We start from the raw sequence: 115343 nt of genomic DNA, 5'->3' as shown, positions 1-115343 counted from the left end.
AGCAATTGGCTTACCCATTTCTTGTGCAATTAAAATCGCAAAATCCTTTTTCTTTTCCAGCAAGAGTCCAGCGAGCTTTAGCATTGCCTGTTTTCGTTGGGAAAAATTTGTTTTCCGCCAAACCCTAAAAGTTAAATGAGCTGCATCGATATGCGCTGCAACTTCATTATCGTTCATCATGACGTACTCGTTTAAAACAGCTTCCGTTGACGGATTTACAGTACGGATAATCATTTCGTTGCCAAGAAAGGTGATCATTTTTTTAGTTTATCTTATAGTCGGCGGGAAGCAAGTGCTACTTGGTTTTAGTCATAAAGTGTTTAAATTTAACAACTAGACAGCATTTGACTCACCGATCATCTATTTCGATAGCCTATATCCTTGCGCAGGGGTTTTGATTGTTGTTACTATTTTCAGTTAATTTATATTCGTTATCTCAGTAAAACTTTAGGATAGATATGACAAGAAAAAAGCTAGGCTACCATCCTGCCCACTACCTGGTCGCCTGGGCTGTGCATGCATTCACCGCAAGTGCCGCTTGTTTCGGAATACTTACCCTGATCAGCATTTATCAGCATAACTACGTGCAAGCACTTTGGTTTATGGCAGTAGCCGTGGTTATTGATGCAGTTGATGGTACTCTTGCTAGACTTGTACGGGTTAAGTCTGTTCTGCCTAATATTGATGGTGCGCTACTCGATAATATCGTTGATTATCTGAATTATGTAATAACCCCCTGTTTCTTTCTTTTCGTAAAATCAGATATGTTGCCTCCCAGCCTTTTACTGCTTATTATTATCGCTATTACGATCACATCCTCTTATCAGTTCTGTCAGTCAGATGCGAAAACAGCTGATCATTTTTTCAAGGGATTTCCTTGCTATTGGAATATCGCCGTATTTTATATGTTCATCTTTGATACTACGATGACGACTAATGCGCTGATTCTTACTGTGCTATGTATCCTTATCTTCGTTCCTGTCAAATATGTCTATCCATCAAGACTAGATTATCTGACGGAATCTAAATCCCTAAAGGTGATCATGCATAGTTTTTCATTAATATATGGAGTGAGTTCTGCGCTTATCCTTTGGAATTATCCTCATATGGATTCACTTTGGCTTGTGTTATCAATAGGTTATGTAATCATGTATCTGAGCCTTAGTGTTTATAGAACTTATTCACCGATGATTAAATCACGAATAGCAGCGAATAAAGAGTAAAGTTTATTCACTTTTTCCGCTGTTATCATTAGAATACGCCCTTTTGATTAATATATGAGGCTTACATGTCACTTTGTAAAACATTCATATCAATTTTTATGATGTTTGTTTCTTTTGGCAGCATTGCAGCAGGCAAAGCCAGTATCTTTCCACGTGGATGTGAAGTATCTGGTTTCGGATATAATGAAAACTATCTAATTGTCAATGAGACTGGCAATCAGGCCTATTATTTGATCCAAAACCGCAGTAATTCACCTATTGAATTGCAACGTTATGATACGCATGAAGTATTCATGAGTCCTCCACTGACTGCCAAAATAAGCCCTGCAAATTGGGCTGCTTTTGCTTCTGACATTGGAGATTTACATTTTCAATGTTTTATCAATGAAAATGATACTGCAAAGAAAGTAGATTGCCGTGATGTATTGGAAGTTTGCCAATATCCTCGTGTTAAATTTGCATTGAGCAACATGGGTAACTATTGGGTTTCAATCAACAAAACCCAATTCGATGTTATTAATGACTCTACAAGAAAAGGGATCTATTTACGTTGGTAAATCTAAATACTAAAGATGGTTTATTTCTGCTAAGCGGGATTATCGGCTCCTGTATATTATTTCTGGGGCTGAGCAAAGCCCCTGCGCAGCTTTACTATGTCATCGGCTCAACACTATTGCTATTCGCTGCCCTTCATTTCAGGCTTATTTATTTTATTGCCCTTGAATTGATTTTGATTGCTGGGCATGGAGCGAGCTTATTGCATATTGGTAAAACCTTGCAAATTGCTATGCCTATTATGCTAACCGTTCAATTGCTAGCCTTTTATTTTTTAAGCGGGCAACTCAACAATATTTTCTTGCTAATCGGAATCGCAGGTATTGCTTTGCACTCGGTAGGCTTTGTCTATGAAAATCAGTGGATCTTTTTCTTTGGTAGCCTATTCATAGCAATCTACGCCTTCTATGCAGTTTTTAGAGGTAAAACTGTAGCCTTGTTATGGGCAGTTCTTAATACTTTATTTACCCTAACTGCTATTTATGCATTAATGCTTTCCTGAACTAGCTAAATCGGAGTAATTTATGGCGAAAACAGCGTCAAGTATGTTGCCGTTAGGCACTCATGCCCCAGCATTTTCTTTATTGGACGTAGTTAGCGGCAACAAAGTTGAATTGCGTAGCGCCGAAGATATTAAAGCCACAGTGATCATGTTTATTTGCAATCACTGTCCTTACGTTAAACATGTTAATAAAGAACTTTCTCAGCTAGCTCAAGACTATATAAGCAAAGGAGTTAACTTTATCGCAATTAATTCAAATGATATCGATAATTATCCTGATGATTCACCCGATAACATGAGAATTATTGCTCAGCAAGAATCCTATCCCTTCCCTTATCTATTTGATGAAACACAAGAGGTAGCCAAAGCCTATCAAGCAGCATGCACACCTGATTTTTACGTTTTCAATTCGCAATTAGCATTAGCTTATCGCGGCCAATTAGATGACTCTCGGCCAGGTAACAAAGCTCCTGTAACTGGTAATGCAGTCCGCCTAGCCTTGGATTGCTTATTAAATAATCAAGCAATCACTATTGAGCAAAAACCTAGTCTTGGTTGCAATATAAAGTGGAAGAATTAGACGTAATTGTCTACACCCAGTAATAGGTCAGCTCACGCCCCAGTACCGAATTCCCAAGCGTCTCAAGTGGTTAGAAGCTCTGCACTTTGAGCCTAAAGATCCCGCGGTCAAGCCGCGGGAATTCGGGATGAGGGTGACCTATTACCACGCCTATTCACATAAAGTATCCGTTCAGGGGCATGTTTGAATCTTGGTGAAAGTTTAGATTTGAGTGCAAAGGGGAAATCGGAAGAAATCTGACTTTTCCGCAAGATTAGAGAAAGGTTAGAATATATCTACTTATTTCATAATACATGTTTTTGATCAGACCCACACATCTTACATGTAATTAACTTTTTGCTCAAATTTTATAAAGCTCCATGCTTTTTATAGAATTAAGTAGCGTCTGCATTTTTAACTTTCTTTCTAAGAAGCTTTTTCCACGAACCCCAAGAATAATGCCAAAAGTATCTTCTTGCGAAATGGTAATTAAAATATAAATAGTTAAGTCTTTATTGCTCACCCCAATTGACATATAGTTGTACTTGCCTAATTTCAAATAACCCACCTCTTTTATAATTATTTCGGGATGTCGTACAGGATCAAAGCCCGAAACTCCTGCATAACCGGCCATATCCAGTACTCCTAAAGAAGCAGTTTCAAACATTGCAAGATTCTCCATTAACCATGAGTGATATTCAGATATTTTTTTTAGGAGCGATAGGAGCTGCTAAAATTTGGATTCGTAGATTAGAAGGCTTATCACATAAAATGGCATCTTTCCTTTTTTAGGCGTTTCTTGTATTACTAAGTTCATCATTTTTGGAAGAGATATGGAAAATATTGGGGTTGTTTCCATTTGAGCTTTGCAATTATATGAAACAAAAAATAGTAAAATGAAAAAAGGGTAAGTTGAAAATATTCGTTTCATTCGAAAAATATACCTCACAATCATAAATTAATAGTTGAATGCATCATCCTTTATCTCTAAGAAGTGACAGCGATAATAACTTCTTAAGGTTTTGCAAATATCATTAATACTCATTTACAGGGTGATTTCCTAAATATTGAAAAAATCGCCTTTAACAAATTGGCACAATGATATTTTTGGTACAACCCACATGATTATGAGCGTTGCACTACCCTCTGACCCCATTGATTGCTCTATAGCGATACCTATTTTTTGTGTTAATAGAAAAAGTGAAGATAAAAGAGATTGGGGCAGATCATAGAGGGTTTTGTAATGTTTCGTGTACTTCCCAGAGGCACGCTTTATTTAAGAATATCTCAAGGCCTATGGACAAAATCCATCAACCTTAGTGCGCGCTCCGTTGGCTGGCCTGAATATGGAACCGGGATTAAAAATCCCCGTCCGAGGACGTAACAGCTGGTTGTTTTATAAAACTGAATACGGCGCCATGGAGGTGGCGTGTTGACCAGTATCATTTATACCTGTGAATTAACCGGCATCAACCCCTTTGAATACTTGGTTGCGTTGCAAGTGTACAAAGACCATATTATTAAACCTGATACTGCCACAAGGGCGATGAAGTTCAACATTACAGGGACTACCACTATTGGATAGAACGCCTAAATCAGGCATCGGATGCTTTTGCTTTACCTCGACAAACTGCAAGTTTCTATTCTCTTGAGGCTCTAGTTTTTTCCTGATTTTGGTGGGGCTGATACCCAAATGAATACCAATTTCTGAAGGCGTATAATCAACCAATAGTTCTTTGACGTGCTCCCATAACTCATTGGGGATTCGTCCCTTCCTTGTTCGTGTAGCTCACCAATACATAAACGCCTGCTAGACAGAGTCTAGTTTATCTATGCCACTTATCATTAAGCCACCTTTTAAAATCATCGAGGCTATAGGCTAAATGAGGAAGCGCGCAACGCTGTCTCGAAGCCATAGCCTGGGTGCTTGCAAAGCGAAACCCTGGAAATTGCACCACTGCTCTCGGATTTCGCTTCGCTGCATCCAGGCCACATTTCTGTATCTAATGAGCCACAACATCATTGCGGGCAGAAAGTCAAAACAAGTTTATCCCTTCGCCCTTTTAGAGAGAAGGTGCCCGCAGGGCAGACGAGGTTTTTTCCAAACCCGCACAAACACAAGCTATTCTATTAATAAAAAAACACCGCGATAAATCGCGGTGTTTAGATGCTGAGCACAAGTCGCCTTAGGAGGCTCTGCCCCAGTATTTACTTAGCTGAAACAATTTGAACTTGCAGCTTAGCAATAACATCGCTGTGTACGTGAACTTCAACAACAAAGTCACCAATTGAATGGATTGGACCTTCTGGCATAACAATTTCACGCTTAGAAATTTCCATTGATTTGGCAACTAAGGCATCTTTAATCTCGTTAGGACCAACAGAACCATAGAGCTTGCCTTCATCACTGGCCATTGCGGAAATAACAACTGTAGTATCACTCAGTTTTGCAGCACGCTGTTCAGCAGCAGATAAAGATTGTTGTGCTTTTTTCTCAAGATCAGCACGACGTTCTTCAAAATGCTTGATGTTTTGCTCAGTGGCAAATACAGCCTTATTTTGTGGAATTAGAAAATTACGGCCATAGCCAGGCTTTACATCAACCTTATCACCTAAATTTCCTAAGTTTCTAACTTTTTCTAATAAAATAACTTCCATCTTATTACCCCTTATTCTCTTTTTTCATCTGACTTAGCAGAGAAATATAACCTGAAATTAAACAAACTATCTAAAGCACCCAAAATGACATATATAGGCAGCATAATAAATGGCAGTATCACTAATGGAACTACTAACAAAATCAAGTAACTGAGTCCTTTATCTTTTGCTAATACATTAAAACTGATACTGAGCCCTGCGAATACATAGTAAGTCACTAGTACTGGTAAGCAGCTTATTGCCAAAGGATAATGCTGATAAGCACCGATTACAGCCCAAACAAGAAGTAACACTCCAAATCCACTAGCACGAAATGCCAACATTTCTTGCTTAAACCCTCCAGGATAAAATAACCTGGATTGCATGGAGCGCGCTACCAATAGTGAGGTCAACGTGGATAAGACTATGCTTACAGATTGAATTCCCACCAAATAGTTAGCAATTATTACCTCATTAAGCTTGTTTTGGTTGTTTAGCAAGCTAACAGCAGCACTATCTGTACTTTCTCGCTCGATTTCCTTGAGTATTGCCTGAATATATTGATACTGTCCTGTGATAAAGTCTGGAGCAAACCAATGCACCAGAGCTATAACTAGCAACGCCATCAGGACAAGCAGCCCCCCCGCTATTTTCCAGCTCGCTGTAGAATGCAAAACAGCCGCGGTTAAATAACATGGCAAAAACGCCATAACGGTAGCAAGAAGCGCCGCAGTAAAGGACATCGACATTAGAGACAGCACTAAGAGCGCAATAGAACCAGCTATCATGCCTTTTAAGCCATCGTACCAGCCTTTACGTAAGGTTATCAGCGCAACAATCGCTGCTGACAACCAACCCACGAACGGGATCACAGCCAAAACTGCGATATATACCAGGGCTTGATTGTCGTTTTCTAAAAGAAAACGACTTTGTTTACTCAAAAAATCGCCTAAGCGAGCCATTATTATCTATGGCTATCGCAGTAAGGAAGCAAACCCAAGAACCGAGCGTGCTTAATAGCTTTTGCTAATTGACGCTGGAAGCGAGTTTGAGTACCTGTAATACGGCTGGGCACAATCTTACCTGTTTCGGTAATGTAGTTTTTTAACAAATTGATATCTTTGTAATCGATTTCATTTGTACCATCACCAGTGAAGCGGCACATTTTTTTTCTACGGAAATATGATCCTGACATAATTAATATCCTCTCTTAAGCTGCTCTTTCGTCTTTTTCTTTTTTCATTAACACGGATTGACCTGTAATCGCATGTTTTTGATTGATGATTAGATTTCTCAGAATTGCATCGTTAAATTTAAATGCATTCTTCAATTCATCAAGAGCGGCTTGATTACATTCGATATTCATTAGAATGTAATGTGCTTTGTGAACGTCTTTGATTGGATAAGCTAATTGTCTACGACCCCAATCTTCCTTACGGTGAATCACTCCTTCATGTTTTGTAATGATCCCTTCATAGCGCTCAACCATTCCTGGTACTTGTTCGCTTTGATCAGGGTGCACTAGAAACACAACTTCATAATGTCTCATGGTTACTCCTTTTGGATTGTAGCCTTCCCCAATAGAGGTAAGGCAAGGTTTAAAAAACGCACAATAATAACTGATTTCCACTTTGCTAGCAAATGTTACAGCCACTTTATATTTCCTAATCCTCTTGATTATCAAGTTTTTAGGATTTAAGCCAGGGCTATAAAAATTCAGCTTAATTACTATTTTAAAATTCTTTTATTATCAAATAGTAAGACTTAGTCTTCTTGCACATAGTGTTCTTTGCAAAATAATTGCTTTTAATGCAGCCTTACGATATAACCGTACAAAAAAACAAAAGAGGTTTTAGATGAACATCGTGACCATTCCCTTTGAAGAGCCATTAACCGTTTCAGTACAAGGCGAAACAGTTCAGATAGTCGCATTCAAAACACTGGAACATGGAAACATAAAATTTGGCGTTCAAGCTCCACGTTCAATTGAAGTACATCGTGAAGAAATCTATAACGCGATCAAACAAAAACAACAAAACAGTGAGATTGAAGAATCATAAACAGAATAATGAAATTTATTACTAAATATTTTAATTTGCTGTTATCACTTGTTGTTATTTTTTTGTCATCAATTGCCCTCCTATATAACTATTACTTTACAGGATATCCGGGTAATAACTATCTCTTTCCTCAGGTCCATGGAATGGCCGCCATCTTGCTCTTAGCACTAATGGGATGTTATCTGCTCTTCGGTAAAGAGAGTCCTTATCTAAAAACAGTACTCGAGTTAATCTATTTTTATTTAGTGATTACTATAATTGCCTTATTTGCCACAAACGCTGTGCAATTCACACCTTTTCAGCCAATTGATAAGCACTTAATTGCAATAGATAGTTTCTTTGGCATTCATTTAGATAAGGTGGTGAGTTGGACCGTTGATAGAGCTTGGCTAAGAATAACCTTGGTTAAGATTTATGATAGCTTGCCTTATCAAATGAGTTATTTACCTTTAATCCTCATTTTTGCAAGGAAGTTTTTTTATATTCGGGAATATACTGCTTATCTATTAATTACAACCATCTTGGGTTTTTCTTTTTATTATTTTTGGCCAACGGTTGGTCCCGCAACAGCTATTGGCAGTCCAATTTTCTCAGAATACCAATATGCTACTGGGCTTAAATTTAAGCAAATTCATAGTTACATTCAACCAACAACCTTTGAAGGAGGAATGATTGCCATGCCTTCTTTTCATGTAATCTGGGCAGTCCTCAGCCTCAATGCGGTGCGTTGCTGGCCTATTGTTTTTGCTTTATGGTTACCTATCAATTTAATCTTAATTGCTTCCTGCGTCTTGCTTGGCTGGCATTATTTTGTTGACCTTATAGGTAGTTTAATTGTGTTAGCTATCTCATTTTATATTGTGCAAAAATTCCGCCCGGCGATTGCAACATAAGCGTTCACTAAGGTTCATACATGCCTCATGAGCGATGCCCCTAGCCGCTAATTTTTTTTGCTAGGCCTGTGGGATAGCTTAATTCTTGATTTAGCAATTTATTATTAATTCGGGCTACTCTCATCATTGCTAATTGCTCTTGCGCTATCTTTGTTAAATCAGTATTTTTCTGCTCAATAAGTGCCGGATGAACTTGCATATACAAGGCTCCACCTGACCGCCCTATTTTGACTGGGGCATTCACAACCCGCACCGGAGTCCCAACCGCAACCAAATCATATAAATACTCAATATCCTCGGGCATCATTCTTATACAGCCAGCACTGATTCGAGTACCCACACCATCACGACGGTTAGTACCATGAATCAGATAGGTAGACCAACCTAAACGTAAAATGTGCCGGCCTAAGGGATTTCCTTCTCCAGGCGGGAAGGCATTGGGAATTGGCATACCCTTTTTCTCAGCTGCAGCCATTACATTATCAGTTGGGCGCCAGACCGGGTCACGTTGTTTAGCGATCACCTTTGTCAAACCAATCGGTGTGGTCCAACCCTCCCTACCAATACCTACTGGCATAGTAATTACAACATTATCGTCAGGAGGATAATAATAAAGGCGATATTCTGCCAGATTAATTACCAAACCTTTGCGAGGTGCTGCGGGCAAAATAAATCGTGAAGGAATTAGCAGGCGAACTTCGGTTGACAAAGGTCTTTCAGGATCAACTCGAGGATTTGCTCTAACCATTTCATCATAGCCAATGTCATAGCGAATACCTACATCACTCAAAGTTTCCCCAATTTCTGGATTAGCGTATTGTAGCTCACCAACCAGGTCACCCTTGGTAGGTAAAACGAAGGTTATCGACCAAGCGTTTACATGAACAAACAACTGAGAGCACAGCATCAGCATGCGGATGAATTTTGCAGAAAACATGGGGTAATACCTTCACTCAAAAATGCTTTTTGTCCGCTCTCCTCTGCGCGCGGTGGAGAGCGGAACCTTTGGCGCATGAGCTGGACCTCATCGATCATTTTTTGTATAGCTTTCCAAGTGCCATTGGGCTTTTTAGCTCAGCCTACTGGTAATCTCTAATGACCGCGGGATCCTATGGCCTTATAAACTAACGTCAGCCTTAAACCGTTCGCCATAAAGCGATTCCAATTGACTAAAAAGCTCGTTTAATTTGTCATGACCAAATTGCTTAGCATAGTTCATCGGGCCACCGCGGAATGGAGCAAAGCCTGTTGCGAAAATCATACCACCATCAAGTAAGTCACTATCAGCCACAACGCCTTCTCGTAAACAGGCTGCAGCCTCATTAACCATGCGTAAAATTAAGCGATTCGCAATATCCTTATCAGATTTAGTACTATTTACCTTTTGCTTAATAGGCTTGCCATTTTTATAGCGGTAAAAACCTTCGCCAGTTTTTCGCCCAAGCTTTCCTTCCTTAACCATCTGTCTTAATTTTTCAGGAACTGAACCACCAAAATGAGAGGTTAGATTTTCCGCAACAGCCAGACAAACATCCATGCCGACTGTATCCGCTAACTCAACAGGCCCCATAACCATACCAAAGGATTTCGCCGCCTTATCAATCTCCTCGCCGCTATACCCTTCATTAAGCAGTTGCATACATTCCATAAGATAGGGCATCAGTACGCGGTTAACTAAGAAGCCAGGGCTTGATTTGACTGGCAAAGGTAAACGGCCAATTTGGTTCACAAAAGAACAGGACTGCTGGCTTACTGCCTTCGCTGTTTTAGAGCTACTGACAACTTCAACTAACTCCATTTGAGCAACTGGATTGAAGAAATGAATACCAACCAAACGGGTAGGATCATCCATCACCTTAGAAATCTCATCCAAAGGAATACTTGAGGTGTTCGTCGCAATAATTGCGTCCTTGTTTGCCTTAGCCTCGACCTGTTTCATAATCGACTGCTTGACTTCAAGATTCTCGAATACGGCTTCGATGATCACATCAGCGCGCGCAATACCATGCCCATCTGGATCAGGAACCAATCTATCCATAGCAGCTTGGATTAGCCTGGGCTGTTTTAATTTCTTTTTATATAAGCTATAGGCACGACCAATAGCTGGGGCGATCTGCGCATAGGTTTTATCCTGCAAGGTCACCTGAATACCACGCAAGGCACACCAAGCAGCAATATCCCCACCCATAACCCCAGCACCGATGACATGAACATGTTGTGCTTTAAAATCACTGTCTTTAGCAAAGCCTTTCATACGCTCACGTAAAAGAAAAGCACGGATAAGATTGGCTGAGGTATCACCATGCGACACTAATTGTTCGATTGAGTCTGCTTCTTTCAAATAAGCGCGCTCGCCAACGCCCCCCTCTTTCTCCCAAAGATCAATTACCGCAAAAGGAGCAGGATAGTGTTTTTTAGATACCCGTTTGGCAACACCCTTACGCAATAAGGGGGCTAGCATTGAGCGCACCCAAGAATAATTGGTCAAGGCTTGTGTAAACGTTGGTTTACGTTTTGCTGGTTTGTTCTTCACAAAATAAACGGCCGCACGCTTTAATTGCCGTAGAGGGACAACATCATCAACGAACCCTAATTGTTTTGCCTTCTTTGCAGCAAGAGGGATACCTGTGAGAATAACTTTGGACAGCGCATCAAAACCTCCAATTAACCTTGGCAAACGCACTGTACCACCCCATCCAGGATGTATGCCCAGCATAATTTCAGGTAGCCCCAAGCGGGTATCTTTATCATCAGTGGCTACACGATAATCACAGGCCAAGGCTAGCTCTAATCCACCGCCCATACAGAATCCATTAATCATCGCTACCGTTGGAATTGACAAGGCTTCTAAACGAGAAAATACAGTTTGTCCCTTGCGCAAAAAATTGACAGCCTCAGCCGGATCCTTGAATTTAGAAAAGGCATGGACATCAGCTCCTGCGATAAAACCTTTACTTTTAGCAGAATAAATAATTAATCCACAGGCATCAGAAATTTGGGCAATCTCTTGTAGAACACTATTTAACTCATCCAAAACTTCATCATTCATAGCATTGACAGCAACGTCCTGACGATCTAGGCCTAACCAGATGATCTGCTCATCGTCCTTGTGCATTTCCCAATGTTTGTAATTACTCATTGTTCTTTCACCTCTGTCACACGTTCCAGATACATTGCTCCGCCTTGTCCGCCCCCAATACAAATTGCTGCCATCCCTCGGCTACCATTCTGTTGTTTAAGTGACTGCAAAACATGCAATACAATTCGGGCACCACTAGCACCAATGGGATGACCAGCTGCAATTGCCCCACCATCCTTATTGAGTTGATCAAGTGATGGAGCTCCCATAGCCTGTTTTAAACCTAATTGACTGCGACAATAATCGGCATCATCCCAAGCCGCCAAACATCCAAGCACCTGAGCAGCGAAAGCTTCATTAATTTCCCAACAATCAAAATCTTTAGGTTTTAAATTATGACGTTGCATAATGGGGGTCGCTGCATGAACAGGCCCTAATCCCATTTGGGTTGGGTCAAGTGCTGCCCATTGAGAATCAACAATACGCCCAAGAACCGGCAAATGATATTTTTTGACTGCATCTCCGCTAGCTAATAAAAGCAAACATGCGCCATCAGTGATCTGAGAACTGTTACCTGGGGTGACCATGCCATATTTTTTATCGAAAAATGGCTTTAATTTGGCAAGTTTTTCAACAGTAGAATCAGAACGAATCCCGTCATCTTGAGGATAGATTCGCCCTTTTGAATCGATAATGGGAATTACCTCTTCCATCCGCCCTTCTTTGTAAGCCCGTTCCAAGTGCAGATGACTATTTACTGCAAATTGATCCATTTGCTCGCGAGTGACATTAAAGCGATAAGCAACCTTTTCAGCTGTTTGCCCCATGTTCATTCCCACGATGGGATCAGTCAAACCACGTAACAGAGCAATTACCGGAGCAAGAAAAGAAAGCCTGAACTGTGTAATGGCACCCACGCGTTGTGCAGGAGATTTTGCAGCAGCCCAACGAGCAAGCCAAGACGCCATTTTTTCATTAAAGAGCAAAGGAGCATGGCTCATAGCATCTGTGCCACCAGCTAATACAAGATCGCTACGACCATTTGCAATTTGTAAAGCAGCATTATCAAGCGCCTGCATGCCCGAAGCACAATTTCGCATGACAGTAAACGCAGGAACCTTATCACCACAACCAAGGCGTAAGGCAACCACTCTAGCAATATTCGCCTCATCTGGACCTGGCATTGCAGAGCCAATAATAACTTCATCAAGTTGAGTGGGGGAAATAGGCAAACGATTTAATAAGGGGATTCCAGCAGCTACTGCCAAATCAGATCCGGTAAAAGGACCAACTCCCTTTGCTTTGAGAAATGGAGTACGACTACCATCAACGACATAGACCTCTCGACCGTCTAAATTCGACTTATGCTTCATTACTCCTCCTGATAGTTGTCAATGTAGCTGACAAAGGTCAAATTTTTAATATCAAAGATATCAGTAAACCTAAGCTTTTGGAATTTATCTTAAAAAAATCATTTTAATTAACAATAAGAAACCTTGTAGATTAAGGGTTTCATAGTGCACCCAATCAAAATACTCTAACAATCTAAATATTAGAGTTGACGTCATACAAATACCTGATATACTTCGCCTCCATTGAACGGAGAGATGGCCGAGAGGTCGAAGGCGCTCCCCTGCTAAGGGAGTATGGGAGAAATCCCATCGAGGGTTCGAATCCCTCTCTCTCCGCCAGAACACGCGCCCGTAGCTCAGTTGGATAGAGTATCTGGCTACGAACCAGGGGGTCGGAGGTTCGAATCCTTCCGGGCGCGCCATTTTCACCAGTAGTATCAAGGAGTTACGTGAAAAAATCCGAGGTAAAAAATGGTTAAAATTTGGCATATAGCAAAGTTGTAACACTTTTTTATTTTTTTCACGTATGTCACCTACAGCCTGTAGCCAAAAAAGAAAAATTTACTCGATTGGCTGCTGATCGAAGATGGTCGGCTCTTCCCCATTTCCGGGGGCACAAATCAAGAACACAAGACCTTAACCCTTAATCTATAATTTTCAAAGTTTCTAAAACCGTAAGCACGCCGTTGAATTAACTTCATCTTGCGATGGAACCCTTCCGTAATGCCGTTGTTTTTAGTAAACCGCCACATTCTAACCACTTCCTCCCGCCATTGATATAATGTTTTGCTTAGAGTCTTTAAGGACTCAAAGGAACTTTGTTTAAGAAGAGAAAGCATTTTAAGAAACAAAGGTACTAAACGCTTACATTGCCTGGCAGTGCGATGCTTTTTCGTAATACCATCTCAAAACTTGGGCTCGAAATGTTCAAGACAAAGTATTATTCTAAATAAGAATAACGAGTATTCCTTTAATTCATTCTAAATTTAAAAAAAATAGATATTATTTAAGTCTTAACATTTCTCGTAATCGAATCTAAAGAAATCAAATTCCATCATTAGCGTTCCAGTCCTAACGATTTTATAGAGGAATTGAATTAGAAGCATTAATAACCAGAACTATAATGGTTTCTTGCGAAAAAAGGATGTCTAACAATAAAAACAAGGAGTAGTTATGAGTTTGCCTAAAACTAGTTTAGCAGTTTTCGTACTTGCATCACTGGGTTTTAATTCTGCTTCAGCAGATATCGCTACTCAGTGTAAAGCTGTAAAAAAAGGAACCAAGTGCGTTTTTTCTGGAACAGGATCCAATTTGACTTCTTTGCTTAATCAAGCTTTAAAAAATTATCCTAACAATTTAACCATGGTAATCAATAACAGTAATACTTTATCTCCTATCACCATTTCTAATGCTAACAATATTACCATTAACCTGGCGGCAAATGTTACTTTAACAGCACCACAGAGAACAGATTCATCCTGGAAAAATCAGGATGCTCTTATCACGGTAGAAAATTCCAATAATTTTGTTTTAAAAGGTAAAAACGCGACAACTAGCATTATTGATGGTCAGGGTTCAACCTGGTGGAACAAGGTAAGTACACGGCCAGTTCTACTTGAAATAGATGGTACAAGCGGAATTACCATAAAATCAATACAACTTCTCAATTCACCTAAATACAATGTGCATTTAGTTAGCAGTAATACGATCAATATCAATAATATTGCAGTAAATGCCCCTGCTGACTCTCCTAATACAGATGGCATTAACTCACATAACATAACCAATATGACGATAGACGCTATTGTCGTAAATAACGGAGATGATGGTATTGCCGTCAATTCGGATAACGGCCCAAGTAGTGATATTCAAATTAGTAACGTTACTTTGATTAATGGCCACGGTTTATCCATCGGCAGTCAAGTATACAATCCTGTTTTTAATATGACAGTTAATAATGTGACAATGCAAAACGCTCAGTACGGCTTGCGCATTAAAACACGCTGTCCTGGAGAAGACCCAACAAAATGCCCTCAAACCAAATCGGGTAGTGTGTCTAATCTATCCTATGAAAATGTTACTATGACAGGGGTACATTATCCTATATATTTTGATCTTAACTATGGCAGTGATAAGTACAGCTACGTTAATTTAAGTAATATTACTTATAATAATGTGGTAGCCACTAAATCAGTACATCCGGCTTCTTTGATTTGTTCCGCAAACAATGGGTGTACGAATTTGGTTTTCGGCTCTGTGAATATAGATACTAATGGCAGCTGCCAAGGTATTAATGGCGGCAGTTATAATAAGGTCGTTCCTTGCTCCTTTAATCATTGATTTCTTAATACTGAATTGGGGCAGTTGCCTACATTTGGTTACTTTGCTCAGTATTTCAAACTTAAAAGTAGCCCACAGAAAATGTGGGCTACTACACCAAGTTAATTTCTGACTACATTCTTACTGGCCAAAGTAGGTCGATCTCATCATCTAACTCAAAAACCGGATTAAAATGTTTAAACTCTTTCATTTTTATCAGATCTATCGCGTCAGTCATACAATCCGGATGTGCATTAAAAAACTCCATTGCATGGTAGCGAAGAGTTCGGTGAGCAAACCAGTTACCGACCTTTTTATTAAAAGTATTTTCATCGAGTTTTTTAAGCTCTTTTAACAAATAAACCAGCGGTTGCGTTATTTCTCTCTGGAACACCCAATGGTGAAACATAAGAGTTGATATAGAAAAAAGTATCGCTTTTTTTTCTGGTGTTATACTCTCGGGTGCTGGGGACTTAAGTAACCTCTCATTGAGTTTTGATATCCTTTTTTCATCAAAATGGGTGATTAGATCCTTATTTAAATTTTTAGCAATTTCCCAGATTATTTCTTCTGTTTCTGATTGTTCAGGTGAGTCCAGCAGCTGATCTATTATTTTGATTAGCACCCCTTTTGACAGCTTATGGAATTCGCCATAGGTCAACATAGAGTTTAGCGTTGCAAAGTTTATATGATCAGAATTTTTGTTAAAAAAATTCATGGCATAATGGCTTAACTTATTTGACGGTTTAAATAATTCAGAGACCAAATCACCATTCTCATTTAAAGACATTATTTCTTCATCCAATAAAGTGCGGGGGGGCTTAATTGTTGAGATTGTCTAAAAAAGTGAAGGGCGTGACTCTTTAAGGACGGTATTTTCAACGCTTGGACAGTCTCATAATCCATTGAAGTAATTTCAAACTCATTGTTCAGATTGAAGGCGCCCGGGAGAAATTTAACCATTTTAATTCTTAAATCAGGATACAGTTCTTGCAAATGCTGGTTATAAGTTTGTGCTGAACGGGAATCAAAGCCACATGAGTAACTAACTATGGTCCTTTTACCCTTATCCAACGTATAACTTTCTTTTGTCTTCCAGCGATTAACTCCTGGTGGATTGAATTTATTTAATTGTTCGGCAATAAATTTTTTATAATGAACAAATATTTGTTCAGGTTTTTCAACAACTACTTGGTAGCGAATAAGTTCTCTAGGCTGTCTTGTAACTACAAGCCTTGCCCCCTGCACGCCTTTGTCAGTAAAAAAATTTAATAGACATGTTGCTTCAGCCTGGGTTACCAGGGAAGACACGATTTGCTCACCAGTTCTTGGTTCTAAAGTTAATTGCTTGCCAGTATTTTTAAAATAAAGTTGCTGATAATAGGCTAATGATTTGCCTTGTTCGATATCAATTAATAATCGATACTCAGCTGCTTCAACTTTTACTTCACATTCATTTGGAAGGAATTTTTTAAGAGAAGCACACATATTCTCTGCTTTATCTTCGTTAAGCGCTGGTGAATAAAGTTGAAAAGAACCAGTACCATAGGAAAATGTGCTTACTTCTGAGCATTGAGCACGATATAAATCCTGCATAAATTTTAATTGCGTTAGATCAGCGATGTTTTTTTTATACTGCTTAAATAATGGATCCGCGTTGGTTAAAACGACGCGATGTTGAATTAGATCGGAATCTGTTCTTGTAGAGGCATAACCTAGATTTTGAACATCGGTGCCTTCAAAAAACTTTATCAAAGACTCTATTTCAGGCATCGTTACGAGAGAAGAAACAATTTGATTACCAGTTCTTGGCTCAAGTATTAACTCTTGTCCCGTCTTTTTAAAATAAAGGTCTTTATAATAACCGAGGGTTTTGTCTTTTGCGGGTATGAAGCATAAACGATAACCCACAGCTTCAATTTTTGTTGAACACACAGATGGAATAAATTGTTCAAGCAAAGTTTGCATTTTCTTTGCTTCCTCTATGCTAAGCTGTTCTGAACAGATGGTAGAGAGATCTTTGCCATATAAAAAGACGTGCCTTTTAGATGAATGTGCAAAGTATATATCTTGCATATGTTTTAAATTATATTTCATTGTTACTCCTTTGGTTGGATGCTTAATCTTTGGCAAGTTTAAAAAATGCACATTAAGGAGGCGTTACATTAGTATGAAAAATAAAACTGAGGCTCTATTCCTTTATGGAATAGAAGAAGCTTTAGTTGATTTAATAAAGTGCGCGGATGGAATTACAGTGAACTCACCCACGAGCGTGCTTGAGTAGATTTGGGAATATAGTTAGGATTACCTGCATTATAATGGGAGCTAAGCAATTTAATAGCTGAACTATTAAATTTACTCCAACTAGAATCAATGAGTGTTTTAATACAAGCGTTAAACATAATACCTTTTCCCGAACAAAATGTTTCATTAAATTTATAATAATAATCCTGCCCTGTGGGTGTTTTATTACCCCGATTAAAACTGGTGTGGCTCCTTATGAGGCATATAAATCTATAAAAACGGAGATGATAGCGACGGGTGGGATGGTGCTGTGCAATTCTTTGAAAAGGATGGAATTGGTACCTGTGCATTCACTGAGCACAATAGAAAACTTGCTAAGAGTGGTGTTGAGTTAATAAAAGAACTTGTTACCTATGATGTTCATAATATGCCTAGTGTAATTATTGTTAAGGGCAGCAAGGAAACTGGCTTTGATTACAAAGTACAATGGTACGACAATACTTTCACCAGAGAGCTTGAATGCGCTAATCCAGAGTTCAGCCAACAATTGCGCGCTAATGTGATTGCCCTAGCTAATCGCATAGAGTCTTATCAGCAACCATCCTCTTAGTACGGAATATGGGCTTAGAAAATGTTCTAAGCTCATATTCATGTAACAAAAAAGGCGTAACTGTTTAATATTTGTTGCATATGTATCCAGCCAAATTATATCGCCCTGACCCAATTAAAATGATGAAATCAGTACTCGCCAGGAGGCTATCCTTTCATCCATTAGCAAAGCACCTACTCCGGCTGAGAAAGAGCAGGACTTTGAGCGGGAAAGGGAAAGAATTATCAAGCTTTCACCCCAGGAACAGAAACAGATTGCCGACGACCATGCCTATGCATTGCTTCTAGCGCGTGAAGAAGGTGTCGAGATTAAAAAGTTATCTGTTGATTCCAGCCCAAGGGCAAAACCTTAACCTGAATATGAAGAAAAGCCGTTTAGTCTTATTGCGTGGTTACTACTACTTCAAATCTTTACCTTATTACCTATTATGTCTGATTATAACCTGCAATCGCGCCGTCAATTTAACTTTTGATAACGCAAGAAAGATCGGTTAACAAATTTTAGACTCAAAGGAGTTGAGATGCGGCAAGTTGCTAAATATCTTTGGCCCTCTTAAATTGAATCCGTTGCACCGATGCAGAGTTGGTATATCGTCCGTCAATGAGAGCCAAATTTAATACACCATTGACGTATCGTTTCATAGCTCACTTCTATACCTCGGTACAGCAGATAACTGTCATTAAACCGATGATAACTCCATACTGCTATGCTAATCAGCTCTAAGGGATAGCGATATCTTCTCGGCTTCGTCTTTAGCATCTTTCTCTCCAAGTAAACTAAAGACAGTTTAGCTCATCGTTAAATTGACGCTGCCGTTGTTAGCCTATAACCTCCCAAGCTGGAGAGAGAAAATGAGCTAGCTTCCTTTGTACATAAAAGGTATCTAAAGCATAGCACGCCCAATATGAAACATTACTAAACAGTTTGTTGTGTATGGCAACTATTTTCGGTATAATGTTCGTTTTAAAAATAGACTAAAAGGAATATAAATGTTCAGTTTCTTCCCAGGCGACGGCGTCGATGAGGCTAGCCAATTTGATAATTTACTCTTAGCAATTAAAGATAATCAAAAAAATCAAATATTAGATATACTGATGAATAATCCTAGACTGGCTACCTTTAGTGACAGAAAAAATAAAACTGTTCTTATGTATGCCGCTGAATCTGGCTGTGATCAAGCTACATTTTCTTTCATCCTAGATAAAGGCAAGGAAATGCTGGAAGAGAAATCGGCGGCCGGTGAAACAGTCCAGTCAATTCTGAAAAATAAAAATAACCAAAAATTATTAACAACCTACCATGAATTCCTCAATTCACATCAGGAACACCAGGCAAGTATTAGCTAATAGTGGCGAAGCAATCTAAGTTCTGCCTCTGGATTGCTTCGCTTTGCTCACAATGACAAGAGGGACTAAGAGGCTTATCAGAGTCTTTTGATAGCCTAATTCGATTCGGATCACCCTAGTGCTTTTTTTTATCTCCTATACTAGTAAATATAATATTTGGGAGAAAAGAGATGCCTACAAAACGAGAGTTAATCACACATCTTCTACAATATGATACCCATAAGAAAAGTCTTGACATAACCCAATACTCTAAACTTGCTGAAACAAGGTTTAATGGACTGGGAGATGATGATGAAATCCCTTATGCTGAGTTCCTTAATTTTTTTATTGAGCAAGTATCAGCTGTCATTGATGTTGATGAAAATGCAGAAGATTATCCGCATGTTGTTACCCTCATTAATGCGTTATTCTCATCAAAAAATAATGATGACAGTTTGCTAAAGGCATTAAAACAATTAGTAGCAGAAAAAGAATTTAATCAGGCTAATTTGCTTCTGGTTGGGGCAAGCGACGAGCCAGGCAAATTAGCCGCTGCTTTTATCAGCTTGAAAGATCGTGGTTTAACAACTGACGAGAAAACGAATCTATGCAAAAAAAAGGCAGGATTTGACAACGTGGTCAAAGCCTTAAATGATGCAAGGGGTATTAAGGATAATATCGTTACAAATCAGACTATTATTGATGCTAAATCTTCAGAAGAGTTTGTTGAGGTTTTAAAAAATGGTAAGTACTCTGCAGTGGAAATCGAGTGTCTGAAGTCATCAAACACACCTAAAGTTTTAAGCGAGTCCTTGAAAATTCTACAAAATTTGAGATTAGAGCAATCTCAAATTGAATCAATAATACGCAAGAACAATGATGCCGATATTATCAATACAATAAAGGCACTAGACCATACCAAAACTAATCAGAGCCCTTTGTGGACAAAGGAATCTATTGATAAGATCATTGCTCACCCAAGGCCTAGGTTTGTTATACGTGCCTTGGAATATCTGACTCAGGTAAAGGGTAAAAATGAGTTGAAGATCAGTGATTTAACTGAGATTCGAGAAGATAGATTTCAACATTGGCGAACCGATCAACCAGTGATGCCTCAATCAAAAAAACCTGAAATCCAATCAGATAGTCTGAACTCCAAACCCCCATATTTTCAAAAGGCCGTGAAAGAAAAGCTAAGGGCGGATTATCGGTCAAGTTTACAGCTGATGGAGTATTCACTAGCAGATCTTTCTTTAGAATATGTAGGAAAAAGAGAGCCAGAGAGCAAGGCAAAAGACAACTTGCTGTTAGATTTTTCGAAGGAATACAGCCAGCGATACCTGGAGCTAATGGAAGCCTATGTCAGCATTGATATAGACAAGGGAATTCCGATGTTGCCTGTAACAGCAGGTCAAATGAAACTGCATGGTTATACCTCACAACAAATTATTGATTTAAGACCCATTTGTAAGGATTATTGCGCTGAGGTTGTTCCTCTTTTAAGCGCAGTTTTCAAACCTCCTCTATCATTGGCACGCAGCCATGATCTGGATACGCTTGCAATGATGCTGAATGACAAAAGAACCGATCTCATGAAACGAGCGGATATTATCAAATCCACTAGAGAAGAATTTGAGACAAAAACCGGCATTTCATTATCACCAGAGTCTCATCAGAAATTGGTTGAAGCTTGCCAGAAAATGGAAGAGGTAGTAAACCGACCGGACAATAAAAACCTGGCATGGGAGCTTGGTCAAGCACATTTTCTGATGCATGATTTTGCGCACATGTCCTTTGCACAAATGGCTGATCAATTAGAGGCTGTTGGTGATTTACCCAAGAATCCCAAGGACTTACCTCACCCAGGAAAAGAAGAGCGACTACTTATGGAAATCAGGCATAGGATAGCTGGCGATAGTTCCAGGGCACAAAATTCACCAGGTACCTTGGGAGGTAATCCCCTAGCTTATCTAAATATGTTACATAAAGGTGTACCAGGTAATCCAGCGGCTGAATACAGGAATAGAATGTTCTTCGTATATATGTGCAACCATTTTGCAAATGCGGTGATTAAAACGCCAGAAATGGTCAAGCAACTTAATGATAAAATGAAAGAACAAATCGCAGAAAAAAATAAATGCCGCTTGTTAAAATCGGACAGCAAACCAACCCCAGATATACTCAACAAAGGGGGAAATGCTTATGTTCTTACTAAGGACGGCTTATATTATTTTCATCAGTCTACTTCAACACTTAAAAAAATAGAGAAGGCGCCTCTAGAGGCCTTAAACAAGGCCTTTCCTGAAGGTGTCGATAATTTATCAAATGAACAACTACAAGAGATAACTCAGCTTTCAGGCCATAAATATGAAACAAGGGAATCTTGGGCTTTAGATCCTCTATTTATTGCAACAATGCAAGCAAGAGGGATAGATTACATTCCTGCTGTATTCCGCTATGGCTACAATGCTGCAAGGAATAGGGATGCAGATTACCGCTCCATGAAAACAGAAGAAGAAATGGCAGAATTTTATAGCGAGCACCCTAATATTACCGTGGCAGAAGCTATGAAGGAATCGGGTAAAGTCTTGAATGCCATTCATAGAAGTAAATTATCTCCACAAGAGTATTTAAATCAAACCGGCGAGAGGCTAGAAGATTTTAATCCAGAAAGTGTTATCCCTGACAAAGCGATGACCCAGCAATTAAGTTTTGGCACAGGACCAGCTCTGTTTAATTTAAAAACTAAAGTAGAACCAGGTATGCAACCTGCCCTAGAGCAATATATAGAAGATGTTAATGAATTAGGCCTGCCAATCTCTGCTGGGATTTCTGGTACGCTCGATCAATCTACAGCAATGGCTGGGTTGGTTGGTATTGGGGTTGCTAAAGATGAGGATACAAAAGAGAAAGAGCTCGAAATGGTTAGATTGGCATATTTAGCTTTCATGCTTCCTGGTGGCGATCATACTGCCCATGAAATTATGCAATCTGGAACCACCTATGGTCTTAAGTATGTATCAGGTATTGGTTCTCACCAATATATCCTGCAAGGAGACAGTGCCTATATCCAGGAAAGATTGAGAGAATTACAGAAATTGCGGGATAGCCAACTTCCTGATGATGTATTTAGCGAAGAAAACATTGAAAAGGTAGTTGAAGAGTTTGAAGCCAAAATAAAAAGCTCTGAAGAGGATATGAAGGGGTTTAAGGAGCGGCTTGCTAAAGCGAAAGAAAATTTTCCTGGGCTTATCGCGAAAAACTTATCGCAGAATGATTATGAGCTGATCCTGGATAAGATCCTAACTGATCCTGAATTGCTGGGACAATTAGCCTTGCTTGAGAAAGGCCAATCCTGCCACTTGGCAAAAGAAAAGATCAATCTCCCAAGAACCCTGAATATTATCCGCACAGAAAATGGCGAATATCAATTATATGTAGACGCAAAAAGAAAATTAGCTTCTGGCGACAAAGATTTGGCAACGGATGTAACTAACGGTAAACCAAGCTTTAGACTCGATGTACCAGGGGAATATGTTGAAGTAACAATGAAAGTTGATGCCGATAGCCGAAGCCAAAAAGCTTATGTTGAACAAGTAAAACAGGAGTCAGAGCTATCACGAAAACTTGCCAAGGGTTCAGAGGCAATTTGTGCAACAGAAATTTCTGAAGTATTTGAAAACAACGACAAATTTAAACAAGCAGGTTGTCATATTAGACGGATGGACAGAGATCCAACTGCACAGGCTTTGGATGAATCTCTTTATGGAACAAAGCGTTATATGCTTGTTGCTTACAAAGACAAGTTATATTTCGCAGACAAGGTTAATAAGCAGGTAGTAGAACTTGTAGAAAATAAAGGTAATAAGGAAAATATAGGTCAGATAAAAAAAATTTTTACTGGGGCTCCAGACAATTTAAGCCGCGATGCTCAAGCTGATGAACTTGACCTTATTGCCTCAGTAACAGACCATAATCAGAAAAGGGTTTCTGTATATTCCCCCAAAGCCTTGGGCTCTCTGTCTGCAGTCCTTAAAGACCTTCCCAACGATCCTAATATAAAAAATAAGCTAATTCGCGATTTATTAAATGGTGTTAAAGCGATTCATGCGGCTGGTTATGTGCATCAAGGGTTAAACCCAGACAATCTTTTGGTTTATCAAGATAGAGAAGGAAACTACTCGTTGAAGATAACCGGTTTTGCTGATGCTAAAAATCAGGAAGAGTCAAAAGCTGGTTATGCATCCAGCCCAGCCAAATTTCAGTCACCAGAAATGGCTTATTACTATACAAATCCTAAAGATAGGTCTGTTGCTGATCATGGTAACGCCTATTATGCCCAAGATAGCGGTGTTCTTGGACGATTAGAAATAGATAAAGACAAGCAACATTATCCTGTTGATGAACAAGATAGGAGGCAATATAAGGCGCCAAACACTAAGAATGATATGTGGGCTCTGGGCATGAATATTTATTTTATTGAACATGGGGTTATTCCTGAAACACCTGAGGATCTTGAAAAGGCAAGACAAGATCCCTTATTAAAGGCCTTATTCGATAATGACAGAACTCAGCGTTGTGATATTGAGCAAGCTATAGCACTCAACCAGAGCAATGAAAGTAAACGCCAATTTGATCTAAGGGGAAAAGGGCAAAACTACTATATCGGTATTGATTTACATACGAAGCAGGAAGGGGCAGACGACGCCCATGCCTTGGGTAATAAAATTGCTGACTGCCTTAGTACTGGAGACAAGAGCCAGATTAAAGCAATTGGCCGGGAGACTTGGCATATTACAGTGGGTTGGCTGGAAAATGTAGGCTCAGAAGGCACGCCAATTAAGGATGAGGATTATCAAAAAATTATAAAAGCAATTGGCCCTATTATTGAGAAATATAACTCTCTAGCCTTTGAAGTAGCTGGTTTTCACTGCTCTAGTAAACAGAATGTCTTAGCTGAGTTAAACGAAAAGACTGGTGCTTTAGAGGCTCTTCGTGCTGAAATTGAACAAGTGATAAAAGAAGTTACCCCTAATGTTGCATTTAAATTTGCTGCCCCCCATATCCTTGTTGGACGTAGTGAAACACCGCTCAGTCCTCAACAACTACCATCAGTTAAGCAAAACGGGCAAGAGGAATTTCATATTTCTAAGATGAGTATGATGTATTACGATGAAAAGAAATATCAGAACGCTACCTCAGCCACTTTTTCGACACAGGCTAAATCAGCCAAATTAGAAGTTACTCCAGAACAACCCCAAGCCACTAGTGAGGAAAAAGCATCTAAGTTAATAACAGATTTGTCAAATGCAATCGAGGGTTTTGTAGGTTCAGTGCAAACTTTAGAGACATCTGTACAGCACAGTAAAGTAGTCGATCCAAATAAATCAACGGGGCTATTATAATGAACGCACAACTTGATAATACAAATACAGTAAGACTCATAACATTAATTGAATCTGTGGCTCCCATATTTCAACAGCTGGGGAAAGTAATTAATGAATCGAGAAAACTAGAGTCGGGATACAATGAGCGTCTGCATTTTTTGACTTTGCATTTTAAAATGGATCAGGGTAAAGATAGCACGTTAATCGCTGATAATGACATTGAACTCAAAGTAAGGAATATTTGCTATTACTTTGAGAAAGTTGGAGAGATTTTAGATGAAATTTCAAAAAATGATGAAGAGTGCAGACTTATCGTTCAATCTGGAATCATGAATAAATACAAGGAAATATCACAAAAATTAATTGATTGCTTAGTGTCTAAGCCACATTAATCGAATAGTCTATTTTCCTAATCCATCTTAAGAGGTATCCGCCTATACATAAGATAAGTATTACTGTTTTAACTACCACAAAGACCGTCCATGATGGCGACGTCAATACTTAAGCAAGCTGCAAAACGATGCTCCAGTTGCTTTATCTCCTTTGGATATTGCAGAAATTATGGGACATAAAGACGTTGTAGAGCTTATTAAAAATCGTCCTTAATGATGGTGCTTTCAAAATCAAAATGTCTCTTAGAAATGGTTTCTCTTCCTCTAAGTAAAGCTCTATTGCCATCATGTAGAGTACTAGCAGCCTGTTTAATTACTGAAGAGCGATTAGTTGAATTAGGCATAATTACAGCCTTCCCATAATACTCTGAAATTAAGTTCAGTATATTCTTAGTTAGTTATCGTAATTTTACATAGATGTGAAAGTTTGGAATGGATTATTCCTTCATGCATAACCAGCGCCAATTCCATTATGGAATAGTCCATGAATAACATTCATACCTCTTTAAGCATCCCTTAAGCCTCGCCTTTTATATTGCCCTGCAAAAGAACAATCAGAGACTTGCCGTGAAATTATATTATTTACGCGGGGCATTAGGTGCTGCAGATTTATTAGCGGAGCATAAAAAAGCCATTCAGCAATTGCTCACAGGCGATTATCAGAGTTCTAACTTAGAAAAGCTTCGTGGCCATGAGATTTATAGTTTTCGCCTAAACGATAGCGCCCGCCTGTTGTTCACCATGCAAGAATTTAACAATCAACGCTGTTTACTGCTATTAGAGCATCTGCCTACCCACGATTATGAGAAAAGCCGCTTTTTAAAATCGGGCGTTTTAAAGCGTTATATTGAAAAACATTTTAGCGAGCCAGCAGCCGCCCTACCCCCACAATTAGCCTTTGAGCCCGTTCCCGTAAATCTTAATCTAGATACTATTGCTGGCTCCGAGCAACTGGAAGTTGCTGATTATTATCAACAGCATTGGCTTTCCTTGGATTTACAGCAACAACAAGCACTAAAGGTTGCCTTACCCGCGGTATGTAGTGGTGTTGCCGGCAGTGGTAAAAGCTGCGTTGCCTTATCCTTATTAAATACTCAAGCCTCGCTAGCACAAGAGAAACCAGCAAAACCCATTCTCTATGTGACCCAGTCCCCTAAGCTTAGCGATAATATGCGGAAATCCTTTCAAGAACTACCTCTGCCTGAAGACGCAACAGCAGTCTTATTTAAGACTATCAAGGAGTTAATAACCGAATTCTGCGAGGTTTCGCTAAATGACCTTGTGGACAAAGAGGATTTTAGCAACTGGTATGACAGCTATCTCAAGCAAGAAAAAACACGAGCGCGCACCAAAAAAGAAAAGCCGATTCCCGCGATTAATGTCGAAACGGCCTACCTAGAATGCCGCATTGCCTCAGGCTATACCGCAGAACAATATGGAGCCCTAAGCAATGAACAATCCTCTTTAGCCAAAGACCAACGCGCCTGGCTTCATGCAGCCTATACAGCTTATCTGCAAAGCCTCAAGGGGCGCGGCAAGGTCAACCCTTGTTTCTACCTGTGGCAAAAGTTGGCCTTATTTTCTCTAGTGGTAGTCGATGAAGCCCAAGACCTCTCCCCCATGCAGCTCAAAATGCTGTCCTTACTCGCTGAGGAGGGGCAGATTATCTACTTTATGGATAGCCATCAACGCTTATACGACCATAAGTCCATTCGCCCCTTTTTATTACAGCGTGAGGGCTTAGGTATTAAAAATCACTTGGAGCTAAGCCTCTCCTATCGCTCCCCCTTGAATGTTGTTGCGGTTGCCAACCAAGTCATTGCCCTAAAACTTCGCCTTACTGGCGGGCTTAGTGACCACTATGAACCCTCGCGCGTCGAACAGGTTAAAGAAAGCAAAGGCCTTGGCACGGTTGCTGTGCTTGAAGAAAGCGAATTGGCAGCACATGCCTGGCTGCAGGAACAAAGCAAACAACCACATTGTGTGATAGTCACCGCCGAAGCTCATCTACAAGAAGCCAGGTCACACTTTCCTGAGAGTGTGCTGGTGATGACGCCTGAGCAAGTTAAAGGCTTAGAGTTTGATGTGGTCATTGCCTATAAGCTTAAAGATAAGCCTTTTTTTCGAACCCTAAGAAATGAGCTAGAACGTCTAGGCGACAAGCCACAACCAAGCCATCGTCCCAAAGATAAAGAAGGCAGCAATGCCAGCCTGGCTCCGGCCTTTCATGAACTCTATACCTGCTATACCCGTACCAAACAAGTACTGGTGCTTTGTGAGCCAGAAGATAACTCAGAGGACAATCCCTTCTTACAGCACATTCGCCCCTTAGTGAGCACAACAGCTTTAACCGATGCCTGCCTCGCCCAACAAACCACAGGAAATTGGCAAGAGAGGATATTAGAACTAGTACTAGCAGGCCATCAGCAAGCAGCTTCTCTCATTTATAAGAATAAGTTACAGGATAAGTCTGAGGTTAACTGGGAGACCTATTTAGCAACAATAAAAAATACCTTGTCGTCTAATAACAATAATACCTCTTCATCGCCACCAATCCCTGCGCCTTCTATAAAGCCCTCTGCTAACCAAAGGCCAAAGACCATGTCTACTAACAAAAAGAAAAAAAAGAGCGCGAGAAATCAAGCAGCCACTAATGTTAATGAAACTAATAAGGGATTAAACTCAACCCAGAACTTAATTGATAGCTTAATGAACGATTTTACGGCACCGAACTTAGATGTAGCGTTTTCCGTATTAAATAAAATATCCCCCAAGGCTGTGCCTTTACTCATAGAGCAATGTCTGCAACATAAATTTTCGAAACAATTCTTTGCTTTCTTGGTGAATGATGCTCAGTTACTGCAAAAGATAACCAGTGATTTAAGAGGGCTAAAGGACTCACGAAATAAGGAGAAACTAAGGAACCTCAAAAAGCTCACAAGCGCAATGCTTCAGGATTTAGACAACGACCAAAATATCACGCCCGCATATCTTGTTGCTACTAAAGGGCTACTCCCCACATTAAAGATACTGCAGGAATTAGGCGCGGATTTAGCTAAAGCAAACAAGAATGGCGCTACACCAGCCCATATTGCTGCTCAACGTGGGCATACGGATGTCTTGGCGTTTCTGCTTAAAAGCAACCCTGAATTAGTCAACGTACAAGCTAAGAATGGCATTACGCCTGTTTATTGCGCGGCTGCGGGAAGCAAACTCCAGGCACTAAAACTGCTGCATACCTTGGGCGCAGATTTAACTAAAGCCGATAAGAATGGCTATACACCTGCCCATATAGCTGCTCAATCTGGGCATACTGAGGTCCTAGCGTTTCTGCTTAAAATCAAGCCTGAATTAGCCAATGTGCAATCTAATGATGGCTTTACACCTGCTTTTTGTGCGGCTCAGGAAGGCAAACTCCGTGCACTAGAACTGCTACACAGCTTTCGCGTAGATTTAGGTAAAGCAGGTAATGATGGCGCTACAACGGCCCATATGGCTGCTCAAAATGGCCATAGGGATGCTTTGGAGTTTCTGCTTAAAAACAACCCTGAATTAGCTAACGTACAATCTAATGATGGCTTTACACCTGCTTATTGTGCGGCTCAGGATGGCAAGCTTCCCATACTAGAGCTGCTGCACACCTTGGGCGCAGATTTAACTAAAGCAAACAATAATGGCGAGACACCGGCCCATATTGCTGCTCAATCTGGGCATACTGATGTCCTAGCGTTTCTGCTTAAAAGCAAGCCTGAGTTAGGTAACGTACAAGCCAATGATGGCACTACACCTGCTTATTGTGCGGCTGCGGCAGACAAACTTCCCATACTAGAGCTGCTACACAGCTTGGGCATGGATTTAACCAAAACAAATAATGAGGGCTTTACACCGGCCCATATTGCTGCTCAACTTGGACATACAGATGTCTTAGCGTTTTTGCTTAAAAACAAACCTGAATCAGCCAACGTACGATCTAATAATGGCTTTACGCTTGCTTATTATGCGGCAATGACACACAAGCTCCACGTACTAGAGCTACTGCACACCTTTGGCGCGGATTTAACTAAGGCAAATAAAGATGGCCGCACACCCGCCCATATTGCTGCTCAACTTGGGTATACCGATGTCTTAGTGTTTTTGCTTAAAAACAACCCTGAATTAGCCAACGTACAAACCAATGATGGTAATACGCCTGCTTATTATGCGGTAATAACAGACAAGCTCCACGCACTAGAGCTGCTGCACACCTTGGGCGCGGATTTAACTAAGGCAAATAAAGATGGCGCCACACCTGCCCATGCTGCTGCTCAATTTGGGTATACCGATGTCCTCGCGTTTCTACTTAAAAACAACCCTGAATTAGGCAACGTACAAGACTGTAAAGGTATTACGCCTGCTTATTATGTGGCATGGACAGGCATACTCCCCTCACTAAAACTGCTGCATACCTTAGGCGCTGATTTAACAAAGGCTGATAAGAGTGGTTTTACGCCTGCTCATATTGCAGCTCTAGGCAGGCATAGGGATGCCCTAGAGTTTCTCCTTAAAAACAAGCCTGAATTAGCTAATGCACAAGCCAACGATGGTACTACACCAGCCTATGTTGCTGCTGTACAAGGGGATACTGAGTCATTAAGAGTATTAATTTCATACAGGGTCAATCTTGATTTAACGTTTCAAACAACTAAAGAGGAGCTAATTAAATTTGGCGAAAAATACGATTTAATGATTCAAGAAAGCATAAGTCAATACTTAAGCAAGCAGCAAAACGATGCCCCTGTTGCTTTATCTCCTTTGGATATTGCAGAAATTTTGGGACATAAAGAAATTGTAGAGCTTATTAAAAATCGTCCTTGTAGCAATCCATCGAATTCAATGTACTCCCTGTTTAGTTCTGTTCAAAAAAGGGAATCGGTTGAAAACATAACTCAAATCTCAGAAGTACCTAGAATGCGTGTTGAGTTGAATGGGGGATAAGCTGATGTGATCTAATGATTGCCAGATGTATTTATAGAGTCAAAATGGAAAAACAAATGGTTTTTACTGTAACACTTTGAATAGACTGAGTATAACCCTATGTACCATGGCTTGTCCCTGAGGGCCTGCCATTAAGTTAGCGTCAGCTTAACGAGTTCAAGTACTCTCTCTTTAATCACATCAAAGTTGATGGAGTATTACTACTTTTAGATTGTATATGTTGAACTGCTGCATGGTGTAAATCACTAATTAACGACCCTTCTGTTTCCCCCATCCAACCCAGAACCTGATAAGTATTTCTAGGTGGATTAATAGCCCGGTATTTAGGACTTTGTCTAAAGTTGGTTATTGTATTGCAATATTCCTCAACGGTAGTTGCATTGCTGAGCGTTTTTAAAAACCCACCTATTATCCTCGCTTTTTCTTTAGCTAAATCCCCTGAATTCTCCTTTGATGATTCAATCGATTTTATAATGTCATTAAGCTGTTTGCTCACAGCTTTTTCTAAGGCAATTAACTCAGGGCACTTATCGCTGCTGCCCTTTAATTCCGTTAATTCATGAGAGTCAATTAGAGGTATCTGTGGAGGAGTATTTTCTTGTCCCATCGTAGCAACAGAATCTGGCCTTAGGGTGACTTTGAGTTTTTTTGCTTGGCTTGAACTTACTTCGCTTTGTGCTAATGCAGATATTATGCTTTTTTGCTGAGTTAAGGCTTTTACTCTATCGACTCCTGATTGCCCAGTTCCGTAAAGACTTTTCTTATAACTATCTAAATGAAAAGTATGTCCTTTTACGGCTCGTAAATAGTTTGTTTCAGTGTCAACTTCCATAAAACCAGGGTAAGCTTGAATACTAATTTCCTGACTAATATTTTTTTCCTTAAGTGACTTAGCAAGTGATTTCATCTTGGATTCTTTTAAGTCTTGTTCTTGAATTTCGAATTTTGCTAACAATGGAAATCTTTTTTTATCTTTTTTAAATTTAGGATGATTTGGATCAAAACGATGTTGTTCTGCGGTCGCGGAACGTAACTCAATTAATTCAGCTAAGGAGAGTGATATTAGCTTCCCACCATTATTTTTAACCTTATCATTGTACATAACCTCAAATCGTTGAATAAACTTCTCTTTATTCGCTGGAATATCAACTGTTTTACTAAGCAATTCTTCGTTTACTAATTTCATGACGTGCAATTGGTATTTTGGGATTGTCTCTTTGTTTTCTACTAAAAGATAAACTCCATCAATATTATTTTTTTCACAGAGAGCGCGATAATAATCTCTGAAGGTTTTCTCAGATTGACCAGGCAGTTTTCTTGCAAATATGTATTTTTTTATTTCTGATTCCTTTTTTCTTAATTCAGAAATCATTTTCTGTTCTTCATCTGGAATATTCTGTGTTCCAGCAGCTGAACAGGTCAATAAATTGATCTGTCTTATTTCACCATGTCTTTTGCATAATTCTGCAATATCGTTATGACGAAGATGACCGATATTTTCTTTTCCTCCAGTATTAGAATGTGCAGCTAATGCAAGATGGAGATCTTTTTGGTTATTCGCTGCTTTCATGGCTATAACTAATTCATCTAGTTCAGTTAGGATCTCTTGAGATTCTGCTTCTGAAACAATAGTAGTGGTGACCGAATAGCTAAATCCAACGAAGGCTGTTCTCCCTTTTCGCTTTTCTTTATTACCATAAACCAAGGCTACATCTCGAAGCTCTGCATCATTGAATGATGTATTGACTACGATATTCTCGATTTTAGAAAAATATGAATTTATAGCCTGTGTATTACTATCATTTTTCGGAAAAAATTTATAAGCAAGAATATTAGAACTCAGTAAATTTTCTGCACCTATTTTATCAATGAGTTTTTGCTTCATATCCTCGGGAACGAATTTTAGCTGGGCTGGATTATTTCTTACAGCTGCTTCCAGGATTATCTCATTCCTCTCGAATTCTTGGGGCAAAGATTCTAATGCATTCGTATCATATTGTGCAGTATAAAGAGCTATTGATTGGTTAAGAGATAAATCATACTCCTCCATTGTTCTTTGCAAGGTTTTGCTTGGATTTGCTAACTGACGCATTGTCAAACGAGGCATAGTACCTAGCAATTCTAAAATTCGGTTCTGAGCTTGCTCCGATCGCGATGAAAAATGCTCATCTAATAGATGAAATGGATGTATTAATACAAAGTCATTTTCATCGATTTCTTGTTGTAAAATACCCTCATGTTTTAGTTTTAATTCCAATTCTACCAATTCGATAATAAAACTATCATTTTCTCTATAATCCTGAGGTATTTCCTGATACTCAAGGTCTTTATTCTTTAATTGCTCAAGCAAGTTAGCCCTTTCCGCTTTTAATACTCTTTCTAGATCTGCTTTAAGTTTATTACCTGCAGATAAAAGAACATCTTGAATATTATTTGTTCCTAAATTCCAATTTTCAGTGGCTATGCCAATCTCTTTCAATGCTTGGATACAGGCTAAAACACCCTCTTTATAGCCACTTTCTTCATTTATATTGTATTGAGTTAAATCAAGGTCATTGATCGCCTGACCCATCCTTTGCTTTAATTCATTGATATCAACATCATGGTTGTCCTGATTTATGACGCTATATAATGTTCTGAGGTTTTTTTCGGAATGTTTATCCTGGTTTGCAAGTCCCAATTGAAATAAGGCATCAATCTTCTCTAACATTCTTTTTTTAATAAGGTCGATAGGAATGTTTTTGTTGGCTTGCTGGGCAGGTATGCTCATAGATTATTGTCTATATAATGATCATTAACCTAATTATAGAAGGCTCTTATTACAATGTGATGGGACTGCCGATAGAGGATATTTTTGTACAATTAAATCAAAGTATAACCTTTGGATTATTAATAAGAAGTGCATGGATATCTTGAACTAGCTTTTAGTTTCAATTCTTAGAATCTTGCTTCTAGCCTCAGAAATCATTTCTTCCAGAGCGTTTGCAGCATCCGTACAAATAGACATTGATGATTCTTGAGTTGACTCCTGGGTATGTTGCAATAAATGCAATTGTAGTCGCTGTGGAGTTACAATAATTAAATATTCATAGGAGTCTTTTATCATACTAATGGTACTTTCTAATTCTGTTTGAGTATTTCACTCCTCTAAACTATCTTTAAAATCATCTAATATAGCCCTTTTTAGATTATCGCCCACTAAGCCATAATATTGTCTTTTTGGCCCCTGGTATTTTACCGGTATTACCGGTATTAGATGTGATCGTGATTTACCGTCTTTTCCATATTTATAGTTCAACCTTATTTCTAGCTTGTTTTTAGATGAGTCAACCGGTTTTGATAGAAGTCCCTCAGAAACCGCTATTTGATTAGAACTAGACTCTAGGGCTAGACGATAGGGATTTTCAATAACCTGCTCCAGCTCACAGAGAAATAATTTATGAGATAACTTATTTCCTAACTCTGAATTATAAGTATCCTGATATCCCTTTGAGATAAATTTTAACTTATTAATTATTAAATATAATTTATCAGGGTGTTTTTCATATATTTCATTATAGAATTTGGCCATTATTGTCAGATCAAGATTTTCATCAGAAATATTTAGGAAGGTCTGTCGAGAAGAAGGCATATTTTCAGCTAATTTCAATTGCACAAAACCGGAATCTTGCTCAGCTCTCCCCCATAACAAGCCACAATATTTTTTTATAAGATAATCAAAATGCTCATAGGTACAAGCTGCCGAACCGACTTGCACTGTTATCCCCTGTAAACAATCTGTCGCTTCCAAGGTTAGATATTGTTCAGGTTTGAGCTCAAAAACAGATTTTATTAGTAAAGAAGTATCGGTAGTTGGGTTAGCAGCATCAAAATTTGTAATTTCGTCGGAATATTTATTCATAAAGTCCTCAAAACCAAGCGATTCCTGTGAACTTTCCGTAGCTGACTCAGTTGAACTTGACAAACTATTCTGTGAATTATACTGGCTACTAAGTTTTGCACTAACCTCTTCCGCTTTTAATTTATCGTTCTCTAGTTGGTGCTGATTTCTTGCTCCAAAACAATAAAGCATTCTAACAGCACCCTTATTTTCCGGTATTTCCAGGTAGTCCCCAACATTAGCCTTAAATTCTTTGGGTGAAAAACAAAGTGGCCCACCTTGGGCAGCATACCAGCTATCCACAACAATAGAATTTTCTTCGCTAACCTTATTTGAATTTAAATAATCCTCATCTGTAGGCAATTTATCCAAAACCACACAAACATGAGATTCATTCAATCCTGTTCGAAAATGCTCTCCAGACATTATTCTAACTGCATAGTTGGCTGGAAATTCACCCTTTTCCTGTAAAGACAAAATTCTGTTTGCTGTTGCCAAAGCAAAGTGAGTACATGCTCCATTTTGATTTACACTTAACGCATACCCAATTTTACTTGTATCTTCACGAGTACAGGCTTGTTGTGAGTTTGCAGCACCACGTAACACACCAGCAAGCATGTTCTCTCCTGGGGTTGTTGGTTCTGACTCTCCTTTCTCCTTTACACTATTCAACCATTCCTGACCATGCGTTTTCTTTGCCCAGTGCTCAGCAATACCATACTGGCTTACATTTGCCACACCATAATCTACAATATCGGCTAGGCTTTCATTTAGACTTAAATAAAGACCTTTTCTTTCTTCTTCAAGATACATAACTATCTCCAAGATAGGGATAATAAAGCTTATACAAAACCGGCTAAATGAAAAAATAGCAACCTGGCTGTATAATTATGTGTCACATAATTTATCCTTGCTTAGCCTTCTAGCATGCTTTCTGAGCCCATAGATCCCGCAGTCAAGCCGCGGGATTTCAGGATGGGGGTGACCTATTACAAAAACAACCAGAGGATGGTGTAAGTAAAACTTCGGGGGCTTTAAAATAAGAGGCATTAAGGGGCATCCACTGCCCCCTAGCCTTAGTATGGGTTTTGAATTACTAGGCTTTAGAATGCAAATCGCTTTGTGCCTCTCTGATGCTATGCACAATATTTTGCATCACTGTTTCAAAATTTGAATTCTCTAAGCCACTTGCATTGATGGTTATGGTGATATCATCTTCTGGAAAGAAAGCAAAGGAAGAATGGTATCCTTCGGTATGTCCTTCATGCCCCCAATAAGGTCCAGCATCGATTCTTTTCAATCCTATCCCCAACCCATAACCTTGAGGATTAACAGTAGTATTGGGTATCTCTTTCCCTGTTTCTGTTGAAACAAGTTGTTGCATTTGGCTAAGATCCTCTTTATTCAGTACGTTGCCATGAAATAGTTCATAAGCCCAATAGGCCAGATCCTCGTTACTTTGTAGGATAGCTCCAGCCGTACTGGCCCAGGATGCATTTCTGCCTGTTACATCTTCCCCTTCATCGCTGTAGCCATGAACCAGACGGTTAAGAGTATTGCGGCTATAGCTAGAGTTTATATATCTTGTATTGGACAGATTATTCTTTTCACTTGACGTAATATATTTTTTAAGAAGTTTCTCGAAAGGAAGCTTCCCGGCCTTTTCTGCAACCATACCCGCCAACACCCAGTTAGTGTTTGAATAGTACCAACCTTGTCCTGCTTTAAATACAGCTTTGCTTTCTGGATGAGTGTCATCATAGGCATAACTTACCAATTCTCGGTTGGAATATTGATAGTTTGGTTCTCTTTCAAATTTGCGCAGAAATTTCTGATTTTTAGAATAGCTAGGAATCCCACTATTATTATGCAAGAGATGTCTAACAGTAACCTCACCCCATTTATCCGCATATTGAGGGAGCCATTTTGATAAGGGATCATCCAGGGAAAGTCTTTTCTCCGATTGTAACTTCAGCAAAATGGCCGCTACAAAAGATTTTGTATTGCTACCAATCTGAAAGAAATCAGAAGTAATAATTGGACGACCGCGCACTTTCCTTGTTTTCCCACTCATAAAATTCAATGGCCTGGGAGATAATTGAGGTGCGATAACAGTCAAAGCCATGCCAGAGATATGATACTGCTCTCTGAGTTGATCCAATTGATCTTGTAACAAGGGATTGATAGCAGGCTCTTTTGCAAGGGCTGGTAATGAGAATCCTAATAGCACTGCACTTATACCCAACGCTACTAATCTGTTTTTCTTCTTTGTAATGCACATAAAAATTTCCAATATATTTAAAACGAAAGTCATTGTAACCAAATAAATAGCTTAGTTTATTAAGTAAAGATTAACTCTCCTACGACCATTAGCTCAAGCTCTTTGTACGGGACAAAAAATGTGTAATCTCAGAGAAAACTCGAATTCCCGCGGCTTGACCCGTAGGTATCTACACAAGTGTCTGTAATTGAACGCCCTGTCACCCCAACGCCACGTCATCCTGAGCGCAGCGGTAGTGTTGAGACCAGGAGGGACATGACCTATTACAGACACTTGTGTAGATACCTATGGGCTAGACCGCGAGGATTCGGAGCTAGTTAGTGGATTTCTATTTTTTGTCCCGTACAAAGGCTCAAGCCAGGGACAGGTCTCGACTTTCAGTAGGATCTTCATTCCCAATTACATCTACCATCACTGTTTTTAATGTATTCGTGTCTTGTTCAAATTCTTGCGCAAAATTAGTTTGAACCTCATCCTTAGACTTGAAAAAGGTTCCTCTGAACTGTTGCTGTTTTCCTCCCAAACTCTCCTGCTCTTCTTTGCGCAGTTGCTTTATACCCTGTAAATCTGCCTCGCTGAGACTATCACCTAGGTTAGGACAATACTTACAAAGAAGATCAGTTAATTGTAAATCCTTGTTATCTAACGCCTGCCTGAGATGCTGAGAATTGAACCTTTTACTATAGCCAGGAATAGCTTGAAAATTAGATTCCATGCGCTGATAGTAATTGTCGAATAAAGCAATTATCTGTTTTGAAGCAATGGAATTTGATTCCGCCCATTGTCGCGCTGTTGTTTCTTCTTTGCCTTGTAGATTGTAACTTTCAGGTAATAGAGTTTTCACATGGATATTGGCCCCCAAATCCATCAGATATTCCACTATATCTGCATTTCCTTGTGCACAGGCCCAAAGAAAGGGAGTTTGTTGGCAAGCATCTTTATATTCAAGCAAATCGGGTTTGAATTTCAGATAGATTTTAATCTTATCCAATGCAAATTCACTTAGGTTCGCCTTATATAAATTTTCTACTAAATCGGCGCCTTTGAGTGCGTGCAGATATCCTGTATCTTTCTTTATAAATTGTTCAATCAGCTCAGCGTTTAATGGTTTGCTATTCAGTAAACTCTTAAACGCTATCGGATAATAGCCTGCACAACGCTCGATTAAAAAGCTAGCAAACTTATGCTTTTTATTATTGATAGCTACGTTCAGAAGTTCTGATTTATTCTTCTCCGACAAGCGGTCAATATTGTGCTTGATTGCCCATTCCGCTAGGCCTGTTTCACCCTCAGGATCCAAGTTCTGATGTAGCATTTCCGAGAGCAACACCATGGTATTCATTCTATGAAAATAACTCTGGCAATTGTCATAAAATAAAGCAAAATGGTCGACAGAGATCTTGCTCTGTTCTTGCACTGTGTTGATAGTGCCCTTTTCGTAGATTGGTTCTATGCTCCAGTAAAGACGACCGCCCATGACTGTATACTGCTTGCTATTAACCAGCTCAGGAACACAGGCGACTCGCAATTCATCGAAATGAGGTGCACTAAGGTGGGCAATCGCAATTTCATAGGTTGCGCTTATGATTTTTTGATAATCCTTTGGCCATGAAATTCGAAAGTGAGATTCCAATATTGTCGTAACCGCCGCTTCATTGGTACAGAGCAAGGACACAAGACTTTTTAATTCGTTTTTGTCCTGATAGATCTGCAGCAATTTGCCAGCACTATCCTTAGAGTTTAACCGTAGCCATACAGCACATAAATACAAAAAGGTTTGTAAGACAAATAATTGATAACTTTCAGTTTGGCTTTGATACTGCTTGTATTCCGGGTGTTCCCTTTTATATTTGGCAAAGACAGTTTGAAAGGTATCTTTAAAAGTCAGTGGCTTAGGCTCTGACTTTTCCTTAACCCTGCCTGTTTGAACACAGTAATAATGCTTTCTTCTAACTCGCTAGCTGTCCATTTGCCATAGTCCTCACTACCATTGTCATCATTTTGAATTTGAAAATTAGATGCTATGGTAGCGAATACGGCATCCGATTGATCCTGTAAAGAATCATCTCTTTTTTGCATAGCTTGATAAATGGCTGCGAACATCCCTCTTAGATTTCTATTATCCTTGGCTAGATAGGTCATAAGCGGTGCAATCAGTGAACCAATTGCTTCTGAGATCTCCAGGTTTAATCCATCTTCATGAGGAAGCACAGGAATTTTAGCTAGGGCAGCAAGGCAATCTTCACCCGAAGATTCAGATATCATGTGCTGTTCTATATTATTGAGATCCTTATTTTCCAAAACCAACAGATTTGGTAAATCCAAGTTTCTAGCGTTATCAGGCGCAGCTCTGACAATAAACTCACCTTTTGCGACAAAGATGTTATTTCCTTTCCTAAGATCCTCAACAAAATTCTGGTAGCCCAGCCTGTTATTTTTAAACCAATCAGTCTCTTTTTTAAGTTCATAGAGTCTGTCTATTATCGCTTGCAAGAAGTCTTTAGCAGTGACCGCTTGTTGCTGAGACTTAAGCTCTCTCAGCTCTCGAATAAGCTTTTTGAATAACACTGGGAATGAGTCGCTGTTATCCATCTGGCCATCAGAGCTTAGCTTTCCTAGAAAAAAAGTCTCTATTTCTAAATCTGATTGGCAGGTATTATCACCAAACAGATAAAGAGCAATACCTTTGGAAAAGTGCTCTGCAATGCGCTGAGCACCGGTTAAAGGTACAAGAATAGATAATTCGCCAAGCTGGTCAAAATGAATAAAGGGATATTTTTTAAATAACTCTGTTAACTCGTCTTGTAATTCCATAAGAAATGCTCAAGTTGCTGTCATTTTTTTACGAGTAGTTTAATTATTTAACAAATATGCGAATACGGTATTTAAATCTGTTTTTGATTATCTATGGTATGTTGTGCTCGCAAATCGCTCTCTTTCGTTTGTTAATGCCGTTACATCCTTTCTCTTTTTTTCATCTTCTCTTATTAGAGTTGCTTCTTTATTTTTATTATTTGTAAAAATAGAGAAGAGAATATTTGTAGCTCCTCTACCTAAATTAGGACGTTGTTCATCTTTTAAAAATAAGGAGACATAAGCTTTTTTATCAGTAGTAGTATGAGCATCGCTTAAAATCTTGTCTCTCAATTGTTCGCTATCTGTTGAGCTTGGCGTATAAGACCTAAGAGGTTTAATAACATTTTTTTCGAATCCAGAATCATCTAAGTTGTAAAGGAATTCATCATAGCTATCTAATTCACTTTTATTAATTGCCTCATGGATTGCATGTCTGGCGGCTAATATAGGTATTAAAAGAATTGAAACAGTGAAAATAGTAGCGGCTAAGGCAAAATTCGTGATTAGATTAATGGCAGGTAATAAAATATGCGTTATTACTAAAGGGACTAATGGGAGTAGGAATATACCTCCCATCACTCCAAGCACAATGAGTGCTCCTGGTGTAGTAAGAGGAGAACTAAAACAAAGAGCAAAGATCATCCATGGAAGAGTTGAAACAAGTGGGGAAACTATTGCCATCGCACCATACATGGAAAGAAGTTTTTTACTATGCCAGACTAGTAAGTGAAAGGACCACCAACTCCATTCGCCAGTTAGAAAAGCTTTAGTACGATCTAGGCTTGCTAAAAATTTTTCTTTGAAGATATTTCCAATACTCATATAGTTCTCTAGGTATAAAAGACCGCACATTACAACCATTTAGCTCAATATGATCAATTTTTGTATAATTTGCTTGCTTTAACAGGAATATCTAGAGGTCAGACTCGATTGATTCAATGAAAGAGGTTTGCCCCAAAAGGGGCTGATTTGTTCAAGCCACATGACTTTGATGTAGCCTTTTAGTTACTAACCAAAGCTAGGTGACTCATCAAGCTCAATAACATCTTGCTGATAGTTTGCAGCTGAAAATGGTTGCCCAAGTCCAAACTGATGCGAGAAATTGTTTCGCAGCTTTCTATCCTCGCCGAAAAAATAGGTAAATATATTTGTTTGCAGGGATAATTCAGGCCTTATTAGATTAACAAGATAATCTCTTATGGGTTGTTCAACACCTTGCAAATAAGTAGTTAGAGCAACTATTTTATCTGCATATTTTGCAATTCTTAAGATAACACTAAGGTTATTAAACTGTTCAACTAAAGATTGTAAGTCATCTAACATTGCCGCAGAAAATGCAGGTCTGGTCGAAAAATCTTCCAGTAATAACTTAGGTTCGGAAAGAACCTCTTCTTGTTTTAGCCTTGAAATTGACTCTCGCAAAGCCGCAGGAGAACCCAGATAAAGCGCTATTTCGTTTAACAGATTCCTACGGTTTGCAGGAGAATTAATAAATGCGCGTAAAAGTTCATCTAGATGAAAAGGTATACGCACCATATTAATGGTAGAGCAATCGCCTGCTGTACGTTCCTGTAAATCCTTCATCACAAAGGCAAAAGGTATTTCCACACCTTTAAAATAAGTAGTTCCATCGCCACCATTTCCTTCAAAGAGTAGCTGATACAAATTATTGGCAAGAGCAGTCTTTTTAGTATCGGCAAGATCCGCGAGCACCTGATCTACAGTCTTTGAGTCATGTCCCAATCCTAGAGCTCTTAATTCATTAACCAGGTCTAAAAGCTCTTTACGTTTTTTCAAGGAATTATCTAAGGCCTGAGTTAGTATCTCTGAGGTACATTGATGAACTGGAAAATAAGTCGCTGAACCTTTCTTGCTGTTTGTAATCAATTGATCAGGATCTATCGAGAGTTCTTTTACCTCATCTCCGCTTTTACTGATTGGTAAAAGGGGTAACTCGCCCCAGATACCATCTGTCATTGAGATAATATAATCCCCTTCATCTACATCAAGTTGGGTACTGGTAAAATTAGATTGATACCTCGGCTTTGTCAGCATCTGTACAGAGGGAGGAGCCCACTGTCCAAAGCCTCTATAGACTTGACGGGCAGGAAGAGCCTTTTTTAGGTTGAAATCCTTATCTAAGACCAACACCATGGTGTCTCCCATATTGGCTAACTCACCTTGGTATTTACCCTCTCCAGAATAGATAAAGCTTGCTGCAGCCATCGCACAGTGTGACTCGTATTTTTGTGTAGCTACAAAATTAAGAGCCTGTGCTTCTGATTCTTGGGCAATTTCCAGATAGGTATCATGTGCTGGCTTAGTGCTTCTTACAAATTTTTCACAGGCGAACTCAGCAATCTTCGCAATACTTGCATTTTCGTTTGGATCATCAGGAGACCCCCCTAACCCATCCGCTGTTGCCTGTTTAACCCCGATAACAACACCATTGGCATCTTTGATATAAGTAGTAGCGGCTGCGTCCAACACATGCTCGCTTGCATAGCTTTGTTGCTGATGAGCAAGACTAGAGCCAATTAAAACCGCGCTATTATGAGAAGTGCTCAATGCATAAAAGCGACGAGCCTTAAACTCATCGCTTGTATCCTCTGAAGATTGCTGCATAGAGGGCGAAGTCACCTCAATTTTAGCTGCAATTATTTCTGTATCCATAAAGATTTATACCTGAAAATAAAAGTTAGAGTCCCATGCTTGGATCATTTGGTGAGGGTTGTGGTAGATTTTCTAAATTTGTGAATTCACCAAGTATTTTCGATGCTTTCAAATCTTCCAACTTTTCTGCAGATAGCACTACCACATTAGGCTGACCTGCCAGATAACTTTGGCATGCTTCAATAAAGGGTGCCGTTTTTTCATTTTCTTTACCATAAAAAACAACAACTAAGGGTCGAGCAAAATCGCATTGAAAATAGGTAGTTTCGAAGTTCGTCGCAGTTTCCAGGTGGGCATCATGCTGCGGTACTACTAAAAGCTGCCAGGGTGCAGTATGTACCGGAGCGGCTATACCATTATCTATAGCATTAAACCTGCTGTTGTGTGTTGATGATTGGAAAGAAAAATCGCCTTGACTAGATACTTGTAAGTCGTTCACAAATTTCTCTTTCTCTTTGCTAGCATTTCCATAAACTACGATTCGTTTCATTATTTTCCCCATGTTGAGCTACGCAATTGTCTAATAATAGCCCAGATAGATGGTAGTGTAAATACAGTGTTTTAATTCTTATCATCAGCGCCATTATATTCATAATACGTTTCTAATTCTGCATAGAAAAATAATTTTACCCTAGAAAACACCCTTAAAAGAACTTAATTTACACAAATTTTGTTTTTAAAACCCTTAGTGCTCTTAATATTCGCATAATGATTAATGTATTACTATTATTAAAACAATAGACTGAATACAGGTGACTACACATGCCTCTACTTGACAAAGCATTAGAAAACTTCCCCAGAAGTGAAGTATGGCGTTTGCAGACTGATGGTTGCCAAGCCACCCAAGGCCCCAACAACTTTCGACCACAATTTTATAATGGTATGCAGGCTGGATTCGATTTTATTAATCGAAATAGTGATGCAGAGCTCACCCCTGAGCTAATAGAGGGGATCTATCAGAGCGCTTATCAATATGAGAGTGATTTTAGTACAGATGAAGTCTTTAGGAAGGGGTTTTCCGAAGGCTATGGCGCCTTTGAAATCTTTTTTCCTCTTGAAGGATTAGAGGGACAAGCGGGTATTACTGAGGCCGGACTTGATGAATTACTTGAAGCACTTACTGTAGCCTACCAAAAGAAAGGCTCTAGAATTTATCCTCAGTATGGGATAGTAATTGACATCGATGGAGTCCCCTTTCCTATTAACTTTGATCCAACCGGATTTGACAGTGCAGATGAAGCCAAAGATGCCCTGCGTACCCATTTATTAAATGCAAGCCACAGTAAAGATGCCTATAAAGGTGATAAAAACGGTGTTGTTTTAACAAAGGTTGAATTGACATCTTATAAAGCTTCACGCAAAGAAATACTTGCTTGGGTACAGGCAGACATTGATAAGTATGGGGCAGAGTTAGCTAAAGCTAAGGAAATTACCTCACCACAACAACGTAAACAAGCTGAAATTATTGCAATTAACAACTTTGTACGAAAACTTCACCAATGCCATTATTTCCCAGACGGAAATGGCCGTACCTTTGTGTTTTTACTAGCGAATATGCTGTTATTGCAAAATGGTCATGGCATGAAAATTACAGAAAATCCCGCGCATTATGCGGCCTATTCAAGCCAGGAACTATTGCAAGAAACACTTCATGATTTAGACCATTTTAACGAATATAAAATTACTAACGCTAAAAACTATTTAGTTGGACTCACAGCAAATGATACCGTACTTAATCAGCGGGATCAGGTTAAAGCAACATTAATTACCCACCTTAGCCAAGACCCACTAATTGCAATGGCGCAAATTGATGAGTTATATCACCAAATACGCGACAATGATCTGGTGGTTCCTCAGGGCTACTTCCCTGATCCTACTGGTTTTTCAGCCTATATTTTTTATAAGGCAGCTCCAGAGATAAAAGACGGCCGCCTTCGCGTTCTGAACATACTAAAAGAAGCTTATGTGGATAAATTAGAACAGCTAGTACAAAACGTACCAGAGGTAGAAGAAGAGCAACGTATTGGCTATGGCTCCAAAGCAGAAACACCGGGAAACGTTTTACAAGCAATGATAGACCGACAAACTATTTCTGTGGATGTACCTCATAATGCAGTATCTGCTTTAGTTCAAGGATACGAGGAAGCTGTTACAGCAAGAGAAGAGCATGTAGAGAGAGTAAATGATATTACTTAATTATCTCTCAAAGGATGCAACTAGGTTAAAGAGTCATCATCGATTGAGCAACAAAAAGATAGGTTCTTGGCTACGCCAGCTAGCAAGTCGATCGTTGTCGCTAACGATGAACAACTAAAATCGGGTGTTGACTTCACAAAATAATCCTCAATACAGTTACCGAGTGATTTAAATTAGCACAGACTAGATTTAAATTATTCGGTACTTCTTCTATTAGCTTCTTATACATCCAGCAAAACCACTTTTAATACAATAATGCCATTATTTTTTCTTTCTATAGACTGATTGACCATTAGTAAAATATCCCCATATAATGGCGGCTTTTAGAACTTTGCGTTAAATTTTAAACCGCCAAGGACAGGCTCGAAGTCTCAGGGATGAAAAGTTGTTTATCTCTGGAGTATACATGTCAAAACCTAATGACTTAGCAGATATTTTTTTCCTTTTGAATCAAGAAGTTGTTCAGGAGAAAAACCACTTTCTTTTCTTCTTAGGGACTGATACGGTTTTTACGCAACGCCCTACCATTACTCTTGAAGATCCCGTACAGAAAAAATCCTATGAACAAGGTGAAACACTTTCCCTTGCCGCTCAGACTGTTGTCGCCTACCTAGGTGAACAAGGACAAGCTGAGATTGGTAAATTAGGCGAGCCCCTATCTTATAATTCTCCCTCTGTTGACGTACTTAATGGCCCAACAACGCTTGGAACTGAAGTGGGCAAACGCGTTGCCCAGGGCGTCTTTTTAGCCTTAAGAGCAGCTGCTAGCGGTAAAGAAAACTTAGAAATCGCTTCACACAGCCGTGGTTCCGTTGAAGCAATTATGGTGATGAATGAATTAGCGCGCATCAAAAAGGCCTTAGCTGAGCATCCAAAGAAATCCTTAAGGGATATCCTTTGCGAAGCACCAGGGGATGACGATAACACTTACATTGCTGCAGCAATGAGAGAACTTTTCCAGATACCAGATAACGAAAAACCTGAATTACGTGTGGAATTATTACATAGGCTGAATAAGTTAAAAATAAATCCCTTCTTAATGGATCCTGTTCCCGGCGGCAGTAAATTCGGCATTAAAAAGATTCGTTGGCACAGCCCAAGATTTTATGAAAAACCGACTTGTGACAACTATGAATTAATATTGTTTCGTGATGAAAGAACCTGTTGTTTCACTCCTATAGTCCCTGAAGGAATGCAACCCTTAGTTTTACCAGGCCATCATGGTTCAGCAAGCGGAAATCGCTATAATCAGCAAGGCGTAGAAGTACCTCAAGACATCGAAAATCGCGACACCACAACCATACAAAACCTGGTTTTATGTAAGTTGTTTTATTTCTTCAATCAAAACACAGGTGGGCGATTCGATCAGGCTTTTTATCAAAAATTAGATTCTGGGCATGAAAAACTTGATTCTGTTTTAAATAACTTTCTTAGCGCTGATGATATTACTCGTCGAGAAATCATTTTAAATCACTACATGGAAGTACAAAAGAACGATGAGGCATACCGCTCCTTTGCCAATGGTTCCTATGCCTGGCTTGGTGCCCAATATACCGCAAGCAAGCAACGTTTTGTTCATCTTCGTGGCCACAACCACAGTTCTATGGAAAACGTGGCACCGACCTTTAATGAAACCTTTTTAAATGAAGAGCATGCCCTCCTCTATCTGCGCAAATACATCGACTTTGACGAGTTGACCGAATCCACTCTGGATCAAATAGTAAGCAAAACAACTATAACCTTAGGAAAAACGATTCAGGCCTTACTCTCACCCTTAGAAGTCAATGAAGATAAAGATGTTCAAAAGCTCTTAGACCTTCTGCAAAGTGAAAATGGGGCCAAGATTTTCTTCAATAGCCTATCTTTATTGGTTGATATCATTAGTCAAAAATATTTAAGAAATAATTTAACCCAAGAAGAAGATATCAACCTTCGTAATGTTATAGAAGAGCCCTTTCGAATATTAAAAGCAGCCAAGGAAAGGATAAAAAGCGATGGAAATATTCATGTCTCACATAAGGAATATATCAAGCAATTTGATGACCTCATTGAAACAGGCCTGAAAAATACAGTTGAAACGCATTTTCACTCTATTATTGAGCAAACTGATTATCTATATGTGCAAATTAGTTATTTACTAACTCCCCCAGAGAGCTATTACAAAATACTTCAGGACTTTATTAGCAGCCATTTATCCAAGGATGAGCGACTTGCAGCAGTTGCAGCCAGCCTTGGAGAGGTTTCAGCAGATAGGGTCAGGTCTATCAGTGATATTCAAGAAATTATTACCGGTACAGTAGGAAGTTTTGGTGAAAATCTTAGCGTGGAACTTAAGGAAATAATTTCATCTAAAGCCAATGAATTTTTACAACCTTGCATTGAAGCCCATCAAACCTCAGTAGAAGATTATTTAAAAAATATTGAGCGTTTATATAATCTATCCGCTACCTTATCTAAAGATCTCCCTGCGCTACGTAATTTACTTTCTGAAAAGAAGATTGAGATCGAGAGGATGGATCTCGATTATCGTATGTCTTATTTAGTAAAAATTGGTGGCTGCTTATTAAAAGAAAAAGCCTTTGATTTGCGTACTAAACCCGAGTATTTGAGTGGATCATTTTTTGAGTTATTAAAACGTGAAGCTATCAAGCATGGCGCCCATTCGCCTGAAATTGAAGATTTACAAACAAGTAATCAGTCCTTGTCTACTTGTCTAAGACAACAAGAGCAAAAATTTGGAGAGCAAAGTATAGTACTAGCCAAAGTAGATGAAGAATTAAGAAATAGAGAAAGACACCTAGAAGAGCAAAATTCTATAGTTACAAGTCTTATTGCGGAGCAGCAGAAGAAAGATAGAATTATTGAGGAGCAAAGCACTAAATTAAATTCGCTTAGCGCTGATCTCAAGAGCGGTGAGGCGACCATCGAGGAGCAAGGCTCTAGATTAGATTCGCTTTCTATTGAGCTGGAAAGCAGAGATAAAACCATTAAGGAACAAGGCGCTACAGTAAAATCGCTGACAGAAGACCTTGAGAGTAGAGATGCAACTATTAAGGAACAAAGCTCTAAATTAAATACGCTTAGCACTAATCTCAAGAGCAGAGAGGCAACTATTGAGGAACAAGGTTCTAGATTAGATTTACTTACCTCTGACCTCCAAAGCAGAGATAAAACTATTAGTGAACAAGGCTCTAGATTAGATTCGCTTTCTATTGAGCTGGAAAGCAGAGATAGAGCCATTAAGGAACAGGGCGCTAAAGTAAAATCGCTGACAGAAGACCTTGAGAATAGAGATAGAACTATTAAGGAACAAAGCTCTAAATTAGAGGCGCTTAGCACTAATCTCGAGAACAGAGAAGCAACTATTGAGGAACAAGGTTCTCAATTAGGATTACTTTCTAAAGAGCTTGAGAGAAGAAATGCAACTATTGCGGATCAAAAGAATCGTTTAGCTAGCACTACTGAGGAATTAGAAGCTAAAAACAGAATCATTGATGAGCAAGCCAGGAAACTGCAAGGTCTTGGTAAAACCTCCGAAGAAGAAAAATCTAATCATGATCTAAGACTTTTGCAAAAACAAAGACTAATAGACCAATTAAACTCTGCAAAAGAAAGAGAGCAAGCTGTTTTAATCACTGCTAAGCTTCTGCCATTCACTATTGAATATCAAAACGAATTATTAGATTCCGCCAAGCAATATAGTCCTGATTTAGAGCAAATCGAATATGGCACCCTCCCCAATATGAAAGAGGATCCAGAAAATCCGGCTAAGAAAGTGGAGTACGATAAAATTGCCGCCAAATTCGCTATTGTAAGCAATTTGAGACATCTGTTAGAGGACAGCAAATCAGAGCCCTTACCCAGCGCACGAGTCAGTAATTTCCAAGCAACACTTCATGATGCCGATGTGGAGCTGAATCTAAAAGCTCATCGCGATGAGGGTTGGGGACGTTTTGCAAAGGCTTGTTTTACCGCCTTAGCAATTACTATAACAGGTGTATTTCCTGGAGTTTTAGGTCTGATAGCTGTTTCTTACTACGCTGATAAAAGTTTTCCCACATTTTTTAAATTGCATAGCAGAGGTGAGAATTATCTAAGGAAATGTGATGCTGCCTTACCTCCTTTTGATACAGCAGAAGAATTGGTTCAAACTGAATCTAGCGAAGGGTTAAGTGTTTCCTCAGCTTAACGGTAGAGTAGCTTGGATGCACCAAGCTACTCTTAAATTCATTGCTCGAATTCCCGCGGCTTGACCGCGGGGCCTATGTAGCTTTAGCCACGGCCAGATCCCACGGTCAAGCCGCGGGAATTCGAGTTTTCTCTGAGATTTCACATTTTTTGTCCCGTACAAAGGTTTTTTATCGATTTATTCAGATGTTGCTTGCAAAAATCAGATTTGTCACAGAGAATGCCTTCTATTGTTGTCAGAAAATTAGCTTATTTTTCTAAGACCAAAATTAATTAAAACAAGTACAAGGGAAGTTATCTAAATCTATGATAAGGACGCTCATTCTAATACTCTGTTTTCTGCTTAGTGCTTGTTTTATGGTCGGACCAGATTATAAAGAGCCGAAAAAAAACGTTGCTGAGCATTGGTTAAAGAACGATCCTACGATTAAACAAGCCCCTGTACGAAATGCCAATTGGTGGAAAGTCTTCCACGATCCTACCCTCACCTCCTTAATCCAGCAGGGCTATCAAAACAATTTAACCATTCAGATCGCAGCAGCAAATGTCTTGCAAGCTAGAGCACAACTCGCCCAATCCGTTGGTGAGCTCTATCCGCAAAAACAGGTTTTGCTTGGCGATCTAACCTACAATCGCATCGGCGGTGGTTCTTTGCAGGGACTTTTACCCTCAAATTTTTACACGGACACACTCGGTGGTTCTGCTAGCTGGGAGCTCGATTTTTGGGGGAAATACCGCAGAGCAATTCGTGCTAATGATGCGACCTTTCTTGCCTCCTTTGCAGGCTATGATAATGCATTGGTTAGTCTTACTTCGGATATTGCTACCAGTTATATCGATATTCGTACCACTGAAAAATTAATACAAATCACTAAAAGAAATATCCAGGTACAGGCCATGGGTCTTCAGATAGCGAAAGCGCGTTATGGTGCTGGTCAAACTAGTTTACTGGATGTCCAACAAGCGCAAACTGAATATTCGCAGACTCAAGCGAGGATTCCACAATTGCTAAGCACCTTGCAGCAACAAAAAGATGCTCTCGGAGTCTTACTTGGAACAACACCTGACAAAGTCGATGCCTTATTGAAAATTAATCACGGGATTCCCCATGCACCAACCTCCGTTGCGGTCGGAATTCCTATAGAAACGCTGGTTAAACGACCTGATATCTACCAGGCGCGTATGGAAGCCGTAGCTCAATCCGAAGCAATTGGAGCAACCAAAGCCGAGTTATACCCTGCCTTTACCTTAGCTGGTACCTTTGCCTTCACCTCCAATACCATTGGCGGCTCTTCACTCGATAATATTTTCCGCTGGTCAAATCGCACCATAACTGCGGGTCCATCATTTAATTGGCCTATCTTAAACTATGGTCAAATAACCAACGCCGTACGCGCCCAGGATGCAGCGTTCCAACAGTCGCTTTTGAATTATCAAAATCTGGTATTAAAGGCGCAGCAAGAAGTACAAGATCATATAACTCAGTTCGTAGAGTCCAAAAGAGCTGAACGCTATCTAACAACTGCCAATAGTTCTGCGATTAAATCAACGCAATTAGCGCTGATTCGCTATAAAGAAGGCGAGGCAGATTTTACCCCGGTTCTTGATGCTGAGCGTCAACAGTTGCAAGTACAAACCGCGCTAACCAACACCCAGGGCGATATTCCCAAAGCCTTGGTTGCTCTTTACCGTTCACTTGGTGGCGGATGGCAGATTCGTAATTGCAATGATATTGTTCCTCTGGAGATGAAGGCGCAAATGGCTGCTAGAACCAATTGGGGATCCTTGCTCAAGCAAGAAAATCATCAGCCGCCCGCTACAAAGGGACAGCAGACAAAACAACTGTATTTACCAAATTGGTGATGAGTATGAATTCTGATAAACAAACAAAAAATCTAAAGCTAATAATCCCTGCCTTGGTTGTTATCCTTTTGGCTTATTGGCTCATTAAGCATTTCTCTACAGAAAGCGCTCCGGCCTTGCCTCTTCCCTCGGTCGTAACCCAAAAACCTGTGACAAAGAATATTGCAGAATATGTTACTCAGACCGGCAACATGGTTGCCTTTAACTCTGTTAATTTGGTTGCCAGGATTAAGGGCTATCTTGAAGCAGTTGAGTTTACCGACGGCTCTTTTGTCAAAAAAGGTAAGGAATTATTCATTATTGAACCCCAGCCCTATCTTGAACAATTGAAAGAAGCTCAAGCTACAGTAGTTGCGCAGAAAGCATCTTATGACTACACCAAAACCGAATATGAGCGTCAGCAACGAATGTATAAGCAAAATGCTACCTCGCTCAACAATGTCCAAAAATGGTCATCAAAAACTATTGAGACACAGGCGCAAATTGCCGAAGCGGTAGCCAATGAACAAGTTGCTGCTATTAACTACAGTTATACCCATGTTTTGGCCCCCTTCGATGGTCGAATTGGTCGCCATCTTGTTGATGCCGGAAATTTAGTTGGCAATGGCGAAGCAACCGCTCTGGCAACGATCGAGCAAATCGACCCTATCTATGTGTATTTCAACTTGAATGAGTTGGATTTAATCAAAGTCCGCGCAGCAGCTCATGACGCAGGTTTTAGCGCTGCTGACATTAATAAAGTGCCTGTTTTTGTGAAAATGCAAAGTGAACAGGATTTTTCCCATCAAGGGCAGCTGGACTTCGTCAATACCGGTCTTAATGCTTCAACAGGTACCATAGAATTCAGAGCCCTCTTAAAAAATAAAGACCACAAACTTCTCCCAGGGCTCTTTGTGCAGGTTCGCATCCCCATTAGCAGAAAGACCGCACAATTAACGATTCCCGATACAGCAATTCAATATGACCAAATTGGCCCTTATGTATACACCCTTGAGAAAGATAATTATGTCAAGCTAACCCGTGTAACCCTTGGCACCTTAGAACAGGATACACGTGCCATTCTTAAAGGGCTTAGTCCACAAGATGAGGTTATTGTTTCTGGGGTTCAGAATGCTACTCCTGGCAATCAGGTCGCACCAGTTAAAGATGGGAATAAACAACAATGATTTCCGAATTTTTTATTGAACGCCCAGTACTGGCTAACGTAATTGCGTTATTTCTAGTCTTTTTAGGGGCAATTGCAATCTATATTTTGCCTGTTTCGCAATATCCAGCAATAGTTCCACCAACAATCCAGGTGACGACCACTTATCCAGGAGCTGATGCGAAAACCCTGATTAAAACAGTAGCCCTCCCCATTGAGCAACAGGTCAATGGCGTGGAAAACATGATCTATATGCAGTCAACAAGTACTAATAGCGGTGCTTATACACTTATTGTAACTTTCGCTATCGGAACTGACCTCAATTTCGCACAAATGCTGGTGCAAAACCGGGTACAGGCAGCTATGGCGCAATTGCCGATGCAAGTGCAGCAACAAGGTGTTTTAGTCCAACAAAAGTCAACAGCAATTTTGCAATTCATCACCCTTACCTCTGAACATGATGAGTACGATGGATTATTTCTTAATAACTACGCGACCATTAACATGCAGAATGAGCTCGCGCGCTTACCCGGTGTGGGTAATGTTGTGATCTTTGGTTCTGGCTCTTATGCGATGAGGATCTGGCTTGATCCCAAGAAAATGTATATCTATGGCTTAAATCCTAGTGACGTGTTGCAGGCTATCAGCCATCAGAATAAGGAAATATCAGCCGGACAAATTGCTGCCCCACCGACAGCAGGTCTTCAACCCTTACAATTGACTGTTAATGTCCCAGGCCAACTTTCAAACCCAGAAGAGTTCGAAGACATTATTGTTAAAACCGTTAGCACACAGTCTAATCAATCAGCAAATCAGAGCACCACTGCACAGGTTGTACGTGTCCGTGATGTTGGCCGTGTGGAACTTGGCTCCTCAAATTACAGCATGCTTGCTAATTTAAATAATAAGCCAACAGCTGCCATTGGGATCTACCAGCTTCCAGGGGCAAATGCCTTAGAGGTTGCTAATGAGGTGAAGAACACTGTAGCTAAGATGGCTAAAAAGTTCCCTCCTGGCCTGAAATACGACATACCCTTTGATACAACTATCTTCGTAAAAGCCTCGGTCAGTGAAGTGTACTCGACCCTTTTCGAGGCCGGCATTTTAGTGTTGATCGTAATCTTGGTCTTTTTACAAAATTTCCGTGCCACTCTGGTCCCTGCCACAACTGTACCCGTGACAATTATCGGGGCATTTATTGCAATGTTAGCCCTAGGCTTTAGTGTTAATTTATTAACCCTGTTTGCCCTGGTGCTCGCTATTGGTATTGTTGTCGACGATGCTATCGTTATTGTTGAAGGGGTTTCTCAACATATTGAACGTGGAATACCTCCCAAAGAGGCAGCCATCGAAACAATGAAAGAGCTCATTGGTCCCGTGCTTGGTATTACCCTGGTGCTTATGGCTGTATTTGTGCCTGCAGGCTTTATGCCAGGACTAACTGGCGCCATGTACGCTCAATTTGCCCTAGTCATAGCTGCAACAGCCTTTATCTCCGCTATTAACGCGATGACTTTGAAGCCAACCCAATGTGCTTTGTGGTTAAGGCCAATCGATCCCAATAAAAAGAAAAATGTCATTTTCCGAGCCTTCGACAGAATTTATAACCCAATTGAAGAACGCTATGTTGGTTTTATTAGTAAACTTGTTCACAAAAGTGGCCCCGTTTGTTTGCTCGGCGTTTTCCTGATTTTTGTTGCAGTCTTTGGTCTAAGCCATGTACCAACTGGTTTTATTCCTTTAGAAGATCAGGGCTATCTAGTTTTAAATGTCGTTTTACCCGATGGCGCAACGCTGGGACGCACTGACAAGGTTATGAGAGATCTGAGCACAAAGATATCTACGGTACCAGGCATTGCAAATGTGATTGCTATTGATGGGGTTTCCTTACTGGATAACAACACTCCCCTGGCTAATGCCGGTGTCTTATATGTCATGTTTAAGGATTGGAGTGTCAGGGGCAAAGGTGAAGACTTAAAATCACTCTATATGAAACTGAATGCAATTGGCGCCAAGACACTTGATGCGAAGGTCTCCGTTGTGGTTCCCCCCCCTATTCAAGGCTTGGGCCTTTCTGGCGGTTTTCAAATGCAGGTTGAATTGCAGGATGGTTCCTTTGATTACGCCAAACTCCAGGATGCAACCGACCAGCTTATTATTCAAGGAAACCACCTACCCGAGATGCAAAGGCTATTAACCTCGTTCCGTGCCTCCGTGCCACAGGTGTCTGCCCCGATCAATCGCACCAAAGCTGAATCTTTGGGCGTAACCTTGGGTGATGCCTTTGACACCTTACAAACCTATCTTGGTTCAACCTACGTCAACTTGTTTACCAAATTTGGTCAGGTATTTCAGGTTTATGTTCAAGCTGAGCCTTCAACTCGTATGACCATTAATGATGTCCGTAATTTTTATGTAAAAAATAGTTTCGGTGAAATGGTGCCGATTGGAACACTAACTGAAATTAATCCAGCAAGAGGACCAGCAATTATCTCTCTTTATAATCTCTATCCTTCTAGTCTTATTAATGGGATGTCCGGCGCTGGTTTCAGTACAGGGCAATCCATTCAAGCACTTGAGCAGTTAGCCAAGAAATTCTTACCCTCAGGCATGTCTTTTGAATGGACCAGTACCGCCTACCAGGAAAAGATTGCTGGTAATATGAGTTACTACATTTTTCTTTTATCACTCATCCTTGTCTATATGATTTTGGCAGGTCAATATGAAAACTGGCTTACTCCCTCCTCCATTCTACTTAGCGTACCCCTTGCACTCATTGGTACAGTCATCGCTCTGCTCTCACTCGGACTGGCGAATAATATGTACACACAAATTGGTATCTTGCTGCTAATCGCCTTGGCTGCAAAAAATGCTATTTTGATTGTTGAAGTAGCGCGTGAGCAAAGGGAAATCCATAACAAATCCGTTATTGAAGCCGCCGTTCTCGGAGCAAAAACCCGCTTCCGACCAATTCTTATGACCTCCTTTGCCTTTATTATGGGAGTGATGCCCTTGGTATTTGCGACAGGAGCCGGTGCCAATGCTCGTCACTCTATCGGGATAGCTGTTTGCAGTGGAATGATAGCTTCAACCTGCCTTGCCGTCGTTTTTGTGCCAGTTTTTTATGTTTTAATACAAACCTGGCAGGATAAAAGACGGACGAAAAAAAACGCGGCTGAATAATCTGCGTTTTTCATTTGATATTAATGAGAAGGGCAAAATCAGGCTCCCCTCACCTCCCTCTACCATTAATGGAATACCTACGTCATGTCGAACGTAGAGAGACATCTCCTGATGTGTGGCACTGTGCTTAGCTGAAATAGTTTCCCGACAAAACCTTTCCTTGACTTAACGCCACGGCGATGAGAGGGGATAAATGCGCATGAGCAGGACCATTTATTATAAAGAATCATGCAGCAGCCAGGTTCAAATCCTCACCAAATTCCTTGGGTAAATGCCTCAAAATAACAAACAAGGAAACTAAGGCGCAAAAGCAAACATAATAGGCAATCATCAGATTATTGAAATGGTTTATCAACCAAGTATTAATCGCCGGGGAGAATCCCCCTACCAGAGCCATAGAAATGTTATAACCAATTGAAATACCCGTGTAACGCCCTTTACCTGGAAACATTTCGGCCATCACAACTGGGGTTACTGCCTGCTCTGCACTATAAAAAATAACCAAGGGTATTAAGACCCACCAGGCTGGACATTGCTGTAAAAACCAAAAACTAGGTATTGCAAAAATCAAATAGCCCAGGATTGAGAAAACTAAGATGTTTTTTCTGCCGACTCTATCTGAAAGATAAGCAAATAGCGGCACAAATAGTAAGGAAAAAACAATGAATATAGTCTGCATTTGATAGGCTTTATTCAGTGGGACATTTAAAAACTCATGCAAATAGGTTGATAAATACCCCATCAGCGTATAGCTGCCGCAGGCGCTGATAAATAACAGTAAAATAATATGAATAATTCGCTTAGATTCCTTAGTTAAAACATAAACAAAAGGAACATAGCGCTCATTAATATTTTGCTGCAGCTGCAAAAAAGTGTCCGATTCAGCAAGATCGCGTCTTAACCATAAGCCCATAACCCCCAATAAGCCGCCAGAAATAAATAGAACCCGCCAACCATAAGAGGCCAAAAGCTCATTACCAAACAAGTTAGAAAAAATCGCACAAGCAACAATTGCCGACAAAACTCCGATATTTGAACCATTATTTGTCATGCTACTGATAAATGCTCGATGCTTCGCATTTGCTGACTCAGATAAATAAATCATAGAACCAGCGAATTCCCCACCAATACAAAAACCTTGTAACAAGCGACAAACTACTAATAAAACTGGGGCTAGCAAACCTGCTTGTTGATAAGTTGGCAGAAAACCGGTTAGCACCGATGAAATAGACATAAGGAGAATAGTAAATTTTAGCGTTTTTGCACGACCATAGCGATCACCTAGATGCCCTAAAACAATCGATCCCAGAGGGCGTACAATGAAACCCGCCGCAAAAACAAGCATAGTAGCCAACAGGCTCGTTATTGGGTTTTGTGCAGGGAAAAAAAGATTGGCAATAATAGGAGATAAATAAGCAAATAAACTAAACTCATACCACTCAAGCGCATTACCGATGATACAAGCAAAGATATTACGGTATTTATTCATGTTCTTGGTCTAAAAATCGGTTGGGACATAGAATAATAAACTAGCTGGGATTTCTAATCATCAATATGGGAAGTTTTTTTGAATAAGGCTCTCCCAAACGTATCCGTTCAGGGGGCTTGCTTGAACCTTGGTGAAAGTTTGGATTTGATCGCAGGTTGCGAGAAAAACAGACTTTCTGTGAATAGGGCGTGAACGCTTACTCCCAAACTGCGCTCAGAATTAATGAGCGTTTAGACTCTCAGCAATTAGCGTGCTGATTTCTAAGGGGGTTGGTTTTGTAGAGCCGTAATAAATAAAAACAAGGTCTTGAGTTATCCCTGGTACAATATCATCGGCGTTTGGTTCATAGAGTATACGTACAGGATGAGTTTGATCCTTATTGATCCAATACCCAGAAAGCCCGAACTTCTCACCTGATTTGACTTTAGCACCCCTAGACGAATAGTCCATTATTGTTATCCCTTAACTATGAACCCTTCTAAAAGTTTAGCTCTAAATGGCTACAGAGTTTAAATTTATTAAAAAATAATTAATTTTACTATTTCATGGCTAATTAAATATTTGTTTAACTGACAATTGATCTTTATCTCATGAAAAATCAAATATTTATAGATCAAAGACGCTAGCCTAGACGCCTTTATAAATATTTTTTTTTAATATTTTTTTAATTTTAAAATATTACTATTTTTAAGCGATATTAAAAAAATTCCTTAAAAACAAACAAGCTTAGAAGAAAAATTTATTTTTTATACTTATTTATTAAATTCAAATAACTCGATTTTTTCAATCCACATAGCCGTACCTCCAAACCCAATAAAAATTTTCACAACAATAGAAAATAAATTATTTTTCATGATGTTATAAAAATTACACCGCACAACACATGCGCATTATTAGGATAAATATAAAATTTATATTGTTAATTTAATGGATTTTTCACAGCAACATATGATAAATATTAATTGATTTAGCGACTTTATTTTTTTGATTTTGCGCTTAAAATTGATAGTCTAGTAGCGGAAATATTAACAACCTTTGTTTTATTAAATTTAAGTATTTTTTTATGTTTTTTATATTTAAATTTACAGGTTACACATTTTAGGTATCGATAAAATTGAACTCAAATAAATTAATTGGAGAAAGGATTAAAAGCGCCAGGATGCAACTGGGATATTCACGTCGGGAATTTGCTGAAAAATCGAACTTTTCCGCTGCGACTATTCAAGCCTGGGAAGATGGCAAATACTCAATCCCTCAGAAAAGCTTGGCCAAATATGTTGACGCACTATTCAAGGTAGGCCTTATTACAAATACTGAGTGGTTCATTACTGGCGAAGGTTTAGCCCCCCGCCCAGCCAATAAAGTGTCAGCTGATGACATAGATGACGCGAAATTGTATCTTTCAAAAGAAGAGTCATTACTTCGTGAAATCAGCTTTTTCGAAAAAGAAAATGAAAACGCTATTATTATGTCGGTTACTGACGATTCCATGCTTCCATTTTTTGAAATTGGTGATTATGTTGCAGGAAAAATTGTTTCCGGACAAAAGGCCCATAATTTTGTCAATTGCTTATGTATTATTACAGTTACTTCAGGGGAAACTTATATAAGAAAATTAAGACCCGGCTCTAAAGACGAGCACTTTAATTTAATTTCGACCAATATAGATACCAATGTAAATCCGGCATTTTTAGTCGACTGTAAAATACATAAAATTGCCAAGGTTACCTGGCATAGAAAAGCAGAAATTGCATTAAGTTGAACAAGTTATTTTTTGCTAGCACAATGCACTAAGCTGCGCAGGTAGATAGCTATAAAATTCTTGCTTGAACATTGTTCAAAATATGAGAAAAAATAGATATTCTATGAGCGATATTTTTTCAATAACTCAGCCCAAAGAGATCTCCTAATGCGAGCACAAAACCACATTAAGGAGATCCTTCACCTTGTTAAAGATGACGGCACCTAGACTTATTGAGAAGTTATCCTGATATTTTCTATCTATCTGATATTCAAAATAAATCTATTTCATACTAAGATTAGGCACCGCAAATGTTGTAGCTGGCAAAATGAACTTTACACGCACGAGCAAAAAAGAAATTGTTGCATGGATACTTTATGATTTTGCCAGTGCACCCTATTTTGTTGTCATTCTTACCTTTGTCTTTGCTACCTATTTTTCGAAATCAATTGCAAACAATGTCATAGAGGGCACCGCTTTATGGGGCTATACCACTTCAGCTTCTGCCCTGCTTATTGCAATAGCAAGCCCAATTCTTGGAGCCATAGGTGATTATGGTGGGCATCATAAACGCTGGCTCTACAGCTTTACCTATTTAGGAATATTAACGACCGCTTGCTTATGGTTCGCCTACCCCAACCCAAGCTCTATTTTTTATAGTTTGCTTTGCATTTTTATTAGTAATTTTGCTCTTGAGGTTGCCACTGTATTTTATAACGCCTATCTACCAGGGATTGCCCCAAAAGCCTATTTAGGTCGTATCTCTGGTTGGGCTTGGGGTAGCGGCTATCTGGGTGGAATTATTTGCCTAATTATTGCCCTTTACGTTTTAATTGAAGGAAGCCTTGGAACTTGGTTAGGAAGAGAAACTCTTGCCAATGTACGGGCTGTTCCTCTGTTAGTGGCAATTTGGCTAATTATTTTTAGTTTGCCCCTATTATTTATTCAAACACCAGAAGAACCTAAGCTTGGTGCCCGCTCAGCAATAAAAAAGGGGCTTCAGGAACTTATTTTGACTTTAAGAGGCTTACCTCAACGAAGAAGCCTTCTTTTATTTTTAATTTCTCGCATTATCTACATGGATGGTCTGAATACTGTGTTTGCCCTAGGCGGGATCTACGCTGCCGGAACCTTTAAACTCTCTGTCTCTGAGGTTGTCTTGTTTGGCATAATCATTAATCTCACAGCAGGCATCGGTGCAGGCATCTTCGCGTGGATTGATGATTGGATTGGCTCCAAGAAGACCATTCTTATCTCCCTGCTTTGTTTGCTATTCACTTATTGTTTTTTGCTTAGCGTAGAATCTGTCCAGCTATTCTGGGTATCTGCCCCGATTCTAGGTATCTTTGTCGGACCAATTCAATCTGCAAGCCGCACCTTTCTCTCTCGTTTAGCTGAACCGGAAGAAATTACCCGAATGTACGGTTTGTATGCTTTAACTGGCAAAATTACCAGCTTCTTAGGCCCCTTATTAGTCGGCATCTTCACCTCTGTCTATAATAGCCAACGAGTAGGAATGGCTGTTTTAATTCCCTTCTTTCTTGTAGGGGGCGGTATTCTTCTATTCGTTAATGAATAGCGGTTGTTGAGATATAATATTGCACTGTGTTCACATTCATGACAATATACCGTTCCTCCTGATGCTTTCGGTCTTAAACTATGTTGAAACAACTTGTTACCCTCTCTTTGTTTACCCCGACTCTAATTCTCGCAGCAACCCCAATTGAGCTTTACCAAGCACCACTAAGCAGCTTAAATAAGTTTAACCTGATTGATAGAACGCAAAATTCCCCTGCTTTAAGGGCTCTAGCTACGCCAGAAAATAATGTCTTACAGTCTTTAAACCAGACCAAAGTTGGCAACAATACAGTAGTTCGCTACCAACAACTCTATAAAGGGATTCCAGTAGTTGGTTCGCAGGTAACCGTTGTAAAAAACAACAATCCCGGCCTCAAAGCACAGGCCAATTCGCAGGTGAATGGGCATCTGCTTGATGAAATTAAGATCGATATTAAACCCGCAATTTCCAAACAGTCTGCCATTGATTTAGCAAGGAAAGCTTACTTCAGCCTACATCCCCAGGCAGCTACTACAGCAGAGCTATCACAGTTACAAATCAGACCAAACGATAATGGTGAGCTTATCCTAAGTTATCTTGTATCCTTTAAAACCACAAAATCCGATGAAAAACCAGTCTGGCCATTCTTTGTTATTGATGCGCATACAGGCGCCCTGCTAAAGCAATGGAATAACGTTAAGAATTATATGGATACAGGTCCTGGAGGGAATGAGAAAGTCCATGAGTACTGGTACGGCAAAGATGGTTTACCGGCACTAAATGTTCATCAAAATGGCCCCTACTGCCTAATGGAAAGCAAAGAGGTCAGATTAGTTAATCTGAACTCAAAATGGGATTGGAATAATAGCCTCCTGGCTCCCTTTAAATACCCTTGCAATAACAATACCGAAGAATCCATAAACGGCGCCTATTCTCCAACCAATGATGCCTATTATTTTGGCCATGTAATAGTTGATATGTACAGAAAATGGTATGGCGTTAATGTCTTGCAATACCCCACTGGTGCACCGATGCAACTTATCATGCGCGTTCATTTCGGCCAGTACTATGACAATGCATTTTGGGATGGCGAAGCGATGTCTTTTGGAGACGGCGAGGAATTATATCCACTTGTTTCTCTAGATATAGCAGGCCATGAGGTAACGCATGGATTTACCGAGCAACACTCTAATCTTGAGTACCATGATCAGCAAGGCGCGCTTAATGAATCCTTATCAGATATGGCCGGTCAAGCAGTACGAGCCTACTTATTAGAAACTAGCCCTGCCCTCTATAACAAAGCCCATTTAGTGCCTAATGAAATCACCTGGGGTGTTGGCGAAACCGTGGTAAGAGACCAGTTCGGTACTGCGATCCGCTTTATGGACCAACCCTCTCAAGACAATGAGTCTGCTGATTGTTTAGATAAAAATTTAGCAAAACGTTCGGGTGCAACCTGCAAAATTAGCTATAACGAATTAATTGCCTATGCCAATCGAGAGATCCCAGATCCGGAGGAGAGAGAAAGCTATATAGTCCACACTGCAAGTGGTGTATTCAATAAAGCCTTTTATCTACTTTCACAAAAAATTGGAATTAGAAAAGCTTATCATGCAATGGCTCTGGCCAATATCAAATACTGGAACAGCAATACTGATTTTAAATCTGGAGCCTGTGGAGTGCTACATGCTGCATATGAACTACAACTTGATACCAATCCGGTTATAACAGCCTTCAACCAGGTTGGAGTTGAAACTTCACACTGCTAAATAAGATGTGGCTTGGATGCAGCGCAGAGAAATCCGGGAATTCGGAGCCACTGATCCCGGATTGTAATAGGTCTCATCCCCCGCCTCTTATCAAGGTTTCATTTAAATTCACTACGTTGGGATTTCGCTTTGCTATAGACTCCACGTTCAAGCCGCGGAATTTCGCTGCGCTGGATCCAGACTACATTTCTTTTCCCCTTAGTTCACTGCGCCGATTCTAATTCAATATCATTCACATCGATTAACATACTAGTATGCTGATGCCCAGTCTTTGCTAAAACAATTTCACCAGACACAATGACTTTTTTCCCTAGCAAGGCTCTCTGGCTATCATATTGCTCTGGTTTAAGCATTAACTGAAATCGGGAACAGCTTTCTCCTAGCCTTGAGAGGGTCTTAGTTTTTAGGTCATAACCTTCGCCACAATAGGGCTTTAGGGTATTCAAAACCCAATAAACTTCAGGTTTATCACCCTTCTCAATACTTTCATAATTCGGTTGACCAGGAAAAGTCACAGAAACCAGTTTCCCCATCAACTGCACATGGCTTCCTTCAATAATACATTCATCAATATTGGGTGAATTAGTAGAGCCTGCGAATAGATGACAACTAAATAGAGCGGCGCTCAGGTAAGTTAAATATCTCATTAGAAATCCCGCCGTTAATTCTGAATTATGAATAGATTTATTAATTGTAATAAAAATATTTCTATTATGACAAACCGCTTTCCATTTTAGATTCCAGATGTTGCATAATAGATCTATTAGGTGTTTAATAGTTCTACACCCATTGACGGAGTAAAGGAATGCCAGTCAGTAAAGAATGTCTTACATTATTTCGCAAATTTATGGATAACTATCAAACTCAGGGCCGAAGCGATCGACATTATCAACAACTCTATGCTCGCCTAGGTGACTTTCACCAATCCATGACTGAAAATCTCAAAAGACTCAAAGACGAATTAGTTTTTTCCTTCATAAATAACACCTCTGTCTTATTAAAGGATGAGGACCCACTTTTCCTTGAATGCTGCCATAATTTTACCAGCGCTTACCTTCAGGAAACATCTCAGTTGGATTCCCTTGTTGATCAGTATTTAAATGTTGTAACAAAGATCGAATTTTTATCTTCATCTGAAACCCAAAGCACATCAACCTCTAGTGAATCAATGTCGCGCTCATCCTTTTTTATTGAATTAAATGCTGCTATTGCAGCACGTCAGAAAAGAATGAGTGTAGAAGATGAGTCAAGAAGCGACCATGACCAGGTGCTTGGACAATAAGGTGGGCTGAGGGGCTTAGAACAAGGCTTTTAAACCCCTCACGTTAATGATAGCTTTTCATCTAAGTTAACTCTCAAAACGCAGCTCCTATGACTTATCTATTACTGAAATATATACACATCATCAGCTCAACCTTCTTATTTGGAACAGGTTTGGGCAGTGCCTTTTACATGTGGCGAGCAAATCAAACTAACAACATGCAAGCTATGCTATTTGCGACCAAAAATGTTGTTATTGCTGATTGGATCTTCACAACCCCTTCTGTGATTATTCAGCCACTTAGCGGCTTAGGGCTAGTACATATACTGCATTATCCCCTGACAGCAAAATGGATACTTTGGTCACTTTGTTTGTATGTTTTAGCTGGCGCCTGCTGGTTGCCAGTAGTTTGGTTGCAAATAAAAATGCATAAATTCCTGGAAAATGCCATCGACAATAATCTTGCTTTACCAACTACCTATTACCGCTATGAAAGAATTTGGTTTATCCTTGGCTGGCCTGCGTTTATTGCAGTCTTGGTCATTTTTTATTTGATGGTCTTTAAACCAATGTAAGTGGAAAAATAATGATTCAATACAACTTTTCAAACGATGATTATGAGATTGTAAAATTTACTAATCAAATCGACCCGCGCCTTCACGTTCGCCCTATGTATTTTGAACTTGGTTTTAGTCCTGAGACCACAATCTATGGGAGAACCGCGGTGCTTAAAGGGCTCATGAAAGCCCTGGCTCTTATTCCGCAAGAATACGGCTTGTTGATCTGGGATGTGTATCGACCAAGGGCTGTACAAGCCGCGCTCTTTAACTGGATGCACAAAGAGATTCAAATAAAGTATCCCCACTTAACAGAGGCTGAGCTCTTTGAAGAAACCAAAAAATATGTCGCCCTCCCTGCCGAGATTGGCAATGACTATTGCTCTCCCCATCTTAGCGGTGGCGCTATTGATTTAACATTATGTGAAGCGGATAGCGGAAGAGAGTTAGATATGGGAACTCCCTTTGATGACTGCAGTGAACGCGCCCATCTTGGCTATTTTAGCCAGAAAAGTCATTTATCCCCTGCTGAAAAAGAAATTAAAAAACGGCGAGAATTGCTTCGTTCTACTATGGAATCAGTCGGTTTTACCTCTTATCAATACGAGTGGTGGCATTTTGATATTGGCAATTTCTTTTGGAGCCAGAAACTTGGCTGTGCTGAGGCCTTTGGCCCCTTATTTGGGGATAAGGAATGGCCGTCGTCCTAAATTGGGTATATACTTGCCGACCACAATTTATTGAGTGTATAACCAATGCTCGGCTATCAACATGGATATCATGCAGGTAATTTTGCTGATGTCCTTAAACATCTGACCTTAACCCGCTTACTCAGCTATATGCTTAGCAAAGAAAAACCGCTTTTCTACTTAGAAACCCATTCAGGCCGAGGAAGCTATGATTTAAAAGATAGTCAAGCTCTTAAAACGGGAGAGCATCGCGAAGGCATCAGTTTACTCTGGCAGCAAAAAGACAAGTTAGCTGCGGTTTTTACACCCTATTTACAGCTCATTAAACAGCTCAATAAAACTGGGGAATTACGTTTTTACCCAGGCTCCCCTTCTATTGCTATTGAGATGTTACGGGAAATAGACCGCTTATATTGTTGCGAACTACATCCTCGTGAATTTGAGCTCTTGCAAAAATTACCTCATTCAGGCAAACGAGTATTCTATAGTCACAGCGACGGTTTGACCGGCCTTGGTTCTTTGCTTCCCCCTACTGAGCGTCGCGGATTGATTTTTATGGATCCTTCCTTTGAAGTAAAAACCGATTATAAACAAATACCTAATGCAATTAAATCAGCCTATCAGCGCTTTTCAACCGGTGTCTTCTGCCTTTGGTATCCCATAATTGATAAACGCCTGCATGAACAGCTAGTACGAGGGATGACCTCTGTTGCGGCCAAAGAAGCTTTGCGTATTGAGTTCTATTTAACAAGCGCAATCCAGTCGGGAATGACAGGTTGTGGTTTGTGGATTATAAACCCGCCCTATACTCTTGCTGAGGAAATGAAAATTATTCTTGAGCAATTACGCAACCTCTTTAACCCAGGCATTTCGTCCTATCTAGTAGAAAAGGTGACTGCCAGATAGGCTACACTTAGCTTAAAGGCAGTTAGGGATAAGGAATTCAACGCTATGCATGTCCAACCAATACGCGCATTTTACGATAATTACATTTGGCTAATCATTAATGAAAAAACACAACAGGCGCTTTGTGTTGACCCTGGTGATGCACAGCCTGTTCTTAGTTTTTTGGACAATGAAAAACTAAGCCTGAACGCAATATTACTAACCCACCATCACAATGATCATGTCGGTGGCACAGTTGACCTTCTTCAAAACAATCCAACAATTCCAGTTTATGGTCCCCAGGACTCTCGTATACCTCAGGTGACCCATATATTGCGCGATGGTGATGTTTTAACCATAGAAACCTGTGAATTCAAAATATTGAGTACTCCAGGCCATACCTCAACCCATATCAGTTATTATGAACCGCATCATCACTGGCTTTTTTGCGGAGACACCTTGTTTTCTGCTGGATGCGGACGAGTATTTGATGGAACTCTTGAGGAATTACACCAATCCTTACAAAAGCTTAAAAATTTACCCGAAGAAACCCAGGTATTTTGTGCTCATGAATACACAAGTAGGAATCTACAATTCGCAACTAGAGTCGAACCTGAGAACTTGGATATTCGCCGCTATGCGCATCGGTTATTAACTAGAGAACACCAATGTTCTTTACCCTCAAGTATCGCCGTCGAGAAAAAAATTAATCCCTTCTTAAGGACAGAATCTTCGGAAGCTCAAACCTATGCAAAGCAAAGGGGTTGCAAAAGCTTAGACTCCTTATCTGTTTTCGAACAAATTCGAGCCGATAAAGACCAGTTCTGAGGGTTTTAGGGTATGTTTGAATCTTGGTAAAAGTTTGGATTTTCGCTCAAAATGCCCCAAATCCAAACTTTCGGTGAATAAGGCATGAAAGCTATGGGTTTATTGCCTGAGCTTTATTTAGTACACTGTCGCACCCCTTCTCGAGAAATAGGCTTTTTAGATTGAAGTTTAGACCTTTAGGTTTTTTTCTTTTGCTTTTGAGCCTTTACCTGTTTTCAACTAGCCTCTATTCGCGCACGTCCCCTGATGTTTGGGATGTTATACGTAGTCAGCTTGTATTAAACCATGAGGCCAGCCGTCCTGAAGTGCAGGCACAGATTCGCTGGTTTCTTGGCCATCCTCATTTTCTACAAAAACTAGCCCTGGCCGAACCCTATATTTATCATATTATTACTGAAGTAAGGCGCAAAAAATTACCTGGTGAACTCGCTCTTTTACCGATGATTGAAAGTGCCTATGACCCCTTTGCCTACTCTACAGTAGGTGCCGCAGGCCTATGGCAATTTATGCCTGCGACTGGAAGTCATTGGGGATTAAAACAAGATTGGTGGTTTGATGGACGACGGTCGATTCCCTCTTCCACAGAGGCTGCTCTCAAATATCTTAATTATCTAGGCCGTTATTTTGATGGTAATTGGTTACTTGCTATTGCAGCCTACGATGCTGGAGAAGGAGCGGTTTCCAGGTCAGTAAAAAGCAGTGGGCAAGCATCTTATAATACTAACTTTTGGACACTCTCCCTGCCAAGTGAAACAAAAACCTATGTCCCGCGTTTGTTGGCTCTTGCTGAAATTATCAATCACCCGCAACGTTATCACCTTAACTTACCAGAAATTCCCCACGCCCCTTACTTCACAGAAGTTGATGTTGGCAGCCAGATAGACCTCAGCAATGCAGCTAAGCTTGCCGGCATTTCTTATCGGGATCTCATTAAATTAAACCCTGGTTACAATCGCTGGGCTACAGCCCCTTATAAGCCCTTTAAGCTGCTTATACCGACAGATAAGGTGCTTAGTTTCAGCCGTAATCTTGCTAACGTCCCTGTCGAAAAACGTGTCAGTTGGACACGTCATACAGTCAGAAATGGTGATACCTTAGGCTCCATTGCGCATGCCTATTTCACCACTGCGAAACTTATTCAAGAGCTTAACCAATTAAAAACAGACAAATTGCACCTAGGCCAATCTTTACTACTACCAAGCAGCAAAAATTTGTCTGTGCCAGTCATCAGGCATCCTGCTCCGATCATTGAAGAAGCTGATCGACCAGCAAGTTATCAGACTTATAAAGTCATTCATATTGTTCAACCAAGCGATACTTATCAGGTATTAGAGAGGAAATATAACGTCTCCGCTGCTAGTATTCGCAATTGGAACAGAATGGAAGCTAATGCCTCCTTACCAACTGGCGTTCAACTCATTATTTGGAAACGTACGGTACAATATGGCTTATATACCGTTCAGACCGGCGATAGCCTAAATACAATCGCCAAGAGAAATAATACTGATCCTCAGACCCTTAACCGGTTAAACCCAGGGATTAATACTAAGATGTTGAAACCTGGTCAAAGATTGGTAATTGGTTAGATCAATTGTAATAGGTCAGCCCTATCATCCCAACGCAACATCATCCAGAGCGCAGCGAAGGATCTCCGGGATTAGCACTGTGCCACCTTCAGGAGATCCTCTGCTGCGCTCTGGATGACGTAGTGCTGAGACAAGGAGGGATGTGGCCTATTACGATCAATTTACCTATAAATTGTTGCTATTGCTCCGATCAGGCTAACTGGCTCCATCCTTCTTCGAAATAAATTGACTAACCAATTCCTGCATTAAGTTTAAATGAACTGGCTTTGAAACAATCTTATCCATTCCCGAGACTTCTAAAGCATCAGCCTCATCAAGGCTATGAGTTGTTAATCCTACAATCGGGGTATGATCTTTGTGCTCAGCTTTTTCCCAACCTCTGCTGGCTCGAGCAAGCTCTGCCCCAGAACTGCCCGGTAGTTCAACATCAGTTAGAATCAAATCATAATCCCGCGATTTGATTAATTTTAAAGCACTCTCAAGATCTGTTGCAGAAGAAAAGTTGCAACCTGTCTGCATAGCAAGTGTTTCAATAAAACGTAAGGCGACAATATTGGCTTCAACGAGCAAGATATGTGGCAAGTTAGTTGAGGTAGCAGCATCAAAAATCGCTATGTTCTCCGCCACTGCCTGCTCAAGCTCAGGTTGTGATTCAGGACTTTCAATATTTGCTACCTTCAATGGCAAAGTAAAATAAAAGATTGAGCCCTTGGATAGCTCGCTCTCTAGTCTAATTTCCCCACCTAAAAGCCCTACATAATTTTGTGCAACATGCAAACCCACCCCATGACCGCCATGCTCATCATGATAAGCTGGATTTACTCGGAAGAAACGGTCAAAAACTTTGGTTTGCAATTCCTGACTAATACCAATACCTGTATCTTCAACACTAAATTTCAGTTGAACATATTCCTTATCATCGACAACAACCTCTATCTTAAGCTTGACAGTCCCTTTGGCTGTAAATTTGATCGCATTACCAACAAGATTTAATAAAGCTCGGTATAACTTTGCCCCATCAGTAATTAGTTTTCCTGGTACGGCCTCATCAATTTCTAAGGTTAAATCTAAGTCTTTTATTTTTACGCTGGGCAAGACAAGATTAATAATTCCATGAATACTTTTGCGTAAATCGAAAACCTCTTCATTGAGATCATTTTGATTGGGCTGGTCTTCAGAAACCACCTGCAAAACCCCATTTAACAATTCTAAAAGTTGCTTACCACTTTCTTTTATCCAATGAGCATATTGTTTATCTTCTTGGTTATAAATTTTATTTTCTAAAAGCTGCGCCAAGCCAACGATACCACTTAAGGGGGTATGAATATCGTGGCTCACATTTGCGATAAACTCAGTCTTCGCATAGTTAGCAACTTCTGCCGCCTCTTTTGCACGACGAAGAGCTGCTTCCATTTTTTTACGCTCAGTAATATCAATTGAAACGCCGAGAACACCAATGATTCCACCATTTTTGTCTCTAAGAGGGGTTTTCTGGGAAAAATAAATTGCAAGACCATTAGCCATTACTGCATATTCTTCTGCGGTATGAGGCATTCCGGTATCCATGACTAAATCATTAAGCCTATTGAGCTCTTCTGCTTGATCCTTCCAAAGCATGTCATAATTGGTCTTACCAACAATATCTTTTCTTGAGTTTAATTTTGCATCCCTGGCTTGCAAGTCATTGCAACCTAAGAACACATTATTTTGGTCTAGCCAATAAACATGACCCGGCAGCACCGCAAGAATGTTTTCATAATAATCATGGACATCTTGCAATTTATTTTTAAATTTCGTCCTTTCTTGTTCAAGAGAAATTTTCAAGCGCTCAATTTCGCTATCTTTTTCCTCAATGATTTTCTGAAAGTTTTCCTTTTCCTCAAAATCCATCCTTCACCCTTAATTAAACATATATTTTTCAAACAACAGGAATAAAAAGTTGATCTAACTTTGCCTTATATAAAAAGTATACACAAACAATTTTCCTCTAGGTTAGTTCCAAAGCGCAAAAAAAGTTATTCACTGTATATTTTTTTAGCAATAAGTAATGTATTATGCTAGAATGACTGTAAAAATAGCGCCTTCTTTCGAGAATTAAGAACGCTAAATATCCTTTGAATTTATAATTAGATATTTGTTGAGAAAAAATATGGGAAGAGTTAAAGGCACTAAAGGTGCTCCTATTAAAAAGACAAATTTTCATGGCAAAGATAAAGCAAATGTCTCCGATCTCGCTACATCCAAAAGCCTAGTGCTCTTAAGCATTGCGAATAGTGAATATTGTGCGACAGAGTTCCTAGAAGCAACAGCAAAACAATCAGTTCAAGAATTTGGTTCTACCACCTTTTTAATTGCTGATGAAGTGTATTGGCATAACCTTCAACCCAAAGACACTGAGCATCTTACCACCGATGAGCTTGTCGCCCTGAAAAATCATGCCTGCTCTCTTGGAGACACTTATTTTAATGACAATATAAAGGCGTTCATAAATCTTTTTGACTTAGAAACTCAAGAGAAACTTTCAGCTCTCATGCAAAATAGCTCCGTTGATGAGAAAATAAATATCATTAACAAAGAAGCAATCAATCAACAGAAACATTTTGAAATTGTACGATGGAAGACATGGACTCAGCAGCAGGTACAAGATAAGAACTTTGATTATCAGAAAGAAAAAGGCAAGCTCGCTGAGCTATATTCTAGTGTCGACTCTCTTAGCACCAGTATCGACAACGCCGCCAAGGTCTTTGCAGACCGCCATAAGAAGGAAGGTGGCGAAGCACTTTGGCTGATGCGCTCAAAAGGTTATTTAACGGAGGAGAGTCCTGCTGTTGTCTATTTAGGGGCGCTTCGTGAGTATAATTTTATTATCTACCCAGGCGATAAGCTCCTACCTTTTCAAAAGACACAAGACCATTTCATTGTGCGAAAATCATCCAGCGATACAGCCGCAAGCTCTTCTGCTCCAATCAATCCAAACATTCAGCCGAATAGCTCCGCCCAGCCATATCTTATTGAAGTAGAACATCCTCAATTATTCTTAAATTGGCTCCAACCTGTTTTTACTAGGGGTATTTCTACAGAGGTAGCTGAAACTAAAGCGGCAAGTCATACTGTTTCTGAGTCACCTCCGCCAATATCTGTCTCAGAAGAAGCTTCTATTGATGCTCTGACTAAAACCGTATTGTCTTTTATAAAAAAAGAGACAAACTTAGAGGGCAATGCCCCCTCCCCCTCACAGTTTACTTTTTTCGGCGTGAAACACCCCCCTGCTTCATCTGGTAGCAGTATAGCCAAGAGCACAGTAAGTATAGCGACCGAAGCTGCTTCATCGTCAGAGCCAGCAGAACCTCCTAGCGACACCTTTCTTGAAACAACACGCCTTCTGATTCCTGCACTAGCCAAGCTCTCACCCGCTGAGCGAAACGATGTTGTGCATTTCATGGAATACGTTGTCAATGCTTTAAATGAAAAGGACAAGGGTAGATCTCAAACTCCAGCAGATAGCGATACCCCCCCTGAAGAAGAATCACGACAATCGTTTAGACATTAAATATTGATGAATAATTAATGTTTGCAACCATAGAATTAAATTCAGGAGATAATTTTTATAAAATTCAGTATCATCCGTTGCAAGTGAGTTGTAAATCATGTGATATACTTAAGAAAGTATTAAAAATTAAAAAATGCTATGAAATTACTCTTTGATTTTTTCCCAATTTTTGTTTTCTTTCTCAGTTATAAGCTGTACGGGATTTATACTGCTACAGCAATTGCTATGGGTGCCTCCCTTTTTCAAGTTGTTTTCTACCGCTTAAAACATCAACGTTATGAAAAAATGCATATTGTGAGCTTCTTTTTAATCTTTGTATTGGGCGGAGCAACTTTATTTTTCCATAATCCTTGGTTTATAAAATGGAAACCGACAGGAATTTATTGGCTAACTTCTTTGGTCTTTCTAGGCTCGTCTTTAGTCAGCAAAAAGCCGTTGATTCAAAAAATGATGGAAGGCAATATTAGTTTACCCACAAAAATATGGTTTCGATTAAATTTTGCATGGGCTATGTTTTTTGTTTTAATGGGGAGTGTTAATCTTTATGTTGCCTACTATTATAGTACGGACATTTGGGTTAATTTTAAATTATTCGGAGGAGCCGGTTTCACCTTAGTTTTTGTATTTTTACAAGCGCTATATTTAACTAGGCATTTGATAGAAAAGGATATAGAACAACAACCTTCAGGCGACTCATATTAAGAGTAGCCCCCACACTTTAGGAGCAGCAATGCGATTGCTACTGGTTGAAGATGATGAATTACTTGGTGACGCTGTTAAAGCTGGACTCACACAGTTTGGATATGTTGTTGATTGGCTTAAAGACGGTGAGGCCGCACGTGCAGCTGTTAAATCGGAATCTTTTGAGTTAATTATTCTGGATTTGGGTTTACCCAAATTATCAGGTTTAGGTTTTCTTCAAGCTATACGTCAAGATGGAAACGCCACACCTGTCATCATTCTTACTGCCCGCGAAACAGTAGAAGACCGAATTAAGGGTCTTGATAGCGGTGCTGACGACTATATGACCAAACCTTTTGATTTGAATGAATTAAGTGCTCGAGTCAGAGCGCTTGTACGACGTTCACAAGGGCGAGCTGATTCTGTCTTGCAATACCGCAATATTACTCTGGATCCTGCAGCACATTCTGTTTATGTTGATGACATTATGGTTAATGTGCCACGTCGCGAATTTGCTCTGCTTCAGAAATTGCTTGAGAACAGTGGCCAGGTTTTATCACGCGAGCAATTGATGCAAAGTATTTATGGTTGGGATGAAGACGTGGATTCAAATGCCTTAGAAGTCCATATTCACAACTTACGCAAAAAACTCAATGCTAACTTTATCCGTACCATTCGTGGTGTCGGCTATATGGCAGAAAAAAACGAGAGTAATTAGCAACTGTGAAATCTTCTATACGTAAGTTTTTGCTAATTAATTTATTATTGGCGATTACTATAACAACAACTCTGACAGCGATAGGTAATTACTATCTCGACCAAAAAGATATTCAAGAGCACCTTGATACCTTAATGGCGATTTCTGCCTTATCCTATCAGGCGTTACTGGGCGATGACCTACATCAGCGCCCTCTCACCAAAATTCAGGATGCTCTCGAAGTTATTCCACAGAAAATTGATAATTATTATCAACGTCGTTTTCTTAATGATTTACCACCTAAAAATTATCTAGATAAATTCAATTTTCAGGTCTGGACTAATGGCGGGAAACTCTTACTGCATTCACCGACCGCACCCAAGCTTCCCCTTACGGCTGAGGTTGATGGTTTTAGCGATAAGATGCTGGGACAACAAAAATGGCGGGTCTTTACGGCCTACAATGATAAAGCTGGAATACGAACAGTCCTTGCCGAACGTTATGACACTCGAAATGAATTAGGTCATCGCATTGCCCAGGATGATCTGTACATCATGCTTCTTACCTTCCCTCTTTCTGGCTTACTGATTTGGATTATTATCGGTCGAGGCTTAGACAGTTTAGATCGTGTTGCTCAGGAAGTAGCTAACCGCGCGCCAACTCACTTGGAACCTGTGGATTTACAAGAAGTTCCAGAGGAAATCAAACCCGTTATCGATGAACTGAATAAACTCTTTTTTCGCTTACAAGAAGGTTTTGAACGGGAAAAGCGCTTCGCAGCAGATGCTGCACATGAACTACGTACGCCCCTAGCTGCACTTAAGGCCCAGGCTCAGGTTGCGCTGAATACAAATGACATTGAAGAGAAAAATCAAGCGCTGCATAAGTTGATCGCCAGCGTAAATCGCAGTACTCATATCGTTCAGCAATTACTTACCATGTCTAAATTGGTTCCTGAGGCTTCAACGATTAACGATATCGATGATGTAAATCTAGTTAAAATCACTCGAGAAGTTCTAGCAATGCTTGCTCCCAGTGCTGTTGAAAAACAAATCGAACTCGAGTTTGAACATGATGAAAATCCCCCCTATTTTGGCGGAAATATTACGGCTATCAGCATACTTATTCGCAATCTAGTTGATAATGCTATTCGCTATTGTAAGGAGAGTGGAAAAGTATCTGTCAGAGTTTTTGCAAAAGATCAGAGTTTAGTTCTAGAAGTACGCGACAATGGTCCTGGAATTCCGGGTGAATTACAAAGCAGGGTCTTTGAGCGTTTCTTTAGAGTTTTGGGCAATAAGAGTCCAGGTAGTGGTTTAGGTCTGGCTATCGTTCAACAGATCTGTGTTCTTCATGGAGGACGGGTAGAACTCGATTCGCCAACAGAAGGAACAGGGTTGATTGTTCGCGCTTATTTTCCTATTAAAACTGAGGATGCACCAACTTCTGCAAACTGAGGTTGCTGTTTTGTGCACCCAACCCTTTCCTCGCGTAATTCTCTTTAAGTACGTCATGTCGAACGTAGAGAGAAATCTCCTGAGTGTGGCACTGTGCTAATCCCGAAGATCCCTCACTATGTTCGGGATGACGGGCGATATTTGGATGACGGGGGTGACCTATTACAATATTTCCTCCAAGACAGTTGCTATTACATGCAATCCTATAAAACTACCTACCAGACAGCAGTTGCAAAGCCTGACGTATCAGCTGCTCACAGCTTTTATTGCCATCATCAATTTTATTGATAACCTTAATGGCTTCTTGCTGCTTATATCCCAAGGCTTCCAAAGCAGATATAGCTTCATCTTGTTCACGTATTGTAACCGTCTGTTTTGCTGGTTGCCCAGCACCACCCGCATCAAATTGTTTCAAACTATCTTTCATTTCAATGACTAAGCGTTCAGCTGTCTTTTTGCCAATTCCTGGCAATTTCGTTAAATAGGCTGTGTTTTGTTGATTAATACATTGAATAAACTCATTAGGGCTAATGCTTGAAAGTATGGTAATCGCCATTTTGGGGCCAACGCCATTTACTTTTATTAGCGCTCTGAACAAGGCTCGTTCACTCTTATCAGAAAAACCATACAACAATAAAGCATCCTCACGAACTACAGTATGGATGTGTAAACCAACTCTGCCTTGCTGCGATTCTAGTTGAAAAAAGGTTTGTAAGGAGGTTTCTACATCATAACCCACCCCATTAACGTCAATGACAAACTTACCTAATTGATGCTTGTCAACAATTTGCCCACTTAACCAACCTATCATCTTCGACGTCTCCTTAACCCCGGTTTACCCAATTGCTGCAGAGCAGCCAAACCATGGCGCATATGGCTATGGCAAATTGCTATTGCAAGAGCATCAGCAGCGTCACTTTGTGGCGGACTATTTAACATAAGTAAACTCACCACCATATGTTTGACCTGCTCCTTTTGCGCAGCCCCATAACCCACTACTGATTGTTTAATTTCACGAGGGGAATACTCATTGACCATTATACGGTGAGATGCAGCAGCAACCATTGCAACGCCCCTAGCATGACCTAACTTTAAAGCCGAGCTAGGATTCTGATGAATAAATACCTGCTCAATAGCAACCTCATCAGGCGAATACTCATCCATCAGTTGACAAATCCCATCAAAAATCTGCAATAGCCGCTGTGATAACTCACCCTCAGAAGTGCGAATACATCCACTATCGAGGTACTGGATCTTTCTGTTTTCTTCCTTAATAAGACCATAGCCTGTAATACGAGAACCAGGATCAATTCCTAAAATAACGGTCATCAATTATTCTTCAAAAAGTGATTCTGGGTATTCCGCATTGCTATGAACTTCCTGTACATCATCCAAGTCTTCGAGCATATCAATTAACTTTATTAAACTTTCAGCAGCTTCCTTATCTAAAGGAATCATATTTTGTGCGCGCATTGTTAACTGAGATTGTTCGACTTCATAACCAGCGGTCTGTATTGCCGATAAAACAGAATGATAATTCTCAGCAGCGGTAATAATTTCAATTTGTCCTTCTTCAAGGCTAACATCATCGGCACCTGAATCTATGGCTAACTCCATTGCCTTATCCTCATCCTGGCCTGCTCTTAATAAGATCTCGCCTTGTTTGTTAAAGAGATAGGATACAGAACCATCGGTTCCAAGGTTGCCACCATGCTTGGTAAACGCATGTCGAACCTCTGATACAGTGCGATTTTTATTATCTGAGAGACAATCAACCAAAATGGCAATACCACCGGGCCCGTAGCCTTCATAGCGCATTTCCATCATATTGTCGCCATCAAGGCCGCCAGCACCGCGCTTAATTGCATTGTCGATGGTATCGCGCTTCATATTTGCTTTAAGCGCTTTGCTGATAGCATCACGTAATCTTGGATTCGAGGACTCCTCACCACCACCCTCGCGTGCAGAAACAGTAATCTCTCGAATTAATTTTGTGAAAATTTTTCCTCGTTTTGCATCCTGAGCGCCCTTACGAAAACGAATATTAGCCCACTTACTATGTCCAGCCATCTATGAATACCTCTCGCCGATTCAACCATTAAAGTTTCGAATTATATACCCAAGTCGTATAAAACCATACATTTTGAAGTTACTTGGGTATGCATCGCCAACTTAGTAAAAAGAACGGTGATAACTAGTCATCACCTCGACTTTTTAAACTTTTTCGAGCTATTCTATCCAAAAGCAAATTGAAAAGGGAGAACGTGGTGTATTTGGCAGGATTTGGAAACCATCATCAAAGCGAAGCACTCCCAGGGGCTTTACCTACAGAACAAAACTCTCCCCAGCAATGTGCTTTTGGGCTCTATACTGAACAATTAAGCGGTAGTGCATTTACTCGGCCAAGGCATCAAAATCTACATAGTTGGCTTTATCGTATTCTACCCTCAGTAGTACACGCTGACTATGAGCCTTATCACCAGGCTAAGGCATTGGTTTATGCTGAAATGCAAGCTCCCAATCCCTATCGCTGGTCCCCTTTATCTGCCCCAACAGATAGCCAGGATTTTGTCGATGGCTTATTTCATCTGGCCGGCAATAAGCTCTGTAATGCTTTTATTTACCAATGCAACAAATCAATGAAAAATCGCTATTTTAGCAATAGCGATGGGGAATTGCTTCTTGTTCCTTATTTAGGTGAAATCAAACTTCATACCGAATTCGGCCAACTTATCATTGGCCCAGGAAAAATCGCGGTTATTCCACGTGGGATAAAATTCAAGGCTGAGCTAAGTGAATCCTTAGCCTGTGGCTATATTTGTGAAAATACAGGCTCACCACTCAGTCTACCCCAACTAGGTCCTATAGGTGCCAATGGCTTGGCAAATCCTCGCCATTTTCTCTATCCTCAGGCTTCCTATGAGAAAAACAATGAAGAACAATGGTTAATTTGTAAATATCAACAACAATTCTGGATAGCGAAATCGCAGCACTCTCCGCTTAATGTAGTTGCCTGGCAGGGTAATTATGCGCCATACAGCTATGATTTATCACTTTTCAATACAATCAATACGGTTAGTTTTGATCATCCCGACCCTTCAATTTTTACCGTATTGACTTCAGAAAGTAATACACCTGGCGTCGCTAGTCTTGATTTTGTTATTTTCCCTCCGCGCTGGATGGTTGCTGAGCATACCTTTAGACCGCCCTATTTTCATCGCAACATTATGAGCGAGCTTATGGGCTTGGTTTATGGTGAATACGATGCTAAACAAGATGGTTTTAGTCCTGGAGGGGTAAGTATCCATAATTGTATGACAGGTCACGGCCCAGATGCAGACAGTTATCACAAAGCAGCTAACCAAGAATTGAAACCTAACCGCTATGTAGACAGCTTAGCTATGATGTTTGAAAGTAGATTACCCTGGTTAGTGAGTAAAGAAGCTCTTTCACATCCGGCTAGACAATTAAACTATTCAGATTGTTGGCAGAATTTAGCAGAGAATTTTCGGGAGTAACCAATTGGTAATAGGTCACGTCCCTCCTTGTCTCAGCGCTACGTCATCCAGAGCGCAGCGAAGGATCCCCTGAATGTGGCACAGTGTTAATCCCGGGGATCCTTCGCGGCGCTCTGGATGACGTTGCATTAGGGTGATAGGGCTAACCTATTACTAATCTATTACGAAGACCTCATACACCCTATAGGCATCTTTTTCCTTTAGGAAGAAGGCCTATAGGGATGTCTTAAAACAAATCTTCCTGCGTTAAACCAACGCGCTCGAGAAGGCTACGGAGAGTCTTCAAAGCTTCAACTTGAATTTGTCTGACTCGTTCACGAGTTAGGTCAATTTCTTTACCTACATCTTCAAGCGTAGCCTTTTCAAAACCTCGCAGACCAAATCGTCTGGCAATTACCTGTTGTTGGTTCTCTGTCAATTTATCGAGTAAAGACTCAATATGATTTCGTAAATTTTCATCCGTCAATAATTCGGCTGGATTCATACTATTTTCGTCGGCAATAGTATCCAACAAGGATTTGCTTTCATCATAGCCTATCGGTGTATCAACAGAAGCAACCTTATCATTCAAGCCAAGCAGCTTCTCTACATCTTCCAAAGGCTTATCCACCATATCAGCAATTTCTTCCGCTGAGGGTTCATGGTCAAGCTTTTGCGTCAATTGTCTTGCTGCACGTAAATACACGTTAAGTTCTTTAACTACATGAATTGGCAATCGTATTGTGCGTGTCTGATTCATTATTGCACGCTCAATGGTTTGCCTTATCCACCAAGTAGCATAGGTAGAAAAACGAAATCCTCTGTCTGGGTCGAACTTCTCGACAGACTTCATTAAACCAAGATTCCCTTCTTCGATAAGATCAAGTAGAGGTAAACCACGATTGAGATAGCGACGTGATATTTTAACTACCAAGCGCAAATTGGATTCAATCATCTTTTTGCGTGCAGCAGCATCCCCTTTAAGTGCAAGTCTTGCGTAATGCACTTCTTCCTCAGCAGAAAGTAAGGGAGAAAAACCAATTTCGCTTAAATAGATTTGAGTAGCATCCATAACCTTAGATGCTTGTCTCCCTCGTTGGAAGCTAGGAAACGCCTCTTCATCGCTGAAATCAGGTTCATTACTTACAGGTTCCTCTTCTTCAGGCTCACCCGCCAGCAAGGTATCATCAGGAGACTCTTCCCAATTTTCATCTTCAGGAATTTCATCCTCTTTAATTGACTCGTCATCTGCCTGCATCATTTCACCTTTTGTGTTTATATAAGAAAAAACACGACTTAAATCCCCAAGGTCAACAGCCCCTAATTCTTTCTTAAATACTCTAATGGATTTACTGGTTTTCCATCTTTTCTGATTTCAAAATGGACACCCCAATAATGTCTATCTATAACACCCATTTCGGCAATAATTTGCCCTGCTTTAACTTTTTGCCCTTCCTTTACAATATTCTTGGCGTTATTGCCGTAGGCAGTTAAAAACTCATCGTTGTGCTTGATAATAATCAGATTGCCATAGCCTGAAAGACCATTTCCTGAGTATGCAACAACACCGCCTGCGGCCGCATGTATCTTCTCACCTTTTTTACCAGCAATATCTATGCCTTTTCTTCCTTGTTGTGGGGCAAAACGAGCAGCAACACGACCTTCTGCAGGCCAAAGCCATTTTTGTCCTCGCATAGAAGCAGCTGACCAGCTATTTTTTGGCGTCGAATAATAGTTAGGTGTTCCCTTTTGCGGAGACCTGGATCTTGCGAGACTTCTCGAATTTCGAGTGGAAAATTGAGTAGCTGGCCTAGCTCGGCTTCCTGCCCTAACATTCAGAACCTGCCCAACCCTCAGGGAATAGGGACGGCGTAAATGGTTTATGGCTGCAAGTTGCCTATAATCCAGATCGTAACGAAATGCGATTGCATAAAGTGTTTCACCACGTAACACTTTATGCGTCGATGTATGAGCATTATGCGGTTGCCATTTTAATTCGACTACAGGTGCTAAACTCTCCCTCGTCCCACAGCTGCTAAGTAAAACTATCAATACTAACACGCACAATTTGTACATATTTTACTCTCTGATAGATACAAAATTTATATATAAGGGTCAGTTACCCCAGTTAATTTCACTCACCCAGGCAGATAGTTGCGCAAACACATTATAATGAGTCATGTCAAGCTGCAAGGGCGTCATTGATACACAGTTTTGACTAATCGCATAAAAATCTGTTCCAGGTCCCGCATCAGCTTGAAGTCCGGGAGGCCCTACCCAATAAATTGGTCTGCCACGCGGATCCAGTTCTTTAACTATAGGCTCAGCCCCATGCCGTGTACCAAGCCTTGTCACCTCAATACCCTGAATTTTATTCAGCGGTAAATCCGGTATATTTACATTCAAAATTGTCTGTGAAGGCAAAACATTGCCACGCATTTTTAGCACAAGCTCATGAGCTATTGCTGCTGCCGTGTCATAGTGCTGGATATTATCGCCAACCATAGAAAAGGCAATAGCAGGCAAACCTAGATAACGGCCTTCCATAGCAGCCGCTACAGTGCCTGAATAGAGAACATCATCACCTAGGTTAGCACCATCGTTAATACCTGAAACCACAATATCTGCGGTAGGCTCAAGAAAACCCGTTAAGGCTAAATGAACACAGTCTGTAGGTGTACCATCGACACTGAAATAGCCATTATCCATTTGTTTGATTCGTAAGGGCGTAGTCAGGGTTAAAGAGTTCGATGCCCCGCTTCGATTTCTATCTGGAGCAATAACAAAAACTTCGCCGATTGAGGACATCTCATTCGCAAGGGCACGAATTCCTGGGGCGTGCACGCCATCATCATTGGATACTAATATTCTCATTCGTTAACTCTCTGGAGACTCTAACCATCTTACAACGGCTAAATATTGCTCTAAAAGTAGTTTGTTTTTTTCTAAGGTAGCTTTGAGCTCTGGATCCGCTTTAGTCTTCAACGCAGCCTCCTGAGACGCCATTGCTTGCTGTAAAGCTAATATTTTGCGACCAAAGGCCTGTGGGTTAGTTTGTAATTGATAAGCAATCTCATTCATGGCTACAGCAAGGCTCGTCAACTGTTCGCAGCTTAAAGGCGTGGGTTGCTTAGCGGGGCAACTTTTGATGGCATCTTGCAAGGCTTGGGGATGGATTTGGTAATAATGCTCATTATGGGACGAACAGCCAATTATTAGCAATGTTGCGCAAGCAACAAACAGATACTTCATCATCAACCTCTTGATGTTACTACAAAGTTGTCGATAGTATCATTTGTTGCTTGCTAACGCTATTCTGATATTTTAACGCTTCGTACCTTCTGTGCCCGTCCTTGCTCGCTTTCTTCGCTCCTGCCAAGGTTTATCAGAACTATCTGGTTTTCTTTTAGCAAACTTTGCAGGCTGCGCCAGGCTTTTTCTCACCGTTGCAGTTGCAGGATTAGGGCTAAGCGGTAATGAATGCTGCGGTTCAAAATCATCAACTTCTATCCGTTCAATCCGACGTTTAATCAAAGATTCAATATCGCGAAGTTGCTTAAACTCATCCGCACAGACTAAGGATATTGCTTGCCCAGAAGCGCCGGCACGCCCAGTCCGTCCTATGCGATGCACATAATCCTCCGCGACCTGTGGTAAATCGAAATTAATAACCAAGGGAAGCTGATCGATATCAATACCACGTGCAGCAATATCAGTAGCGACAAGAATTTGCACCTTCCCAGCTTTAAAGTCACTTAAAGCCTTAGTACGCTGCGCTTGACTTTTATTACCATGAATTGCCAAAGATGGAATTCTGTCTTGTGTTAAGAGCTTCACCAACTTATTAGCCCCATGTTTAGTACGAGAAAATACCAACGCTTGCGGCCAGTTTTTTTCAAGAATTAGGTGACTTAGTAAAGCTGCTTTTCGCGCCTTATCAACAGGATGTAAGATCTGATCGACCTTTTGCGCTGCGGTATTACGGGGAGCGACATCAATTTCGACTGGATTAACTAATAACTCCTTTGCCAGCTTGCGGATTTCGTCGGAAAAAGTTGCTGAGAACAGTAAATTCTGCCGTTTACGCGGTAACAAAGACAAGATCCTTTTAATGTCATGAATGAACCCCATATCTAACATTCGATCTGCTTCATCCAAAACTAGCGTTTCAATTTGAGAAAAATTGATAGCTTTTTGCTGATAAAGATCAAGTAATCGGCCTGGGGTCGCAACTAAAATTTCAACGCCAGCACGCAATTTCATCATTTGTGGGTTAATTTTAACCCCACCAAAGACAACTGCGGAACGAAGCCGGAGGTATTTCCCATATTGCACAATACTCTCATGTACTTGGGCGGCTAACTCACGAGTGGGCGCTAAAACCAAAGCTAGAGCATGATTGGATCTCGCTCTGTCTTTTTGTGCCAGTGAATGTAAAATCGGCAGCGTAAACCCAGCAGTTTTCCCCGTGCCGGTTTGTGCTGAGGCTAGTAAATCATTTCCCGCTAAAATTTGCGGGATGGCTTGCGCCTGGATGGGTGAAGGTGTTTCGTAACCTTGTTCTTGGATAGCCGTTAATAAAGGCTCTGCCAAGTGAAGTTCAGCAAAAGTCATTGTATTCCTCTTCGATTTTGGACTTAGGTCCGGGTTGGCTTGTACATCTCACCATGAAGAAGCTACCCCCACTATGACCGATGCCGGTTCGAATCTGCACAAAAAAAATGCAAGCTCATGTAAAAAGCCATGCTATTTTATCACATTATTGCTATGATTGATCACTTTAGATTAAATACTATCAAGCAGCTAAAAGAACATGTTAGATTTTAAAATTATTCGCGATGAGCAAACAGGTGAAACCTATATTCAAACTGCTGTCTGTGGGAAGCCCTTATTAACTATCCCTCAGCTTAATAAAAGCACCGCTTTCACTCAGGAGGAGCGCCATCTCTTTGGCCTGTTGGGGAAATTACCCCACCGTGTTGAAACTCTTGATGAACAAGTAAAGCGTGCTTACTTGCAATATTCGAGTTATACAACTCGCTTGAAGCAAAACATCTATCTCAATAACCTGCATGATAAGAATCAGGTTTTATTCTATAAATTACTTAGTCGCCATCTGGGAGAAATGTTACCGACCATTTACACCCCTATCGTTGGCACAGCGGTTAAGCGTTACAGTCATGAATATCGCCAACCTCGCGGTTTATACATTGCTCATTCTGATAGAAACCAGATCGAAGAAATTATTAGTAATCGTACTAACCCCGAAATTGATCTTATCGTAGTCACCGATGGTGAAGGTGTCCTGGGTATCGGGGATCAAGGGATTGGTGGTATGGATATTCCTGTAGCTAAACTCATGGTTTATAGCTTGTGCGGCGGGATTGATCCAATCCGAACCCTGCCTGTTTTTCTTGATGTCGGTACCAATAATCAAGACCTGTTAAATGATCCAATGTATCTAGGCTGCCAGCATCCCCGTATAGATACTGAACAATATGACTCTTTCATTCAGACCTTTGTTAGCGCTATCCAAAAGCATTTCCCCAAGGCGTTTTTGCATTGGGAAGACTTTGGTCGAAATAATGCCCGACGAATCCTGGATAAATACCAAAATGAATTATGTACCTTTAACGATGATATCCAAGGGACTGGCGCTGTTACCTTGGCTGCCTTGTTAGCAGCCTGTGATGTTACAGGCCGTGCTTTGGAAGAACATCGCATACTTGTTTTCGGTGCCGGCTCTGCCGGAACTGGTATTTGTGACCAAATCGTTGATGCGATGGTCAGACAAGGGTTTAGTCCAGCGGAAGCTTATAAGCGTTTTTGGCTTATAGACCGTCAGGGACTGCTGATTGATTCGGATTTGGAACTAACCGAAGCACAGAAGCCCTATGCCCGTCCCAGCCAAGAAATTGCCAGCTGGTCAACACATAATCGATTACCAAGCCTAACTGATACCGTTCGCCAAATTAAACCCACTATATTGATTGGCTGCTCAGCACAGCCGGGGGCATTTTCGCAAGATATCATTGAGATCATGAGTTCCACCTGTGAACGGCCAATTATTTTCCCTCTTTCTAATCCTGATGAAAAATGTGAGGCTCAGCCTAAGGATATTCTAGCCTGGAGCCAAGGAAAAGCCTTGATTGCAACGGGCACAGCCTTTCCTGACGTGGAATATCAAAGTCGTTTACTAGAAATTGCTCAGTGCAATAATGCATTAGTATTTCCAGGGATTGGCTTGGGGATTCTAGCAGTGCAAGCAAGTAGGCTATCTAAGCGAATGATTTGGGCTGCAGCCAAAATACTTGCTGAATATTCGCCATCTAAAAAAGATAGTTATCTACCCCTACTACCTGCTCTCGAACAGGCTCAGATTGTCGCTAAGCATATTGCCGTTGCAGTAGCCCGCGCTGCCATTGATGAAGGACTTGCTCAACAAAATCAGCAAGCCGATTTAGAAAAATTGATTCAGGATAGATTTTGGGAACCTCGTTACCTGCCCTTTAAAAAATTAGAAAAGGATTAGAGTAACTAGGTCACTCCGTACCCAGGAAAGTCCACTTTTGGCCCATCTCGAGAGAAAAACGTGATTAAAAATGCTCAAATAGATAGCTATTCTGCGCTTTTTAATCACGTTTTTCTCTCGACCTGGACTCAAAATTGAACTTTCTCCAAGATTTTTACATCCCACGTGAACTATTACGGAGTAGATTGATGGAAAAGCTTTTTTCATACGGCACCTTACAGCTTCCAGAAGTACAGCTAAGCTCCTTTTCCAGACTCTTAGAAGGAAAAAAGGATAGTTTACATGGCTATATCCTTAAAGATTTGCAAATAACGGATCCCCATGTGCTCCAGCTAAGCGGCCAAGCTGTGCATAAAATCCTAGTATCAACAAGGCTTAAAGCCGATTGCGTTGACGGGATGGTCTTTGAGCTTACAGAGAATGAGTTATTAAAGGCAGATGAATATGAGGTAGATGACTATGTGCGAATTAAAGTCTGCCTGGCTTCTGGGGCTGAGGCTTGGGTCTATGCACATAAGTCAGAACTTCTTGTACCTGATGAAATCCTCTAATCCATCTCGAATCCCCGCAGTCAAGCCGCGGGAATTCGAGTTTTTTCTGAGATTACAGATTTTTGTCCCGTACAAAGAGCGGAATTAGACTAATGCTGACAAAATGTGTCATTATGTTAGTTTTTAGTCATTTAAGTTATTCCCTTGTCACGAACAGAACGCTTATTAGAGTTACTACAAATTTTACGGCGCAATCGCTTTCCCGTAAGTGGCGCTGTACTTGCCCAAGAACTTAACATCAGCCTTCGTACTCTCTATCGAGATATCTTAAGCTTACAGGCGCAAGGAGCCCAGATTGATGGCGAGCCAGGTATTGGTTATCGTTTACGCCCTTGCTTCATGCTACCGCCGCTGATGTTTTCTGAAGAAGAAATTGAAGCCTTGGTTCTTGGCTCCCGTTGGGTTGCAAAACGTACTGACACAAAACTAGCCTTAGCTTCTCGCGATGCACTAGCTAAAATTGCTTCCGTGCTGCCTGATGATTTACGACATAAATTAGAGCACTCCGGTCTTCTGGTTGGGCCAGGCCTTGAAACTGCTAATATCGATGAACAGCAAACACTCATTCGCCAAGCTATTCGCAAAGAACATAAAATTACTATCAGTTATATCGATCTCAAAGATAAGACTAGTGAAAGAACAATATGGCCCATTGCCCTCGGCTTCTTTGAACAAAGCCGTGTCGTTGTAGCCTGGTGTGAACTGCGGCAGGAGTATCGACATTTTCGTATTGATCGCATCCAAAAGCTTGACCTCGGAGACCTGCGATACCCACGAAGACGGCAAGCCTTGCTAAAAGAATGGCGAGAATTACAGGGCATCCCTCAGCAGTAAACTAACGTCAATTCGACATACTGACAGAATTTGACAACATTAGCCTTTAAGATAAGGGTTCTCAAGCTTGAGCAATTTATTTCAATTCAATTTGGAGAACCTATGAATTACCTTATTCTTTATGTTGATAATCCACCTAATAGCGCTAATTTCTACGCTAATTTATTCAACATTCAACCAGTGGAATTTTCGCAAACCTTCGCTCTATTCGTTCTAAGTCCAGAATTCAAATTAGGTCTTTGGTCAAAACATGAGGTTGAACCTGCTGCCAGCCCTGTCTTGGGCGGTGGCTCAGAATTAGCTATGCAGGTCGAAAATGATGAGCGTGTGCGTGAACTTTGTGACAAATGGCGAAACTTTGGTTTGTCAATAAAACAAGAACCCCTAAAAATGGACTTTGGTTTAAATTTTGTGGTCTTGGACCCTGATGGCCATCGACTTCGTGTATTTGCTCGCAGTTGATAATCTAAGGGCTTATTGGCTCTAAGTTTACTAAGAAAACCGTTCGAGCTGAGCAACTCAGCCCTTTTGGGACAAATATCAGGAAAGAACTTCGAATCAGAAGCCCCTCATCCGCCCTTCGGCACCTTCTCCCCGTGAACGGGGAGAAGGGACTCTTTTTTCTCCCTTTGCCCCTTAGGGGGGAAAGTGGCGCGAAGCGGCGGATGAGGGGCGGTTCTAGCACGAACCCTCATCTATCATTCGGACACCTTTTCTCCACGCTTAAGTGAAGGAAATAATGAAAACCGTTCTTTGAGAGGAGCGCGCTAAACCCAAACAGTTATAAATGTCTATTTCATAACTGAGGTTAACTTAACGGCAATAAACCCAATTATTGAGGCTCAAAAACCTCTTGCTGTAACCCGCCAACAACCCAAGAACCATTGTTATAAAATTGACGGAAATGCCAAATTTCATCTAACTGACTAATTGGATCATCATTCTCTTTGATCGAGCCGGTAAAACGAACACTCGCAATAACTGCATCAGCTTGTCTTGAAACATCCAACAACTGTGCATCTAGATTAAGCACTTCTGTTTTATTGGGCTCATCGCCCCGCTCATCTAATTGCATCTTGATTTCTGCAAAAACCTCAGGTGCTGTAAAGTCCTGCAAATCTTGCAAATTCTTTTGGTCATAGGCTGTTTGCAGTCTTATAAATTTCACTTTCGCTTCACGTAAAAAGGCTTCTGGAACAAAACCTGCGGGAGAGGAAGAGGAAGTATAGCTACTGCCGCCTGCACTAAAGAAATTAGCTGAAGAAGTATCAGCGGCGGCTTGTCTAAAAGGATTTGGCTGCGCGGTTTGCAACCCAGGCTGCATTCTTCTGCGGAAAAAATTAATCAGGAAAAATGCGAGAGATCCCACGATTAGCCATGACAGCAAACCAGAGCCTAATCCATGTCCCATGAACAGACTAGCCAGCAAACCACCCGCCAGCATGCCACCTAATACGCCGCCCCATTTTCTTGGGTTAGATTGTTGCCCCCAGGATTTAGACGATTGTGCTGTTGTAGGAGAAGAGAAAAGACTGCTCTTTGAGCGTTGTACACCGAAGCTGCGTCCGCCGCCAAAACGTTTGGCAGAAGCCTCATTGATAACTAAACCAAAACTTAGCAAAGCAATCAGGAAATAAGAAAGAAAATTACGCATATTATGCCTCTTTTTTATAAAGAACGAACAGTATATATGAACAGAATGCAACATGCTCGTATTAAATACTGGGATTTTCTTTTTGAAGAACGATATAGTACTAGACCCCGATTTAGGATGTGATTGTAATGAATACACTAGATATCGAAGATTTAAGAAGAGATACACCAGGCTGCCGTCATGTTCTTCACTTTAACAATGCCGGAGCAGCTCTGCCACCAACGCCGGTCATCAATGCAGTAAGAGAGCATCTTGAACTAGAGGCAACTATTGGTGGTTATGAAGCAGCTCAGAGCAATTTACAGAAGTCAGAAAAATTTTATAGCAGCGCAGCAAGCCTGATAAATTGTGAACCCGATGAAATTGCCTTTGTCGAAAACGCAACAAGGGCATGGGATATGGCCTTCTATAGCCTTAAACTACAGAAAGGCGACCGAATTGTTACTGCGCTTAGTGAGTATGCAAGTAATTATTTAGCATTCTTACATAAGGCAAAAAATATCGGTGTTGAAATTATTGTTGTTAATAATGATGAAAGCGGCCAATTAGATCTGCTAGATTTGCGAAATAAATTAGATGAAAAAGTTAAATTAATTGCTATCACTCACGTACCAACACAGGGTGGTTTAATTAACCCGATAATTGAGGTCGGCAAGCTCGCCAAACAACAGGCTATTCCTTATCTAGTTGACACGACCCAGTCCCTAGGGCAAATGCCTATAGATGTGCAGGAGATTGGCTGCGATTTTCTCTGTGCCACCGGGCGAAAATTTTTACGTGGACCACGAGGAACAGGGTTCTTATATGCGAGAAAGGCAATATTAGATCGCTGCGATCCCCCTTTTATTGATTTACATGCTGCCCAATGGATCGCAGATGATAACTATTTGCTTCGCCCCGATGCCCGCCGCTTTGAAACCTGGGAACAGAATATCGCAGCAAAAATCGGATTAGCAACGGCAATTGATTATGCTCTAGCCCTCGGGATAAATACAATTTGGCATCGCATTCAAACTTTAGCCGAATTATTACGTGAAAAATTGACAGAAATACCCGGACTAACCCTCCATGATTTAGGAAAAAACAAATGCGGAATCGTAACTTTCACCTGCGAGAACAGAGACCCTTTATTCATCCAGGAAACACTGCGAAATAAGCAGATTAATGTATCAGTTTCCTTAGAGGAATATGCAAGATTAGATTTACAAAAAAGAAAAATTTCAGCCTTGGTTAGAGCCTCAATTCATTACTATAATATTGAAGAGGAAATTGAAAAGTTTTGTGATGCTTTGCAAGCTATTTTGCTTGAATGAATCTCAGACGAGGAGTTAGCCCTACACAAAGGCTCTGTTGACATTTAGCAGAGCAAGCATAAAATCGAGCTAATTTAGCGAAATAAATGTTGAAAAGGATAAGATTTAACATGAAACGCCTTATAATATTTCTAACCTTCTCTTTGCTGCCACTATTTTCTATGGCAGAACCAGCAAACACCGAATCACCTTATTATGGTACTGGTTTATGCAAGTATCCTCTCTATAAATGCCTTACAGTTCAGAGTGGACAAAGCTGGGACAAACTATTTCCTGACGAGACCCAACGCGATCTTGTACAACGATTAAACCGCACTTATAACCCTCTGTGGCCAGGCAAAGTGATTGCTGTGCCACAGAATTTAGATGGTGTTACCTTATTTGACCTCTCCCCCTTCGAACTTAAAATTGATCCCTCGCCAGATAAGCAAATTATTGTCGATCAAGAAAAATTAGCTTGGGCGGCCTACGATCAGCAAGGGCAACTTGTGAAATGGGGCCCAATCTCTTCTGGACGTGACAAATGCTCAGATAGTAATAACTCCTGCCGCACCCTAACTGGTATTTTCAAAGTCTTCTCAAAAGAAAACGAGAAATGCCGGTCAAATGCCTTTCCTGCCGGTAAAGGCGGCGCCTCCATGCCCTACTGCATGTTTTTTCACAAGGGTTTCGCTTTGCATGGCTCGGAAGATATTCCCGGCTATCGAGCAAGCCACGGCTGTGTGCGTATGTTTACGGATGATGCAAAATGGTTAAATCATGAGTTTGTTACTATCTCTGATAAGGAAAATAATTTCACAGGAACTATTGTAATTGTCCGCCCTTTACTATCGCCAGATGTCTATAAAAAACTAAACAAGGGCCTATGAGATGGAAATAACAATGAGTCTGAGAAGCATTAAAATCTAATACCCAGAATGCTTGAAACACTTAAATAGGACAAATACTGGCCACTCTTCATAGGTTTTGAGCGAAAAGTTAAAAAATATGTGTAAAAGTACCGTTAGATCTGCAGAAGTAGTTAAATTTTCTTGCATAAAATGGTATACAATAGAGTTGTAGCTTTAAACATGAATTGAGGCTACAAAGAAAATTCAAATTTTTAGGAATAGACAACTATGTCAGAAAAAATACGTGGTAAAGTAAAATGGTTTAACGAAAGCAAAGGCTTTGGTTTTATCGAGAGTAACGGCAAAGATTATTTTGTTCACTTCAGCGCAATCCAAGGCAATGGTTTTAAAACTCTTGCTGAAGGCGCAACTGTTCTGTTCAAGGCAGCACAAGGTCAGAAAGGACCTCAAGCTGAAGAAGTTGAAGTCGCTTAAACTCACACTTGTTAGAGTTAATCCAAAGAAGACTTCTTAGATATCGACTTACCGCGGCTTGACCGCGGAAAGTCGAAAATAATGGTTCTCGCTTATTCGTCGAATATCTGTATTTGGCGCATTTTACTAAAGTGAAAGGGGTTATTGATAACCAACTCGGAGCCCTTCTTCATCGCTTTGGGTAGGGTTACATTTAGATCTTTTTGCTTCATCATCTTTGCTAAAAAAAGTTTCAAGCAAGTTATCTTGAAACGTAAAGGTATTTAACTCAGCTAATTTAACCGTATCATCTCCATGAAGTCGCTTCTCAGCAACTGCACTTAATACCCCTCGATACAAGTCTTGTTTTTGATTCTCAGCAACCGACCAAGCAGAGCTATAGCTATTACTATATATCCTGGCAATTTGTTGAATATCCTTTATGCTGAGACTAATTTCTGCATCCTGATCGAGGTTTACGGCAACTAAATCAATTGGAGCAGTGCTTTGTTCGCCATTTTTTCTGACTACAACAACTAAGTTTGGCTTTTCTGGCAAGCTAACTAAGATGCTGGAAAAACCAGAAACTGATGCAGGCAATTTTTTCAATAAGGCATTGAGTTGCTTAATAAATGCAAAGTTATTCTGTAAACCTAACCAACCGTTCTCTGGTAATCTGGGCCTGGCATGGTAGTCCTGGCTCGAAAAACCTACAGAGCACCCCTCTTCAGACATTAATTCAGCAAATTTCTCTTGCACCGCTTGAATACCGGCGTTGATTTGATTCTTTAGATTGTCAACATGTGCAACTAGCAGGCGTTGTTGCATAGCAGGAGCGGTCGATAACCTCTGATAGAGCGCCAGCATCCAGGGTTTCTCCTTATTTTCAATGAAGAAACTCTTCTCTGCCATTTTGGCCAATAGCTGAGCACTAAGAATAGGTTGTTCGCTGAAGTATCTATGCTCTTGCTGGGGATAATAAGATTTATCGCTAGCATCCTTCCTTTGAAAAACGGTTTTAGCAATGGGATCCGATGATTCGTCACCTGATAAGATAAACCACCCACCGCTCCCGGTAAGTGCTGTCAGCGCTAATTTTTTCTGTACCAGCAGTCTAAATTCTTTTTGTGTTGCTTCATTGTTATCCCTTAGCTCTTCTTTAATCTGCTCAACATAAGAAAAAACCAAGGTCGTTTTCAGAGGGTCTTCAAGTTTGATATCAAGGATTAGCTCCTTATATAAGGGATCAGACTTAAGTCGCTTTTCAGCCATTTGAAATAAAATGGTCATCGCTAAAGAGCGATAGTCATGATTACCACAAAAGTTAATGCAGCCACCCTTCGCACCCTCACGCAGCTCACCTGCTCTCTGTCGAAAAACGACACTGCTCTTTAACTGCTCTTCTAATAAAACCTCTGGAGGCAATTCTGTGGTGCTAAGGTCAAACTCGGCATTGTACACTTCCGTTGTTATATGTGTTGGCCCCACACCAGGTAGCTTCAGATAATCAACCTCATCAACAAGGGGGCGTTTGTTAAATAAAGCCTCATCAATGATCTCGGGTCTTGGCTTGCCATTTTCCTTAGCCAGTTGGTAAATATACTCATAGATTTCCTGGCGAACCTCGGAATGTACGTAACCTACGGCATCGACCCTGACACCATCAAAACCATAATCTAGCATATAGCGACGTATATAAGGCTTCCATAAGTCTTGGATTATTTCCGTTCTTATCTCTGGATCATCATAGTTAAATCCACGAACATCTTTGAAATCCTCGTGAATACCTTTAAACCAATGAGGTTTTTCTACACAGAGAGGCGAATCGATAGAAGCATGATTTAAAACCAGATCAAACATAGGGACAAGGTCATGGTTTCTGGCAGTTTGGGTTAAGGTTCTTAAATCATCAACTGTTCCCATAGCAAACAGAGGATTGAATTCAAAAGGGTTAGACATCGCATATAAGCTGCGAGTTACCTCATTTCCTGTTTTTACCCCATTATTTCTATCTGTCTTATAAAAGTTGCTGATGTCGCCAGGCAGCTGTATGGGATTAATCCAGAAAGCATTAAACCCCATTTCCTGCAATACAGGTAAGTAACGGCTCATCTCGTTAAAAGAACGGAATTGCGTCGGGTACATGTCATAACATGCAAGAATTCCGTTTCCTTCAGTTAAAAAATGATATCCCATAAATTATTTTCCTATCTGACTAGTTATTTTTAATTAGATACTCACATCAGTCGCGGATGTGGGCTTTGAAGGTTATCTACTATAGTATCTTCGAATTCTGATATTAGCAGCCTTGCTCTCTGGCTACCTTTACTGTATGCGTCATTTCCTAGGCTAATAGGAAGCTTGCTTACAGCAATGGTTCGTGCAATCGCTTTGTCCCAAGAGGTAAATTGATGGTTATTGCCTTCAACTATACCCCTTCCAAAATAGGCATTATTTTGTGCCATTAAGGAATCGCTATATTCTGATAGTTTACGTGCTGTCACCAAAGCTTCCAAGGCGAGTTGATAATAAGACAAAGGATAGTTATTGAGCGCCGCTGTTTTTAAACATGCCTTATAAACTAATAAAAAACCTGGAGTCCAATGATATTTGCTCGCTTCCTCTGCATACTTTAGAAAAAGCTCGAAATGATCATTTGAGCCTTCTTTATATAAATCAAAAGCCCAAGTGGATAATGAGTTATAGGCATTAAAGCAGCGCTGCTCAGCACTTTTATGCAAAAACTCTAATTCATTTGCTCCGAAATGCTCTGTTTCTTGTTCACGGCGCTCAACCGCTAGCCAATAAAAATAATAGCCTTTAACTAGCTGGGATATAGATAGCGTTCTTTGTTCTTGCAGTGAAAAATCACCTTCTTTGAAATATTCTAAATGCTTACGCCAGATAGAAGCTTGTTCAGCTTTATCACAATAAGTTTTGATGGTCTGGTTTAACTCGGTAAATCGAAGCAAGGTATCTAGTGGAAGCCTTTTTAAATGAGCTTCTGCGAGAATCAGCTTATTTGAAGCGATTAACCTCTCAATAGTAGCAATTTCTCTTAGTTCAGTCTCTGATGGTTTTAACCAATCATTGTAAGAGCCGCCCATAAATCCTCCATAAAATCCAAACCCTGGCTAAAGCATAGCTTATTAAAGTTTTCGATTAGAATAAAACCGATGGCGCATTTTAACACAATGTGCCCTCCTGGCGAACCGAGCGACAATAAAAAACTATTTTCATGGTCTATATTAATACTATTAGTATATTATTAGGATATCAAAATGTCTGGTTTCAATGAATCGCTACGTAGAACAAGCCCTGTTATGGATGGCAATGGTATTTTGCGATGCTACAACATGTTTCCAACCCAGTTTGGCTCTATTCAAGCAATGACAGCCTATCTTCCCCACCTACGGGAAATGGGATTCAATGCCGTATGGACAAATCCCCTACAGACCCCAGGCAATGTTGAAGGCTTGTTTAAGCGAGATAAAACCAATGGTGTTAGAGCTTATAATCAAGTATCACGCAGCCTTTATGCCATGACAGATTGTGACACGATAAGCCCCTACTTTAGTTCTGCTCCTCCTGATGCCGATCTCGATACAAAAAAAGAAATGGACTTAATCGCCATGCAAGAATTTACCCAGACAGCTCGCGAAAATGGTCTGGTGTCAATGTTCGATTTAGTTCTAAATCACGTTTCTGTAGACTCGCGACATAGAGAAGAAAACCCTCACTGGTTTAATGCCAAGCCACATCCTGACTTTAAAGATGCTATCGCCTTTGACTACAGCAATCCTGAAATTAGAGCAGAAATTATTGAGAAATTTTGGAAGCCTTATATCTTTAAATACATGATTGAGTATGGCTACGAAGGAGTCCGCGTAGATGCTGTTGGTTATATAAATCCAGAACTACGCAGAGAACTTTATGAATATATTTATATGCTGGCTGAAAAATACGATAAACCCAGGCCTGTTATTCTTGATGAATTGCTCTTCAGTGGTGGAGACATAAATGAGGTCGTTGATAAATTATTACTTCCCAACGAGGGACCAACTCACGTAACACGGAGTACTTATTATGCCCATAGGGATCAGTATGGTGGCTTGGATGAGTGGTTTAAGATGGAAGAAGGTGTCAAATCCCAGGATGTTTTTCTCAATAACAAAAAACAGCCACGTCCCAATGCCAAAGGAGGATGCATTGCCTTTTGTGGAAATCACGATCATAACTCCCTGGCTATGACTATCCTTGAAGAAATGGCTGAAGGCAGATTGCATAATTATAATGCATTAAAAACAGCCAAAGAACGATTAAAAAGTGAAAGTAATTATGACGAAGCCACTGGCTCCATTTTTCTTTATTCCTTTGTTGTCGACATTCAAAACGAAATAGCTGCGGGCAATCCAGACACAATCGCTGAAGTAGAAAAACGGATGCGTGAAAAAATTGCCTTATGTGCTCTAAGCTCCAGTGGCGGCTGGTACGCCCTATCTGGAGATGAAAGCGGTGATTTGCTGGCAAAACCAGTATTTAGACGAGCTAATGCCCCCGAGCAAACTTATTATGCTCAACGTACCCATAAGATACTTAGTTCTCAGCATGAGGATTATGCAAAGGCAATGGAAGTGATCGTTGAAATGGCCAGGCAGAATATCCAAAGCGAAACGGCTGGTAAGGTCTTCAACGAGTCAGATCCACAAACTCAAGGTCGCTTACTTGTCCCTTATATAGAAACATTGAGAAATCAGATTAACTGTGGTGATACTGTGGTATGCGACAAATTTAGTGCACAACTACGAGCAAAAGGGGTCAATATTAATTTTGGAGAGAATGACTATATCCCTAATCCAAGAACGCCTGAAAATGGCTGGCAAGGCCGGCACGATATGACTGACTTTATGCGACAAATTAATACTATCTTAGCTGCCCTACCCACTTCTAATTTTAATTTTTGGAGTGAAGTGATTCCAATTCCATCTAAACCTAACTTAATGGCAGTTGTCCGCAAGAATGGCGAAGGTTTTAGTGCACCAACGGATCTTGTAATTGTTAATTTAGATCCAAGCAAAAAGGTTGAATTAACCAAAGACGATATTTATCAACTTGCTTGTAATTTCCAAAAGCGGGTAATCCCTCAGTTTACTTATTTTGATGATGGTCGGGAGCCACAAAACAATTGGCATAGCGGCAATCCCGATTTCAACATAGCCTATCAGTCTGTTATGTCTTGTATGGAGACGAAAAATATTTATGTCGACAGTTCAATTACCACTAAATTCCCAAGTAATGTAGTAACTCCTTTCAATATGTTCCAACCTCAGCCAAAAGCTAAAGCTAATATTGCGAAGATGGCTCAAATGTCTCAGGAAGATACAACAACTATTGAGGATGGACCCGGAGCGAAGAGTCATGATAAAAAAGAAGTTGACACTCAAGAAGGTGTCACAATAACAACTAAGGTGAGCTCTTAAGCCTTTCTTGGCTTAGTTTCAAATGTCCCTTCTCCCCTACATGGGGAGAAGGTGCCCGAAGGGCGGATGAGGGATACTTTAACCATTCCCTTCATTGAAAATTAACAGTTACAGTTTTCAATGTACCAGTCTCTGGCTCCCAAGAGCGAAGGTATTTAAATTGCATTGTTGTACTGGCCGGATAGGTTTTTCTAGCGATTAATGCAAAGTTAAACTGCATTTGCCCACCGGCTCCAATTAATTTGGTTTTCGGTGGAAGGTATTGGCTTGCCTTGAGCTCTAGAAAAGATTTATCAAAACTAACAACCGTCCATTGATAACCCGTTGTTGGGTTTGATGGCAAGGTCACAAGAAAATCCTTTTGGTTCTTATCAATTGTTAAGGTCATTGTATCGGCCGCATTTGCTAAAACCAAAAAAGAAAGTAGTAAACTACCTAAGATGATTCTCATAGCGTCAGATCCATATTGTTGAGTCCATTTAAGTATATACCCAAGTAACTTCAAGTCGCAGAAAACATGCATTTTGAAATTACTTGGGTATATCTAAGCCCCACTACCATTAAATTAAGGGCATTTGTCATTCCCGCAAAGGCGGGAAACCATCTCTACATTGGCACTGTGCTTAGCTAGAAATAGTTTCCCGCCTTCGCGGGAATGACAAAACCTTTCTTAACTTAATGGCAGTGTATCTAAGCCCCTGGCAGCATAATTGTCCCTTCCAAGTACAGGCGACAACTGCCAGAGAGTAAAACACGATCGCCCTGCATTTCACAAAATAACTCACCCTGGCGTTTTAAACCTTGTCGTGCATGAAGCTTTATCTTAGCCAACCGCTCAGACCAATAAGGCAAGATTACACAGTGGGCAGAGCCTGTGACCGGATCTTCAGGGACATCACAACCTGGATAAAAGCAACGAGAATAAATATCTGTCTTTTTAGCTAAGGCAGATAAAATTACCCCCCTATTTTGTAATTTTGCAATTGCATCCAGATTCGGCTTGGCTTGGGCAACCTGCTCCTCAGAAGACAAAATCACTAAAAGATCAAAGGTGCTCTCATAAACAGCCTCTGGTTTTACATTCAAAGCAGCAATTAATTCGGGGCTAGCTGTAATTTGCTTATAGGGTAAAGCAGGAAAATCCAACTGTAGCTGTTCCCCTTGCTTTGTTACTCGCAACTCCCCGCTAAGGCAATCAAAAACCACGGTATCTCTTGCATAACCCAGAATTTCAAAAATGACATAGGCTGTTGCTAAGGTTGCATGCCCACATAGAGCTACCTCTGCATTAGGAGTGAACCAGCGGATTTTATAGCGATCGCCGTTTTTTACGATAAAGGCGGTTTCAGATAGGTTATTCTCAGCAGCAATAGACTGCATTAATTCATCGCTAAGCCATTCTTCTAAGGGACAAACTGCGGCAGGATTTCCACCAAACAACTCTGTTGTAAACGCGTCGACTTGATACATTATTTGTTTTTTCATAACAGCTCCTCAAAATACCCACCCAGATTAGCACAGTTGCTTGCACTAAACAGCATAATGGATTAGCGTTAAAGCGAAACTTACCATTCATTAACATCAGTTGAGGCTCTAATCATGAAAGCAGTTGGCTGTATTAAAGCAGGTCCTAATGAACAAACTAACCTCTTGTCCGATTTAATTCTGGAAAAACCCAAGGCAAAAGGCCATGATCTTCTAGTTGAAATAAAGGCGATTGCCGTCAACCCAATTGACTATAAATCCAGGGCGCGAGCACAGCTAGCTGAAGGTGAGCATAAGGTGCTTGGTTGGGATGCTACTGGCATTATCAGGGAGGTTGGCGAAAAGGTCTCCTTATTCAAACCAGGTGATGAGGTTTGGTATGCCGGAGACATTACCCGCCCCGGTTGCAATAGCGAATTTCATTTAATTGATGAACGTATAGTGGGCAAAAAACCTGGAAGTCTGTCTTTTGAGCAGGCAGCAGCCCTACCACTCACGACACTCACCGCCTGGGAATTGTTATTTGATCGCTTAGGAATAACAGCCAATACAATAGGCAGTCTATTAATTACTGGTGCTGCGGGTGGGGTTGGTTCTATTTTAGTCCAACTGGCTAGGCAATTAACCTCTTTAACAATCATTGGTACTGCTGCGCGTGAGCAATCCAAAGAGTGGATCATAAATAATGGCGCCCATCATGTTATTGACCACTCAAAACCTATGCTGCAACAGTTAAATCAATTAGGTATTGGCGAGGTAGATTATGTGATCAGTCTAACCCATAGCGCTCAGCATGGTGAAGAACTGGCTAACTGTTTAAAGCCGCAAGCCAAATTTGCCTTAATTGATGATCCAGAACAACTTGATTTCAGAATTTTCAAAACCAAAAGTATATCAATACACTGGGAAATGATGTTCACACGCTCTATGTTTAAAACAGCAGATATGGAGAAGCAGCATAAGATCCTGAACGAGGCTGCCAGCTTAGTAGACCATGGGAAAATAAGAACGACCCTCAATGAAAACTTTGGGGCAATCAATGCTAGCAATCTAAACAAAGCTCATGAGCTTTTAATCTCTGGTCAATCGAGAGGAAAAATAGTGTTGTCCGGTTTTTAAGCAATTCAACTGCTACACTTTATTTAGCAAGGCCAACTCAAGGAAAAATAATGAACAAATTGCTAGGAATGCTTTCGCCATTGCTATTGCTGGCACAAATCCCTAATGCATTGGCTGCTATTGATCCATACCGATTAGTTAAGGTTACTAATGACAACAACCCTCAATGTGTTGAATATTTCACCTACAAAGATGGGCTTTATTGCAGTACTAGCACAAACCCGGATTCCGTAGCCGTTGATCCTAAAATAAAAGACTATGAAACGCAGAAAATCGTCTTTGATGACCGCCCCTGGCAAGCTGTTTGGGGAAAGGATGGTAATGACATTACAACTGTAGAATATATTCCTGCTGGCGATAAAATTGACCAATGGCATGAATTAGTAACCAGCCAGTTCATTCCTGGCTTGCAAAATAAAACGACCCCCAAGGACTTTGCTGAAACAATGATTAAACAGATGCATGACTCTGGTTTTAATCCAACAATTAACATGATAAAGGAAACAGCAGATCAGGTAATTTTTGAGTTTCGCATCAGCTCACCGGCCAATTTAAAACAAAATGAGATACAGATAATAACTAAAGGCAAAAAAGGATTCTACATCTTGCATTATGTTATTAAGGAATCAGACATGGGTCAGGCTAATCGTGAAAAATGGCTGCAAAATCTGCAAAAAAGTAAGATAAATCCGTCAAGTTGATGGGAAACTCCTTATCTGCCCTACGGGCACCCTCTCCCCAGACCTGGGGACACTGCCATTAAGTTAGCGTCAGTTATGGACTGATACATCAGAACCGTTCGGGCTGAGGAGGCCTTTAGGCCGTCTCGAAGCCTTGCACTCTGTGACGCTTCGAGACGTGTGCTTGTGCACAGACCTCTCAAAGAACGGTGTCTGAAGGATAGATGAGGGATCGTGATAGAGCCGCCCCTCATCCGCCTTTCGGGCACCTTCTCCCCAGAGGGGCGAAGGGAAGAAAAAAGAGTCCTTTCTCCCCGCTCGCGGGGAGAAGGTGCCCGTAGGGCGAATGAGGGTTTCTAAGTCACTACTACTGCTTGCTCTGAAAACTCTATATCTAGAATAGATTCCAAAGGCTCGTGTCCTTCAACCTTAGCCTGCAATGGAGAAGGAAAATTATCGACCTTCTTAGCTGTTAGAGGCAGCGATTTTTCGCCAAACTCAAATTCAGAGAGTAATTTATGATAAGACTGTTCAGACTCGTTGAAGGTATGAATTGGATGGGCAGAAATTGTATTTTTTATTAATCGTGCTGGATAGAAAAAGGCGCCAATCTGATCGAAAAAAACATGCACGCTCGCAAAAACTTGATGCATTGCATGTCCAGGATGCCAATTGAAAATCCCAGCTAAACGACCGACCAGCATATTAACTGTAAATACCAGGGCTTTGATCTGACTGGCTAGAATATTATAAAAAAGGTGCACAGCATCACTGGTTGCTACAGCCAATCGGCTAAGATCCCTAATTATTTTTTTACCGAGGGCATCACCCGCCTCAGTCATCGGTTTCAAAGGATAGGGATTCTTATTGAACAAAGCATAGAGGCTAATAAGGGGGGAAACAACGACGCGGAAAATAGCCGGAATATAACTTAAGGGGATAGAGAATAATTGGTAAGCAATAGAATGTTCTTTTTCAGGATAGAGTATTTTTTTCAGAGAACTAGCCTCTGCAGGAGGAAACAAACTATCGATTTGTCGTGCAATTTTGAACAACCTACTAGACTTTAGTTTTGGTAGATCCGCGGCATATTTGGATAACCAGAGGACCATGCAAAAGCGATCAATAATTTTCTTATAATTGTCATTAAATTGAATGGGTAGCTCTACAATCTCCTCGCCGTTATATCTTAATTTCTTTTGATGATAAGGATGAGCATTGTGGCTTTCAAAAGACTCATAGACAATAAAACCTATTTTTCCGCCAAGCAGAGGATAATTTAACTCAGGTTGGGTACCCATATCGTTTCTTAGTACTTCACTAAGCCAGGGAATTGGATGACCATTAATACCATTAACTAACACATGGCCTAAGCCATAGGCAGCCGCAAAATAAGTGCCTGTCGTTAAGGGATCTTCCAAAACTTGCATAGCGAAACTTGCTGTTGAACTATTGGGGCCGCGCATTAATAGATCCCAGCTCGAAGCAACTAATTGAGCCTGTGTTGACCCGCCTGCAATAGCAGCTGCAAGTTTTGATGAGCCCATTGAATAGGAGAATGTATTAAACCAGTTCACATACGCCGAGCCCCATAATGCTGCAGAAGCACTAGGAAAGAATATTGCTGCACCACCCACCAAATAAGTCGCAGTAAAGGCTAAGCCAGCAACCGGATCCTTCGCATAAAGGCCATGGGTAAATATAGAGCTAAAACCATTTAATCCACGAACTACAGAAGTAATAATATCGTTTGTTTCCCCTGCCGTAAGATGATATTCGGATTGGGCCAGGGTTGCTGTTGGCTTGGAGGTTATAACTTCACCATTCAAAGAACCAAGCAAGGTTTTAAGGCGATCTGCCTCCAACTCTTTGATAAAAGAAAGATCGTTTTCTGCCTGTTCTAAAACACTATGGGTAGGCTGCATTGCTGTGCTAGCAATATAATCACCATAGACCTCGAGTGGCATTTCAAAAACAAGCTCAGAACCAAAGTCACGCACCCCCTTAAATAGGTCTAAAACTGCATGCCCAAGGGTTCTAAGAAAGCGTAATGGCTTATACCACAAAGGCTCGTTAGGCTTAGCATGCTCTGCCAAGGACATAGCAACAAGATGAAAATCCTTATTAGACCATGCCTCTTCGTACCAAGGGTGGGTGGCAACGAAAAAGCTCTTGAGCATATTTAATAGGAAATAACCCATGCTTTTCATAAAGGCAATGAAATTGCGGTGGGAACGCCAGTTAGTCGCGGCAATAACCTTTAAGATCTCCGTTCCTGATTCATTTTGAACATAGGGTGTTTTGCCATGAGGGTTTTTCAATTTGTCCCAACCCTCGATAAAGCTAATAGCAAGCAAAGCCTGTCGCTCACGGGCGGGAGTCAGATTATCCATAGAAAAATCATAACTCACCTGGCTATGCTCTTCTGTCTCATAGAGGCCTTGATGATTGATGGTTTGTGCATTACGCGGATCAGCTTGATAATCATCAACTTCTTTGCGTGCATCCTCAATAAAATCATTGAATTCACCACGAGTAAGCGCAAATCTTCTTTTTGAGGAATAAGTCAAATCCTGATTAATACCCTGCAATTCATAGAGGTTATAAGACATTTGCTCTTTAATAAACTCTAACACCGAATCAATCCCGGCGGAGCGGTTTACTGAACGTAAACTCTTTTTGGTTTTTATAAATTGGAGATAGTCTTCTGCCCTTTTGATATCTTGAACAATATCTTTCTTAACTTGATCTATAAGGTTGCTATGGAGAAGCGGTATAGAAGTAGGAAGAAACTGCGAGTCTAATTCAGAGGCGATTAAATTTAATTTTTCGGTATAACGCTTGATAGCCGCAGCATAATCTTCTGCAGAGTTTTGCTTATTAACCAAGCGCTCTAATTCTTGCAAAGCCTCGAAGCGGTCTTGATAAAGATCAAGCAATTTCAGCTTTAAATCCTGGGTATTGCTTACCATTCCTTTTGCTATACGCTCATAAGCTGTAACTCTGTACTTTCCTAATGCGGAGATAACCTTAGCGGTTATAGATTCAGTCCTGACAATGCCCCAACGCACTGCAGTCTTCAATTTTCCAGGATTTGTCTGCCATAGAAAGGAGTAAGGCTCATCATTTTTAGTGATAAAACGAACATGATTTTCCGCACTCTGAGGTAAGGTGATTTTCTTATACACATCTTTTCTGTCAGAAAAACCAATCCCAGGTACTGAGGAAATAGCAGGTAGAGATAATTCCTCGTCGTCATTGAGGGTAAACTGCCGATATTTCTTTTGATTGTATTTGCCTAAGAGCGTCTTAGCACTATCCGCACCCATAACTATCCTACTTCTAACATCTTGTGCAAATAGTATTCATAATTCCTTAAGGGAACCTTAAGGAATTCTTAAAAATACAAAAAATTCCTTTGTACGGGACAAAAAATGTGTAATCTCAGAGAAAACTCGAATTCCCGCGGCTTGACCGCGGGATCTGGCTGTGGCTAAAGCTACATAGACCCCGCGGTCAAGCCGCGGGGATTCGGAGCTAGTTAGTGGATTTCTATGTTTTGTCCCGTACAAAGATAAAATTTTTAGTAGAAGCCAAAAATGCCTGATCTCAGAATAGACGCGGGAATTCGAATTAGAAGATTTTTATTTTCCTGCTCAAGCTCCGAGCCTAACCTCTAAGATGATTTTTATGCTCATTTAAAGCCATTTCAGGAATATTTTCTATTGCCCATTTCTCGAAGATGTTCGCTAATTGGATACTTCCATACTCAGATAAATGATAACTTTGATCTCTAAACAAGGGCAAACCATCGCGAATCATAGAGCATTTTTTATCATCACAAAATAACTGATTCTGATTGAAGAAAACCACGTTGGGGTTAGTCTTTTTTATTGACTGTACGAAAGGCTCAAACAGTTTTAAGAAGTTTTCATAATAGTCTAAAGTTAACTCACAAGAAGGCTGTTCTTGTCCGCTAAAAGGCCTGGAAAAACAACTTTTCATATCGTAATTTAAAGTCAAATGCGGGATAAAAACGATTACTTTAACTCTGTTTTTTTCTAAAAAATCGATGCGTTTCTTAATGTTTTTAATGTATTCCTCATCTACATTAGGCCGTAAACCACTCATAATTGCGTATTTAACAGTACCTGATTGCTCAATAATCTTATCTATAAATCGTTGTTGGATTAAGGGTCGCAGCCCCGAACAAGGACTTGTAGTAATCGGCTCGTTAATCAGCCTCGACTTTTCGAACCATTGGGGATCGCAGGTTCCAAACGATAAAATAGACTCGTATTTGAAAAACTTATTTTTAGCCAGTCCGACGTACAAATGATTTGCATAACTGTTTCCCAATAAAATCAGAGTTGGTTTTTCTTTTTTATTGGCCATGCAAAACATCCAGGCATAATCCTCAGAGCCTTTAAGTGGATAATTCCTCAAACAGGTTTCGTTAGTCATATATTTCCAATTCAAGGTAAATTGGGAATTCGCTTTTATCAATCTATCCATAGCAGCGCGTTTAGGAAATCCTTCTGTTTTGTAACCTTCCCAACCGAGCAAAGCAATCATTAGCATTAAGGCTAACAAGGCCAAAGATGAGCGCAATTTGTTCTGATTTGCCCTTAATGGTTTTTCAATAAATTGATAGGTGAGCCAAGCAAGAAAGATAGCCATTAACACCGCTATAACTCGAATTTGCACAGAAGGTAAATCGCCAGTAATTATTCGAGGAAAGGTAAGCAAAGGCCAATGCCAAAGATAAAGCGGAAAACTTATCAGGCCAACCCATACCATTATTGGGCTTGCAAGCACTCGGCGGTTTAACCAAGCCCCTGCCCCTGCACCAATAATTAGTAGAGCACCAATAGTAGGCAATAAGGCAGCCCAACCAGGAAAATGGCGCCCTCGCTTAAGAACAAATAAAGTGAGAATAATTAGAAAAATACCAACCATAGATTGTATATTTGCTAATAGTTTTTTCTTATTTTCTGCTTGATTTAGTTTACTAAAAAGCCTGGGCAATCCAGCTTCATTTTGTACGGTTAAAAACGCTAAAAATGAGCCAGTCAACAACTCCCAGAAGCGTGTTTGTGGCGAATAAAAGGCAGCTGTTATATCGTAGTGTACAGTGGTGATATTTAGCAGAAATGAAATTGCAAAGACCAAAACAATTGTGAATAGCAAACTAAATCGCATTCGCCAGGCGAACCAAACCAATAAGGGCCAAACGATGTAAAATTGCTCTTCAATACCCAAAGACCATAGATGCAGCAAAGGCTTAGTCACTGCCGCATTATCAAAGTAACCGCTTTCATTCCATAGCAATAGATTGGCAATAAACCCAGCGCCACCCATAATATGCTTACTAAGTTGGGTATATTCATCTGGCAAAAGCGCAAACCAACCAAAGCTAAAACAAGCGACCAACACTAAAATAAGCGCAGGAAAAATACGATTAACTCGTCGTGAATAAAAGGTCACTAGACTAAAGCGATTGGTTTGCGCAAAACTGTTAAGAATAATTTTGGAAATTAGAAAGCCTGAAATAACAAAAAAGATATCAACTCCAATAAAACCTGCCTTGAGCGCGTGAGGAAAGGCATGAAAAATAACCACTAGCAGCACAGCAATTGCACGCAAACCATCAATATCAGGACGGTAATCTGAGTGCATTTTATAGTCGGTATTATTCATATTTTGCTTATTATTTTCAGGAGTTCACAGGCGCTACCAATAAATGTAAAGGCCAGGATATCTTATATTTTATTTGTGGATCGCCCCAAATAGAGGCTAATTCATCGGCGACAAGGGTAATCGGATTTAGTTTATTTCGCAACTCATATTCCTTTACTGCGGACCAGGTATTCAAATATCCAAGTAACTCTGGCAGATTTAATTCTTTTTCAATACTAAAAGAAGGTGTTGTTATTCGCTTAAAGGGGAAGGGAATTGTTTGATATTCTTTATCAATATAACGTCGCTCTACCGGCCAATAGTCATCACCTAAAATCTCGTCATATAATTTGCTAATTTGCTTATCAATTTCAGAGCCAAATTTACCTAAGGAATAGCACCAGGCCGCTATCACAGCTGAATCCTTTGCAACACGTCGAATCTCTTGGTAAAACAAATCAAAATTAAACCAATGCATAGCCTGGGCAATTGTGATCAAATCAACTGATTTATCCTCGATAGGCGTCTTTTCAGCAGCACAGCAAAGATAACGAATATTTGCTTTTTTTGGGGCAACATCCAGGGGAGCTTGGTTCACATCGCTGGCAATCACCTGCTCAAATCGCTCAGCTAAAATGAGGGCTGCCTGCCCATTTCCAGTACCACAATCCCATGCACACTGCGACTTAGCCACCAAGGTTAGCAAATAGTCATAGAGTGCTGTCGGATAATCAGGGCGAAAACGCAGATAATTATTGGCTTGCTGATTAAAATGTTTAATGTAGTCCATCACGTCTCTCTTATTCGGTTAGATTCTTATACTGTAATAGATTAGTCCCCAGCTTGTCCCTATATTCCGTTATTCTGAGCGTCCTTTGTGATCCCGAACGGTCCCCCGTCATCCCGAACGTAGTGAGGGATCTCCGGGATTAGCACTATTCCTCTTTCAGGAGATCTCTCTCTACGTTCGACATGACGTGAATCGTTGCTTAGACCTTCCCCAAAGTATAGGAATTATGTTCCTCTTGCAATTGCGCCTTCAACTCCTCTGATGCGCCTTGGAAGTGGCTAAAGCGATTAACTAAACTAATCGTTTGTTTAATATTATGTATTTTAGCCTTTGTTGCCGTGATATCCACACTTTGCTCAGCATAAAAAGGATCTCTACTGCGTGATAAAAGCTCGCGCTTGGATAGTCCCTCTTCTAGCTGCGAATCGGAGACCTTAGGTAAAAAGGATTTTCCCTTTAGCGTACAACGCTTGGCTTGATAATAAGTCTCTATTTCTTTATAGCTAAAACTCTCTACAATTTCATTGCTATACATATCTAAATCTTCATTCCTAGGAAGATCAGCGCTATGGCATGGTGCCTCTTTAACCTCCTTCCAGCCGAAGATCACATCCAAGGCATCAGCAAACTTACAGATTAGATAAAAACTTATAGGTGCGCTGGCTACAATAAGCAGCATTGCAGGTGTCACACCAGGAATGAATAGGCCGCCTACAATTAGGGCTGCTGTAACCGCCAGAGCTAACTTATGGTTTGCAACATAGCGTACTGTCGGTAATATCAGGTAGCGATAAAACTCATGACCAACATAGGCTAGGCTTCTTAGCACAGTATAGAGCCAGAAATTCCTGGTTTTGCGACTTTCATTATCAGCCTCAGTATCAACCCCAACAAAACGGGTTTCAGCAAAACCGGCATAATTTAAAGCATGATCAACAAATCCTCCGGCATTTTGTAAGAACTCTGGTGGAGTGACATGTAGTAGATCCCATTCTTTTTTCCATATGCCAAATTTAGATACGTGATCATCGCCCTGTTTCTGAATAAAAACTGGAGGTTTTTCACTGAGTTCATCCCAATGATCAAAACGACTTTTGTGCCAAGGCTCATATAATCCAGGGGGATTAAGGGCATCAACACGTGATAATTTATCCCCTTGATCAATAGCCAAAAGCAAAGATAAAGAGCCGCCTAAGCTGGTTCCACAAACGTGGACCTTCTTACCCTGCTTTTCCAACCATTTCGCTATTTTATCGCGGCCTTGACGATATAAAATCTTCCCTGGTGTTTCAAAAGCTTCTAAATCAGTATTCACCTGCACGTTGAAGCCTTGACCAGCAGGATAAGTTGTCCCCATAAAGATTAGATGAGGCTCAGCTTCACTATCCCTAATAGGCTCTAAACCATAAGCAAAAACCCTGTCATCATCATTGATAAACAACTTTCTAAAGCCTGATGTTGGCGTTAACTCAATAGGCGTGACCTTGTAATCAACCATTCGCCAACTGCCATCAATCCATTGAGGAATAGCCATTGACTCAAAGGGGTTCAAATCAGAAAAAGGTAAGAGACTCATACAGTTAGCAATAAACAACTGTGCCTGATTGAATTGCATTGGGTCTAATTCTTGGCCCACTAATTGCGTATAGAGATGCTGAAATCCTTGCTGGAAGCCCAAGCGCATTCCACGTAATAACTCAGGATCACGTTCAATAAAAACAGCACTAAATACTCGCCAAGAGACCAAATCCTGCCAATCTTCATTCCAACCCATCATCAGGATGCGCATTGCATTACGAGCAATAATTGCTGCATTCTCGCCAGGATTTAAAGGGTTTTCTACTTCAAAATCGGCTGAATCAAAGAAATTCAGTTCTAAACCACCGGCGTAATTTTCGCCTTCAGTCATTATGGATCTCCACTTCGGTTAATGATGTACTTACTAGATATGCGCGCATTCTACACCAAATAGAGACAAATAGATCATTGTTATCTAGTTGGAAACAAAATGTCATTTAAATTTACATTTACAATGAGAAAATGTTCTTTTACCCCCTAACCCTCACTGCCATTAACCTTGAAGAAAAGCCAAATTTGAGTGCAAGTTGAACGAAAAAGGACTCTAAAAAAGCGCAGCGAGTATTTTTCAGAGTTTTCAACCTTGAAGAAAAGCCAGATTTGAGTGCAGGTTGAACGAAAGGGATTCTAAAAAAAACGGAGCATAGATAGCTATGTGAGTATTTTTTTAGAATCCCTTTCGTTCAAGATGCGCCAAATATGGCTTTTCTAAGCGATGATTGAGAAGCCGAGGAGGATACCGTGCTGTATCGGCAAGCTCGCAATGTACCCCGTATAGTTTGATGGGTTTATATGCAACCTCGGATTACCACCAAAGATTCCCTGGTAAAGCAGATTTAGACTTGTGAGTTCAGTAAGAGGGTAACCAAATCCCGCTTGAAACTCGCCAGAGATTTCGGATTTATTATTGAAATATAAACTGTCGATCTGCCAGTGGCGATAGGCAATTCCACCTTTAATCTGAGCATATAGCAAGCTTTCATCGACGGGATTTGCTTGGGCAGTGATAAGTAAATCCAGCATAGGACGCATAGTTGTACGCACGGCGGTACCCAAAACAGAGATCGTCCCCTGAGGGATTTCTAAACGCATACGATTTCCTGTTTGGACACCAAACTCGAGACCAAAATTGGCTTGATTAGTTGTTAGCATTTCCGCCGCTAGGGCTAAACGCCCAAGGGCTGTTTGACTGCCGCCGGCACTTGTATGTTGATATTCAGTATATCCAAGACTTCCGATAACTGACCAACGATTACCTAGATCATCAGAATCAGAGATCATTAATACCGGTGCATCTGAATCACTAAATACATTGAAGGATATAAGGCATCCTATCAAAATCAATTGCATGCTACGTATCATGCTCATTCTGTTCCTCAATTGCCTAAATTAAAATCATGCATGAGCTAAATCTCAATTTATACGCCATTTATTTAAAATTTTCCACAGAAAGATTTCTGAGTTCCTACGGCAAGGCCAGACAAGTGGGAAACTGGGCTCGTATAAAGAATTATCAACAAACCATAAGTAATAATCTTGATCTTAGGCGCTAGAAAAGCGATGATTTTTGTTTTTCGATCTAAAGGGAGTCAGTGTGCAACACGAAACAATGGAATATGACGTAGTCATTGTCGGTGCGGGTCCCGCTGGATTGTCTGCTGCAATTAAATTGAAGCAATTAGCTGCTAAAGAGAATAAGGAATTAACCGTCTGTATTCTCGAGAAAGGAGCACAGGTTGGCTCCCATATTTTATCTGGGGCAGTTTTGGAACCGCGAAGCCTGCAAGAATTATTACCAGATAATTGGCAAGAAGCCCCTCTGAATACAGCAGTAAATAAAGATCTTTTTTATTTTCTAACCAGCAAACATGCTATACGCCTCCCTACTCCCAAACCCATGCGTAACCATGGAAATTATATTATCAGCTTGGGGGAACTATGCCGCTTTCTTGCAACTGAGGCTGAAAAATTAGGCTGTGAAATCTATCCTGGCTTTGCTGCTGCGGAAGTCCTTTACAATGACCAGGATCAGGTTATTGGTGTTGCCACTGGCGAGGTAGGTATTGATAAAAAAGGGCAGCAAACACCAAACTATCAAGCTGGAATGCATTTGCTCGCCAAGCAAACCCTCTTTGCCGAAGGTTGTCGTGGTCAACTGAGCCAAACCCTGATGCAACATTATAATTTGCGTGATAAAGCACAGCCACAGACCTACGGTTTGGGTATTAAAGAGATCTGGCAGGTTAGTCCAGAGAAACATCAGCCGGGAAAGGTCGTTCATACCATAGGCTGGCCTCTTAATAAGGCAACCTATGGTGGTTCATTTATTTATCATTTATCCAATAACCGCGTAGCCCTGGGTTTTGTAGTTGGTTTGGACTATAAAAATCCCTGGCTTAGCCCTTTTGGCGAATTCCAACGTTTCAAAACCCATCCCCTGGTTTCTGATTTGCTCAAAGGTGCTGAACGTATTAGCTATGGAGCTCGCGCCCTGAACGAAGGTGGCTGGCAATCCATACCAAAACTCAGTTTCCCTGGAGGAATCTTAATTGGCGATGCAGCCGGTTTTCTTAATGTACCCAAAATTAAGGGTATTCATGCCGCCATGAAGACTGGGATGCTGGCCGCAGAAGCTTGTTTTGAATTTTTAATTCAAGATCAACAGGCAGATGCTGAACTCAAAACTTATCCTGAAAAATTTCAAAACTCCTGGCTTGCAAAAGAGTTATACCAAGTAAGAAACATTCGACCCGGTTTTCGTTATGGTCTATGGGTAGGCTTGGCAAACGCAGCTTTTGAAACTTATATCAGTCGTGGTAAAGCGCCCTGGACAATGAAGAATCATGCTGATTTTTCTAGTTTACGCCCGGCAAATAGTTCGAAGAAAATTAATTATCCTAAACCCGATGGGGTCCTTACTTTTGACAAGCTGTCCTCTGTTTATCTATCGAACACCTATCACGAAGAGAATCAACCGAGCCATTTAAAGTTACGTAATCCCCTACTTGCTATCAGAGTGAATTATCAACTCTACGCCTCGCCGGAAACTCGATACTGCCCTGCTGGCGTCTATGAAATTATAGAGGAAGAAGGAAAAGAACCGAGACTACAAATCAATGCGCAAAATTGTATCCACTGTAAAACCTGCGATATCAAGGATCCGCGTCAGAATATTGTTTGGCAGGCGCCAGAAGGTAGTGGTGGGCCTAATTATATTGATATGTAGAAAACTAATCATTAAGTCCCCTCATCGCAAGGATGACGGCATTCAACTCACACCGCAATGCCTGCTCGCAATGCGGTGGCTACGCTAGGGCAACAGCTATAGGGTTTTCCGCCTCCTTCAACTGATAATTCAAATTCGCAAGCTCCCTATCTAGTTGTCTAGCCCAAGTGCGAAAGCCCTTGCAGGTTTCCACCTTTTCTAATTTAAAAAAGCTCTCGGCTACTCCATTGTTCCGTAAATCTACCTTTATATGGCTAATTCCATTTAATAAACAACGCTTTACACTTTTAACACAATTATTAAGCAGCAAGGAATAAGCTCTCAGATTTTCTTCGCGCATCGCTTTAAGTACCGCTGCTTCATCGACATAAAAAGCCAGTCCACTTTCGCTGGTTGGTAAGCTTAGTGAATGATCGGGATGACGCCCCTCTGTTTCCAGTGATTTTTTTAAGAAATGCTCTCTCCTTAGGGTCAAATCGACTTTTTCCTTATACCTTCCCTTAATGAGTTGGAGATCATTTTCATCCCTACCATTTATCCGTTCATTCGCTTCTTTAAGATTTCTTTGATAATAGGCAAGCGCAATTTCGATCTGGTTAATTTTATTTTTATATGATGATAATTCTTGTTGATCAGCCAATTGCAAGAGTTCTAAATATTGGGTCAGTTTATCTCTTTGTAGCCTTATATTTTCCTGCTTTTCATATAAGTCATTTAGCGTATCCTTTATTGCTTTAATTTCAATTTCTGTTTTATTATCTGGATGAGATATTTTTTCAAGATAGCTTAACTTTCTATGATAAAAGTTTAGTTTTTTGTCTAATTCATTTAAGTTATTTTCTAGTGAAAAATCTGCTTTTTTTAGCTCGTCTACCCTCGTTATAAAGAGCTCTTTTCGCCTTATTCCTTCTATTTCTAAATTGTCTTTTTCTTGACTTAGCTGCTCTAGATTCACTTCCCAAGTTTTTTTATTCTCTAAATCACATTCTAAATCTGAAGCGTCTACAGCTAAGGCCAAATTCCTTTGTTTCTTTTGGCAAAGGGATAAAAGTGCTTCCTTATCGTGTTGTATATGGGCACTCTTTTCCCCTGTATCCTCCCTTTTCATATCTGATCTATGCTCCGAAAACTCCGGGCTCACTCCCCTCCCACCAGAACCAAGATGTAGCATTGATAAAAAATCTCGCAGCAGAGCTGTATTAGAGGGCTTTTCTTTTGGCCAAAAACTATGAGTAACTTGAAAGCTTTTTACAAATTTTTGTTTAAAGAAACGGTTATTTTCCCTAACAACAGTCTCCGGCAAAATAGCAAGGCTTTTTTCTACCATTAATCCATGGGGTTCCTGTTCAATATACTCATAGGAAGCGCTGCGCTCATCAAGCGTTAAAACAAAGTTAACATGCCCAACATTCTCCCCCCTATCCTCAGAGGCTAGGATAGGCCCCAAAATGCCATGTGTTATTCTTTTACTGAAAAGATGAGCTGTAGGTAGCCAGATATTTACTTCTATCATAATGCCCTTTCTGTCAATTTAATTACTACTGAGATCAAAAATAATTCAATACATCTAAGATAGCCGAAGTAAAGGCTAAAGCAATAGCGAATTGAGCTATTCTTTTATTAATGACTTGTTGCAGCCTTATTTATGAAAATATTGTTATTTTATAGGCTAAGAGTTAGACTTGCTGGGTTTTTTCAAGTCCCGGTGGCACAGCTGGATAGCGCAGCCCCCTCCTAAGGGGCAGGTCGGAGGTTCAAATCCTCTCCGGGACGCCAAAAAATCAATAAGTTACGTATAATTCCCCATAATTTCTATATTCACAGGATGCATATAGGGAGCAAATCAAATTTGATATTTCTTTTTACAACATTTTTTAAACTTTAAACCACTACCACATGGACAGCATGCATTCACCTCAATTTTATTTTTCTTTTTAATATTTCTATTTTTATTACTGCTTTGTTTGAAGTGCTGAGCACAATTCTCCATCTTCTGCGAGTAAAGCCAAGGATAATCAACTTTGATAATGAATTTTACAACACCATGCCAATAGTTTCTGCTAATGACATAGTCAGGGCTTCATTTTCGGGCAATTCAGGATAGGAGCTACTTTGTGTTTTTAAAATATAATGACCTTGTTGATCAACAATCTCAAAACAAGCTGCTTTTATTTTTAATCGCGCGCTTAATTTGGTTTGTATTCCCTGAATAGACATTTTTCCTGCGCGGGTTATTGCCGCTTGGCCTACTCTTATCAGTTGCTCAAAATAGTCATTCTGCTATAACAGTAATTCAAGGTGTTTGGCAATGTAAACTAACAAATGAATAATGGTTAAGATCGCGGGGCTTGCTATATATTATTCCCTTTAAAACCTCGGATTGGACATTCTTTTTTCCCCTTCTTCACGGACTAGTAAGGCTACGTCTTCATCATAACGATCTGGCTGCCGTCTGAATATTTCAAGCCAGACATCACATGCAACGTTTAGCAGATCCATCATACCTGGATGGGAATTCAAAAATTTGCTTGTTGAAATGGCACCGGTGAATCTGCTGAGATCAATTCTATCTATCGATTTCATTTCTTTCAGAATATTCAATCCTTGTCTTGATAATGCATCGAGAAGAAGATTAACTGCATTCTCATCACGATCTTTCTGTACATAACGTGTGGAGCGTTCTCTGTCTATATCATAGTTTACAATAATATCCCAAAGGTACTGAAACGAGAACTCTATTATTGGGTAAGGGCCATAAGGATGGCAATGGCTGCCTGTGTTATGACTTACCATATAAGATTGGTTTCTTTTTGAATCTAAATAATCTACACCCAAAATATCATCAATAGACATAGTTTTATTCAAGAAATCTGATGCGGATCTCCGCACATTCTTCATGCCTTGGTGAGAAGCTAAAAATTCACTTTCTGAAATTGTCTTGATAAACTCGGCAAGCTCTTCCTTAAAACCAAAACCTGGATTTTTGTATTTTTCTTCAAGCACAGTAACTATGTGACGCGATAATTCATCAAGAAGCACATTTCCATCATCTTCAGAACAAGCAATTATTGGATAGATAACAGAATTTTTTCTGACATCATCGTAGCTGGTAATGATATCTTGCAGCTGAAAAAATTTCAGCTCCTTGATTGATAAGCTTCCCCAAGGATGGATGTCGTCTTCGATACCCAGAATATAGTTAATGGAATCATTACAAACAGGACGCTTTTTTTGGAAAAATTTATGAGATTCTCTAAACTCTTGCATGATTTACCTTGAGTTTTCTATTAGCTTAAAATTAAAAAACTTGTGCATTATATAAACAACCAGATTAATTATCAAGATTTACTTGCTTTCACATTGACCCTGCTCGGTTCTGTCGGGGTGAGTTTTGAGGATCGGCAAGATCTTTTAGGTCATCGATCTGGTTGTATTACTACGCACTATTCATCAGCGGAACTGCAAAATCTGTATGCAGAGCTAATTAAATATCTATAACTTTCTTCGCTTACCTGGATATTAATGATGATGTCCATAATGCACTCCTTGGACGTAAAGCAGCAAAGACTCGTCTTGAAGCATTTCCCTGCTAAGCGCTCCGCCATTGAATTAGGGAAAAAGATGGTGGATCACAAGACCTATTCGTTTCGTCAGGATTTCGCTGACACATCAGTTGTGTTTCTCTAAGATTATCAGAGGAATAAATGAAATTAAGCAATTTTGGCAAGTGATTCTAAATGAACTTAATTGAACCAAACTCAAAATTTCATGCTCGTTTTAGATTAAACTACGTAACTTATTAAACGTTTAGTCGAGCACAAAGAAATGAATATTATTGAACCATTGATATTAGGGATGGTTTTGAGTGCCGACTCGTTTTCAGCTGCGGTAGCAATGGGACTTCGGCCTCATAAATTTAGCGATTCTTTTCGATTCGCTCTTGTATCAGGTGGTGCGGAGCTTATTGCCACATTTATCGGGGCTGTAGCAGGTGACACTATTATTTCGCGTTTTAGTTCGATAGATCATTGGATTGCTTTTTCATTATTATTTGTTGTTGCTATCCATATGGCCTATGAAGGAGTTAGAGAATGGAGAAATAGAAATGATGGTATTAAGCCCATAGAATTTCATGGTTTTATCAAACTCTTAGTAGTTGCTATCGCAACAAGCTTGGATGCGTTAGCTGTTGGAGTGAGTCTAGGAGTTGCTAATAAGCCACTATTACCTTACTTAACCTCAATTGGTGGCTGGGCTTTTGGCTCAACAATAATTGGTATGGCGATAGCAAGAAAAATACCCAAACATTTATCTGCGGTTTTTAATGTAATTGGAGCGCTTATTCTTTTTATTCTTTCCATTCATATGTTGAAAATATAAGATTTTTTTACTTTACAGTGAAAACTACCTATTCAGCCTAGCGCTCCGGAACTTGCGCTATGACGCAAAACTCGCAAGACATTGGCTTGATAAGGGTCTGGCTCTTACGAAGCTGAACAGTGATCGAGTAAAAGTGAAATCCTCAGTCGCTGCGTCAAGACTATATTTGATCAATAATCAAAGGATCATTTCTTGATTTAATCGCGCCAAAATATCCTCAATTGGCAAGCCCATCACATTATAATAAGACCCTTCTATATCCTTAACAAAACTATCCCGCACCTGCTGAATTCCATAAGCTCCAGCCTTATCAAAGGGTTCCCCTGAGTCAATATAATCCTGTATTTGCTGTTCATTGAGATGATGAAATTGTATGCGGGTTTTTGTGTAATTAACCCACCACCGCTGCTCTGGTAAAAAAACCAGAGCGTAACCGGTATAAACCTCATGAGACTTGCCGCTCAGCATACGCAACATTCGATATGCATCTTCGCGGTCTCTGGGTTTTTCTAAGATATGATTCTCATATGCCACTGTAGTATCTGCAGCTATGATTAAATCTGCGCGATTCTTTCTCAGCTGAGATAAAACAGTTTGTGCTTTTTCTCTGGCAAGCCGAGTTACATAATTTTTAGCGTCTTCGCCATTCTGCAGAATTTCCTCGATATCGGCGGGCTTAACAACAGCAGACAAGCCATGCGCCTGCAAGATTTGCAAACGCCGTGGTGACGCGCTGGCGAGAATTATTTTTAATTGATGATTCGCTATCATTAAGAATAATAACCATTAAGACTTTTATAATTTTTGTAGTATCTCATTATTTTATATGTAGTTTTTGATATCCCGGTAAAAAATTTTGTGAGCCTCCAATTTTAGTAAAGTCAATACGAGCTCTTCATCCAGTATGGGTGCGAAACAATCAGTATGTATTTTAAAATGCTTACTGTATAATTTGCAATCTTTCGGTCGGAGGTGATATGGCAAAAAAACGTATAGCGGTACTAAAAGTAGATTATATTCAAGGCCAAGACAATAAAATTGCGATTCTCGAATTTGGTGGTGGAAATACATCTGGTACTCATGGTGTTCCGGGAGGCGTCTTTGCTTTTAATCAGAAGCTATTGGAGCAACTACTTGTCATGTCTCCCGAACAACCATTGTATTTATCCCCTATAGAAGGTTTTGAAGCAGGGAGTCTTGAATCGGGAACTGCTAACCTTTTTGTTACTTTGGTTAAGAACACAAATCCTAATGCAAAGATTGATACTACTACTGTTTCTGATGTAAGAAAATCTACAAAGCCTGCGCATCTTTTAATCAGAGCAGAGACAAGCAAATTATCGGAATTCGCAAGTATCGAATTGCAACAGGAGTTAAAATCAACTCCTGTTACTGTGATTAATGGGAGCAATACCCTACCTCCTCTAACAATGGATAAAGCGTTTGCTTCTTCAATGATGAGACATTTTCTCCCTGAAAATGAACGATCATACCGCCCTCAAGAAGTGTTTATTGGCGCTAATGATTCAGAAAGCACGATTGAAATGAAAATTTCCGCATTGCCTGAGAAACAGTATTTAATAAAGGCTATTACAAAGGACTCACAGGTAGGTATTCTACTTGCTGATTCGATAGAAGAGTTAAGACATTACTTACAATTAATACATAGAAGAGAAATTGCTAAACTCAAAAAACTTCTGCTTACCGAAAATAAGTTACTTGGCGTCGAGTTAAGTTGCTGGCAAGACCCTTGTTCTTTAATTATCCAAGAGCTTGTTTATGCTAAAACGATTACAGTTAATGAAAAGCAATATAACCCGACTGGCAGAGCTTTTTTTATTGTCGAGTTAGAAGGGAAGGATAAGGTCGCTGTAAATTTATTATATTCTTATTGGGTCTTACCTCGTCAAGAAGCGACGAGTGTCTCAACTTTCCTTAATAGCATTTCCCATTTAGGGGGTAGAGAATTGGATCATGCTCCCCAATCAGAAAACGACCAGCAAGTCATTAATCTATTTCTCTGCTCTGATGAATTTAAACAATTTATGGCGAAAATGTTGAGTACCCCGGTTCAAGAGTTAGTCAATAATGTTAAACAGCGTGAAAAAGATAGTGCGT

Annotated in this window: 94 protein-coding genes, 3 tRNA genes and 2 pseudogenes (2 of these 99 cut by a window edge); 49 read left to right on the top strand and 50 right to left on the bottom strand. The window is 40.3% G+C overall.

The window, feature by feature from the left end; translation table 11 throughout:
* Positions 1 to 234 carry the 5' portion of an NAD-dependent succinate-semialdehyde dehydrogenase gene (locus tag BN1094_RS12395; protein ID WP_044011857.1) on the bottom strand. The gene continues 1134 nt to the left of window position 1, outside the view, so the window shows 234 of its 1368 coding nt (coding positions 1-234); its start codon is at positions 232 to 234; the stop codon falls past the left edge of the window.
* A gap of 224 nt (positions 235 to 458) precedes the next feature.
* Between BN1094_RS12395 and pcsA the strand changes: the two genes are divergently transcribed.
* The 4 genes from pcsA (at position 459) to BN1094_RS12375 (ending at position 2860) form a co-directional block, all read left to right on the top strand.
* The gene (gene pcsA / locus BN1094_RS12390) at positions 459 to 1223 is read left to right on the top strand and encodes a phosphatidylcholine synthase (protein WP_043874776.1); all 765 of its coding nucleotides are present in this window, start codon (positions 459 to 461) and stop codon (positions 1221 to 1223) included.
* Between the two features lie 65 nt (positions 1224 to 1288).
* A complete protein-coding gene (locus BN1094_RS12385; RefSeq protein WP_043874775.1) occupies positions 1289 to 1780 on the top strand; it encodes a hypothetical protein in 492 nt (163 codons plus the stop codon).
* The gene (locus BN1094_RS12380; protein ID WP_043874774.1) at positions 1774 to 2280 is read left to right on the top strand and encodes a hypothetical protein; all 507 of its coding nucleotides are present in this window, start codon (positions 1774 to 1776) and stop codon (positions 2278 to 2280) included. The genes BN1094_RS12385 and BN1094_RS12380 overlap by 7 nt, the downstream gene beginning before the upstream one ends.
* A gap of 22 nt (positions 2281 to 2302) precedes the next feature.
* The gene (locus tag BN1094_RS12375; RefSeq protein ID WP_043874773.1) at positions 2303 to 2860 is read left to right on the top strand and encodes a thioredoxin family protein; all 558 of its coding nucleotides are present in this window, start codon (positions 2303 to 2305) and stop codon (positions 2858 to 2860) included.
* 340 nt (positions 2861 to 3200) lie between these two features.
* On the opposite strand, the gene BN1094_RS12370 is transcribed toward BN1094_RS12375, so the two are convergent.
* Positions 3201 to 3506 carry a hypothetical protein gene (locus BN1094_RS12370; RefSeq protein WP_043874772.1) on the bottom strand — a complete coding sequence of 102 codons (306 nt, stop codon included), beginning with the start codon at positions 3504 to 3506 and terminating at the stop codon, positions 3201 to 3203.
* Positions 3507 to 4268: 762 nt separating this feature from the next.
* Between BN1094_RS12370 and BN1094_RS19895 the strand changes: the two genes are divergently transcribed.
* Positions 4269 to 4424 carry a transposase domain-containing protein gene (locus tag BN1094_RS19895; RefSeq protein WP_176695303.1) on the top strand — a complete coding sequence of 52 codons (156 nt, stop codon included), beginning with the start codon at positions 4269 to 4271 and terminating at the stop codon, positions 4422 to 4424.
* Positions 4425 to 5047: 623 nt separating this feature from the next.
* Here the strand turns inward: BN1094_RS19895 and rplI are convergent.
* From rplI to rpsF, 4 genes are read right to left on the bottom strand one after another with little or no spacing between them, the layout of a single operon-like run.
* The gene (gene rplI, locus BN1094_RS12350) at positions 5048 to 5497 is read right to left on the bottom strand and encodes a 50S ribosomal protein L9 (RefSeq protein ID WP_043874770.1); all 450 of its coding nucleotides are present in this window, start codon (positions 5495 to 5497) and stop codon (positions 5048 to 5050) included.
* A gap of 11 nt (positions 5498 to 5508) precedes the next feature.
* A complete protein-coding gene (locus BN1094_RS12345) occupies positions 5509 to 6417 on the bottom strand; it encodes a hypothetical protein (protein ID WP_141650474.1) in 909 nt (302 codons plus the stop codon).
* A 23-nt stretch (positions 6418 to 6440) separates the two neighbouring features.
* Positions 6441 to 6671 carry a 30S ribosomal protein S18 gene (gene rpsR / locus BN1094_RS12340; protein ID WP_043874768.1) on the bottom strand — a complete coding sequence of 77 codons (231 nt, stop codon included), beginning with the start codon at positions 6669 to 6671 and terminating at the stop codon, positions 6441 to 6443.
* 15 nt (positions 6672 to 6686) lie between these two features.
* A complete protein-coding gene (rpsF, locus tag BN1094_RS12335) occupies positions 6687 to 7025 on the bottom strand; it encodes a 30S ribosomal protein S6 (protein ID WP_044011855.1) in 339 nt (112 codons plus the stop codon).
* Positions 7026 to 7332: 307 nt separating this feature from the next.
* Between rpsF and BN1094_RS12330 the strand changes: the two genes are divergently transcribed.
* Both BN1094_RS12330 and BN1094_RS12325 read left to right on the top strand, forming a co-directional pair.
* Entirely contained in the window at positions 7333 to 7536 is a 204-nt protein-coding gene (locus tag BN1094_RS12330; protein ID WP_043874767.1) for a carbon storage regulator, read from the top strand.
* A gap of 8 nt (positions 7537 to 7544) precedes the next feature.
* A complete protein-coding gene (locus BN1094_RS12325; RefSeq protein ID WP_081935144.1) occupies positions 7545 to 8429 on the top strand; it encodes a phosphatase PAP2 family protein in 885 nt (294 codons plus the stop codon).
* Between the two features lie 40 nt (positions 8430 to 8469).
* Here BN1094_RS12325 and BN1094_RS12320 read toward each other — a convergent pair whose 3' ends face one another.
* From BN1094_RS12320 to BN1094_RS12310, 3 genes are all read right to left on the bottom strand, one after another.
* Positions 8470 to 9366 carry a L,D-transpeptidase family protein gene (locus BN1094_RS12320; RefSeq protein WP_043874765.1) on the bottom strand — a complete coding sequence of 299 codons (897 nt, stop codon included), beginning with the start codon at positions 9364 to 9366 and terminating at the stop codon, positions 8470 to 8472.
* A gap of 180 nt (positions 9367 to 9546) precedes the next feature.
* Positions 9547 to 11568, bottom strand: a complete 2022-nt coding sequence (locus BN1094_RS12315; protein ID WP_043874764.1) for a 3-hydroxyacyl-CoA dehydrogenase NAD-binding domain-containing protein — start codon at positions 11566 to 11568, stop codon at positions 9547 to 9549.
* Positions 11565 to 12881: an acetyl-CoA C-acetyltransferase gene (locus tag BN1094_RS12310; protein ID WP_043874763.1), complete on the bottom strand. Its 1317-nt coding sequence runs from the start codon at positions 12879 to 12881 to the stop codon at positions 11565 to 11567. The genes BN1094_RS12315 and BN1094_RS12310 overlap by 4 nt, the downstream gene beginning before the upstream one ends.
* Before the next feature lie 228 nt (positions 12882 to 13109).
* Here BN1094_RS12310 and BN1094_RS12305 point away from each other — a divergent pair.
* Both BN1094_RS12305 and BN1094_RS12300 read left to right on the top strand, forming a co-directional pair.
* Positions 13110 to 13199, top strand: a tRNA-Ser gene (locus tag BN1094_RS12305).
* A 6-nt stretch (positions 13200 to 13205) separates the two neighbouring features.
* Positions 13206 to 13282 (top strand) — tRNA-Arg (locus tag BN1094_RS12300).
* Positions 13283 to 13480: 198 nt separating this feature from the next.
* Here BN1094_RS12300 and BN1094_RS19360 read toward each other — a convergent pair.
* Positions 13481 to 13759 (bottom strand): annotated as a pseudogene (locus tag BN1094_RS19360) (transposase); the annotation flags it as partial.
* 274 nt (positions 13760 to 14033) lie between these two features.
* On the opposite strand from BN1094_RS19360, the gene BN1094_RS19355 reads away from it, so the two are divergent.
* Positions 14034 to 15200, top strand: coding sequence for a glycosyl hydrolase family 28 protein (locus BN1094_RS19355; RefSeq protein WP_081935143.1), 1167 nt, complete (start codon positions 14034 to 14036; stop codon positions 15198 to 15200).
* A 112-nt stretch (positions 15201 to 15312) separates the two neighbouring features.
* Here the strand turns inward: BN1094_RS19355 and BN1094_RS12290 are convergent, their stop codons facing one another.
* Positions 15313 to 15969 carry a hypothetical protein gene (locus BN1094_RS12290; RefSeq protein WP_043874762.1) on the bottom strand — a complete coding sequence of 219 codons (657 nt, stop codon included), beginning with the start codon at positions 15967 to 15969 and terminating at the stop codon, positions 15313 to 15315.
* Positions 15969 to 17276 (bottom strand): hypothetical protein, encoded by a 1308-nt coding sequence (locus BN1094_RS12285; RefSeq protein ID WP_043874761.1) that lies wholly within the window; start codon positions 17274 to 17276, stop codon positions 15969 to 15971. The genes BN1094_RS12290 and BN1094_RS12285 overlap by 1 nt, the downstream gene beginning before the upstream one ends.
* 457 nt (positions 17277 to 17733) lie before the next feature.
* Here BN1094_RS12285 and BN1094_RS12280 point away from each other — a divergent pair, with 457 nt between their 5' ends.
* The gene (locus BN1094_RS12280) at positions 17734 to 18033 is read left to right on the top strand and encodes a hypothetical protein (protein WP_043874760.1); all 300 of its coding nucleotides are present in this window, start codon (positions 17734 to 17736) and stop codon (positions 18031 to 18033) included.
* 597 nt (positions 18034 to 18630) lie between these two features.
* Here the strand turns inward: BN1094_RS12280 and BN1094_RS19890 are convergent.
* Positions 18631 to 18792 (bottom strand): hypothetical protein, encoded by a 162-nt coding sequence (locus BN1094_RS19890; RefSeq protein WP_176695302.1) that lies wholly within the window; start codon positions 18790 to 18792, stop codon positions 18631 to 18633.
* Between the two features lie 230 nt (positions 18793 to 19022).
* On the opposite strand from BN1094_RS19890, the gene BN1094_RS12275 reads away from it, so the two are divergent.
* From BN1094_RS12275 to BN1094_RS12265, 3 genes are all read left to right on the top strand, one after another.
* Positions 19023 to 19379, top strand: coding sequence for a hypothetical protein (locus BN1094_RS12275; RefSeq protein ID WP_043874759.1), 357 nt, complete (start codon positions 19023 to 19025; stop codon positions 19377 to 19379).
* 170 nt (positions 19380 to 19549) lie between these two features.
* Positions 19550 to 24763 (top strand): protein kinase family protein, encoded by a 5214-nt coding sequence (locus tag BN1094_RS12270; RefSeq protein ID WP_043874758.1) that lies wholly within the window; start codon positions 19550 to 19552, stop codon positions 24761 to 24763.
* A complete protein-coding gene (locus BN1094_RS12265; RefSeq protein WP_043874757.1) occupies positions 24763 to 25137 on the top strand; it encodes a hypothetical protein in 375 nt (124 codons plus the stop codon). The genes BN1094_RS12270 and BN1094_RS12265 overlap by 1 nt, the downstream gene beginning before the upstream one ends.
* Before the next feature lie 197 nt (positions 25138 to 25334).
* Here BN1094_RS12265 and BN1094_RS19885 read toward each other — a convergent pair whose 3' ends face one another.
* Positions 25335 to 25481 carry a hypothetical protein gene (locus BN1094_RS19885; RefSeq protein WP_176695301.1) on the bottom strand — a complete coding sequence of 49 codons (147 nt, stop codon included), beginning with the start codon at positions 25479 to 25481 and terminating at the stop codon, positions 25335 to 25337.
* A gap of 223 nt (positions 25482 to 25704) precedes the next feature.
* Here BN1094_RS19885 and BN1094_RS12260 point away from each other — a divergent pair, with 223 nt between their 5' ends.
* A complete protein-coding gene (locus tag BN1094_RS12260; RefSeq protein ID WP_043874756.1) occupies positions 25705 to 30111 on the top strand; it encodes an ankyrin repeat domain-containing protein in 4407 nt (1468 codons plus the stop codon).
* Between the two features lie 175 nt (positions 30112 to 30286).
* On the opposite strand, the gene BN1094_RS12255 is transcribed toward BN1094_RS12260, so the two are convergent.
* The 9 genes from BN1094_RS12255 to BN1094_RS12215 form a co-directional block, all read right to left on the bottom strand.
* A complete protein-coding gene (locus tag BN1094_RS12255; protein ID WP_043874755.1) occupies positions 30287 to 32881 on the bottom strand; it encodes a hypothetical protein in 2595 nt (864 codons plus the stop codon).
* A gap of 147 nt (positions 32882 to 33028) precedes the next feature.
* A complete protein-coding gene (locus tag BN1094_RS12250; RefSeq protein WP_043874754.1) occupies positions 33029 to 33217 on the bottom strand; it encodes a hypothetical protein in 189 nt (62 codons plus the stop codon).
* Positions 33218 to 33250: 33 nt separating this feature from the next.
* Entirely contained in the window at positions 33251 to 34804 is a 1554-nt protein-coding gene (locus BN1094_RS12245) for a hypothetical protein (RefSeq protein ID WP_043874753.1), read from the bottom strand.
* 283 nt (positions 34805 to 35087) lie between these two features.
* Positions 35088 to 36272, bottom strand: coding sequence for a serine hydrolase domain-containing protein (locus BN1094_RS12240; protein WP_043874752.1), 1185 nt, complete (start codon positions 36270 to 36272; stop codon positions 35088 to 35090).
* A gap of 352 nt (positions 36273 to 36624) precedes the next feature.
* Positions 36625 to 37989, bottom strand: a complete 1365-nt coding sequence (locus BN1094_RS12235; protein ID WP_043874751.1) for an ankyrin repeat domain-containing protein — start codon at positions 37987 to 37989, stop codon at positions 36625 to 36627.
* A gap of 167 nt (positions 37990 to 38156) precedes the next feature.
* Positions 38157 to 39086 (bottom strand): hypothetical protein, encoded by a 930-nt coding sequence (locus BN1094_RS12230; RefSeq protein WP_043874750.1) that lies wholly within the window; start codon positions 39084 to 39086, stop codon positions 38157 to 38159.
* Between the two features lie 87 nt (positions 39087 to 39173).
* On the bottom strand, positions 39174 to 39950 hold the full coding sequence (locus tag BN1094_RS12225; RefSeq protein ID WP_043874749.1) for a hypothetical protein: 777 nt from the start codon (positions 39948 to 39950) through the stop codon (positions 39174 to 39176).
* A 186-nt stretch (positions 39951 to 40136) separates the two neighbouring features.
* Positions 40137 to 41801, bottom strand: coding sequence for a hypothetical protein (locus BN1094_RS12220; protein ID WP_043874748.1), 1665 nt, complete (start codon positions 41799 to 41801; stop codon positions 40137 to 40139).
* A 25-nt stretch (positions 41802 to 41826) separates the two neighbouring features.
* Positions 41827 to 42291, bottom strand: a complete 465-nt coding sequence (locus BN1094_RS12215; protein ID WP_043874747.1) for a hypothetical protein — start codon at positions 42289 to 42291, stop codon at positions 41827 to 41829.
* A 272-nt stretch (positions 42292 to 42563) separates the two neighbouring features.
* Between BN1094_RS12215 and BN1094_RS12210 the strand changes: the two genes are divergently transcribed.
* The 5 genes from BN1094_RS12210 (at position 42564) to BN1094_RS12190 (ending at position 54375) form a co-directional block, all read left to right on the top strand.
* The gene (locus tag BN1094_RS12210) at positions 42564 to 43997 is read left to right on the top strand and encodes a hypothetical protein (RefSeq protein ID WP_043874746.1); all 1434 of its coding nucleotides are present in this window, start codon (positions 42564 to 42566) and stop codon (positions 43995 to 43997) included.
* Positions 43998 to 44403: 406 nt separating this feature from the next.
* A complete protein-coding gene (locus tag BN1094_RS12205) occupies positions 44404 to 48186 on the top strand; it encodes a coiled-coil domain-containing protein (protein ID WP_043874745.1) in 3783 nt (1260 codons plus the stop codon).
* Positions 48187 to 48491: 305 nt separating this feature from the next.
* Positions 48492 to 50048 (top strand): efflux transporter outer membrane subunit, encoded by a 1557-nt coding sequence (locus tag BN1094_RS12200; protein ID WP_043874744.1) that lies wholly within the window; start codon positions 48492 to 48494, stop codon positions 50046 to 50048.
* A 5-nt stretch (positions 50049 to 50053) separates the two neighbouring features.
* The gene (locus BN1094_RS12195) at positions 50054 to 51214 is read left to right on the top strand and encodes an efflux RND transporter periplasmic adaptor subunit (RefSeq protein WP_052403277.1); all 1161 of its coding nucleotides are present in this window, start codon (positions 50054 to 50056) and stop codon (positions 51212 to 51214) included.
* Entirely contained in the window at positions 51211 to 54375 is a 3165-nt protein-coding gene (locus BN1094_RS12190; RefSeq protein ID WP_043874742.1) for an efflux RND transporter permease subunit, read from the top strand. The genes BN1094_RS12195 and BN1094_RS12190 overlap by 4 nt, the downstream gene beginning before the upstream one ends.
* 226 nt (positions 54376 to 54601) lie before the next feature.
* On the opposite strand, the gene BN1094_RS12185 is transcribed toward BN1094_RS12190, so the two are convergent.
* Both BN1094_RS12185 and BN1094_RS12180 read right to left on the bottom strand, forming a co-directional pair.
* Complete coding sequence (locus BN1094_RS12185) at positions 54602 to 55864, bottom strand: MFS transporter (RefSeq protein WP_043874741.1); 1263 nt, start codon at positions 55862 to 55864, stop codon at positions 54602 to 54604.
* Between the two features lie 219 nt (positions 55865 to 56083).
* Positions 56084 to 56314, bottom strand: a complete 231-nt coding sequence (locus BN1094_RS12180; RefSeq protein ID WP_043874740.1) for a hypothetical protein — start codon at positions 56312 to 56314, stop codon at positions 56084 to 56086.
* 664 nt (positions 56315 to 56978) lie between these two features.
* Here BN1094_RS12180 and BN1094_RS12175 point away from each other — a divergent pair.
* The 3 genes from BN1094_RS12175 to BN1094_RS12165 all read left to right on the top strand — a co-directional run bounded on the left by BN1094_RS12175 (position 56979) and on the right by BN1094_RS12165 (position 60932).
* Complete coding sequence (locus tag BN1094_RS12175; protein ID WP_141650472.1) at positions 56979 to 57626, top strand: helix-turn-helix domain-containing protein; 648 nt, start codon at positions 56979 to 56981, stop codon at positions 57624 to 57626.
* 307 nt (positions 57627 to 57933) lie between these two features.
* Positions 57934 to 59184, top strand: coding sequence for an MFS transporter (locus BN1094_RS12170; RefSeq protein WP_043874738.1), 1251 nt, complete (start codon positions 57934 to 57936; stop codon positions 59182 to 59184).
* An 80-nt stretch (positions 59185 to 59264) separates the two neighbouring features.
* Positions 59265 to 60932, top strand: a complete 1668-nt coding sequence (locus BN1094_RS12165; RefSeq protein WP_043874737.1) for a M4 family metallopeptidase — start codon at positions 59265 to 59267, stop codon at positions 60930 to 60932.
* 203 nt (positions 60933 to 61135) lie between these two features.
* On the opposite strand, the gene BN1094_RS12160 is transcribed toward BN1094_RS12165, so the two are convergent.
* Positions 61136 to 61579, bottom strand: coding sequence for a DUF4431 domain-containing protein (locus BN1094_RS12160; RefSeq protein WP_052403276.1), 444 nt, complete (start codon positions 61577 to 61579; stop codon positions 61136 to 61138).
* Positions 61580 to 61737: 158 nt separating this feature from the next.
* Here BN1094_RS12160 and BN1094_RS12155 point away from each other — a divergent pair, with 158 nt between their 5' ends.
* From BN1094_RS12155 to BN1094_RS12130, 6 genes are all read left to right on the top strand, one after another.
* On the top strand, positions 61738 to 62214 hold the full coding sequence (locus tag BN1094_RS12155) for a hypothetical protein (RefSeq protein ID WP_043874736.1): 477 nt from the start codon (positions 61738 to 61740) through the stop codon (positions 62212 to 62214).
* A gap of 89 nt (positions 62215 to 62303) precedes the next feature.
* Entirely contained in the window at positions 62304 to 62768 is a 465-nt protein-coding gene (locus BN1094_RS12150) for a DUF2269 family protein (protein WP_043874735.1), read from the top strand.
* Between the two features lie 11 nt (positions 62769 to 62779).
* On the top strand, positions 62780 to 63460 hold the full coding sequence (locus tag BN1094_RS12145; RefSeq protein ID WP_052403275.1) for a M15 family metallopeptidase: 681 nt from the start codon (positions 62780 to 62782) through the stop codon (positions 63458 to 63460).
* Between the two features lie 45 nt (positions 63461 to 63505).
* Positions 63506 to 64345 carry a 23S rRNA (adenine(2030)-N(6))-methyltransferase RlmJ gene (locus BN1094_RS12140; protein WP_043874734.1) on the top strand — a complete coding sequence of 280 codons (840 nt, stop codon included), beginning with the start codon at positions 63506 to 63508 and terminating at the stop codon, positions 64343 to 64345.
* A 45-nt stretch (positions 64346 to 64390) separates the two neighbouring features.
* Complete coding sequence (gene gloB, locus BN1094_RS12135; protein WP_043874733.1) at positions 64391 to 65152, top strand: hydroxyacylglutathione hydrolase; 762 nt, start codon at positions 64391 to 64393, stop codon at positions 65150 to 65152.
* A gap of 161 nt (positions 65153 to 65313) precedes the next feature.
* On the top strand, positions 65314 to 66738 hold the full coding sequence (locus BN1094_RS12130) for a LysM peptidoglycan-binding domain-containing protein (protein ID WP_052403274.1): 1425 nt from the start codon (positions 65314 to 65316) through the stop codon (positions 66736 to 66738).
* Between the two features lie 195 nt (positions 66739 to 66933).
* Here BN1094_RS12130 and BN1094_RS12125 read toward each other — a convergent pair whose 3' ends face one another.
* The gene (locus BN1094_RS12125) at positions 66934 to 68628 is read right to left on the bottom strand and encodes an ATP-binding protein (protein WP_043874732.1); all 1695 of its coding nucleotides are present in this window, start codon (positions 68626 to 68628) and stop codon (positions 66934 to 66936) included.
* A 259-nt stretch (positions 68629 to 68887) separates the two neighbouring features.
* Between BN1094_RS12125 and BN1094_RS12120 the strand changes: the two genes are divergently transcribed.
* The 4 genes from BN1094_RS12120 to BN1094_RS12105 all read left to right on the top strand — a co-directional run bounded on the left by BN1094_RS12120 (position 68888) and on the right by BN1094_RS12105 (position 73123).
* Entirely contained in the window at positions 68888 to 70288 is a 1401-nt protein-coding gene (locus BN1094_RS12120; protein WP_043874731.1) for a hypothetical protein, read from the top strand.
* A gap of 138 nt (positions 70289 to 70426) precedes the next feature.
* Positions 70427 to 70990 (top strand): septation protein A, encoded by a 564-nt coding sequence (locus BN1094_RS12115; RefSeq protein ID WP_043874730.1) that lies wholly within the window; start codon positions 70427 to 70429, stop codon positions 70988 to 70990.
* A 28-nt stretch (positions 70991 to 71018) separates the two neighbouring features.
* Positions 71019 to 71687 carry a response regulator gene (locus tag BN1094_RS12110; protein ID WP_043874729.1) on the top strand — a complete coding sequence of 223 codons (669 nt, stop codon included), beginning with the start codon at positions 71019 to 71021 and terminating at the stop codon, positions 71685 to 71687.
* Positions 71688 to 71692: 5 nt separating this feature from the next.
* Positions 71693 to 73123: an ATP-binding protein gene (locus BN1094_RS12105; protein WP_043874728.1), complete on the top strand. Its 1431-nt coding sequence runs from the start codon at positions 71693 to 71695 to the stop codon at positions 73121 to 73123.
* A gap of 211 nt (positions 73124 to 73334) precedes the next feature.
* Here BN1094_RS12105 and ruvA read toward each other — a convergent pair whose 3' ends face one another.
* Genes ruvA through BN1094_RS12090 form a run of 3 tightly spaced genes read right to left on the bottom strand, consistent with a single transcriptional unit; the run spans position 73335 to position 75193 of the window.
* A complete protein-coding gene (gene ruvA, locus BN1094_RS12100) occupies positions 73335 to 73934 on the bottom strand; it encodes a Holliday junction branch migration protein RuvA (RefSeq protein ID WP_043874727.1) in 600 nt (199 codons plus the stop codon).
* Positions 73931 to 74452 (bottom strand): crossover junction endodeoxyribonuclease RuvC, encoded by a 522-nt coding sequence (gene ruvC, locus BN1094_RS12095; protein ID WP_043874726.1) that lies wholly within the window; start codon positions 74450 to 74452, stop codon positions 73931 to 73933. Before ruvC ends, ruvA begins: the two co-directional genes overlap by 4 nt.
* 3 nt (positions 74453 to 74455) lie before the next feature.
* Positions 74456 to 75193 (bottom strand): YebC/PmpR family DNA-binding transcriptional regulator, encoded by a 738-nt coding sequence (locus BN1094_RS12090; protein ID WP_043874725.1) that lies wholly within the window; start codon positions 75191 to 75193, stop codon positions 74456 to 74458.
* Between the two features lie 197 nt (positions 75194 to 75390).
* Here BN1094_RS12090 and hmgA point away from each other — a divergent pair, with 197 nt between their 5' ends.
* Positions 75391 to 76641, top strand: a complete 1251-nt coding sequence (gene hmgA, locus BN1094_RS12085) for a homogentisate 1,2-dioxygenase (RefSeq protein WP_043874724.1) — start codon at positions 75391 to 75393, stop codon at positions 76639 to 76641.
* Positions 76642 to 76867: 226 nt separating this feature from the next.
* Here hmgA and rpoS read toward each other — a convergent pair whose 3' ends face one another.
* The 5 genes from rpoS to BN1094_RS12060 all read right to left on the bottom strand — a co-directional run bounded on the left by rpoS (position 76868) and on the right by BN1094_RS12060 (position 81234).
* Positions 76868 to 77878, bottom strand: a complete 1011-nt coding sequence (gene rpoS / locus BN1094_RS12080; protein WP_043874723.1) for an RNA polymerase sigma factor RpoS — start codon at positions 77876 to 77878, stop codon at positions 76868 to 76870.
* Positions 77879 to 77940: 62 nt separating this feature from the next.
* On the bottom strand, positions 77941 to 78696 hold the full coding sequence (locus tag BN1094_RS12075) for a peptidoglycan DD-metalloendopeptidase family protein (protein WP_043874722.1): 756 nt from the start codon (positions 78694 to 78696) through the stop codon (positions 77941 to 77943).
* Positions 78697 to 78735: 39 nt separating this feature from the next.
* Entirely contained in the window at positions 78736 to 79494 is a 759-nt protein-coding gene (gene surE, locus BN1094_RS12070; protein WP_043874721.1) for a 5'/3'-nucleotidase SurE, read from the bottom strand.
* 3 nt (positions 79495 to 79497) lie between these two features.
* Positions 79498 to 79875, bottom strand: coding sequence for a hypothetical protein (locus BN1094_RS12065; RefSeq protein ID WP_043874720.1), 378 nt, complete (start codon positions 79873 to 79875; stop codon positions 79498 to 79500).
* A gap of 69 nt (positions 79876 to 79944) precedes the next feature.
* Positions 79945 to 81234 (bottom strand): DEAD/DEAH box helicase, encoded by a 1290-nt coding sequence (locus BN1094_RS12060; RefSeq protein ID WP_043874719.1) that lies wholly within the window; start codon positions 81232 to 81234, stop codon positions 79945 to 79947.
* Positions 81235 to 81433: 199 nt separating this feature from the next.
* Here BN1094_RS12060 and BN1094_RS12055 point away from each other — a divergent pair, with 199 nt between their 5' ends.
* The 4 genes from BN1094_RS12055 (at position 81434) to BN1094_RS12035 (ending at position 84999) form a co-directional block, all read left to right on the top strand.
* Positions 81434 to 83152, top strand: coding sequence for an NAD-dependent malic enzyme (locus tag BN1094_RS12055; RefSeq protein ID WP_043874718.1), 1719 nt, complete (start codon positions 81434 to 81436; stop codon positions 83150 to 83152).
* Between the two features lie 188 nt (positions 83153 to 83340).
* Positions 83341 to 83703 (top strand): gamma-glutamylcyclotransferase family protein, encoded by a 363-nt coding sequence (locus BN1094_RS12045; RefSeq protein WP_043874716.1) that lies wholly within the window; start codon positions 83341 to 83343, stop codon positions 83701 to 83703.
* A 144-nt stretch (positions 83704 to 83847) separates the two neighbouring features.
* Complete coding sequence (locus BN1094_RS12040; RefSeq protein WP_043874715.1) at positions 83848 to 84537, top strand: helix-turn-helix transcriptional regulator; 690 nt, start codon at positions 83848 to 83850, stop codon at positions 84535 to 84537.
* 102 nt (positions 84538 to 84639) lie between these two features.
* Positions 84640 to 84999 carry a VOC family protein gene (locus BN1094_RS12035; RefSeq protein ID WP_043874714.1) on the top strand — a complete coding sequence of 120 codons (360 nt, stop codon included), beginning with the start codon at positions 84640 to 84642 and terminating at the stop codon, positions 84997 to 84999.
* A gap of 370 nt (positions 85000 to 85369) precedes the next feature.
* Here BN1094_RS12035 and BN1094_RS12030 read toward each other — a convergent pair whose 3' ends face one another.
* A complete protein-coding gene (locus BN1094_RS12030; RefSeq protein ID WP_043874713.1) occupies positions 85370 to 86191 on the bottom strand; it encodes a Tim44 domain-containing protein in 822 nt (273 codons plus the stop codon).
* Positions 86192 to 86319: 128 nt separating this feature from the next.
* Between BN1094_RS12030 and BN1094_RS12025 the strand changes: the two genes are divergently transcribed.
* From BN1094_RS12025 to BN1094_RS12015, 3 genes are all read left to right on the top strand, one after another.
* On the top strand, positions 86320 to 87504 hold the full coding sequence (locus BN1094_RS12025; RefSeq protein WP_043874712.1) for an aminotransferase class V-fold PLP-dependent enzyme: 1185 nt from the start codon (positions 86320 to 86322) through the stop codon (positions 87502 to 87504).
* A gap of 161 nt (positions 87505 to 87665) precedes the next feature.
* Positions 87666 to 88373 carry a L,D-transpeptidase gene (locus BN1094_RS12020; protein WP_245614345.1) on the top strand — a complete coding sequence of 236 codons (708 nt, stop codon included), beginning with the start codon at positions 87666 to 87668 and terminating at the stop codon, positions 88371 to 88373.
* Positions 88374 to 88622: 249 nt separating this feature from the next.
* Positions 88623 to 88829, top strand: coding sequence for a cold-shock protein (locus tag BN1094_RS12015; protein WP_043874710.1), 207 nt, complete (start codon positions 88623 to 88625; stop codon positions 88827 to 88829).
* Positions 88830 to 88970: 141 nt separating this feature from the next.
* Here the strand turns inward: BN1094_RS12015 and BN1094_RS12010 are convergent, their stop codons facing one another.
* Both BN1094_RS12010 and BN1094_RS12005 read right to left on the bottom strand, forming a co-directional pair.
* The gene (locus tag BN1094_RS12010; protein ID WP_052403273.1) at positions 88971 to 91004 is read right to left on the bottom strand and encodes an alpha-amylase family protein; all 2034 of its coding nucleotides are present in this window, start codon (positions 91002 to 91004) and stop codon (positions 88971 to 88973) included.
* Between the two features lie 41 nt (positions 91005 to 91045).
* Positions 91046 to 91915 carry a DUF5630 domain-containing protein gene (locus tag BN1094_RS12005; protein WP_043874709.1) on the bottom strand — a complete coding sequence of 290 codons (870 nt, stop codon included), beginning with the start codon at positions 91913 to 91915 and terminating at the stop codon, positions 91046 to 91048.
* A 174-nt stretch (positions 91916 to 92089) separates the two neighbouring features.
* On the opposite strand from BN1094_RS12005, the gene BN1094_RS12000 reads away from it, so the two are divergent.
* Positions 92090 to 94288, top strand: a complete 2199-nt coding sequence (locus BN1094_RS12000) for an alpha-amylase family protein (protein ID WP_043874708.1) — start codon at positions 92090 to 92092, stop codon at positions 94286 to 94288.
* 91 nt (positions 94289 to 94379) lie between these two features.
* Here BN1094_RS12000 and BN1094_RS11995 read toward each other — a convergent pair whose 3' ends face one another.
* Positions 94380 to 94739 carry a protease inhibitor I42 family protein gene (locus BN1094_RS11995; protein ID WP_043874707.1) on the bottom strand — a complete coding sequence of 120 codons (360 nt, stop codon included), beginning with the start codon at positions 94737 to 94739 and terminating at the stop codon, positions 94380 to 94382.
* Between the two features lie 239 nt (positions 94740 to 94978).
* Positions 94979 to 95773 (bottom strand): PhzF family phenazine biosynthesis protein, encoded by a 795-nt coding sequence (locus tag BN1094_RS11990; protein WP_043874706.1) that lies wholly within the window; start codon positions 95771 to 95773, stop codon positions 94979 to 94981.
* A gap of 114 nt (positions 95774 to 95887) precedes the next feature.
* Between BN1094_RS11990 and BN1094_RS11985 the strand changes: the two genes are divergently transcribed.
* Both BN1094_RS11985 and BN1094_RS11980 read left to right on the top strand, forming a co-directional pair.
* A complete protein-coding gene (locus BN1094_RS11985) occupies positions 95888 to 96892 on the top strand; it encodes a zinc-binding alcohol dehydrogenase family protein (RefSeq protein WP_043874705.1) in 1005 nt (334 codons plus the stop codon).
* 50 nt (positions 96893 to 96942) lie between these two features.
* Positions 96943 to 97593: a hypothetical protein gene (locus tag BN1094_RS11980; RefSeq protein WP_043874704.1), complete on the top strand. Its 651-nt coding sequence runs from the start codon at positions 96943 to 96945 to the stop codon at positions 97591 to 97593.
* Between the two features lie 335 nt (positions 97594 to 97928).
* On the opposite strand, the gene BN1094_RS11975 is transcribed toward BN1094_RS11980, so the two are convergent.
* The 5 genes from BN1094_RS11975 to BN1094_RS11955 form a co-directional block, all read right to left on the bottom strand.
* Positions 97929 to 100901 (bottom strand): hypothetical protein, encoded by a 2973-nt coding sequence (locus BN1094_RS11975; RefSeq protein WP_043874703.1) that lies wholly within the window; start codon positions 100899 to 100901, stop codon positions 97929 to 97931.
* A gap of 340 nt (positions 100902 to 101241) precedes the next feature.
* Positions 101242 to 103272, bottom strand: a complete 2031-nt coding sequence (locus BN1094_RS11970; RefSeq protein ID WP_043874702.1) for an acyltransferase family protein — start codon at positions 103270 to 103272, stop codon at positions 101242 to 101244.
* A 16-nt stretch (positions 103273 to 103288) separates the two neighbouring features.
* Entirely contained in the window at positions 103289 to 104041 is a 753-nt protein-coding gene (locus tag BN1094_RS11965) for a class I SAM-dependent methyltransferase (RefSeq protein ID WP_043874701.1), read from the bottom strand.
* Between the two features lie 199 nt (positions 104042 to 104240).
* The gene (locus tag BN1094_RS11960) at positions 104241 to 105950 is read right to left on the bottom strand and encodes a hypothetical protein (protein WP_043874700.1); all 1710 of its coding nucleotides are present in this window, start codon (positions 105948 to 105950) and stop codon (positions 104241 to 104243) included.
* 377 nt (positions 105951 to 106327) lie between these two features.
* Positions 106328 to 106987, bottom strand: coding sequence for a hypothetical protein (locus BN1094_RS11955; RefSeq protein ID WP_245614325.1), 660 nt, complete (start codon positions 106985 to 106987; stop codon positions 106328 to 106330).
* A 226-nt stretch (positions 106988 to 107213) separates the two neighbouring features.
* Here BN1094_RS11955 and BN1094_RS11950 point away from each other — a divergent pair, with 226 nt between their 5' ends.
* Positions 107214 to 108845 carry an electron transfer flavoprotein-ubiquinone oxidoreductase gene (locus BN1094_RS11950; protein WP_043874699.1) on the top strand — a complete coding sequence of 544 codons (1632 nt, stop codon included), beginning with the start codon at positions 107214 to 107216 and terminating at the stop codon, positions 108843 to 108845.
* 79 nt (positions 108846 to 108924) lie between these two features.
* On the opposite strand, the gene BN1094_RS11945 is transcribed toward BN1094_RS11950, so the two are convergent.
* Complete coding sequence (locus BN1094_RS11945) at positions 108925 to 110358, bottom strand: hypothetical protein (protein WP_043874698.1); 1434 nt, start codon at positions 110356 to 110358, stop codon at positions 108925 to 108927.
* A 186-nt stretch (positions 110359 to 110544) separates the two neighbouring features.
* Between BN1094_RS11945 and BN1094_RS11940 the strand changes: the two genes are divergently transcribed.
* Positions 110545 to 110621: transfer RNA gene (locus BN1094_RS11940), tRNA-Arg, on the top strand.
* A 67-nt stretch (positions 110622 to 110688) separates the two neighbouring features.
* On the opposite strand, the gene BN1094_RS20320 is transcribed toward BN1094_RS11940, so the two are convergent.
* The 3 genes from BN1094_RS20320 to BN1094_RS11930 all read right to left on the bottom strand — a co-directional run bounded on the left by BN1094_RS20320 (position 110689) and on the right by BN1094_RS11930 (position 112112).
* Positions 110689 to 110835, bottom strand: coding sequence for an SEC-C metal-binding domain-containing protein (locus BN1094_RS20320; protein WP_081935141.1), 147 nt, complete (start codon positions 110833 to 110835; stop codon positions 110689 to 110691).
* A gap of 44 nt (positions 110836 to 110879) precedes the next feature.
* Complete coding sequence (locus tag BN1094_RS19545) at positions 110880 to 111062, bottom strand: HipA domain-containing protein (RefSeq protein WP_099909018.1); 183 nt, start codon at positions 111060 to 111062, stop codon at positions 110880 to 110882.
* Between the two features lie 150 nt (positions 111063 to 111212).
* Entirely contained in the window at positions 111213 to 112112 is a 900-nt protein-coding gene (locus tag BN1094_RS11930) for a hypothetical protein (RefSeq protein WP_043874697.1), read from the bottom strand.
* A 102-nt stretch (positions 112113 to 112214) separates the two neighbouring features.
* Between BN1094_RS11930 and BN1094_RS20125 the strand changes: the two are divergent.
* Positions 112215 to 112319: pseudogene (locus BN1094_RS20125) on the top strand (site-specific integrase); the annotation flags it as partial.
* Positions 112320 to 112670: 351 nt separating this feature from the next.
* Positions 112671 to 113225 (top strand): manganese efflux pump MntP, encoded by a 555-nt coding sequence (locus BN1094_RS11925; protein ID WP_043874696.1) that lies wholly within the window; start codon positions 112671 to 112673, stop codon positions 113223 to 113225.
* Between the two features lie 177 nt (positions 113226 to 113402).
* On the opposite strand, the gene BN1094_RS11920 is transcribed toward BN1094_RS11925, so the two are convergent.
* The gene (locus BN1094_RS11920) at positions 113403 to 113996 is read right to left on the bottom strand and encodes a Maf family protein (RefSeq protein ID WP_043874695.1); all 594 of its coding nucleotides are present in this window, start codon (positions 113994 to 113996) and stop codon (positions 113403 to 113405) included.
* Between the two features lie 206 nt (positions 113997 to 114202).
* Here BN1094_RS11920 and BN1094_RS11915 point away from each other — a divergent pair, with 206 nt between their 5' ends.
* On the top strand, positions 114203 to 115343 hold the 5' portion of the coding sequence (locus BN1094_RS11915) for a hypothetical protein (RefSeq protein ID WP_043874694.1). The gene runs 767 nt beyond the window's last position; only the first 1141 of its 1908 coding nucleotides appear in the window; its start codon is at positions 114203 to 114205; its stop codon lies off the right edge, out of view.

This window comes from Legionella massiliensis (genome assembly GCF_000756815.1).
GTDB classification, from domain to species: domain Bacteria; phylum Pseudomonadota; class Gammaproteobacteria; order Legionellales; family Legionellaceae; genus Tatlockia; species Tatlockia massiliensis.
This window is presented reverse-complemented; position numbering and strand designations above follow the sequence as displayed.

Excerpts from the sequence above, each read along its gene's own strand:
- BN1094_RS11985 (WP_043874705.1), top strand. The coding sequence starts at position 95,888 with ATGAAAGCAGTTGGCTGTATTAAAGCAGGTCCTAATGAACAAACTAAC.
- BN1094_RS12270 (WP_043874758.1), top strand. The coding sequence starts at position 19,550 with ATGCCTACAAAACGAGAGTTAATCACACATCTTCTACAATATGATACC.
- BN1094_RS12025 (WP_043874712.1), top strand. The coding sequence starts at position 86,320 with ATGAATACACTAGATATCGAAGATTTAAGAAGAGATACACCAGGCTGC.
- BN1094_RS12325 (WP_081935144.1), top strand. The coding sequence starts at position 7,545 with ATGAAATTTATTACTAAATATTTTAATTTGCTGTTATCACTTGTTGTT.
- BN1094_RS11965 (WP_043874701.1), bottom strand. The coding sequence starts at position 104,041 with ATGGACTACATTAAACATTTTAATCAGCAAGCCAATAATTATCTGCGT.
- pcsA (WP_043874776.1), top strand. The coding sequence starts at position 459 with ATGACAAGAAAAAAGCTAGGCTACCATCCTGCCCACTACCTGGTCGCC.
- BN1094_RS19885 (WP_176695301.1), bottom strand. The coding sequence starts at position 25,481 with ATGCCTAATTCAACTAATCGCTCTTCAGTAATTAAACAGGCTGCTAGT.
- rpoS (WP_043874723.1), bottom strand. The coding sequence starts at position 77,878 with ATGCAGGCAGATGACGAGTCAATTAAAGAGGATGAAATTCCTGAAGAT.
- BN1094_RS19355 (WP_081935143.1), top strand. The coding sequence starts at position 14,034 with ATGAGTTTGCCTAAAACTAGTTTAGCAGTTTTCGTACTTGCATCACTG.
- BN1094_RS12320 (WP_043874765.1), bottom strand. The coding sequence starts at position 9,366 with ATGTTTTCTGCAAAATTCATCCGCATGCTGATGCTGTGCTCTCAGTTG.
- BN1094_RS12210 (WP_043874746.1), top strand. The coding sequence starts at position 42,564 with ATGCCTCTACTTGACAAAGCATTAGAAAACTTCCCCAGAAGTGAAGTA.
- BN1094_RS12150 (WP_043874735.1), top strand. The coding sequence starts at position 62,304 with ATGACTTATCTATTACTGAAATATATACACATCATCAGCTCAACCTTC.
- BN1094_RS12215 (WP_043874747.1), bottom strand. The coding sequence starts at position 42,291 with ATGAAACGAATCGTAGTTTATGGAAATGCTAGCAAAGAGAAAGAGAAA.
- BN1094_RS12075 (WP_043874722.1), bottom strand. The coding sequence starts at position 78,696 with ATGTACAAATTGTGCGTGTTAGTATTGATAGTTTTACTTAGCAGCTGT.
- BN1094_RS12240 (WP_043874752.1), bottom strand. The coding sequence starts at position 36,272 with ATGTGCATTACAAAGAAGAAAAACAGATTAGTAGCGTTGGGTATAAGT.
- BN1094_RS12000 (WP_043874708.1), top strand. The coding sequence starts at position 92,090 with ATGTCTGGTTTCAATGAATCGCTACGTAGAACAAGCCCTGTTATGGAT.
- BN1094_RS11955 (WP_245614325.1), bottom strand. The coding sequence starts at position 106,987 with ATGAGCATGATACGTAGCATGCAATTGATTTTGATAGGATGCCTTATA.
- BN1094_RS12375 (WP_043874773.1), top strand. The coding sequence starts at position 2,303 with ATGGCGAAAACAGCGTCAAGTATGTTGCCGTTAGGCACTCATGCCCCA.
- rpsF (WP_044011855.1), bottom strand. The coding sequence starts at position 7,025 with ATGAGACATTATGAAGTTGTGTTTCTAGTGCACCCTGATCAAAGCGAA.
- BN1094_RS11970 (WP_043874702.1), bottom strand. The coding sequence starts at position 103,272 with ATGAATAATACCGACTATAAAATGCACTCAGATTACCGTCCTGATATT.
- BN1094_RS12265 (WP_043874757.1), top strand. The coding sequence starts at position 24,763 with ATGAACGCACAACTTGATAATACAAATACAGTAAGACTCATAACATTA.
- BN1094_RS12165 (WP_043874737.1), top strand. The coding sequence starts at position 59,265 with ATGTTGAAACAACTTGTTACCCTCTCTTTGTTTACCCCGACTCTAATT.
- BN1094_RS12225 (WP_043874749.1), bottom strand. The coding sequence starts at position 39,950 with ATGAGTATTGGAAATATCTTCAAAGAAAAATTTTTAGCAAGCCTAGAT.
- BN1094_RS12385 (WP_043874775.1), top strand. The coding sequence starts at position 1,289 with ATGTCACTTTGTAAAACATTCATATCAATTTTTATGATGTTTGTTTCT.
- surE (WP_043874721.1), bottom strand. The coding sequence starts at position 79,494 with ATGAGAATATTAGTATCCAATGATGATGGCGTGCACGCCCCAGGAATT.
- BN1094_RS12035 (WP_043874714.1), top strand. The coding sequence starts at position 84,640 with ATGAATTACCTTATTCTTTATGTTGATAATCCACCTAATAGCGCTAAT.
- BN1094_RS12275 (WP_043874759.1), top strand. The coding sequence starts at position 19,023 with ATGTTCAGTTTCTTCCCAGGCGACGGCGTCGATGAGGCTAGCCAATTT.
- BN1094_RS11990 (WP_043874706.1), bottom strand. The coding sequence starts at position 95,773 with ATGAAAAAACAAATAATGTATCAAGTCGACGCGTTTACAACAGAGTTG.
- BN1094_RS12160 (WP_052403276.1), bottom strand. The coding sequence starts at position 61,579 with ATGAGATATTTAACTTACCTGAGCGCCGCTCTATTTAGTTGTCATCTA.
- gloB (WP_043874733.1), top strand. The coding sequence starts at position 64,391 with ATGCATGTCCAACCAATACGCGCATTTTACGATAATTACATTTGGCTA.
- BN1094_RS11945 (WP_043874698.1), bottom strand. The coding sequence starts at position 110,358 with ATGATAGAAGTAAATATCTGGCTACCTACAGCTCATCTTTTCAGTAAA.
- ruvA (WP_043874727.1), bottom strand. The coding sequence starts at position 73,934 with ATGATAGGTTGGTTAAGTGGGCAAATTGTTGACAAGCATCAATTAGGT.
- BN1094_RS11920 (WP_043874695.1), bottom strand. The coding sequence starts at position 113,996 with ATGATAGCGAATCATCAATTAAAAATAATTCTCGCCAGCGCGTCACCA.
- BN1094_RS12020 (WP_245614345.1), top strand. The coding sequence starts at position 87,666 with ATGGCAGAACCAGCAAACACCGAATCACCTTATTATGGTACTGGTTTA.
- BN1094_RS12290 (WP_043874762.1), bottom strand. The coding sequence starts at position 15,969 with ATGTCTTTAAATGAGAATGGTGATTTGGTCTCTGAATTATTTAAACCG.
- BN1094_RS12250 (WP_043874754.1), bottom strand. The coding sequence starts at position 33,217 with ATGATAAAAGACTCCTATGAATATTTAATTATTGTAACTCCACAGCGA.
- BN1094_RS12120 (WP_043874731.1), top strand. The coding sequence starts at position 68,888 with ATGGGAAGAGTTAAAGGCACTAAAGGTGCTCCTATTAAAAAGACAAAT.
- rpsR (WP_043874768.1), bottom strand. The coding sequence starts at position 6,671 with ATGTCAGGATCATATTTCCGTAGAAAAAAAATGTGCCGCTTCACTGGT.
- BN1094_RS19545 (WP_099909018.1), bottom strand. The coding sequence starts at position 111,062 with ATGTCTATTCAGGGAATACAAACCAAATTAAGCGCGCGATTAAAAATA.
- BN1094_RS12010 (WP_052403273.1), bottom strand. The coding sequence starts at position 91,004 with ATGGGATATCATTTTTTAACTGAAGGAAACGGAATTCTTGCATGTTAT.
- BN1094_RS12015 (WP_043874710.1), top strand. The coding sequence starts at position 88,623 with ATGTCAGAAAAAATACGTGGTAAAGTAAAATGGTTTAACGAAAGCAAA.
- BN1094_RS20320 (WP_081935141.1), bottom strand. The coding sequence starts at position 110,835 with ATGGAGAATTGTGCTCAGCACTTCAAACAAAGCAGTAATAAAAATAGA.
- BN1094_RS12195 (WP_052403277.1), top strand. The coding sequence starts at position 50,054 with ATGAATTCTGATAAACAAACAAAAAATCTAAAGCTAATAATCCCTGCC.
- BN1094_RS12060 (WP_043874719.1), bottom strand. The coding sequence starts at position 81,234 with ATGACTTTTGCTGAACTTCACTTGGCAGAGCCTTTATTAACGGCTATC.
- BN1094_RS11980 (WP_043874704.1), top strand. The coding sequence starts at position 96,943 with ATGAACAAATTGCTAGGAATGCTTTCGCCATTGCTATTGCTGGCACAA.
- BN1094_RS12030 (WP_043874713.1), bottom strand. The coding sequence starts at position 86,191 with ATGCGTAATTTTCTTTCTTATTTCCTGATTGCTTTGCTAAGTTTTGGT.
- ruvC (WP_043874726.1), bottom strand. The coding sequence starts at position 74,452 with ATGACCGTTATTTTAGGAATTGATCCTGGTTCTCGTATTACAGGCTAT.
- BN1094_RS12370 (WP_043874772.1), bottom strand. The coding sequence starts at position 3,506 with ATGTTTGAAACTGCTTCTTTAGGAGTACTGGATATGGCCGGTTATGCA.
- BN1094_RS12190 (WP_043874742.1), top strand. The coding sequence starts at position 51,211 with ATGATTTCCGAATTTTTTATTGAACGCCCAGTACTGGCTAACGTAATT.
- BN1094_RS12090 (WP_043874725.1), bottom strand. The coding sequence starts at position 75,193 with ATGGCTGGACATAGTAAGTGGGCTAATATTCGTTTTCGTAAGGGCGCT.
- BN1094_RS12330 (WP_043874767.1), top strand. The coding sequence starts at position 7,333 with ATGAACATCGTGACCATTCCCTTTGAAGAGCCATTAACCGTTTCAGTA.
- BN1094_RS12255 (WP_043874755.1), bottom strand. The coding sequence starts at position 32,881 with ATGAGCATACCTGCCCAGCAAGCCAACAAAAACATTCCTATCGACCTT.
- BN1094_RS12115 (WP_043874730.1), top strand. The coding sequence starts at position 70,427 with ATGAAATTACTCTTTGATTTTTTCCCAATTTTTGTTTTCTTTCTCAGT.
- BN1094_RS11925 (WP_043874696.1), top strand. The coding sequence starts at position 112,671 with ATGAATATTATTGAACCATTGATATTAGGGATGGTTTTGAGTGCCGAC.
- BN1094_RS12245 (WP_043874753.1), bottom strand. The coding sequence starts at position 34,804 with ATGTATCTTGAAGAAGAAAGAAAAGGTCTTTATTTAAGTCTAAATGAA.
- BN1094_RS12200 (WP_043874744.1), top strand. The coding sequence starts at position 48,492 with ATGATAAGGACGCTCATTCTAATACTCTGTTTTCTGCTTAGTGCTTGT.
- BN1094_RS11995 (WP_043874707.1), bottom strand. The coding sequence starts at position 94,739 with ATGAGAATCATCTTAGGTAGTTTACTACTTTCTTTTTTGGTTTTAGCA.
- BN1094_RS12220 (WP_043874748.1), bottom strand. The coding sequence starts at position 41,801 with ATGGATACAGAAATAATTGCAGCTAAAATTGAGGTGACTTCGCCCTCT.
- BN1094_RS12065 (WP_043874720.1), bottom strand. The coding sequence starts at position 79,875 with ATGATGAAGTATCTGTTTGTTGCTTGCGCAACATTGCTAATAATTGGC.
- BN1094_RS12155 (WP_043874736.1), top strand. The coding sequence starts at position 61,738 with ATGCCAGTCAGTAAAGAATGTCTTACATTATTTCGCAAATTTATGGAT.
- BN1094_RS12170 (WP_043874738.1), top strand. The coding sequence starts at position 57,934 with ATGAACTTTACACGCACGAGCAAAAAAGAAATTGTTGCATGGATACTT.
- BN1094_RS19890 (WP_176695302.1), bottom strand. The coding sequence starts at position 18,792 with ATGCTAAAGACGAAGCCGAGAAGATATCGCTATCCCTTAGAGCTGATT.
- BN1094_RS12045 (WP_043874716.1), top strand. The coding sequence starts at position 83,341 with ATGGAAAAGCTTTTTTCATACGGCACCTTACAGCTTCCAGAAGTACAG.
- BN1094_RS12205 (WP_043874745.1), top strand. The coding sequence starts at position 44,404 with ATGTCAAAACCTAATGACTTAGCAGATATTTTTTTCCTTTTGAATCAA.
- BN1094_RS12230 (WP_043874750.1), bottom strand. The coding sequence starts at position 39,086 with ATGGAATTACAAGACGAGTTAACAGAGTTATTTAAAAAATATCCCTTT.
- BN1094_RS12185 (WP_043874741.1), bottom strand. The coding sequence starts at position 55,864 with ATGAATAAATACCGTAATATCTTTGCTTGTATCATCGGTAATGCGCTT.
- BN1094_RS12110 (WP_043874729.1), top strand. The coding sequence starts at position 71,019 with ATGCGATTGCTACTGGTTGAAGATGATGAATTACTTGGTGACGCTGTT.
- BN1094_RS12315 (WP_043874764.1), bottom strand. The coding sequence starts at position 11,568 with ATGAGTAATTACAAACATTGGGAAATGCACAAGGACGATGAGCAGATC.
- BN1094_RS12145 (WP_052403275.1), top strand. The coding sequence starts at position 62,780 with ATGATTCAATACAACTTTTCAAACGATGATTATGAGATTGTAAAATTT.
- BN1094_RS12055 (WP_043874718.1), top strand. The coding sequence starts at position 81,434 with ATGTTAGATTTTAAAATTATTCGCGATGAGCAAACAGGTGAAACCTAT.
- BN1094_RS11960 (WP_043874700.1), bottom strand. The coding sequence starts at position 105,950 with ATGACTGAAGGCGAAAATTACGCCGGTGGTTTAGAACTGAATTTCTTT.
- BN1094_RS11930 (WP_043874697.1), bottom strand. The coding sequence starts at position 112,112 with ATGCAAGAGTTTAGAGAATCTCATAAATTTTTCCAAAAAAAGCGTCCT.
- BN1094_RS12005 (WP_043874709.1), bottom strand. The coding sequence starts at position 91,915 with ATGGGCGGCTCTTACAATGATTGGTTAAAACCATCAGAGACTGAACTA.
- BN1094_RS12310 (WP_043874763.1), bottom strand. The coding sequence starts at position 12,881 with ATGAAGCATAAGTCGAATTTAGACGGTCGAGAGGTCTATGTCGTTGAT.
- BN1094_RS12180 (WP_043874740.1), bottom strand. The coding sequence starts at position 56,314 with ATGGACTATTCGTCTAGGGGTGCTAAAGTCAAATCAGGTGAGAAGTTC.
- BN1094_RS11975 (WP_043874703.1), bottom strand. The coding sequence starts at position 100,901 with ATGGGTGCGGATAGTGCTAAGACGCTCTTAGGCAAATACAATCAAAAG.
- BN1094_RS12125 (WP_043874732.1), bottom strand. The coding sequence starts at position 68,628 with ATGGATTTTGAGGAAAAGGAAAACTTTCAGAAAATCATTGAGGAAAAA.
- BN1094_RS12140 (WP_043874734.1), top strand. The coding sequence starts at position 63,506 with ATGCTCGGCTATCAACATGGATATCATGCAGGTAATTTTGCTGATGTC.
- BN1094_RS12285 (WP_043874761.1), bottom strand. The coding sequence starts at position 17,276 with ATGAAATATAATTTAAAACATATGCAAGATATATACTTTGCACATTCA.
- rplI (WP_043874770.1), bottom strand. The coding sequence starts at position 5,497 with ATGGAAGTTATTTTATTAGAAAAAGTTAGAAACTTAGGAAATTTAGGT.